At 29.2% G+C, this 115343-nt stretch carries 116 protein-coding genes, 2 riboswitches and 1 other annotated feature (1 of these 119 running past the window's edge); of the genes, 107 read left to right on the top strand and 9 right to left on the bottom strand.

From position 1 onward, the window contains the following. The first annotated feature begins 110 nt into the window (after nucleotides 1–110). The 8 genes from Q3223_RS14610 (at nucleotide 111) to Q3223_RS14645 (ending at nucleotide 6937) form a co-directional block, all read left to right on the top strand. Nucleotides 111–302 (top strand): DUF378 domain-containing protein, encoded by a 192-nt coding sequence (locus Q3223_RS14610; protein WP_021386455.1) that lies wholly within the window; start codon nucleotides 111–113, stop codon nucleotides 300–302. 179 nt (nucleotides 303–481) lie between these two features. Continuing rightward, a complete protein-coding gene (locus tag Q3223_RS14615; RefSeq protein ID WP_407812132.1) occupies nucleotides 482–1891 on the top strand; it encodes an aminotransferase class I/II-fold pyridoxal phosphate-dependent enzyme in 1410 nt (469 codons plus the stop codon). 141 nt (nucleotides 1892–2032) lie between these two features. Next, nucleotides 2033–2722, top strand: a complete 690-nt coding sequence (locus Q3223_RS14620) for a deoxynucleoside kinase (protein WP_167639854.1) — start codon at nucleotides 2033–2035, stop codon at nucleotides 2720–2722. A gap of 2 nt (nucleotides 2723–2724) precedes the next feature. Then, nucleotides 2725–3660 (top strand): DNA polymerase III subunit delta' C-terminal domain-containing protein, encoded by a 936-nt coding sequence (locus Q3223_RS14625; RefSeq protein WP_074180066.1) that lies wholly within the window; start codon nucleotides 2725–2727, stop codon nucleotides 3658–3660. Then, nucleotides 3657–4550: a stage 0 sporulation family protein gene (locus Q3223_RS14630; RefSeq protein ID WP_167639855.1), complete on the top strand. Its 894-nt coding sequence runs from the start codon at nucleotides 3657–3659 to the stop codon at nucleotides 4548–4550. Before Q3223_RS14625 ends, Q3223_RS14630 begins: the two co-directional genes overlap by 4 nt. A gap of 79 nt (nucleotides 4551–4629) precedes the next feature. After that, a complete protein-coding gene (locus Q3223_RS14635) occupies nucleotides 4630–5376 on the top strand; it encodes a tRNA1(Val) (adenine(37)-N6)-methyltransferase (protein WP_074180125.1) in 747 nt (248 codons plus the stop codon). After that, nucleotides 5377–6210 (top strand): 16S rRNA (cytidine(1402)-2'-O)-methyltransferase, encoded by an 834-nt coding sequence (gene rsmI, locus Q3223_RS14640; RefSeq protein WP_407812133.1) that lies wholly within the window; start codon nucleotides 5377–5379, stop codon nucleotides 6208–6210. Nucleotides 6211–6232: 22 nt separating this feature from the next. Continuing rightward, nucleotides 6233–6937, top strand: coding sequence for an HD domain-containing protein (locus Q3223_RS14645; protein WP_243194193.1), 705 nt, complete (start codon nucleotides 6233–6235; stop codon nucleotides 6935–6937). Nucleotides 6938–7124: 187 nt separating this feature from the next. Here Q3223_RS14645 and Q3223_RS14650 read toward each other — a convergent pair whose 3' ends face one another. Next, complete coding sequence (locus Q3223_RS14650; protein ID WP_021386461.1) at nucleotides 7125–7553, bottom strand: Lrp/AsnC family transcriptional regulator; 429 nt, start codon at nucleotides 7551–7553, stop codon at nucleotides 7125–7127. Between the two features lie 36 nt (nucleotides 7554–7589). Continuing rightward, entirely contained in the window at nucleotides 7590–9020 is a 1431-nt protein-coding gene (locus Q3223_RS14655) for a nicotinate phosphoribosyltransferase (RefSeq protein ID WP_407812134.1), read from the bottom strand. 131 nt (nucleotides 9021–9151) lie between these two features. Between Q3223_RS14655 and Q3223_RS14660 the strand changes: the two genes are divergently transcribed. The 21 genes from Q3223_RS14660 (at nucleotide 9152) to Q3223_RS14760 (ending at nucleotide 30547) form a co-directional block, all read left to right on the top strand. After that, the gene (locus Q3223_RS14660; protein WP_054271974.1) at nucleotides 9152–9736 is read left to right on the top strand and encodes a nucleoside recognition domain-containing protein; all 585 of its coding nucleotides are present in this window, start codon (nucleotides 9152–9154) and stop codon (nucleotides 9734–9736) included. A 15-nt stretch (nucleotides 9737–9751) separates the two neighbouring features. Then, complete coding sequence (locus tag Q3223_RS14665; RefSeq protein WP_407812135.1) at nucleotides 9752–10273, top strand: spore maturation protein; 522 nt, start codon at nucleotides 9752–9754, stop codon at nucleotides 10271–10273. A 65-nt stretch (nucleotides 10274–10338) separates the two neighbouring features. Next, nucleotides 10339–10587, top strand: a binding site (T-box leader). Between the two features lie 83 nt (nucleotides 10588–10670). Continuing rightward, the gene (metG, locus tag Q3223_RS14670) at nucleotides 10671–12608 is read left to right on the top strand and encodes a methionine--tRNA ligase (protein ID WP_054271972.1); all 1938 of its coding nucleotides are present in this window, start codon (nucleotides 10671–10673) and stop codon (nucleotides 12606–12608) included. 29 nt (nucleotides 12609–12637) lie between these two features. Further along, nucleotides 12638–13408, top strand: a complete 771-nt coding sequence (locus tag Q3223_RS14675) for a TatD family hydrolase (protein ID WP_407812136.1) — start codon at nucleotides 12638–12640, stop codon at nucleotides 13406–13408. 256 nt (nucleotides 13409–13664) lie between these two features. Continuing rightward, nucleotides 13665–14096: a phosphonate C-P lyase system protein PhnG gene (phnG, locus tag Q3223_RS14680; RefSeq protein WP_407812137.1), complete on the top strand. Its 432-nt coding sequence runs from the start codon at nucleotides 13665–13667 to the stop codon at nucleotides 14094–14096. A gap of 14 nt (nucleotides 14097–14110) precedes the next feature. After that, nucleotides 14111–14686 (top strand): phosphonate C-P lyase system protein PhnH, encoded by a 576-nt coding sequence (phnH, locus tag Q3223_RS14685; RefSeq protein WP_054271969.1) that lies wholly within the window; start codon nucleotides 14111–14113, stop codon nucleotides 14684–14686. 2 nt (nucleotides 14687–14688) lie between these two features. Further along, a complete protein-coding gene (locus tag Q3223_RS14690; RefSeq protein ID WP_407812138.1) occupies nucleotides 14689–15774 on the top strand; it encodes a carbon-phosphorus lyase complex subunit PhnI in 1086 nt (361 codons plus the stop codon). Nucleotides 15775–15793: 19 nt separating this feature from the next. Then, nucleotides 15794–16663 carry an alpha-D-ribose 1-methylphosphonate 5-phosphate C-P-lyase PhnJ gene (locus Q3223_RS14695; RefSeq protein ID WP_054271967.1) on the top strand — a complete coding sequence of 290 codons (870 nt, stop codon included), beginning with the start codon at nucleotides 15794–15796 and terminating at the stop codon, nucleotides 16661–16663. Beyond that, complete coding sequence (locus Q3223_RS14700; protein ID WP_407812139.1) at nucleotides 16656–17522, top strand: ATP-binding cassette domain-containing protein; 867 nt, start codon at nucleotides 16656–16658, stop codon at nucleotides 17520–17522. The genes Q3223_RS14695 and Q3223_RS14700 overlap by 8 nt, the downstream gene beginning before the upstream one ends. A 40-nt stretch (nucleotides 17523–17562) precedes the next feature. Then, nucleotides 17563–18276, top strand: coding sequence for a phosphonate C-P lyase system protein PhnL (locus Q3223_RS14705; RefSeq protein WP_054271965.1), 714 nt, complete (start codon nucleotides 17563–17565; stop codon nucleotides 18274–18276). Then, nucleotides 18277–19446, top strand: coding sequence for an alpha-D-ribose 1-methylphosphonate 5-triphosphate diphosphatase (locus Q3223_RS14710; RefSeq protein ID WP_054271964.1), 1170 nt, complete (start codon nucleotides 18277–18279; stop codon nucleotides 19444–19446). A gap of 3 nt (nucleotides 19447–19449) precedes the next feature. Continuing rightward, entirely contained in the window at nucleotides 19450–20286 is an 837-nt protein-coding gene (locus Q3223_RS14715; RefSeq protein ID WP_054271963.1) for a PHP domain-containing protein, read from the top strand. Continuing rightward, nucleotides 20287–21282, top strand: a complete 996-nt coding sequence (locus Q3223_RS14720; protein ID WP_054271962.1) for an ABC transporter ATP-binding protein — start codon at nucleotides 20287–20289, stop codon at nucleotides 21280–21282. It abuts the gene before it with no gap. Between the two features lie 17 nt (nucleotides 21283–21299). Then, nucleotides 21300–22988, top strand: a complete 1689-nt coding sequence (locus Q3223_RS14725) for a putative 2-aminoethylphosphonate ABC transporter permease subunit (protein ID WP_219673895.1) — start codon at nucleotides 21300–21302, stop codon at nucleotides 22986–22988. Nucleotides 22989–22999: 11 nt separating this feature from the next. Next, nucleotides 23000–24067 carry a putative 2-aminoethylphosphonate ABC transporter substrate-binding protein gene (locus tag Q3223_RS14730; RefSeq protein WP_219673896.1) on the top strand — a complete coding sequence of 356 codons (1068 nt, stop codon included), beginning with the start codon at nucleotides 23000–23002 and terminating at the stop codon, nucleotides 24065–24067. Between the two features lie 361 nt (nucleotides 24068–24428). After that, on the top strand, nucleotides 24429–24959 hold the full coding sequence (gene rnmV, locus Q3223_RS14735; RefSeq protein WP_074180073.1) for a ribonuclease M5: 531 nt from the start codon (nucleotides 24429–24431) through the stop codon (nucleotides 24957–24959). A gap of 158 nt (nucleotides 24960–25117) precedes the next feature. Further along, a complete protein-coding gene (gene rsmA / locus Q3223_RS14740; protein ID WP_054271958.1) occupies nucleotides 25118–25987 on the top strand; it encodes a 16S rRNA (adenine(1518)-N(6)/adenine(1519)-N(6))-dimethyltransferase RsmA in 870 nt (289 codons plus the stop codon). A gap of 65 nt (nucleotides 25988–26052) precedes the next feature. Continuing rightward, a complete protein-coding gene (locus tag Q3223_RS14745) occupies nucleotides 26053–27333 on the top strand; it encodes a hypothetical protein (protein ID WP_407812140.1) in 1281 nt (426 codons plus the stop codon). A gap of 150 nt (nucleotides 27334–27483) precedes the next feature. Then, nucleotides 27484–28599: a M20/M25/M40 family metallo-hydrolase gene (locus Q3223_RS14750; protein ID WP_054277753.1), complete on the top strand. Its 1116-nt coding sequence runs from the start codon at nucleotides 27484–27486 to the stop codon at nucleotides 28597–28599. Nucleotides 28600–28783: 184 nt separating this feature from the next. Continuing rightward, nucleotides 28784–29680 (top strand): cation diffusion facilitator family transporter, encoded by an 897-nt coding sequence (locus Q3223_RS14755; protein ID WP_407812141.1) that lies wholly within the window; start codon nucleotides 28784–28786, stop codon nucleotides 29678–29680. Between the two features lie 69 nt (nucleotides 29681–29749). Further along, on the top strand, nucleotides 29750–30547 hold the full coding sequence (locus Q3223_RS14760; RefSeq protein ID WP_074180078.1) for a hypothetical protein: 798 nt from the start codon (nucleotides 29750–29752) through the stop codon (nucleotides 30545–30547). Nucleotides 30548–30603: 56 nt separating this feature from the next. Here Q3223_RS14760 and murC read toward each other — a convergent pair whose 3' ends face one another. Then, on the bottom strand, nucleotides 30604–31956 hold the full coding sequence (murC, locus tag Q3223_RS14765; protein ID WP_407812142.1) for a UDP-N-acetylmuramate--L-alanine ligase: 1353 nt from the start codon (nucleotides 31954–31956) through the stop codon (nucleotides 30604–30606). A 218-nt stretch (nucleotides 31957–32174) separates the two neighbouring features. Between murC and purR the strand changes: the two genes are divergently transcribed. From purR to Q3223_RS15075, 62 genes are all read left to right on the top strand, one after another. Beyond that, on the top strand, nucleotides 32175–33056 hold the full coding sequence (gene purR, locus Q3223_RS14770; protein ID WP_054271952.1) for a pur operon repressor: 882 nt from the start codon (nucleotides 32175–32177) through the stop codon (nucleotides 33054–33056). Nucleotides 33057–33211: 155 nt separating this feature from the next. After that, nucleotides 33212–33490, top strand: a complete 279-nt coding sequence (gene spoVG / locus Q3223_RS14775) for a septation regulator SpoVG (RefSeq protein WP_003421453.1) — start codon at nucleotides 33212–33214, stop codon at nucleotides 33488–33490. A gap of 211 nt (nucleotides 33491–33701) precedes the next feature. Further along, on the top strand, nucleotides 33702–35081 hold the full coding sequence (gene glmU / locus Q3223_RS14780; protein ID WP_054271951.1) for a bifunctional UDP-N-acetylglucosamine diphosphorylase/glucosamine-1-phosphate N-acetyltransferase GlmU: 1380 nt from the start codon (nucleotides 33702–33704) through the stop codon (nucleotides 35079–35081). A 93-nt stretch (nucleotides 35082–35174) separates the two neighbouring features. Then, the gene (locus tag Q3223_RS14785) at nucleotides 35175–36125 is read left to right on the top strand and encodes a ribose-phosphate pyrophosphokinase (protein WP_054271950.1); all 951 of its coding nucleotides are present in this window, start codon (nucleotides 35175–35177) and stop codon (nucleotides 36123–36125) included. 832 nt (nucleotides 36126–36957) lie between these two features. After that, nucleotides 36958–37043, top strand: a riboswitch (cyclic di-GMP riboswitch). Nucleotides 37044–37202: 159 nt separating this feature from the next. Then, the gene (locus tag Q3223_RS14790) at nucleotides 37203–37724 is read left to right on the top strand and encodes a type II secretion system protein (RefSeq protein WP_407812143.1); all 522 of its coding nucleotides are present in this window, start codon (nucleotides 37203–37205) and stop codon (nucleotides 37722–37724) included. A 138-nt stretch (nucleotides 37725–37862) separates the two neighbouring features. Beyond that, nucleotides 37863–39539: a GspE/PulE family protein gene (locus Q3223_RS14795; RefSeq protein ID WP_054271948.1), complete on the top strand. Its 1677-nt coding sequence runs from the start codon at nucleotides 37863–37865 to the stop codon at nucleotides 39537–39539. An 11-nt stretch (nucleotides 39540–39550) separates the two neighbouring features. After that, nucleotides 39551–40759, top strand: a complete 1209-nt coding sequence (locus Q3223_RS14800) for a type II secretion system F family protein (protein WP_219673898.1) — start codon at nucleotides 39551–39553, stop codon at nucleotides 40757–40759. A 14-nt stretch (nucleotides 40760–40773) separates the two neighbouring features. Further along, nucleotides 40774–42486: a PilN domain-containing protein gene (locus Q3223_RS14805; protein ID WP_054277748.1), complete on the top strand. Its 1713-nt coding sequence runs from the start codon at nucleotides 40774–40776 to the stop codon at nucleotides 42484–42486. After that, nucleotides 42479–43387: a type 4a pilus biogenesis protein PilO gene (pilO, locus tag Q3223_RS14810; protein WP_054271945.1), complete on the top strand. Its 909-nt coding sequence runs from the start codon at nucleotides 42479–42481 to the stop codon at nucleotides 43385–43387. Before Q3223_RS14805 ends, pilO begins: the two co-directional genes overlap by 8 nt. Nucleotides 43388–43410: 23 nt before the next feature. Next, nucleotides 43411–43980: a prepilin-type N-terminal cleavage/methylation domain-containing protein gene (locus tag Q3223_RS14815; RefSeq protein WP_079740440.1), complete on the top strand. Its 570-nt coding sequence runs from the start codon at nucleotides 43411–43413 to the stop codon at nucleotides 43978–43980. Between the two features lie 36 nt (nucleotides 43981–44016). Further along, on the top strand, nucleotides 44017–44544 hold the full coding sequence (locus Q3223_RS14820; protein ID WP_167639863.1) for a prepilin-type N-terminal cleavage/methylation domain-containing protein: 528 nt from the start codon (nucleotides 44017–44019) through the stop codon (nucleotides 44542–44544). Between the two features lie 20 nt (nucleotides 44545–44564). After that, a complete protein-coding gene (locus Q3223_RS14825; RefSeq protein ID WP_167639864.1) occupies nucleotides 44565–46103 on the top strand; it encodes a hypothetical protein in 1539 nt (512 codons plus the stop codon). 104 nt (nucleotides 46104–46207) lie between these two features. Continuing rightward, nucleotides 46208–47290, top strand: coding sequence for a type IV pilus twitching motility protein PilT (locus Q3223_RS14830; protein WP_054271941.1), 1083 nt, complete (start codon nucleotides 46208–46210; stop codon nucleotides 47288–47290). Beyond that, nucleotides 47271–48053: an A24 family peptidase gene (locus Q3223_RS14835; protein ID WP_054271940.1), complete on the top strand. Its 783-nt coding sequence runs from the start codon at nucleotides 47271–47273 to the stop codon at nucleotides 48051–48053. Before Q3223_RS14830 ends, Q3223_RS14835 begins: the two co-directional genes overlap by 20 nt. Nucleotides 48054–48156: 103 nt before the next feature. Further along, the gene (locus Q3223_RS14840; protein WP_054277743.1) at nucleotides 48157–48807 is read left to right on the top strand and encodes a prepilin peptidase; all 651 of its coding nucleotides are present in this window, start codon (nucleotides 48157–48159) and stop codon (nucleotides 48805–48807) included. Between the two features lie 13 nt (nucleotides 48808–48820). Next, nucleotides 48821–49381 carry an aminoacyl-tRNA hydrolase gene (pth, locus tag Q3223_RS14845; RefSeq protein ID WP_021386404.1) on the top strand — a complete coding sequence of 187 codons (561 nt, stop codon included), beginning with the start codon at nucleotides 48821–48823 and terminating at the stop codon, nucleotides 49379–49381. 16 nt (nucleotides 49382–49397) lie between these two features. Continuing rightward, entirely contained in the window at nucleotides 49398–52784 is a 3387-nt protein-coding gene (gene mfd, locus Q3223_RS14850; RefSeq protein WP_054271938.1) for a transcription-repair coupling factor, read from the top strand. A 30-nt stretch (nucleotides 52785–52814) separates the two neighbouring features. After that, on the top strand, nucleotides 52815–53810 hold the full coding sequence (locus Q3223_RS14855) for a peptidylprolyl isomerase (RefSeq protein ID WP_407812144.1): 996 nt from the start codon (nucleotides 52815–52817) through the stop codon (nucleotides 53808–53810). 123 nt (nucleotides 53811–53933) lie between these two features. Next, entirely contained in the window at nucleotides 53934–54473 is a 540-nt protein-coding gene (spoVT, locus tag Q3223_RS14860) for a stage V sporulation protein T (RefSeq protein ID WP_054271936.1), read from the top strand. A gap of 119 nt (nucleotides 54474–54592) precedes the next feature. Further along, nucleotides 54593–56206, top strand: a complete 1614-nt coding sequence (locus tag Q3223_RS14865; protein ID WP_054271935.1) for a polysaccharide biosynthesis protein — start codon at nucleotides 54593–54595, stop codon at nucleotides 56204–56206. 106 nt (nucleotides 56207–56312) lie between these two features. Continuing rightward, nucleotides 56313–57761 carry a nucleoside triphosphate pyrophosphohydrolase gene (gene mazG, locus Q3223_RS14870; protein WP_054277742.1) on the top strand — a complete coding sequence of 483 codons (1449 nt, stop codon included), beginning with the start codon at nucleotides 56313–56315 and terminating at the stop codon, nucleotides 57759–57761. Between the two features lie 88 nt (nucleotides 57762–57849). Further along, nucleotides 57850–58128, top strand: a complete 279-nt coding sequence (locus tag Q3223_RS14875) for an HU family DNA-binding protein (protein WP_003421415.1) — start codon at nucleotides 57850–57852, stop codon at nucleotides 58126–58128. A gap of 71 nt (nucleotides 58129–58199) precedes the next feature. Then, on the top strand, nucleotides 58200–58442 hold the full coding sequence (locus tag Q3223_RS14880) for an RNA-binding S4 domain-containing protein (RefSeq protein WP_054271933.1): 243 nt from the start codon (nucleotides 58200–58202) through the stop codon (nucleotides 58440–58442). A gap of 61 nt (nucleotides 58443–58503) precedes the next feature. Then, nucleotides 58504–58758, top strand: coding sequence for a YabP/YqfC family sporulation protein (locus Q3223_RS14885; protein ID WP_003421411.1), 255 nt, complete (start codon nucleotides 58504–58506; stop codon nucleotides 58756–58758). Further along, complete coding sequence (yabQ, locus tag Q3223_RS14890) at nucleotides 58759–59292, top strand: spore cortex biosynthesis protein YabQ (protein WP_054271932.1); 534 nt, start codon at nucleotides 58759–58761, stop codon at nucleotides 59290–59292. Nucleotides 59293–59297: 5 nt separating this feature from the next. After that, nucleotides 59298–59582 (top strand): septum formation initiator family protein, encoded by a 285-nt coding sequence (locus tag Q3223_RS14895; protein WP_054271931.1) that lies wholly within the window; start codon nucleotides 59298–59300, stop codon nucleotides 59580–59582. 112 nt (nucleotides 59583–59694) lie between these two features. Beyond that, nucleotides 59695–60615: a Ppx/GppA phosphatase family protein gene (locus Q3223_RS14900; protein ID WP_223153328.1), complete on the top strand. Its 921-nt coding sequence runs from the start codon at nucleotides 59695–59697 to the stop codon at nucleotides 60613–60615. A gap of 89 nt (nucleotides 60616–60704) precedes the next feature. Next, nucleotides 60705–63077: a stage II sporulation protein E gene (gene spoIIE / locus Q3223_RS14905; RefSeq protein ID WP_054271929.1), complete on the top strand. Its 2373-nt coding sequence runs from the start codon at nucleotides 60705–60707 to the stop codon at nucleotides 63075–63077. 350 nt (nucleotides 63078–63427) lie between these two features. Next, nucleotides 63428–65317 (top strand): oligoendopeptidase F, encoded by a 1890-nt coding sequence (gene pepF, locus Q3223_RS14910; protein WP_219673907.1) that lies wholly within the window; start codon nucleotides 63428–63430, stop codon nucleotides 65315–65317. Between the two features lie 115 nt (nucleotides 65318–65432). After that, nucleotides 65433–66398 carry a UTP--glucose-1-phosphate uridylyltransferase GalU gene (gene galU, locus Q3223_RS14915; protein ID WP_243194183.1) on the top strand — a complete coding sequence of 322 codons (966 nt, stop codon included), beginning with the start codon at nucleotides 65433–65435 and terminating at the stop codon, nucleotides 66396–66398. Between the two features lie 499 nt (nucleotides 66399–66897). Next, nucleotides 66898–68502 (top strand): transcription termination factor Rho, encoded by a 1605-nt coding sequence (rho, locus tag Q3223_RS14920; protein ID WP_176702557.1) that lies wholly within the window; start codon nucleotides 66898–66900, stop codon nucleotides 68500–68502. Between the two features lie 152 nt (nucleotides 68503–68654). Continuing rightward, on the top strand, nucleotides 68655–68855 hold the full coding sequence (gene rpmE, locus Q3223_RS14925; RefSeq protein WP_021386394.1) for a 50S ribosomal protein L31: 201 nt from the start codon (nucleotides 68655–68657) through the stop codon (nucleotides 68853–68855). Between the two features lie 144 nt (nucleotides 68856–68999). Then, on the top strand, nucleotides 69000–69893 hold the full coding sequence (locus tag Q3223_RS14930; RefSeq protein WP_054271925.1) for a DUF1385 domain-containing protein: 894 nt from the start codon (nucleotides 69000–69002) through the stop codon (nucleotides 69891–69893). 17 nt (nucleotides 69894–69910) lie between these two features. Next, nucleotides 69911–70762, top strand: a complete 852-nt coding sequence (prmC, locus tag Q3223_RS14935; RefSeq protein WP_243194182.1) for a peptide chain release factor N(5)-glutamine methyltransferase — start codon at nucleotides 69911–69913, stop codon at nucleotides 70760–70762. Nucleotides 70763–70805: 43 nt separating this feature from the next. Further along, nucleotides 70806–71870, top strand: a complete 1065-nt coding sequence (prfA, locus tag Q3223_RS14940; RefSeq protein WP_054271923.1) for a peptide chain release factor 1 — start codon at nucleotides 70806–70808, stop codon at nucleotides 71868–71870. A gap of 128 nt (nucleotides 71871–71998) precedes the next feature. Beyond that, the gene (locus Q3223_RS14945) at nucleotides 71999–72679 is read left to right on the top strand and encodes a ZIP family metal transporter (RefSeq protein WP_054277734.1); all 681 of its coding nucleotides are present in this window, start codon (nucleotides 71999–72001) and stop codon (nucleotides 72677–72679) included. A gap of 28 nt (nucleotides 72680–72707) precedes the next feature. Continuing rightward, nucleotides 72708–73748 (top strand): L-threonylcarbamoyladenylate synthase, encoded by a 1041-nt coding sequence (locus tag Q3223_RS14950; RefSeq protein ID WP_054271921.1) that lies wholly within the window; start codon nucleotides 72708–72710, stop codon nucleotides 73746–73748. A gap of 16 nt (nucleotides 73749–73764) precedes the next feature. Beyond that, complete coding sequence (locus tag Q3223_RS14955; protein ID WP_219673908.1) at nucleotides 73765–74214, top strand: low molecular weight protein arginine phosphatase; 450 nt, start codon at nucleotides 73765–73767, stop codon at nucleotides 74212–74214. Nucleotides 74215–74230: 16 nt separating this feature from the next. Beyond that, nucleotides 74231–74683, top strand: coding sequence for a ribose 5-phosphate isomerase B (gene rpiB, locus Q3223_RS14960; protein ID WP_054271919.1), 453 nt, complete (start codon nucleotides 74231–74233; stop codon nucleotides 74681–74683). A gap of 35 nt (nucleotides 74684–74718) precedes the next feature. Further along, nucleotides 74719–75348 (top strand): uracil phosphoribosyltransferase, encoded by a 630-nt coding sequence (upp, locus tag Q3223_RS14965; RefSeq protein WP_054271918.1) that lies wholly within the window; start codon nucleotides 74719–74721, stop codon nucleotides 75346–75348. Nucleotides 75349–75631: 283 nt separating this feature from the next. Next, a complete protein-coding gene (gene yqeB / locus Q3223_RS14970) occupies nucleotides 75632–76447 on the top strand; it encodes a selenium-dependent molybdenum cofactor biosynthesis protein YqeB (protein ID WP_054271917.1) in 816 nt (271 codons plus the stop codon). 225 nt (nucleotides 76448–76672) lie between these two features. After that, on the top strand, nucleotides 76673–77110 hold the full coding sequence (locus tag Q3223_RS14975) for a cytidine/deoxycytidylate deaminase family protein (RefSeq protein ID WP_003421374.1): 438 nt from the start codon (nucleotides 76673–76675) through the stop codon (nucleotides 77108–77110). 174 nt (nucleotides 77111–77284) lie between these two features. After that, a complete protein-coding gene (locus tag Q3223_RS14980; RefSeq protein ID WP_021386436.1) occupies nucleotides 77285–77512 on the top strand; it encodes an AtpZ/AtpI family protein in 228 nt (75 codons plus the stop codon). Between the two features lie 4 nt (nucleotides 77513–77516). Then, entirely contained in the window at nucleotides 77517–77903 is a 387-nt protein-coding gene (locus Q3223_RS14985) for an ATP synthase subunit I (RefSeq protein ID WP_054271916.1), read from the top strand. Between the two features lie 2 nt (nucleotides 77904–77905). Continuing rightward, complete coding sequence (gene atpB, locus Q3223_RS14990) at nucleotides 77906–78610, top strand: F0F1 ATP synthase subunit A (protein ID WP_054271915.1); 705 nt, start codon at nucleotides 77906–77908, stop codon at nucleotides 78608–78610. Between the two features lie 68 nt (nucleotides 78611–78678). Beyond that, entirely contained in the window at nucleotides 78679–78939 is a 261-nt protein-coding gene (gene atpE / locus Q3223_RS14995) for an ATP synthase F0 subunit C (RefSeq protein ID WP_021386434.1), read from the top strand. Nucleotides 78940–79061: 122 nt separating this feature from the next. Beyond that, a complete protein-coding gene (atpF, locus tag Q3223_RS15000; protein ID WP_054271914.1) occupies nucleotides 79062–79559 on the top strand; it encodes a F0F1 ATP synthase subunit B in 498 nt (165 codons plus the stop codon). Then, nucleotides 79556–80101, top strand: coding sequence for a F0F1 ATP synthase subunit delta (locus tag Q3223_RS15005; protein WP_054277731.1), 546 nt, complete (start codon nucleotides 79556–79558; stop codon nucleotides 80099–80101). The genes atpF and Q3223_RS15005 overlap by 4 nt, the downstream gene beginning before the upstream one ends. Before the next feature lie 16 nt (nucleotides 80102–80117). After that, entirely contained in the window at nucleotides 80118–81620 is a 1503-nt protein-coding gene (gene atpA, locus Q3223_RS15010; protein WP_054271912.1) for a F0F1 ATP synthase subunit alpha, read from the top strand. A 27-nt stretch (nucleotides 81621–81647) separates the two neighbouring features. After that, nucleotides 81648–82526: an ATP synthase F1 subunit gamma gene (gene atpG, locus Q3223_RS15015; protein ID WP_074180099.1), complete on the top strand. Its 879-nt coding sequence runs from the start codon at nucleotides 81648–81650 to the stop codon at nucleotides 82524–82526. Nucleotides 82527–82538: 12 nt separating this feature from the next. Next, nucleotides 82539–83933: a F0F1 ATP synthase subunit beta gene (atpD, locus tag Q3223_RS15020; RefSeq protein WP_021386424.1), complete on the top strand. Its 1395-nt coding sequence runs from the start codon at nucleotides 82539–82541 to the stop codon at nucleotides 83931–83933. Between the two features lie 2 nt (nucleotides 83934–83935). After that, on the top strand, nucleotides 83936–84196 hold the full coding sequence (gene atpC / locus Q3223_RS15025; protein WP_054271910.1) for an ATP synthase F1 subunit epsilon: 261 nt from the start codon (nucleotides 83936–83938) through the stop codon (nucleotides 84194–84196). A 461-nt stretch (nucleotides 84197–84657) separates the two neighbouring features. Then, nucleotides 84658–85038, top strand: a complete 381-nt coding sequence (gene acpS, locus Q3223_RS15030; protein WP_054271909.1) for a holo-ACP synthase — start codon at nucleotides 84658–84660, stop codon at nucleotides 85036–85038. 14 nt (nucleotides 85039–85052) lie between these two features. After that, entirely contained in the window at nucleotides 85053–85514 is a 462-nt protein-coding gene (locus tag Q3223_RS15035; protein WP_021386374.1) for a CBS domain-containing protein, read from the top strand. Between the two features lie 20 nt (nucleotides 85515–85534). Continuing rightward, nucleotides 85535–86125, top strand: coding sequence for a germination lipoprotein GerS (gene gerS, locus Q3223_RS15040; protein ID WP_054271908.1), 591 nt, complete (start codon nucleotides 85535–85537; stop codon nucleotides 86123–86125). Nucleotides 86126–86139: 14 nt separating this feature from the next. Further along, complete coding sequence (alr, locus tag Q3223_RS15045) at nucleotides 86140–87297, top strand: alanine racemase (protein ID WP_054271907.1); 1158 nt, start codon at nucleotides 86140–86142, stop codon at nucleotides 87295–87297. Between the two features lie 32 nt (nucleotides 87298–87329). Next, on the top strand, nucleotides 87330–87617 hold the full coding sequence (locus Q3223_RS15050; RefSeq protein ID WP_054271906.1) for a ribbon-helix-helix protein, CopG family: 288 nt from the start codon (nucleotides 87330–87332) through the stop codon (nucleotides 87615–87617). Then, entirely contained in the window at nucleotides 87586–87969 is a 384-nt protein-coding gene (locus Q3223_RS15055) for a type II toxin-antitoxin system PemK/MazF family toxin (protein ID WP_003421356.1), read from the top strand. The genes Q3223_RS15050 and Q3223_RS15055 overlap by 32 nt, the downstream gene beginning before the upstream one ends. Nucleotides 87970–88140: 171 nt before the next feature. Next, nucleotides 88141–88968: a transketolase gene (locus Q3223_RS15060; protein ID WP_054271905.1), complete on the top strand. Its 828-nt coding sequence runs from the start codon at nucleotides 88141–88143 to the stop codon at nucleotides 88966–88968. Then, nucleotides 88961–89902, top strand: coding sequence for a transketolase family protein (locus tag Q3223_RS15065; protein WP_231301260.1), 942 nt, complete (start codon nucleotides 88961–88963; stop codon nucleotides 89900–89902). The genes Q3223_RS15060 and Q3223_RS15065 overlap by 8 nt, the downstream gene beginning before the upstream one ends. A 424-nt stretch (nucleotides 89903–90326) precedes the next feature. Next, nucleotides 90327–91421, top strand: a complete 1095-nt coding sequence (locus tag Q3223_RS15070; RefSeq protein WP_219673911.1) for a hypothetical protein — start codon at nucleotides 90327–90329, stop codon at nucleotides 91419–91421. A gap of 216 nt (nucleotides 91422–91637) precedes the next feature. Further along, complete coding sequence (locus tag Q3223_RS15075; protein WP_054271902.1) at nucleotides 91638–92054, top strand: hypothetical protein; 417 nt, start codon at nucleotides 91638–91640, stop codon at nucleotides 92052–92054. A gap of 120 nt (nucleotides 92055–92174) precedes the next feature. On the opposite strand, the gene Q3223_RS15080 is transcribed toward Q3223_RS15075, so the two are convergent. After that, on the bottom strand, nucleotides 92175–92744 hold the full coding sequence (locus Q3223_RS15080; RefSeq protein WP_407812145.1) for a 5-formyltetrahydrofolate cyclo-ligase: 570 nt from the start codon (nucleotides 92742–92744) through the stop codon (nucleotides 92175–92177). Nucleotides 92745–92896: 152 nt separating this feature from the next. Between Q3223_RS15080 and Q3223_RS15085 the strand changes: the two genes are divergently transcribed. Beyond that, nucleotides 92897–94054 carry a S41 family peptidase gene (locus Q3223_RS15085; RefSeq protein WP_219673913.1) on the top strand — a complete coding sequence of 386 codons (1158 nt, stop codon included), beginning with the start codon at nucleotides 92897–92899 and terminating at the stop codon, nucleotides 94052–94054. A 92-nt stretch (nucleotides 94055–94146) separates the two neighbouring features. On the opposite strand, the gene nagA is transcribed toward Q3223_RS15085, so the two are convergent. After that, nucleotides 94147–95301 carry an N-acetylglucosamine-6-phosphate deacetylase gene (nagA, locus tag Q3223_RS15090; protein WP_407812146.1) on the bottom strand — a complete coding sequence of 385 codons (1155 nt, stop codon included), beginning with the start codon at nucleotides 95299–95301 and terminating at the stop codon, nucleotides 94147–94149. Nucleotides 95302–95386: 85 nt separating this feature from the next. After that, nucleotides 95387–96112 carry a GntR family transcriptional regulator gene (locus Q3223_RS15095; protein ID WP_054271899.1) on the bottom strand — a complete coding sequence of 242 codons (726 nt, stop codon included), beginning with the start codon at nucleotides 96110–96112 and terminating at the stop codon, nucleotides 95387–95389. A 265-nt stretch (nucleotides 96113–96377) separates the two neighbouring features. Between Q3223_RS15095 and pfkB the strand changes: the two genes are divergently transcribed. Continuing rightward, complete coding sequence (pfkB, locus tag Q3223_RS15100) at nucleotides 96378–97307, top strand: 1-phosphofructokinase (RefSeq protein WP_407812147.1); 930 nt, start codon at nucleotides 96378–96380, stop codon at nucleotides 97305–97307. Nucleotides 97308–97431: 124 nt separating this feature from the next. Here pfkB and Q3223_RS15105 read toward each other — a convergent pair whose 3' ends face one another. Beyond that, nucleotides 97432–98349, bottom strand: coding sequence for a Gfo/Idh/MocA family protein (locus Q3223_RS15105; RefSeq protein ID WP_054271897.1), 918 nt, complete (start codon nucleotides 98347–98349; stop codon nucleotides 97432–97434). Nucleotides 98350–98835: 486 nt separating this feature from the next. Here Q3223_RS15105 and Q3223_RS15110 point away from each other — a divergent pair, with 486 nt between their 5' ends. The 9 genes from Q3223_RS15110 (at nucleotide 98836) to Q3223_RS15150 (ending at nucleotide 108565) form a co-directional block, all read left to right on the top strand. Beyond that, a complete protein-coding gene (locus tag Q3223_RS15110; protein WP_054271896.1) occupies nucleotides 98836–99999 on the top strand; it encodes an SIS domain-containing protein in 1164 nt (387 codons plus the stop codon). Nucleotides 100000–100047: 48 nt separating this feature from the next. Continuing rightward, nucleotides 100048–100899 (top strand): tagatose-bisphosphate aldolase subunit GatY, encoded by an 852-nt coding sequence (gene gatY, locus Q3223_RS15115; RefSeq protein WP_054271895.1) that lies wholly within the window; start codon nucleotides 100048–100050, stop codon nucleotides 100897–100899. Nucleotides 100900–101236: 337 nt separating this feature from the next. Next, on the top strand, nucleotides 101237–103138 hold the full coding sequence (locus Q3223_RS15120) for a BglG family transcription antiterminator (protein WP_054271894.1): 1902 nt from the start codon (nucleotides 101237–101239) through the stop codon (nucleotides 103136–103138). A 2-nt stretch (nucleotides 103139–103140) separates the two neighbouring features. Beyond that, nucleotides 103141–104184 (top strand): aminopeptidase, encoded by a 1044-nt coding sequence (ypdE, locus tag Q3223_RS15125; protein ID WP_219673917.1) that lies wholly within the window; start codon nucleotides 103141–103143, stop codon nucleotides 104182–104184. 14 nt (nucleotides 104185–104198) lie between these two features. Continuing rightward, on the top strand, nucleotides 104199–104504 hold the full coding sequence (locus tag Q3223_RS15130) for a PTS lactose/cellobiose transporter subunit IIA (RefSeq protein ID WP_054271892.1): 306 nt from the start codon (nucleotides 104199–104201) through the stop codon (nucleotides 104502–104504). A gap of 99 nt (nucleotides 104505–104603) precedes the next feature. Continuing rightward, on the top strand, nucleotides 104604–104939 hold the full coding sequence (locus Q3223_RS15135) for a PTS sugar transporter subunit IIB (RefSeq protein WP_054271891.1): 336 nt from the start codon (nucleotides 104604–104606) through the stop codon (nucleotides 104937–104939). Nucleotides 104940–104970: 31 nt separating this feature from the next. Continuing rightward, on the top strand, nucleotides 104971–106293 hold the full coding sequence (locus tag Q3223_RS15140) for a PTS sugar transporter subunit IIC (RefSeq protein WP_054271890.1): 1323 nt from the start codon (nucleotides 104971–104973) through the stop codon (nucleotides 106291–106293). Between the two features lie 9 nt (nucleotides 106294–106302). Next, nucleotides 106303–107373, top strand: a complete 1071-nt coding sequence (locus Q3223_RS15145; RefSeq protein ID WP_074180108.1) for an aminopeptidase P family protein — start codon at nucleotides 106303–106305, stop codon at nucleotides 107371–107373. A gap of 4 nt (nucleotides 107374–107377) precedes the next feature. After that, on the top strand, nucleotides 107378–108565 hold the full coding sequence (locus Q3223_RS15150) for a MalY/PatB family protein (protein WP_407812148.1): 1188 nt from the start codon (nucleotides 107378–107380) through the stop codon (nucleotides 108563–108565). Nucleotides 108566–108753: 188 nt separating this feature from the next. On the opposite strand, the gene Q3223_RS15155 is transcribed toward Q3223_RS15150, so the two are convergent. After that, nucleotides 108754–109626 (bottom strand): aldose 1-epimerase family protein, encoded by an 873-nt coding sequence (locus tag Q3223_RS15155; RefSeq protein WP_074180110.1) that lies wholly within the window; start codon nucleotides 109624–109626, stop codon nucleotides 108754–108756. A 393-nt stretch (nucleotides 109627–110019) separates the two neighbouring features. Continuing rightward, nucleotides 110020–110211, bottom strand: coding sequence for a hypothetical protein (locus tag Q3223_RS15160; protein ID WP_003425777.1), 192 nt, complete (start codon nucleotides 110209–110211; stop codon nucleotides 110020–110022). Between the two features lie 219 nt (nucleotides 110212–110430). On the opposite strand from Q3223_RS15160, the gene cobT reads away from it, so the two are divergent. From cobT to Q3223_RS15185, 5 genes are all read left to right on the top strand, one after another. After that, nucleotides 110431–111477 carry a nicotinate-nucleotide--dimethylbenzimidazole phosphoribosyltransferase gene (cobT, locus tag Q3223_RS15165; RefSeq protein ID WP_074180111.1) on the top strand — a complete coding sequence of 349 codons (1047 nt, stop codon included), beginning with the start codon at nucleotides 110431–110433 and terminating at the stop codon, nucleotides 111475–111477. A 32-nt stretch (nucleotides 111478–111509) separates the two neighbouring features. Next, on the top strand, nucleotides 111510–112070 hold the full coding sequence (gene cobU, locus Q3223_RS15170) for a bifunctional adenosylcobinamide kinase/adenosylcobinamide-phosphate guanylyltransferase (RefSeq protein ID WP_054271885.1): 561 nt from the start codon (nucleotides 111510–111512) through the stop codon (nucleotides 112068–112070). A 9-nt stretch (nucleotides 112071–112079) separates the two neighbouring features. Then, a complete protein-coding gene (gene cobS, locus Q3223_RS15175; RefSeq protein ID WP_074180112.1) occupies nucleotides 112080–112853 on the top strand; it encodes an adenosylcobinamide-GDP ribazoletransferase in 774 nt (257 codons plus the stop codon). A gap of 20 nt (nucleotides 112854–112873) precedes the next feature. Beyond that, on the top strand, nucleotides 112874–113488 hold the full coding sequence (locus Q3223_RS15180; protein ID WP_219673921.1) for a histidine phosphatase family protein: 615 nt from the start codon (nucleotides 112874–112876) through the stop codon (nucleotides 113486–113488). 55 nt (nucleotides 113489–113543) lie between these two features. Then, a riboswitch (cobalamin riboswitch) is annotated at nucleotides 113544–113723 on the top strand. Between the two features lie 114 nt (nucleotides 113724–113837). Then, nucleotides 113838–115343 carry the 5' portion of a cobyric acid synthase gene (locus Q3223_RS15185; RefSeq protein WP_074180113.1) on the top strand. It continues 9 nt past the right edge of the window, so the window shows 1506 of its 1515 coding nt (coding positions 1–1506); it begins with the start codon at nucleotides 113838–113840; the stop codon falls past the right edge of the window.

Below are 115343 nucleotides of genomic sequence, written 5' to 3' on the forward strand. Positions count from 1 at the left end.
ATTTTTTGTAAAAAAAGACAAAAAATATGTATTTCTTTTTTTATTTCGGGGAAACTAAACACAGGAATTATGGACTATTATAAAAATTTAATTCTTGAGGAGTGATAGAAATGAAAAAAGTTGCTTTAATTTTAGCTATAATCGGTGCTCTTAACTGGGGAGGAATTGGTATCCTAGGTACAGATTTAATAGGTAGTATCTTTGGCGGAACATATGAAATGGTAAGTAGAATAATATACTTCATTGTAGGTTTAGCTGGATTATACTTAATACCAAGCTTAATGTCTGATGATAGAGAATAATTTAATTTGTACTTTTATATTAAAAACCTCATTCTAAATATTTAGGATGAGGTTTTTAATTTTATAAAAATCTTAATTTGTATCTTTTTTAATGGTAAAATAGATAAGAATTGAAGTTTTTAAAAAGATGTTTTATACAAGAAAGAAGTACTATGTGAAAAAAGGAGTATTATTAATATATGTTTATAATTAATGAATTAAGTAATATTTTAAATGATGAAGTAATATCTTTTCATATGCCTGGTCATAAAAAAGGCAGAATTTATGAGAAATTGGGATATAGAAATGTATTAGAAAATTTGTATAAAATGGATACTACTGAAATATTAGGAACTGATAACTTACATTCGCCAGAAGGGATTATAAAGAGTTCTCAGAAGAAAGCATCAAGAGTATTTAAAAGCGATTATACATGTTATCTAGTTAATGGGAGTAGTTGTGGAATACAGTCTGCGATAATGTCAGTGTGCGCTCCTAAGAGTAAAATAATTGTAAATAGAGATTGTCATCAATCTGTTATAAATGCATGCATTTTAGGAGATATAGATATAGAGTATATTTCTTGTGAGATAAGTGAAGATACGAATGTCTTAAAGGGAATATCCATAAGTAATGCGATTGATGTAATAGATAAAAATTTAGATGCAAAAGCAGTGCTTCTTACATATCCTACATATTATGGAATGACATATGATTTAGAATGTATTTGTAATTATGCGCATGATAAAAAAATGGTAGTGATAATAGATGAAGCACATGGTGCTCATTTAGGTCTTAGTGATAGACTTCCTAAAACAGCTCTTGAGCAGGGTGCAGATATAGTTGTACAAAGTACTCATAAAACACTCCCATCATTTACTCAATCATCAATGATACATATAAAAGGAAATCGAATTGACATAGATAGACTCTTAAATCTGTTGAGAATCACAGAATCCTCAAGTCCTTCATATATATTGTTATCTTCTTTGGAGTTAGCGGTAGATATATATGAAAATAAGGGACAAGAACTAATGAAAGAGCTTTTAAATAAAATTAGAGTTTTTAAAAACAATATTAATGAAAATATTGAGATATATGATACGAATGATAAAACAAAGATATTTATATCTTCTAAAAATATAGGTCTAACAGGTTATGAATTAGAAAATATTTTAAGAAATAAATACAACATACAGGTAGAATTATCTAATTATTATGGAGTCCTTTTAATATGTACAATAGGAAATAGTACTAAGGATTTCAATAGTTTAGAAACAGCATTGAACAATATTGTAAAAGAAGACTTTAGATTTACAAAGTTAGAAAATAAAGAATATCCCACTATTATTCCAAAGAAAATATTAACACCTAGAGAAGCATTTTATAAAACTAAAAAAAGTGTTAAAATATATGACAGCATAGGTAAAGTCTGTGGTGAATGTATAGTGCCATATCCACCTGGGATAAGCATAATATCTCCTGGTGAAATTATAAGTAAAGAAATGATAGATTATTTAATATTCTGTAATTCTAAAGGGATGGTTGTAAGTGGACTAAAAGATGTAGATTTAAATTTTATAGAAGTAATAGATTTAGAAAATATTTAAGTTTATAATACAAAGTTTAAAACTATAATGTGAAGTAAAAAACTTATAGTTGTAATGAGTAATATATAGAATATTTATATAAAGTTGTCTAAATAAAAATTATATTAAAAAGTAAAAAGTGTTTGTATGGAGGATATGAAAATGAAAGGTAAGTTAATAATTATAGAAAGTGGTTCAGATGCAAGTGGAAAGGCAACTCAGACAAAAAGATTATATGAAAGACTAAAAAAAGAAGGCTATATGATTAAAAAGGTAGAATATCCAAATTATGAGTCTCCATCATCTGCTTTAGTAAAAATGTATTTAAAAGGAGATTTTGGTAAAAATGCATCAGATGTAGACCCATATATAGCATCAACTTTTTTTACTGCAGATAGATATGCTTCATTTAAAACCGATTGGGAGGAGTTTTACAATGAAGGTGGAATAATTATTGCAGATAGATATACAACCTCTAATATGGTACACCAAGCTTCTAAAATGGATGTTTCTGATAGAGAAGCATATTTAAACTGGCTAGCTGATTATGAATTTAATTTATTTAAGATACCACAACCTGATTGTGTTGTATTTCTAGATGTTCCTATTGAGTTTAGTGAGAAACTCATGGAAAATAGAAAAAACAAGATTACAGGAGAAGAAGAAAAAGATATTCATGAAAGTGATATAGAGTATTTGAAGAAATCTTACAATAATGCTTTATATATAGCAGATAAATATGATTGGAAAAAAATAAATTGTGTTTCAGATAACGAATTAAGAAGTATTGAAAGTATACATAATGAAGTTTATGAAATAGTTCTTGATTCAATAAAATCTATGGAGAGATAAATATGTATTTTGAAAATATTATAGGTCAAAATTTTGCAAAGAAATACTTAACAAATTCTATAAAGAAAAATAAACTTAATAATGCGTATATGTTTGAGGGTATAGATGGAATAGGAAAAAAGAAGTTTGCTGATGAGTTGTCTAAGTTGTTGCTTGATTATGTAAATCTAGAAAATAGTCCAGATTATATACTCATAAAGCCAGATGGAAATAGCATAAAAATAGCCCAAATCAGAAATATGCAATCAGACATAGTAATAAGACCTCATAAGGACTATAAAATATATATAATTAACAATGCTGAGAAAATGACTGTAGAAGCCCAAAATGCACTTTTAAAGACACTGGAGGAACCTCCAGATTATGCTATAATAATCTTAGTTACAAATAACAAAGAATCTTTACTAGAAACTATAAAATCTAGATGTGATATAATAAAGTTCTCACCTATACCAATGGAAGATTTAAAAAAATATTTAATAGATACAGGTATAGAGGAAGAAAGAGCCCAACTATTAGCTACTTTCTCAAGAGGAAGTATTGAGAATGCTTTGAGTCTATCTCAGTCTGCTGAATTTTCAGTGATGAGGGACGATATACAACAGTATATTCAAGTAATGTTAGATAAAAACATAGTAGAGATTCTAAACATCCCAAATAATATGGAAAAATATAGAGGTAATATTATAAGTTTATTGGATATTATGATAAACTATTTTCGAGATATTATCCTGTTAAAAGAAAATGTGAACAAAAATATGCTAATAAATGTAGACAAGCTAGTTTTTATTCAAAATATGAGTGGAAAAATTAGTTATTCTCAATTGTCCAAAATTATTGATATAATAGAAGATGCAAAGAGTAAAATAAAGAGCAATTGCAATTTTAATATAAGCATACAAGTTATGTCTTTAAATATATACGAGGTGATTAAATGATAAAAATAGTAGGTATAAGATTTAAAAGTGCAGGAAAAATATATTATTTTGACCCTGTTGATTTTAATATAGAGCAAGATATGGATGTAGTTGTAGAAACTGCAAGAGGTCTAGAGTATGGAAAAGTGGTAGTAGGACCAAAAGATATGGACGAGAGCGAACTAGTTTCCCCTCTAAAACCAATCATAAGAATAGCCACAGAGGAAGATAAAAAAATATATCTAGAAAATAAAGAAAAGGCAAAAGAAACTTTTGAATTATGCCAACAAAAAATAAAAGAACATGAGTTAACAATGTTTCTAATAGATTGTGAGTATACATTTGATAGAAATAAATTGATTTTTTACTTTACAGCAGAAGGAAGAATAGATTTTAGAGAATTGGTAAAAGATTTGGCTGCTATATTTAAGACTAGAATAGAGCTTAGACAAATTGGTGTTAGAGATGAAGCAAAATCTATAGGAGGTCTAGGACCTTGTGGTAGAAAACTTTGTTGTTCATCTTGGTTAGGTGATTTTCAACCAGTTTCAATAAAAATGGCAAAAGACCAAAGCCTATCTTTAAACCCAACAAAGATATCTGGAATATGTGGAAGATTATTCTGTTGTTTAAAATATGAGCACGATGTATATAGTGAGGCGATAGAAAAAATGCCTATTGTAGGTGCACTAGTGCAATCGGATGATGGAAAAGGAAAAGTTGTAGAAGTAAATCCTCTATTAGAGCAAATTAAAGTAGAGTTTCAGGATAAAACTGTAAAGATATATACAAGAGAAGATATAAAGATACTTAGAGAGCCTAAAAAATGTGATGGCTGTGGTGGTAAATGCAAAGATAATGATGGATTAGATGAAGCTACACTAAGAGAGTTGAAGAAATTAGAAGATTAAATTTAAGGTAGGGCTTTTCCTACCTTTTTTAAAGCAAATAATACTTGAGGTTATTAATATTTGAGGAGCGTTTATGAATATGCAATTAAAAGATTCAGAAAGAATAGATGATTTACAATTAAAAGGTCTTAAACTTATACAAGATACTAATGGATTTTGTTTTGGTATAGATGCAGTTTTATTAGCTAATTTTACTAAAATAAAAAAAGATGCTAAAGTTGTAGACCTAGGTACAGGAACAGGTATCATACCTATACTGATAGCAGGTAAAAGTGAAGCTAAAAAAATTATTGGTGTAGAAATACAAGAAGATGTATATGAAATGGCAACTCGTTCTGTAAAATTAAATAGTCTAGAAGAAAGAGTTGAAATTATAAATGAGGATATAAAATCTATAGATAAAGTTTTAGATATAAATGGTTATCATGTAGTTACATCAAACCCTCCATATATGCATATTGATGGAATAAAAAACCCAAATGATAAAAAAGCTATATCAAGACATGAAGTAAAGTGTAATTTAGAAGATGTAATTAAAGCTGCATCTAGATTAGTTATGCCTAGAGGAAAGTTTTTTATGATACACAGACCAACAAGATTGGTGGATATAATAACTTTAGGAAGAAGATATAAACTAGAGCCAAAGGTTATCCAATTTGTGCATCCAAGACCTAAAAAAGCACCTAATTTGGTTTTGGTTCAATTTGTGAAAGATGGAAGACCAGAGCTTAAGATATTAGACCCATTGTATGTTTATGGAGAAGATGGGAATTATACAAAAGAACTAAAAGCAATATATAATAATGAAGATATAGGAGAGTTATAGATGAGTGGGAAATTGTACATATGTCCAACACCAATAGGAAACCTAGAGGATATAACATACAGAACTTTAAGAGTATTAAAAGAAGTAGATTTGATTGCCGCAGAAGATACAAGACATAGTATAAAACTTTTAAATCATTTTGAAATTTCAAAGCCTCTGACTAGTTATCATGAACATAATAAAGATTCAAAGGGAGATTATTTAATAAATAAACTTATTGATGGAGAAAATATAGCTTTGATAAGCGATGCAGGTATGCCTGGTATATCTGACCCAGGAGAAGAGATAATAAAGCAAGCTATACAAAATAATATAGAGATAGAAGTTTTACCAGGAGCAACAGCATTTGTAACTGCTTTAGTTGGCTCTGGTATGGATACACATAAATTTGTTTTTGAGGGCTTTTTAGATAGAGATAAAAAAGTTAGAAAAGGACAACTAGAAGAAGTAAAAGAAGAAAGTAGAACTATAATTTTCTATGAATCACCACATAGATTGAAGGATACACTAAAAGATATGTTTAAGATTCTTGGAAATAGAAAAATTTCCATAAATAGAGAACTTACAAAAAAATATCAAGAGATAATCAGAGAAGATATAGAAACTGTTATAAAAATATTTGATGAAAAAGAAGTAAGAGGAGAGTTCGTATTAATAGTAGAAGGCTTTCATGGTGAAAAGTCAAAAAAAGAAGATTATGATGCTCTTACGGATAGGGAATATGTTTTAAAACTAATTGAAAGTGGTATGAACAAAAAAGATGCAATAAAAATAGTTTGTAAAGATAGAAAATTAAAAAAGGATGTAGTTTATAAACAAGTTCTGGATTTATAAAACCTGAATCTGAGGTGATTTTATGGAAATAGAAAAAATTATAATAGAAAGTTTAAAGAGAAAAGATACACATAAAACGTTTATAGAGTTGGATAAAAAGGATGAACTGGAAAAAATAATACCTAAAGTAAAATGTATGAAGTCTGTAGGAGAATGTAAATATCATGTTGTTAATTGCTTTGAGCACTCTATAAATGCATTAAGAGAATTAGAAATCGTTCTAAATGATAAAGATTTTTTCCCAATACATTTAAAAGAACATGTGTTAAATTATTTAGATGAATATGTTGAGGATGGTATAAATAAGTTACATGCACTAAAGTTGGGAATATTTTTACATGATATAGGTAAGCCTGATAGCATGACTTTAGATGAAACAGGAAGAGTTCATTTTACAAATCATGAAAAAATAGGTGCTCAAATAGTAGACAATATGGGGATAAAGTTAGAGTTATCAACAGAAACATATAAACTTATAAGTAAATATGTAAGACATCACATGATACTTTTGTCTTTGTATAAGAAAAATGATTTGAGTAGAAAAGAATTAATTAATGTATTTAATCTAATGGGTGAAGATACTATAGGAATAATAATACTTGGATATGCAGATATAGTTTCTACAATAAAGCTATTAGGCAAAAGCGAAGAAGTGAGTGTGTTAAAGACATATATGGAATACATTCTAACAAATTACTTGTATAAAAGTAATTATACACATGTATAAATTTAGTCAATATAATTGAATTTTAAATGGTTAGTTAAAGTTTAAACTATGTAGATTTCAAAAACATAAAAGAAGTTGTCTTTGTTATAAAATTATGAAAGACAACTTTTTTTATATCAAAAATTGGAATTTCATTAAGGATACTTAATGGTCTATTAATTAATAAACCATTAGTATTTAACTTATATTACAATATTGATTTTGCTTGTATCGGTGTTGATAGTATAACAGAGGTCTTAGTAGAACCAATTTTCTTTATAGTATCAATCACATTTTCTAATTCGTACATATCTTTTACAATTACTTTTAGAAGTAAGCAATCATCACCTGTTATATGGTGACATTCTACAATTCTAGGGTCTTTTCCAGCTGACTCGATAAATTCTGTATATCCATTACTTGGAAGAGAAATATGAATAAACGCCTTTATAACTCTACCTAATGAATCTGGGTTAACAATAGCTTTATATCCTTCTATAACACCAGATTCTTCTAATCTTTTGACTCTTTCTGAAACTGCAGGAGAAGTTAAACCAACTATTTTTCCTAAGTCCTTCATAGAAATTCTCCCATCATCCTGTAAAATTTCTATGATTCTATAATCTGTAACATCCATAAATAAACAGTCCCCCTTAAATAAAAATAATTAATGCTATAAAACTTTTTTAGAATCTATCATTTTTGTTTTTAAATACCAAAGATCTTTAGATAAATCAACCTTATAAATGTGTGGTTTTGAAAGTCTTTTGTATTGTTCCCAGATAGTACTTAATTCATATTGTACATGATTTTTTATTTCAAGAACAGGTTTTTTATTATATTTGCATATTCCTTTTATATACAGTGGTTTAAGAAGCTCTTTAACTTTATATTTTGTAAATGTCTTCGTTTTCCATGTATATATAGGATGGAAGATTTCTAAAGGTTTAGATTCATCTATAACTTCATCATGTAACATAATTAAATCTGCCTCTGCTTTATTGTCTTCGTTATATATTCTTATAACTTTCTTGTAACCAGGATTATTTATTTTTTCTGGATTTTCAGAAATCTTTATCTTAGGTTCAAGAGTTCCATTTTCACAAGATGCAGCTAATTTGTAAACTCCTCCAAGAGAAGGTGAATCAAAAGATGTAATGAGTTTTGTACCTACTCCCCATGAATTTATAGTAGCTCCCTCTGCTTTAAGTGATGATATAGTGTATTCATCAAGGTCATTAGATGCAGTGATACTAATATCTGAAAAGCCAGCACTATCTAATTGTTTTTTTGCTTCTTTAGATAAATAAGCTAAATCTCCAGAATCTAGCCTTATACCCATAGGTTTGTATCCTTTTTCAGAAATATTTTTAAACACCTTTATTGCATTAGGGACACCACTGTTTAATACATCATAAGTATCTACAAGAAGTAAGCATTTGTCTGGATAAACATCAGCATATGCTTGAAATGCATCAAGTTCAGTATCAAATTTTTGTACCCAACTATGCGCATGTGTACCAATTATAGGAATATCAAACATTTTCCCAGCTAATACATTTGCAGTTCCAGTACAACCACCAACTACAGCAGCTCTAGCTCCATATATACCTGCATCAGCACCTTGTGCACGACGTAATCCAAATTCAAATACAGGGTCTCCTTGAGCTGCAAAGCAAACTCTAGAGGCTTTAGTAGCAATAAGAGATTGAAAATTGACTATAGTCAACAATGCTGTTTCAATAAGTTGAGCTTGATATAATGGTGCCTTAACAGTAATCAATGGCTCATTAGGAAACATGATAGTTCCTTCTTCAACAGCATATATATCTCCTGTGAACTTAAATTCTTTTAAAAACTTTAGAAATTTATCAGAAAATAAATTTAAGCTTTTTAAGTACTCTAAATCTTCATCTGAAAAATGAAGATTATCTATGTATTCAACAACCTGATCAATACCACAAACTATAGTATACCCTCCATCACAAGCGTTTTTTCTAAAAAACATATCGAATACAACAATGTCTTCGTGAATATTTTTTTCAAAATAGCCATTTAACATAGTAAGCTGATATAAATCAGTAAGAAGTGTTAGATTTCTCATTATTTCTCTCCTTAATTATTATTAAATATTAAAAATTATAAAAACTCCCACACTTATACTAAAACATAATATAGTACAACTTTCAAGTATAAAGTATTACCTAACTATCATAAAATTATTTAAAGAGGAGGATGATTAGGATAGGAAAAATATGGTTTTATATGGTATCAATAGGAATAATAGGAAGTTTGATTTCTAAAAATATGGGTGAATTAAATAAAGTTATATTGAGTGAGACATCAAAAGGTATAGAATTTGCAATAAGCTTAGCTGGTATCATGGCACTTTGGATGGGTGTAATGAATATTGCAAAAGAATCAGGTCTAATCGAAAAGATAGGTCAGAAATTAAATCCTATAATGAGAAGATTATTTCCTTCTATTCCAAAAGGTCACAAAGCAATGTCTTATATAGTTATGAATATTGCTTTAAATATGCTGGGAGCTGGAAATGGTGCAACAGCATTTGGTTTAAAGGCAATGAGCGAACTTCAAACTTTAAACAATAAAAAAGATACAGCAACTAATGATATGATTATGTTTATGGTAATAAATATATCATCTATACAGATAATTCCATTTACTATAATTAAACTAAGGATGGATATGGGAGCTCAAAATCCAAGTGAAATAATCTTTACAACTTTATTTGCAACCATTATATCTACAGCAATAGCGATAATAACGTGTAAATTTTTTCAAAAAAGATATAGATAAAGGGGATGTAGATACATGGAAGTATTTTCAAACTTACTTATACCAATAATAATTTTGTACATAGTAGTTTATGGTAAATATAAAAAAATAGATGTGTATGATAGCTTTGTAAAAGGAGCAATCGATGGGCTAAAAGCAGCTTGGGATATTCTACCATATATAATAGGAATATTTTTGGCAATAGGAATATTCAAAACAGGTAAAGGTCTTGATATGTTAGAATGGTTATTTACACCAATAGCAAATGTGCTTAGTATACCAAAAGAATTAATAGGTCTAATAAGTGTAAAACCTTTATCTGGAAGTGGTGCTTTAGGTATGTATAGTGAACTTGCAAATAGGGTTGGAATAGGTAGTTTAGTAGAAAAAATGGGAGCTACAATTGTAGGTTCTTCTGAAACTATATTTTATACAATGGCAATATACTATGGAAGCCTAAAGATAAAAAACACTAGACATACATTATCATGTGCTATGATTACTCATATTGCTGGTGTTATAGCAGCTGTTTTTATTTGCTATGTAATATTTGTATAATTTGTTGACAATGTGGGAAAAATTTTATAATATAGTGATTATATAGAAATAAATAGTAATATAAATTATAAGCTATGAAAAGAAGAGTAAATAAAGGTTTTTTCTATCAGAGAGCTAGATTAGGTGAAAGCTAGTGTCAAAAGCTTTATTGAAGATGGTCTTGGAGCTTTTTATCTGAGCATATATGCTAGGATAAAACGGTTGGGCACGTTATAGTCTACTAAGATGTCTATAAAGTGAATTTCTACATTTCATGTGAAACATAATTATTATAGATGAATTAGGGTGGTACCGTGAATAATCTCGCCCCTATGTTAGCTCATAGGAGGCGATTTTTTATTATTTCCATGAAATATTTATAAAACTAGAACGATAAAAAAATTAGGAGGTAAATAATATGAGCAAACCGAGTTTTTATGTAACAACACCAATATACTATCCAAGTGGAGGATTACACATAGGTCATACTTATTCAACAGTAGCAGCAGATACGATAGCTAGATTTAAGCGTTTCTGTGGATACGATGTAAAGTTCTTAACAGGAACAGATGAGCATGGTGAAAAAATCCAAAAGAAGGCTATAGAACAAGGAATGTCAGAGATAGAATATCTTGATGGAATGATAAAAGATATAAAAGCTTTATGGAATACTATGGATATATCTTATGATGATTTTATAAGAACGACAGAAAAAAGACATACAGACATAATACAAAAAATATTTACTAAATTATATGAGCAAGGTGATATATATAAAGGAGAATATGAAGGTAGATATTGTACTCCTTGTGAGAGCTTTTGGACAGAATCTCAATTATTGGAAGGAAATAAATGCCCTGATTGTGGAAGAGAAACATACTTAGTAAAAGAAGAATCTTATTTCTTTAGACTATCTAAATATGAAGATAGATTAAAAGAGTTATTTAAGGATGATAGTTTCTGTTTCCCTGCTGCTAGAAAAAACGAAATGGTAGCAAACTTCTTAGATAAAGGATTAGAAGACTTAAGTGTAACAAGAACGACTTTTGATTGGGGAATAAAAGTTCCTTTTGATGAAAAACATGTAATTTATGTATGGGTAGATGCTTTATGTAATTACATAACAGCATTAGGATATATGACTGACAATGATGAAGAGTTTAAAAAATATTGGCCTGCCAATGTCCAAATAGTAGGTAAAGAAATAGTGAGATTCCATACAATAATATGGCCAGCACTTTTAATGGCTTTAGGTTTAGAAGTTCCAAAGCAAGTATTTGGGCATGGATGGATATTATTTGCTGATGATAAGATGAGTAAATCAAAAGGTAATGTGGTTTATCCAGAGCCTATAATAGAAAGATATGGAATAGATACACTTAAATACTTCTTATTAAGAGAGTTTGCATTTGGACAAGATGGAAGCTATACTCATAGAAACTTTGTAACAAGAATAAATTATGATTTGGCAAATGATTTAGGAAACTTAATAAGTAGAACTGTGGCTATGGTTGAAAAGTACAACAATGGAATAATACCAACAGCAAAAGTTTCAACTGATTTTGATGCAGATTTAAAAGAACAAGCTGTATCAACTAGAGAAAATTTTGAAGCTGAGATGGATAAGATGCAATTCCATGAAGCATTAGAGAGTGTATGGAAATTAGTTAGAAGAACTAACAAATATATAGATGAAACTATGCCTTGGGCACTAGCTAAAGATGAAGCTAAGAAAGATGAATTAGACACAGTTTTATATAATTTATGTGAATCTATAAGAATAATCGCTACATTAATAAATCCTATAATGAATGAAACAGCTAATAAAATATATGAGCATATAGGAATAAAAGGTCAAGATGATATAACTACATGGGAAAGTACAAAGACATTTGGACTTATTGGCGAAAATGTAAAGGTATTTAAAGGTGAGCCTTTATTCCCAAGATTAGATGTAGAAAAAGAAATAGAAGAATTAACTGAGATGTTTTCTGGAAAACCTCCAGTAGAAGAAAAACCATTAGAACATAAAGCAGAAATTACTATTGATGATTTAGACAAAATAGAGCTTAGAGTAGGAAAAATAATAAGCTGTGAAAAGCATCCAAAAGCAAATAAATTATTAGTGTCACAAGTTAAACTTGGACCAGAAACAAGACAAATAGTATCAGGAATAGCTGAATACTATAAGCCAGAAGATTTGGTAGGCAAGGAAGTTACAGTAGTATGCAACTTAAAGCCAGTTAAATTAAGAGGTGTAGAATCTCAAGGTATGATATTAGCAGCAGGTGATGATGGAGACCCATATGTTCTACCATTTACACAAGGAGCTAAAGATGGATGCGAGGTTCGTTAATAGGCAATTAAACAGTAAGGAGATTAAAGATGTTATTTGACTCACACGCACATTTAAATGATGAAAGTTTTGATGAAGATAGAGATGAACTTATTGGTTCATTGAAAGAAAAAGGTGTAGATTTGGTTGTAAATCCAGGTGCGGATATAGAAACATCAATAACAGCAATTGAACTAGCAAAAAAGTATGATTTTATATATTCAGCAGTTGGAGTACATCCACATGATGTATCAAAGCTAGATGATACAGCAATAGATACTTTAAGAAAACTTGCAACTGAAAATGAAAAAGTTGTAGCTATTGGAGAAATTGGGTTAGATTACTATTATGATTATTCTCCAAGAGAAGAGCAAAAAGAGTGGTTCAAGAAGCAAATTGAGTTAGCTAATGAGTTAAAACTTCCAATAATAATACATGATAGAGATGCACATGGAGATACTTTTGAGATAATAAAAAACACTAAGAGTTCTGAAATAGGATGTGTACTTCATTGTTATAGTGGCAATGTAGAGTTAGCTAGAGAATATGTTAAAATGGGTTGTTATATATCAATTCCAGGAACAGTTACTTTTAAGAATAACAAGAAAACTAGAGAAGTAGTAAGAGAAATTCCTCTAGAAAGACTGTTTATAGAGACTGATTCACCATATATGTCACCAGAGCCACACAGAGGAAAGAGAAATAACCCTTCTCAAGTAGCCTTTGTCGCTGATAAAATAGCTCAAGAAAAAGGAATATCCTATGAAGAAGTATGCAGAGCTACAAAAGAAAATGCAAAGAAGTTTTTTAATATAAAATAAACAATTAAAATTTATAATGACATATGAAATGAACAATTTATAAGTACAAGATGAGTATACCATTCAGTTTGAATGGTATACTTTTTTTATTTCTAGTGACTTATTTTATCTTTTTAATATATATTTTCTTAACATTGTTAAAAAAGAATTTACAAGATATCCATTAGACTTAACTTAAACATAATATCTATTTAACTTAAGTTGTTTATTATATTCTTAGATAAGTAAACGAAAGGTAAATTAAGGAGGCAAAATCTTGTATACAGTTGATAGTACTAAGATATTGATAAATATGGATTTAGGAGAACTAGAAAAAATATATTCAATGATAAAAGATATATCAAGCATTTCTATAATCAAAGACCCTAACTTAGCTACAGTAATGGTAAGAGCTAATGAAAGTGTAAATAATACAACTTTTAATTTAGGAGAGATATTAGTTACAGAATGTAGCGTAAAAGTAGACGAAAGTTTAGGCTATGGAATAGTTGCAGAAAATGATAATAAGAAAGTTGTTTATTTAGCAACTATAGATGCAGTTTTACATAGCAATAACACTAAATTTGATGAGCTAAAAAATTATATAAATAAAAGTGTATATGAAGAGAACTTGAGATATGAGCAAGAGATTATTGATGAGTTTAGCTTAATTAATAAAACAAAAGTTCAATTCAATACTATGGATTAAATAGGAGGAGAGTCATGGTAAATTATACACAAGAAATATATAGAAAACTGCTAGATAGTGCTTCATTTCCTGGGAAATTAAATAATATAGATAATATAAATATAGAAAATAATACAAAACTATCAAATGGAGCAATTGGTATAGCAATTACTCTATTAGACCAAGAAGTTACCTTCTATGTAGAGAATCATACACAAGAAGATATAAAAAATATAAGAGCACTTACAATGTCAAATCAAGCAGATTATAAAAGGTCAGATTATATATTTTTAGATACTAATTCAGAAATAGATATACTAGAAGTTAGAATAGGTTCTTTTGAATACCCTGATGAGAGTGCTACCATAATACATCAAGTAAATGATTTATCAATAGATTATCAAACTAAGTATATAAAGCTTGATTTAAGTGGTCCTGGTATAAAATCTAAAAATAGTCTCTATTTACATGGCATTAAAAAAGAATTTCTAGAGAGGTTGTCTACTATAAATAAAGATTATCCAATAGGAGTAGATTTAATTTTAGTAGATAAAAAGGGAGAACTTGCTTTTATACCAAGGTCATCAAAATTAAGTTGGGAGGTACTATAACAATGGCTTATGTAGCAGTTAAAGGTGGAGAAGAAGCTATATTACAGGCTAAAAATATACTTGAATTTTATAGAGTAAAAGGAGAGAGTTTACCTATAGATGTAAAGCAGATTAAGGAACAGATGTCTTATGCTGTAGACAAAGTAATGTCTGAAGGAAGTTTATACAATAAGGAATTATCTGCCTTAGCTATAAAACAAGCTCAAGGTGATATATTAGAAGCATCTTTTTATATAAGAGCTTTAAGGTCAACAATGCCTAGAGTTACATATTCACAACCTATAAACACAGAAGAAATGAGAATAAAGAGAAGAATATCAGCTACATTTAAAGACATACCAGGAGGGCAATACCTTGGAGCAACAAGAGATTATGAGAATAGAATACTAAATGTAGAATTATTAGAAGAAGATGAGAAAAAGAATAGAGAATTTAAAAATAATTTTATAAATGAATTAGAAAAAGTAGATGAAATCCCTAAGTTTACAAAGATATCTAATATATTTAGAGAAGAAAATTTATTGCAAGAAGAAGTGTGTTCAGATAAATCAGAGGAAGTGATAGATGATATTACAAGGAATAGTCTAAGATTTCCAGTTTCTAGGTCAGCAAAATTACAGGCTTTAACTAGAGGTGAAAGTGGAGTAGTATCAGGATTTGCTTATGCTATTGTAAGAGGGTTTGGTGATGAACATCCATATATAAGTGAACTTAGAACAGGTAATGTATCTGTAAAAATAAAACATCCAATCTATGAAGATGAGCAAATAACAATAGGTGATATGTTGGTTACTGAATGTGAAATAGTATCCAAAGCATCACAGAATAAGACTGAAAATTCTAAAAACGATTTGGGAGATAAAAATAAAATGTCTTTAGGATATGGTCTTTGTATGGGGAACAATGAGAATAAGGCTATATCTATGGCTATACTGGATAAATCTCTAGAACCAAATAGTGAAAAACTAGCACAAGATGAAGAATTTGTATTACTTCATATAGATGGAATAGATTCATTAGGATTTATATCTCACTTTAAACTTCCTCATTATGTAGATTTTAAAGCGGATGTAGAAAGAATAAAATAGTTTATGGAGGTAAGTTTAGGTGATATATAACTATGGTTTTTTAGACGAAAACACAAAAAAGGAAATAAGAAGAAAGATATTAAAAGCAGTATCAATACCTGGTTATCAAGTTCCTTTTGGTTCAAGAGAGTTGCCTATAGCTAAGGGATGGGGTACTGGAGGTTTACAATTAACACTATCATTAATTGGTAAAAATGATGTAGTAAAAGTAATTGACCAGGGAAGTGATGATTCTACAAATGCTTGTAATATAAGGAGTTTCGTTGCAGGCGTAAGTAATGTAGAAACTACAAAAGATACGTTAGAATCTACACTGATTCAAACAAGACATAGAATACCAGAAGAAAAACTAAAATCTAACCAAATACTAATATTTCAAGTACCAATACCAGAAACACTTAGAATAGTGGAACCTAGTGAAGTCGAAACGAGAAGAATGCATTCAGAAGAAGATTACAGTAGGATGTGGGTATATCTTTACGAAGATATAGTAAGATTTGATGATATATCAATAGCCGCTGAATACCCATGTAAAGTAAATGATAGATATTTAATGAATCCATCTCCAATACCAAGGTTCGACATAAAAAAATTAAACATGTCAGATAATTTATTCTTATTTGGAGCAGGGAGAGAAAAAAGGATATACGCAATTCCTCCATACACAAAAGTGGAACCTTTAGAATTTGAAGATTACAAATTTGAAGAGGAAAAATTTGAAGGAAAGCATTGTAGCTTATGTAAAAGTACAAATACATTTTTGGATGAAGTATACGATAGTGACACCAATGAAAAGTACTATAGTTGCTCAGATACAAGTTATTGTGAAAAAGTTAGGTTAAGAAATAACGGTGTAGATGTGACAATCGGAGGTGCTTGGAATGAGTAATATAAATAAAACGAAAAGAGTAGAAAACGTAGACAAACAAGTATTAATAGGAAGAAATATCAATCTTATTTATGGAGATGGATGTGAGAAGTGTTTTGAAAGTACAGGATATGAAAGCAATAATATATGTAAATATTGTGGTTCTATAGTCGCATGTAATAATGTAAGTCTGGAACTTTATGAAGGAGAAGTCCTTGGGATTGTAGGTGAATCTGGCTCAGGAAAAAGTACATTGTTAAAGATACTGTTTTTTCAAGAACATGCAAATAGTGGAGAAGTATATATATCACATTACAATAAAGATGAAAATATATTAGAGCTTTCAGACCAGAAAAAGAGATATATAAAGAATCACTTTATGGGTATTGTGTATCAAAATCCTCATCTTGGTTTAAATTTGGATTTTAGCAGTGGTGGCAATATAGCAGAAAAATTATTAATGGCAAACTTGTATAATGTTGAAAAAATAAGAGATAGAGCCAAAGAACTTCTAATAAAAACTAATATACCTGTAGAGAGAATAGACCATAAACCAAAATATTTTAGTGGAGGAATGCAACAGAGAGTTCAAATAGCAAAAGCTCTTTCAAATAATCCTCCAATATTGTTACTAGATGAAGTTACAACAGGTTTAGATGTATCTGTACAAGCAGAAGTGTTGGATTTAATAAGAGAAATTCAAAGAGAATTAAAGATTTCTATGGTAGTTGTATCTCATGACTTTGATGTTATCAAGATGCTTGCAGATAGAACAATTGTAATGAAAAATGGAAGTGTGATTGAGTCTGGTCTTACAGACCAAATAATGGAAGACCCACAACACCCATACACTCAGCAACTTATAAATTCACTGTTATAAATATTGTTTGTAAATAAGTAAAATGGGGGCTTTAAATAAAATGAAAGAAACTATACTTAAGGTAAATAATTTTAGTAAAGATTTTGAACTACATGCATTAAACAAGACTATAAAAGCATGTAATAATATAAATTTTGAAGTTTTAAAAGGGGAGTTCTTAGGAATAATAGGTAAATCTGGAGCAGGTAAGTCAACTATATTAAAAAGTATTTATAAAACATACATACCAACAACTGGAGAAATAATATTTAACTCAGAAATATATGGAAATGTAGATTTAGCTAAAATTGGGGACAGAGAAATGATAAACCTTAGAAAAAAGGAAATAGGGTATGTATCACAGTTTTTAAAGACACTGCCACGTATAACTGCAATTGAACTAGTAGTACATTCATTAATTGAGAGCGGATTTGAAAAGATTTGTGCATATGACATGGCAAAGGATATACTCAATCAATTTGAAATAAAGGAAAATTTATGGGATGCTTATCCAAATAATTTCTCTGGTGGAGAAAAGCTAAGATTAAATCTTGCTCAAGCAATGGTTAAAAAGCCTAGACTCTTGTTACTTGATGAACCAACTGCATCACTTGATAATCAATCTAAAATATATGTAAAAGAAAAAATGTTGGAACTTAAAAGTCAAGGAACTACAATGATAGGAATTTTCCATGACATAGAATTTATGGAAACTGTTATAGATAAAACCTTTACTATGGCAAAAGGGACTATGAGTGAAAGTGGGGTAGCCTAGATGATAAAACTAATTCATAATGCAAATATTGTATTAGAGGATATAATACTTGAAAATGCTCATTTAATTATAGAAGGAGATACAATAAAAAAAGTATCAAATGATAAGATTGATTATGCATTTGATTTTAATGAGATAGATGAAATAATAGATGCAAAAAACTTATATGTCATACCTGGTATTATAGATATTCATAGTGATGCCATTGAAAAGGAAATAGAGCCAAGACCAAGTACATTATTACCATTTAATATGGCATTTTATGAGCTTGATAAAAAACTACCTGCAAATGGAATAACTACAGTTTATCATTCTATATCTTTAGGAGATGGAGTAGGAGTTAGAAGTATTGATAATTCTTTAAAGATGATTGAAAATATCGATTCATATAAAAACATAGATAGTAAGAGTATAAATCATAAAGTACATTTAAGATATGAAGTATTATATCATGAAGGTTTAGATAAGGTTTCAGAATTATTGGAACAAAATAAAATAGACTATTTATCAATAATGGACCATTCTCCAGGCCAAGGTCAATATACAAATCCAGCATTTTATAGAGAGTATGCTACTAAAGTATGGGGAGTTACAGAAAATTATGTTGATACATGGCTAAATGGTTTAGTAGATTTACATGATAATTTGGATTGGAATAAAATAGCTAATGTTATAGGAAAAGCAAAAAATAAAAACATAAATATTGCTTCACATGATGATGATACGTTAGAAAAGGTAGATTTTATAAAAAATATAGGCGTCAATGTATCTGAATTTCCTATAACTCTTGAGGTTGCAAAACATTCAAAGAAACTAGGTGTCTTAACTTGTTTAGGAGCACCTAATATTGTAAGGGGAAAATCTCATAATAACAACTTAAAAGCAATGGATGCTATATTGGAAGATTGTTGTGATATTGTTTGTTCAGATTATCTTCCATCAGCTATGATAAAATCTATGTGTATAGTTGCAGAAAAAACTAACAATTTAAATAAAGCAGTCAATTTATTTACTTCAAATCCAGCTAAAGCAGTAGGCATATATGATGAAAGAGGTAGCATAAAAGAAAATAAAAAAGCCGATTTAGTTTTGTTAGATATTGATAGTGAGTATCCAAAGATTGTAAATACTATTGTAAATGGAAATACAGTTTATAAAAGGGAGGTATAAATATTGTTAACGGATTTACATTGTCATACAAGTATATCAGATAATAATTTAACTACAGAAGAAATAATAAAAAAAGCATCAGAAAAGAATATAAATGTACTAGCAATAACAAATCATGATACTTTATCTGGATTAGATGAAGCTCTTGTACTTGGAGAACATTATGGAGTGACAATAATACCAGGGATAGAAATCTCAGCTTATGATTATAAAAATAGAAAAAGAGTTCATATTCTAGGGTATAACATAGATTTAGACAGTCAAGAAATAAAAAACTTATGTAATCCAATGGTATGTGATAGACATAAAGCATCTGTTAAGATGGTAAATAAAATTATGGATTTAGGGTACAAAATATCGCTAGAAGATGTAAAGAAATACTCATCAAGGACTGGAATATTTAAACAGCATATAATGAAAGCTCTCATAGATAAAGGATATACAGATAATATATATTCTAGTCTATATAAAGAATTGTTTCATAGAGGAAATGGCAAGGCATATGTATCCTTAAAGTATGTGGATTATAGAGATGCAATAAAAGCTATAAAGAGTTCTGGTGGAATTTGTGTATTAGCTCATCCTGGTCAAATGGATAATTTCAGTGCTATTGAAGATATGGTAAAAGTAGGATTAGATGGTATAGAAGTATATCATCCTTCGCACAATAAAGAATTAGAAAAAGAATCACTTTTTTATGCTAAGAAGTACAACTTGGTAATTACAGGAGGTTCAGATTACCATGGAGATTATTCTCAGCATAACTATGAACTTGGAAGCAAGAGCTTAAATAGAGAAGACTTATTTAAGTTTAGGTTGGCTTTAGGAGGGGTTTTATAAATGTCTTTTTTACAAGTAAAAAATATAAGTAAAAGTTATGGACAAGTCAAAGTGTTAAAAGATATATCTATTGATATTGAAAAAGGAGAGTTTATCTGTTTATTAGGTCCAAGTGGTTGTGGTAAAAGTACATTGCTTAGAATAATTGCAGGTCTTGAGGATAAGCATGATGGAAAAATAATAATAAATGATAAGGATATGACTAATTCGCCACCTGAAAGTAGAAATTTTGGTATAGTTTTTCAGTCATATGCACTATTTCCAAACATGAATGTTTACAAAAATATAGCTTTTGGATTAGAAAATAAAAATATAAGTAAATCTAACATTGATAAGAAGGTTAAAGAAGTGCTAGAAGTTGTAGAATTGAGTGGATACGAGAAAAAATATCCATCACAATTATCTGGAGGACAGCAACAAAGAGTAGCATTAGCTCGTGCAATTGCTTTAGAACCAGACTTTTTACTTCTTGATGAACCATTATCTGCATTAGATGCAAAAGTAAGATTGAAACTAAGAGAGCAGATTAGAAGTCTACATAGAAAGCTAGGAATCACAACTATAATGGTAACTCATGACCAAGAAGAAGCGCTTTGTTTGGCTGACAAAATGGTGGTTATGAATAGTGGAGAAATAATACAGGTTGGAACACCAAAAGAAGTGTATAAAAATCCTAACACACCTTTTGTAGCTGATTTTATAGGAACAATAAATTTTATAGATGATGGTATTAATAAAATAGCTATTAGACCAGAAGATATAAAAGTAGAGTTTAATAAGGACTCTAAAGATAAGGATGTAAAAATTGGTGAGATTTTGGATATTGAATTTAGAGGCTTTAATTATAGAATTACAGTTGAGTACTGTTCTAAGCAAATGAAGTTAGATGTAGTTTCAAAAGTTGCTGAACAGATGAAACTATGTATAGGTTCTAAAATAAGCTTTAAGATACCTAAAGAAGGAATCGTAGAGTATAAATCAGAGGGATGTGCTTAATAGCTAGAGGTGAATAAATGATAACAGTAAAAAACAAAAGAAGAATAGGTGATAGCACGATACAAAAATGTTTTTTAGTTTTTTCAGTAGTTTTACTAATAATATTTATATTGTTTCCATTAGTATCATTATTAAAAAATGCATTCTTAGATACAAATGGAAATTTTATAGGATTTTCAAACTTTAGTAAGTATATTGAAAACCCAAGTCTTATAGCATCATTTAAAAACTCAATTTTTGTATCTACAGTTTCATCTTTAATATCATTATGTTTAGCATTTATATATTCGTATGCAATAACGAGAACAAATATAAAGTTTAAGAACTTTTTTAAAACAATGGGGATGTTTCCACTTTTTGCACCAACCATGTTATATGGTATCTCACTTATATACCTTTTTGGAAATAAAGGAATCTTTACCGCAATGGGGTTTGAAGTTCAATTATATGGTCCATTAGGAATAATCATTTCTCAGATACTATTTACATTTCCACAAGCATTCTTAATATTATCTGTTGCACTCTCAATGGCAGATTATAGACTTTATGAAGCGGCGGATAGCTTGGGGGCTAGTGAATTTAAGAAATTCTGTAAAATTACAATTCCAGGTATAAAGTACTCGCTAGTGAGTTCATTCTTTGTATCTTTTATACTTGCATTTACAGATTTTGGGGCAGCAAAGGTAGTTGGAGGAAACTATAATGTGTTGGCTACTGACATATATAAACAAGTAGTAGGACAATTTAACATACCAATGGGGGCAACTGTTTCTATGGTAATGTTGATTCCTGTATTGATAGCTTTTACATTAGACAAGATGGCAAGTAAAAAGCAAGGAATGACTATAACTGCAAAATCTATGCCATATAAAATTAAGGAAAACAAGCTTAGAGATAGAATGTTTTTAATAGCATGTAGTTTTATAACTTTATTAATCTTTGTTTTGATATTCGTTTCAGTTGTAGGTTCAGTTATAAAGCTATGGCCATATAATTTAAGTTTTACAATGGAACATTATGCATTTAAAGGTATCTTGGGAAGTGGGATAAAAACTTATTTAAGTAGTTTAAAAATATCAACATTGACAGCAATATTTGGAACTATATTTGTATTTTTTAGTGCATATATGATAGAAAAGGTAGATAAATTTCCTAAATTAAGACAAACTGCTTACTTTTTATCGATGATACCTATGGCATTGCCTGGATTAGTTTTGGGTATATCATACATAACTTTTTTTAACTCATCAAATAACCCATTAAACTTTCTGTATGGAAGTACAGCAATACTAGTAATAGTAAATATAGTTCATTTTTATTCAGTATGTTTTATAACTTCAAATTCATCTTTAAAGATGTTGGATAAAGAATATGAATTAGTTGCAAAATCTATAAATATACCATTTTATAAAGTGTTTTTTAACATAACAGTTCCAATGTCTATAACATCAATACTTGAAATAGTAGTATATTATTTTGTAAATTCAATGGTTACTGTTTCAGCATTAATATTTTTATATACTCCTCAAACTCAGACTGCATCAATATCAATACTAAAGTTAGATGAGATAGGATATATAGGACCATCGGCTGCTATGGCAGTATTAGTGCTTTTAACAAATATAGTAGTAAGGCTTTTGTACGAATTTGTCACAAAGAAGTTGAAAAATAACACACAAAAATGGCAACAAAAAGATGTTGCTTAGGGGAGGTAAAAATGAAATTTAAGAAGCTAGTTTCTTTAGGAGTATTATCAACACTTTTATTGAGTGTAATAACTGGGTGTAGTACTGCTTCATCAGGTTCAGATTCAAAGACTGATAGTAAGACAAAAGGGGATTTAACAGTTTATACAGCAATTGAAGAAGATAGTATAGAACCATATCTGGCAACATTTAAAAAACAATATCCAGATATAAAATTAAATATCGTTAGAGCATCAACAGGAGATATAACAGCTAGACTACTTGCTGAAAAAGATAATCCTCAAGCAGATGTTGTATGGGGAGTTGCAGCTACAAGCTTGTTAGTTGCAGATGACCAAGGAATGTTAGAGCCATATGCTCCAAAAGGCTCTGAGGAAATAGAGTCTGCTTTTAAGGATGATAAGGAAGTTCCTTCTTGGGTTGGAATAGATGCCTGGATGACAGGTATAACAGTAAATACTAAAGAATTAAAAGATAAAAATATACCAGTTCCTAGTTCTTATGAAGATTTAACAAAACCAGAGTATAAAGGGCTTATATCTATGCCTAATCCATCTTCTTCTGGTACAGGATATTTAACAGTATCAGCGCTTATACAAATAATGGGAGAAGAAAAAGCTTGGCAGTACATGGATAAATTGCATGAAAATATTGGGGTATATACTCAATCTGGTTCAGCTCCAGCTACATCAGCAGCTTCTGGAGAATACCCTATAGGTATATCTTTTGGATATAGAGGTATAAAACTAAAAGAGGAAGGCTATCCAGTAGAAGTTGTATTTCCAAAAGAAGGTTCTGGATGGGATATAGAAGCAAATGCGCTTGTGAAAAAAGACGATATAAAAGAAGCCTCAAAAGTATTTTTGGATTGGGCGATAAGTAAGGATGCAATGAATGAATACTCTAAGAATTATGCTGTTACTACAGTTTCTACAGGAAATCCAATTCCAGAAGGATTCCCTAAAAAGCCATTAGAACAAATGATAGATAATGATTTAAAATCAGCAGCAAAAAATAGAGAAACTATATTAAATAAATGGATATCAAAATATGATGGAAAAACAGAAAAAGAGAGTTAAACTTATAGTAAATTAACTTAAAATAAAGTATACCAAAATAAAATGATAATTTACAAATATAAAAAGGTGAATTCCAATAGATGGAATTCACTTTTTTATATATAAATATTCTATTGACAGAAGGATATAATGAATATTAAGAAAATATATTTACAGATTGAATATGCAGAAGAATATCTTTAATCATATTTGGAAATAAGGTTATAAAAAACAAAGTCTATATTAATCTAATAAAATAATTTTTTAATAAGATATGTTTTCAAATAAAAATAAATAGTTTAGTACCTTGATTAAATCAAATAAAAACTTTAAAATAAAGAGATGTAAAGAAAAACTAAAAATGAATAAAAGGTGAATTTATATGATAAAAGAAATAATCGTAGTAGAGGGTAGAGATGATGTTACAGCAGTTAAGAGAGCAATAGATGCAGAACTTATAACTACAGGTGGATTTGGATTTCCAAAAGGTGTAATGGAGCGTATAAAATCTGCTAATGAGAGATGTGGTGTTATAATATTTACAGACCCAGACTTTGCAGGTGAAAAAATAAGAAAAAAAATAGCATCAGAAGTTCCAGGATGTAAACATGCATTTCTACCAAGAGAAGAAGCTAAAAAAGATGGAGATATAGGTATTGAAAATGCTACTCCTAAAAGTATAATAGCTGCTTTAAATAAAGTCAGAACTGAAAATACAGAAAAAAGAAATGAATTTAAACAAGTTGATTTAATTAGAAATGGTCTTATAGGCAATGAAGATGCATCACTTAGAAGAGATACACTTGGCAAAATACTTGGAATTGGATATGGAAACGCGAAACAATTTTTAAATAGATTGAATAATTATGGAGTTGAAAGAGAAGAATTTATAGATGCATTAAAACAGCTCTAAGTGTAATATTTAGTGTGTGAAAAATATTATATAAAATGGATGTAAAATCACAGGTTAATTTAAGATAAAATATTTCTAATAAATACTTTATTTTAAATACATACGAATATGTATAATTAAAAAAATTAAATCTTAAAATAAGTTAAAAGGAGTAAATAATGGATAGACTATCTTCACATAGTGCAACAAAAGAAGTAGTACAAAAATATAATTTTAAATTTTCAAAGTCTCTAGGTCAGAATTTTTTGATAGATAGTAATATAATTGATAAAATACTGGTTGGAGCTAGAATTAAAGAAGGCGATAATATAATAGAAGTGGGGCCTGGTATAGGTACACTTACTCGTGAAATGGGTAAAGTAGCACAAAAAGTAGTAGCTATAGAAATTGACAGGAATTTAATCCCTATACTGAAAGACACATTGTCAGATTTAGATAACACAGAAGTAGTAAACAAAGATATATTAAAAGTAGATATACAAGAACTAATAAAAGAAAAATTAAATGGTGGACCAGTTAAGCTTGTGGCAAACCTCCCATACTATATAACTACCCCAATAGTTATGAAATTTTTAGAAGAAGATATACCTGTAACAGATATAGTGGTCATGGTTCAAAAAGAAGTTGCAGATAGAATGAATGCTATGCCAAGCACTAAAGATTATGGAGCATTATCTATAGCTGTTCAATATTATTGTGAAACAGAGATTGTAGCAAAAGCTCCAAGACATATGTTTATACCACAACCAAATGTAGATTCTACAGTTATAGGTCTACATGTAAGAGCTGAAAAAAAATATGATGTTCACAATGAAGAACTATTTTTTAAAACAGTAAAAGCATCTTTTGGACAAAGAAGAAAAACTCTTCTCAATTCGTTGGGAGGACTTGGTTTTCTTAATAAAGATGAAATAAGAGAAATATTAAAAGAAGCTAATATAGACGAAAAAAGAAGGGGCGAAACTCTTAGTATAGAAGAGTTTGCAGTTCTTTCAAATATAATAAATACAAAAGTATCTTCTAAATAGAAGGTACTTTTTTTTATTTTATCAACATATATTGTTTAGAGAAACTGTGTTAAGGGGGGATTGCAGTGGGTTCTAAAAGAAAGTTTAAAAGAGACTATATAATACTAGAAGCTAAAGACATAAACTTTAGATACAAAGAACGAGTACTGCCAAAAGCTTTTGCAAAAGTTGAAGTAAATGATGAAAAAGCAATTATTGCATTATATGTAGAAAATCTAAAATATGTTAAAGATGGGTATAAAGCAGTGGCAATAAAAGGTGACCATGGATTGATAGACTTGGGAAATATAATTTTAAATGAACAAGGAAGAGGTGAATTTGTTTTAGATTTAGAAGATTACGATGATGAGATAAAAGGTATTGCGTTATTGTATGAAAGAAACATACCTTTAATTGGATTTAAAGGAAATAAGATTGAAAATTATGAGGACATATTATTCCAAGAGATAGAAGAAGAATATGAAGAAGAATATGAAGAAGAATATGAAGAAGACGAAGAATATGAAGAGTCAGACGCTGAGGAAGAGAGTGATAGAGAAGAAGGGAATGACGATGAAGAATATATTATAGAAGAATATGATGAAGATGAGTATGAAGATTATTGGGAAGATGATGAAGACGTTGAAGAGGGAGAGTTAAAAGCAAGAACGGATATAGAAGATTCTAGTGATGAGGAAATAGAAGAATTTAATAACTATAAGGAAATAGAAAATTATAATAAGGTTAAAGCACAAGAAGAATATAGAGATATGGAGTATGATGAGGAATATGACGAAGATGATGAAGAAGATTTTGAAATAAGTAGAGAAGAAGAAGCTATCGTTTCTTCAAAACCTACTAAATCAAAGAAAGCTCAAAAAGAGTTAAATAATATTGAAAAAATAAAAAGAGCTAATGGAATAAGTCAAGGAGATAGTGGAAATAAACAAGCTGGAACATTACTTATGCCTAGACAAATAAAGAAAGGTTTGAAACTTTTTAGAGAAGTAAAACCTTTTGCAACAGATTATATAGATAAGACAAGATGGTGGAAAATAGAGATAAACCCTACAACTTTATGTGGATATACAATGCCACATTTAGGATATTTAAATGTGTTGAATTATACGATGTATAGTGATGCAGTATTAAATTCATATAAATATAGACATTACTTATTTGGAGTTCAATATGATGAATATAATAAAAGAAAACATTATATATATGCTATTCCGGGAAATAGAAGTGAACAGCCAGACAATGGAAGTACAGGATTCTTAAGATACCAAGCTTGTGACAATAGAACAAATAGTTTAGGATACTGGTTATGTTTTATAGATTCTAGACAAAGAAATATAGTCAGATAGAAATAGTGAAAATGCAAGAATTTAGCTTTAACTTTCATTTTACTAAAATAAATTAATGAAAGTAATATAAAAACTTAAAAACTATTGATAATATTTAAATATTACACTACAATATATGTTGAAATACCTATTATATTATGGAGGAAAATTATGATAAACGAGCAAAGAATTTTAAACGAGTTCCTTGAATTAATACAGATAGACAGTTTATCTTTAAAAGAGGGGAATGTTGCTAAAGTATTAGTTAAAAAATTAGAAGAAATAGGTTGTTCAGTTGCAGTAGATAATGCTGGTGAAAAAACAAATGGAGAAACTGGCAATATAATAGCTACATTAAAAGGAAACAAAGAAGGTAAGAAAATATTATTTAGTTCACATATGGACACAGTAACTCCAGGTATAGGAGTAAAACCTATAGTGGATGAAGCAAATGGAATAATAAAAAGTGATGGTACTACAATATTAGGTTCTGATGATAAAGCAGGTATAGCAGCTATATTAGAAGGCTTAAGATATATAAAGGAAAATAACATAGAACATACTGATATACAAGTTGTATTCTCTATATGTGAAGAATGTGGATTAGTTGGTGCTAAAAATTTAGACTATGGAAAAATAGATTCTAAATATGCTTTTGTATTAGATAGTGGAGGTTCTCCTGGAGAAATAATAGTAAAAGCTCCTGCACAAGATGTAATAAATGTTAAGATATTAGGAAAGACTGCTCATGCAGGTCTTGAGCCTGAAGCTGGTATAAGTGCTATAATGGTAGCAGCTAGAGCAATAGAAAATATGAATTTACTTAGAATAGATGAAGAAACAACTGCTAACATAGGAATTATAAACGGCGGAACAGCTACAAACATAGTAACAGGTGAAGTTAATATAGTTGCAGAAGCTAGAAGTTTAAAAGAAGATAAATTGGATGTTCAAACTAAACATATGGTAGATACTTTTGAAAAAGCTGCCAAAGATTTTGGAGCTCAAATTGAAATAGATGTAAACAGAGCATATACTCCAATTGATGTTAGTGAGGATTCTGAAATAATAAAACTTGCAAAGAAAGCTTTTTCAAACTTAGGTATAGAAGGTCATACTGAATCTACAGGAGGAGGTAGTGATACAAATATATTAAGTAAAAATGGTATCGAAGCTATAACTTTAGGAATAGGTATGAAAAATGCTCATACATTAAGCGAACATATAGCTATAAAAGATTTATATGATTCTGCTAAAATGGTAGTAGAGATAATAAAAGAAGCATAAATTTAAATAATAGTGTATAATATATATCGCCTAGCTTAAGCTAGGTGATTTTTCATTTTATAGAAGATTGATAATCTCTATTGAAAGTAAAGAGTATACATTTGCATGTAATAGTAAGTTTAATTTATATCCAGATGTATGTTTTTGATATAATATTAGAGTCGTTTTAGAAGGAGGAATAAAAATGGAAACAAGGTATGAGGAAGCAAATAAAATAACTATACAATCAATACTTTGGAATATAGCATTAACAATAATTAAGATGATAGCTGGGGTTATTGGTAACTCTAGTGCAATGATTGCAGATGGTTTACATTCAGCATCAGATATCATAAGTTCGATAGGAGTATTAATAGGTAATTATGTATCTTCTAGACCAGGAGATAGAGAACATAATTATGGGCATGAGAAAGCAGAAACATTGGTATCATTCGTATTATCAATATTACTTATATTTGTTTCTATAACAATAGGTATAGAGGCAATTAAATCTTTATTTAACTTAGATGCACTAAGTGTTCCATCAATATTACCATTGGTTGTATCAGTTATTTCAATCTTGATAAAAGAGTATCAATATAGAATAACAATAAAAGTTGCTAAAAAGATAAATTCTCCAGCCTTAAAAGCTGATGCTTGGCATCATAGGTCAGATGCATTATCTTCAGTAGCTGCTTTTATAGGGATAGGAGGTTCTATTTTAGGTTTTAAGCCTTTAGACCCAATTGCATCAGTTGTAGTGGCTATATTTGTAGCTAAGGTAGGAATAGGTATACTTATAAGTTCTGTTAATGAATTGATGGATGTTTCAGTTGATGAAGAAGAAATAAAAGAATTAAACTATATTGTAGCAGATACAGAAGGCGTTAAGAATCTAGGAGATATAAAGACTAGAAAACATGGAGCTATGGCATATGTGGATTTGACTATATGTGTTGATGAAAACTTGACAGTTAAGCAAGGTCATGACATTGCTACTAAACTTGAAAAACATATAATAAAACACATGGAATTTGTAAAAGGTATAACGGTTCACGTTGAACCATGTACTAATTGTCAAGGAAATAAGTGTAATAAATAATTAAACCTTAAAAAAAAGTGTAAAAAGTTATATAATTGTTTTATGATTATAAACTCTAGGGGTGGTTAAATGAGTAAGAAAAGAAAACTAAAGAAAAAAGCTGCGATATTAATAGGAGTGGTTGTTTTCTTTATAATATACTTTATATCCTTCAAAATAGGATTGAATATGGAAAAGGATAAAAGTGAAGTTCCAAAAAAAGTAGAAAGAGAAGAAGAAGATACTCGGTCTTTAATGACTCAAATAAAAGAGAAGAAGAAGATTTATATATCAGATAAGAATATAGAAAACATAAAAATTGAAGAAGATATGTGGGATGAGATAAAGTTCTTTTTCTCAGATTTTAAGAAAGTAAGAAATACCACATCTTCTTATGAAGCAGTTTACGAAGGTTATTCTGATGATGGTGTTAAGTTTTCTACAGACCTTAACTTTTTTAGAGTATATACTGTAAACAAAGAAGAGTATTATAAAGTTCCAGTTGATTCTAAGAGTGCTTTTAAGAAGCTTTTAGATGAAAGTATATATACTTCATTTGACCTCTTAAGTCACTATAAAGATTGGAAAGAAGTGACTATATCTCATGGAAAAGAAATTAAAAAAGTTCATAGATGGAAATTCGATGATTTAGCACATAAGATGATTTCAAAGAGGGTTGTAGGGAAAGTTCAGCCTGAGAAAAGTAAGGAAAGAAGTGAATATAACTTTACTATAGACATAAAAGGTGATGATTTTGCTGTAAAAGTTGAAACAATGGGAAAAGATTATGTGAAAGTCACTTCTAAAAAAACTGTATCTTACTATGAGGTTCATACAAGTTTGTTCGATTACCTTAAAAACGAGATATTTGAAATTGGAAAGAAATAAGATTTTAAGAAGGCTATCAAATGAGATATTTGATAGCCTAAATTACTTTTTATATATTATTTTTCAACCAACAAGTCTGCAACTTTATAAATTGGACCAGCACCAGCAGTTATTACTAAATCATTATCATTAACATTTTCACGTAAATATTTTACTATATCTTCAAATTCTTTTATGTAGATAGCATCTACATTGTTTTGATATAACTTTTCAACTAAGTCTTTAGAATGTATGTCTCCTGGGTCATTTTCTCTAGCAGCATATATATCTGTTATTATAACTTTATCAGCTGCATAGAATGCTTCTGAGAATTCAGCTAAAAGAGATTTTGTTCTAGTATAAGTATGTGGCTGGAAGATACACCATAAAGTGGATTTTTTTAATTTTTTAGCAGCAGCTAAAGTAGCTTTTAATTCAGTTGGATGATGTGCATAATCATCTATTACTAAAGCATTTTTATAATATCCTTTAGCCTCAAATCTTCTTCCTACGCCTTTATAAATCTTTATATTTTTTCTTATAGTCTCTAAATCAATACCAGAAACAAGAGCTGCCATTATAGCAGAAGATGCGTTGTATATATTATGAAGACCATATACAGAAAGTTCAAATTCTCCTAGGTCTCTTCCTTGATATTCTATTTTGAATATTCCATGACCACCATTGTCAAAGTGAATATCTTTTATTACAGCATCATTATCAGAGTCTCTACCGTATTTTATAATAGTAGCCTTAACATCGTACAATATGTCATCAACATTCTCATCATCACCATTTATTATGAAATAGCCATCTGGAGGTAATAGCTTACCAAATTTGTTAAAAGAAGCCTTGATTTCATCTATACCAGAGAAATAATCAAGATGGTCTTCCTCAACATTTAAGACTATAGATATTTTAGGGTTAAAATTAAGGAAGCTATCTACATATTCACATGCTTCAGTTATAAAGTGGTCAGAATTACCTATCTTAACATTACCACCTATCATACTTAAGTTACCACCAACTAGTATAGTTGGGTCTAAATCTGCATATTCAAAGATTGTAGATAACATAGATGTTGTAGAAGTCTTTCCATGTGTTCCAGAAACTGCTATAGAGTTCTTATATTCCCTCATGATTTGGCCTAAAAAAGTAGCCCTGTTCATTACTAATTTATTTTTTTCTTTAGCAGCTATAAGTTCTTCATTGTCTGGATGAACTGCTGCTGTATAAACAACCATATTTACATTATCTGATATGTTCTCTTTTTTCTGACCGATATAGATAGTTGCCCCTTGGTCTCTAAGTTTGTCTAATAGGTATGATTCGTTTGAATCCGAACCTGAAACTTGGTAACCTTTATTGATACATATTTCAGCTAATGCACTCATGCTGATACCGCCAATTCCTATAAAGTGTATATTCATAATAAAACCACCTTTCTTTTTAATTAAGTCCTACAATATGAACTATTTTTGTGGTATAATAATATAATGTTCAATATTTTATAATTAATATGCATATAATATTATATGTATTTTATTTTTGAATATAATAAAACATAAGTAATATTATACCACAATAAGAATTGTTATGCATTAGTTAGTTTAACGTTATATAAAGGTACTTGTAGGAGGAAATAGCAATGAAATTTAAAAGAACAGAGAGAATTGGAGCGATAGTTAAAATACTATCTGACAATCCAAATAAAATATATACATTAAGTTATTTTACAAATCAATTTAATGCAGCAAAATCAACAATAAGTGAAGATTTATTAGTTGTAAAGAATGTATTTGAAAAACTTCATTTAGGTAAAGTTATAACTATCTCAGGAGCAGCAGGAGGAGTAAAATATATACCTAAAACTTCTATAGCAGAAAATGCAGAGTTCTTAATGGAATTATGTGAAAAAATATGCGACAAGTCTAGAATATTATCTGGTGGTTTTTTATACTTGATTGATTTAATTTATGACCCTACAATAGCTGCTAAAATAGGAAAGATATTTGCCTCAAATATTGATTATGTAGATGCAGATTATGTTGTAACAATGGAGACAAAAGGTATACCTATGGCACTTATGACTGCTAAAGCTATGAATTTGCCTCTAGTAATAATAAGAAAAGATATAAAGGTATCAGAAGGTCCTACTCTTAGTATGACATATGTGAGTGGTAATAGAAGCTCTAAGGTTGAGAGTATGAGTTTACCAAGAAAAGCCCTTAAGCCAGACAGTAAGGTTATAATTATAGATGATTTCATGAGGGGTGGAGGTACTATAAAAGGAATGGTAGACCTTATGAATGAATTTGGTGCAGAAGTTATAGGTACTGGAGTATTCATATCTACAACAAACCCTTCAGAAAAGATGGTAAAAGATTATATCTCATTAATTCAGTTGGATGTCGATGGAGATAAAATAGTAGTAGAGCCAAACTTAAAGACTTTTAAAGATGAATATAGAAATGAAGATTTAGATGAGGAAGAAGATTCAGAATTTGAATTTGAGATAGATGAAGATTAATAAAAAAAATATTTAGAAAAATATGTAAAAATAAAAAGAGGATATCCCTAGTTGTTCATAGAATTACTTAAAAAACAGTTTATATTAATTTATTCCAGCGATAATAATTTTAATATAAATTAATTTCTGTCAAAATCAAAGGGGGATATTTTGGTATGAAGATAACTGACGTAAGAGTAAGAAAATTAACAGAAGAAGGTAAGATGAAATGTATAGTTTCAATAACTTTCGATAATTTGTTTGTAGTACATGATATAAAAGTTATAGAAGGCCATAATGGCCTATTTATAGCAATGCCTAGCAGAAAAGTAGGCGAAGGAAATTTCAGAGATATAGCTCATCCAATAAATGCAGAAATGAGACAAGTTTTAGAAGATGCAGTTTTACAAGCTTATCATGAAGCATTAGTTCAATGGGAAGTAGCTGCTGAATAATAATAAATATATAAAATGGAGAGAGCCCGAACATTTAGGCTCTTTTTAAATGGAGAATTTGTATTAAAATATGTACTTTTTAGTAAAAAAGTGCTATATTATTAGTGATAATGTATATGTTGTATACAAATTGTCAAATAAATGTATTATAATGTATATTGATTGAGAGAATAATACGAATAAAATTAAATTGATTGAATGGAGTGTATCAATGAACTTTAAAGCTATAATCCTTGCCGCAGGCAAAGGAACAAGAATGAAGTCTAAATACCCAAAAGTTATTCATAAAGTATGTGGAAAAGAAATGGTCAACCATATTATAGATGTTTCAAAAAAATCTGGTGTAAAAGATACTGTTGTGATTTTGGGACATGAAGCTGAGGTAGTAAAAGAAAAACTAGCAGAAGAAACTATAATAGCTATGCAAACAGAACAGCTTGGAACAGGACATGCTGTAAAGATGGCTAAAGAATATATTAATGATGAAGATATAATAGTTGTACTTTGTGGAGATACTCCACTTATAAAGGAAGAGACATTAAAAAAATTATTTGAATATCATATAGAAAATAAATATCATGCCACAGTTCTTACAACAAGAGTTGGAAACCCAACAGGTTATGGTAGAATAATAAGAGATAAGAAGGGTGACCTTCTCAGAATAGTGGAACAAAAAGATGCAAATTCAGAAGAAAAAATGATAAGTGAGATAAACTCTGGAATTTATTGTTTTAATGGTAAGAGTCTTAGAGAAGCATTAGATTTGTTAAATAATAACAATGCACAAGGCGAATATTATTTAACTGATACTGCTAAAATAATGAGAGATAAAGGTCTTAAAGTTGGTGCATTTGCAGGTTCAACTATTGAAGAGCTTATGGGTGTTAATTCAAGAGTAGAATTATCAAAAGCAGAAGAGATTATGAGAAGAAGAATAAATGAATCTCATATGGTAAATGGAGTGACTATAATAAACACTAACTCTACCTATATAGAATCTGATGTTGAGATAGGTAATGATACTATAATATATCCAGGAGTTATGTTACAAGGGAAAACAAAGATAGGTTCAGATTGTATAATTGGGACAAATTCATCTATAACAAATTCAGAAATAGGTGATGGTACAGAAGTAAAAAATTCAACTATAATTGATAGTAAAGTTGGAGAAAATACTACTATTGGTCCATATGCATATCTAAGACCAAAGAGTAACTTAGGAAACAATGTAAAAATAGGCGATTTTGTTGAAGTAAAAAATGCTGTTATAGAAGATGGTTCAAAGGCATCTCATCTTTCTTACATAGGAGACGCACATGTTGGTAAAAATGTAAACATTGGATGTGGAGTAGTCTTTGTAAACTATGATGGTAAAAACAAATTTAAATCAATAGTAAAAGATAATGCATTTATAGGTTCAAATTCTAACCTAGTTGCACCAGTAGTTGTAGAAGAAAAAGGATATATAGCAACTGGTTCAACAATAACACACGATGTTCCAGATGGAGCCTTGGCAATAGCTAGAGAAAGACAAGTTATTAAAGAAGGCTGGGTAGAAAAGAAGAATCAAAAAGATGCAGAAGGTAAGTAATCATTAGTTTATTATTTTGGCTAATAAATTTAGCTCGAAATTATTATAAATTATATTCACTAGGATTTTAAAATTTTCAGGAGGGTTACATAAATGAATACTAGCGGAAGCGAGATTAAAATTATTGCAGGTAATTCATCGAAAGAGTTAGCGCAGAAGATAGCTGACTATATAGGTGTATCAGTGCTAGACTGTGAAGTAGGTACATTCAGTGATGGTGAAATATGTGTAAACATGAATGAGACAGTAAGAGGTTGTGATGTGTTTGTAGTACAATCTACTAACAGTCCAGTAAATGATAACTTAATGGAGTTATTAATCTTAATTGATGCATTAAAGAGAGCATCAGCAGGAAGAATAACAGCAGTTATTCCTTACTATGGATATGCAAGACAAGACAGAAAAGCTAAGGCAAGAGATCCAATCACTGCTAAATTAGTTGCAAACTTAATAACTGCTGCTGGAGCAGACAGAGTATTAACAATGGATTTACATGCAGCTCAAATACAAGGATACTTTGATATACCACTAGACCACTTATTAGGTGGAACAATATTAGCAGATTACTTCAATGAAAAGAAAATAGAAGATTTAGTAGTAGTATCTCCTGATTTAGGAAGTGTTACTAGATCAAGAAAATTTGCCAATACTTTAAATGGAGAAGTGCCAATAGCTATAATAGATAAGAGAAGACCAAAAGCTAATGTATGTGAAGTTATGAACTTAATAGGTGACGTTAAAGGTAAAAATGTTATACTATTAGATGACATGATAGATACAGCAGGAACAATAGTTAATGCAGCAAATGCACTTAAAGAATTTGGTGCAAAAGATGTTTATGCTTGTTGTACTCATGGTGTATTATCAGGACCAGCTATTGAAAGAATTTCTAATTCAGAGATAAGTGAGTTAATAGTTCTTGATACTATACAACTTCCTGAAGAGAAAAGAATTGATAAGATAAAGATAAAAACTGTAGCTCCTTTATTTGGTGATGCTATAAGAATGATATTCTCTAACGAATCAGTAAGTAAATTATTCTAATTTATTAGATTTATAAGAGTTGTTTAAAAGGATATAAAACTTTTGGACAACTCTTTTTTGTTATTTTAATTTATAGGAATATTTTAGATGTGTATATGTAATTTTAGAAAAGGATTATAGTTTGAAACTTTGGTGAATTTAAGTAAAAATAAGTATAAGAAGTAAATAAAATTATGAATATTATGAATATAAAAAATATTTGGAAAAAGTATTGAAAAATTTCAGATTATGTAGTATTATGTAAATATAAATAAAGAAAGAGGTGTTTCCAATGGGAAGGTCAGAAGATGAACCCTTAATAATTAAATGATTCAGTCACAATCTATAAGGAATAAAAAAATCTATTGAAAGTTTATTTATAAGAATTGAAAATAGTATCTATTCTATATCTTTAATGTTTGTGAGAGGGTTCTGGATTATATAAAGTTACTGTAAAGAAAGTAATTTTGCACAATAAGCATATCTGTAAATGAAGAATTTCGTTTATATAGTGATTGTGGCTGAATCATAATTAAAAGAGATAGAATGTTTATAATAGATGATTTTAATAAAATACTATATTGTAATAGCTTCTAGCTTTCAAATAAATATTAGCAAAGGATGGAAATGACGATGATAAAACTAAATGATAATTTATAAATATCTCCTTACGATATATGATAATTGTAGGGAGATGTTTCTTTTTTTGTATAGTCTAAATATTTCTAGAAGTTGTGTTTCAATATGTAAAAAATTGGTATATATAAATAATATAAACTTAGTTGATAAAATTTGGTAACTATTATATAATATAAGTGGATATGTATATATAATTATGCATTACCCTGAATTTAATAAAAATAGAAACGCTGATATATGTTCTGTGATGTGGGCACCTTGGGACATATGGAGTTAGTGGTGCAACCGGCTATGGAATTGTATTTATTTATGGATACTTTTATTTTCATAGCATTTTTTGTTTTAAAATGGTTATATGCTAGAAATAAATCTGGTTAGTACGTGTAAATAACTTTACTTAGATTTTAACCAGGTATATTATAAGTAAGTATTAATTAAAAAAATTGAGGGGGAATAAAAATGAAGTTAAGAAAGAATAAAAAAGGTTTCACTTTGGTGGAATTATTGGTAGTAATTGCAATTATAGGTATATTAGCAGTAGTAGCAGTTCCAGCTTTATTTAGTAATATAAATAAGGCTAAGGTAGCAAGTGTTGAGTCTGATTATAGTTCAGTTAAGAGTGCAGCTTTGTCTTATTATTCAGATACTAATAAGATGCCAGTTTCAACAGATAATAAAGCTGATTTAACTATCTTGGAGACTTATATGGAATCTCTTCCAGATAAAGCAGATATAGGAGGCAATTATAACTTACTTTTAGTTGGAAAGAAACTAGCACTACAAATAGGTGATAGTGATAATGGAGTTACATTAACAAAAGCACAATCAGCAAAATTATTGAGTGATTTAGGTGAAAATAAAATATATACAAATGCTAGTTTAGGTAGTGCAAATAAATTAAAAGATACTGACACAGTGGATAATAAAGCTCTATATATAGTACTTATAGACAATACTGATATGGATTCAGATGCTAAGTAATACTCATATTTATTAAGTAAGATATTATAAATTTAATGAAAAAGACAGGAAGAAGAATCTTCCTGTCTTTTTATACTATTTTCTTTTATATCCAATCACAAATGATGATATAATTGAGATAGTAAAGGAGTGAAATCTGTGGCTAAAAAAGTTAGAATAGGAGACAAACTGGTTGAAAAAGGATACATAACAGAAGACCAGCTTAAATGGGCATTATCAGAACAAAAAAACAGTGGAAAAAGACTAGGAGAATTTCTAGTACAAGAAGGTCTTATAGATAGTAACTTATTAATAAGTGTATTAAAAGAACTTTTGGATATAGAAAGTGTATTTTTAGAAGGAACAGAAATAGACACATTAGCTACAAAAATGGTTCCAGAAAATATATGCAAAAGATATGCGATATTTCCATTCAAAATCGATGGAGACAAGATATGTCTAGCCATGTCAGACCCACAAGATAGAGAAGCAGTTCAAGATGTAAGACGTATGTCAGGGAAAGATGTAGAAATATTTATATCGAGTGCAGAAGATATAAACAAAGCAATAGGTCATGCTTATGCTCATTCAGAAATAAATAAGGCAATGACTGAGTACAACAAGAATAGAACTGGTGGAGTAAGAGAAACAGTAATACTTGAAGAAGATGTAAACGCAGCTCCAATAGTAAGATTAGTAAACAACATACTAGAAAATGCTGTGAGAATGGAAGCAAGTGATATACATATAGAACAAAGCGAAAATTACATGCGTGTTAGATTTAGAATAGATGGTATGCTAAGGGAATATATGAGAATGAACTCAGCGCCATACAAAGCAGTAGTAAGTCGTATCAAAATAATGTCAGATATAAATATATCTGAAAAGAGAATCCCACAAGATGGCAGAATCTATTTAAAAGTAGATAACAAACCTATAGATTTTAGGGTTTCTACAATGCCAACTAATAGGGATGAAAAGATAGCCATGAGGGTTCTTGATAAGAGTAATTTTATGGTTAGTAAAGAAGTACTAGGAATAGATGAACATGGCTCTAAGATATATGACGAGTTGATAAACACTCCTTATGGGCTTATATTGGTAGTTGGTCCTACTGGAAGTGGAAAGACAACTACATTATATTCAATGTTAAATCAATTAAATACAGAAAATAGGAACCTCCTAACTATAGAAGACCCTATAGAGTATGAATTACCTGGCGTAAATCAATCTCAAATAAATGAAAAAGCAGGTCTTACCTTTGCCAGTGGACTTAGAGCTTTTATGCGTCAAGACCCAGATATAATAATGGTTGGGGAGATAAGGGATACTGAAACTGCGGAAATAGCAATAAGAGCTTCTCTTACAGGACATTTAGTTTTAAGCACATTACATGCAAATACAGCAGTTGGAGCAATTTCTCGTCTTTTAGATATGGATGTAGAAAGTTTTTTGATAACTTCATCTGTTTTAGGGGTAATATCTCAAAGACTTACAAGAAAAATTTGTGAGCATTGTAGGGTTTCATATGAAGCAGATATCGGAGAAAAAAAGGCTCTTGGTATTGATATAAATGAATCAGTAACTATTTATAAAGGAGAAGGATGTGAAAGATGCAATAATACAGGATATAAGGGGCGTCTAGGTATATTTGAAATGCTTGAAATAACACCAGAAATAAAAGAGTTAATAGATTCATCTGCCAATCAAAGAGAAATTTTAAAGGTAGCTAGACAACAAGGTATGATTAGTCTAAAAGAGGATATAGTTAAAAAGGTTTTAAATGGAAAGACAACAGTAGAAGAAATGATTAGAATAATTTTGATGACTGATTAAAGGATGATATTATGAAAAGTTTTAAGTATACAGTGATAAAAGAGGATGGAAAAAAGCAAACTGATGTGATTGAAGCTAATGATTTTAATGAAGCTAGAAATCTACTTAGAAAAAGAAATCTTAGAGTTCTCGAAATTAAAGAAAGTAAAAGTAAAAATATAAATGTCTTTAGTAGAAAGAGAAAAAAAGACTTAGGAGCTGACCAGATAAGCCACTTTTGTAGACAGTTTGCTATTATAGTATCTTCAGGTATAAATAGTATTTCAGGACTAGAAACATTAGCCAGAAGGTCAACTAATGTTACCTTGAGAGAAGAAATTAATCGTATAGTGGCAGAAATAAAAATAGGTTCTACTATTGCAGATTCAATGCTTTCATCAAAATCAAAGTTTCCAAAATTACTTGGAGCTATGGTAGCTACAGGTGAGGCCACAGGTAAATTAGATGAAGTATTAAAAAGTATGGCTTCATTTTACTCAAGTGAACATAGAATTAAGCAAAAGCTTAGAAATGCAGCAACATATCCACTAATAGTTTTAATTTCTTCATTTATAATGATTTTTATATTTACAGCATTTATGGTGCCTAAGATGGTTAATTCAATTACAACAGTAGGTGCAACCCTTCCCCTTATAACAAGAATTGTTATGGGGTTTGGTATGTTTATGAAGAAGTTTTGGATAATAGTACTTCTAGCTATTATACTGTCCATTTACCAATTTAAGAAATATTTAAAAACACCAATTGGTAGAGCACATAAAGATAGAGTCATAAATAAGATACCTATTTTAGGAAAAGGAATAAACTGTATGGTAGCTACACGTTTTTCAAGAGCATTGTATCTATTTGTATCAACAGGGTACCCATTAGTTCAGGGACTTGATTATATTATAGATAGTGTAAATAATACCATGGCAGAAAAGATTTTGTCATCAGCTAAAGATGGAATAACAAGAGGTGAGGGCTTAGCAGAAAACTTAGAGAGATATACCTATTTTGATTCTGTATTAGTGCAGATGATAGCTATAGGAGAGCAGACAGGGGAGTTAGAGAATATAAGCAGACAGATGGCCGAATTCTATGAGTATGAATCCGAAATTTATTTAAATAGGATGGCATCAATGATAGAACCTGTTTTAATAATTGCAGTTGGTATTATAGTTGCGGTACTGGTTGTATCAATATTTATGCCAATGCTTAGTATATATGATGCTATGTAGGAGGGAAAGGACAAATGAACAAGGTTTATGTATCATATTATGGCGATTCTATTTCCATAGTTGAGGGCAGATATAAACATGATAAAGATAAGTTTTATATAAAAAATTTTAATGCGTTTTCAATAGAGGATATTGCACAAGATTTTTCTAAGGAAAAGTATGCTCTATTGAGATACGCATTAGAAAATATTAAGTTAAAATCAAGACATGTAGTTTTTTGTTTAAATACAAGAGATGTAATTCTAAAACCCCAAAAACTCCCTAAGATGGATAAAAAGGATTTAGATGGATTTATGAAGCTAGAAATGGATGAGATGATGGCTTTGGAATCAGATGAATATGTGTTTTCATATGAAGTATCTAGTGAAACATCAGATAGTTCAACTGGTGAGGAGTCAAGTCTAAATCTTATCATTGGAGCTATAAAAAAGGAAGAAATAAATGCAATTGTAGAGATAATGCATGAGTTCGATTTAATATTGGATAGAATAGACACATTATCAACAGCTTATTTAAGAATTCTTAAAAATTTGGATTACAACGATATAATGGTAACTAACATAAGTGACAATAGTACAATTATAAATATATATAAGAAAGATACTTTATTTATTAGTGATAATATACCGATAAGAATAACTGCAAAAGATATGGAAATGCAATTATTAAATGTAGTAGAAGAATCAAAAGGTCTTATGAATTACTATTCGTCAAGAAACTTTGGTAAGGTTACAGATACCATATTAATATTAGGAAAAAGATATTCAAATAAATTGATTTATGAGGCTTTTAGTTCTGCATTTTCAAATTATGTTTCTCAAGGTCTTACTGAAATAATGGATATATCTGATATGATAACTGGAGATATAGACGAAGATGATATAAATTCAATTGTAGAGCTTCTAGGAAGTATGATAGAACCTAAAGGTAAAAAGGATTTTGAAAATATAAATTTTTTACCAATGGATATACTCAAAAAACAGATGAAAGCCAAGCAAGTGAAAAACATACTAAAAATAGCACCAATAGTTATTTTAGTTCTTGCTATTCCATATTTATGTTTGATTTTTTCAAATAGCTTAGCTAATAAAGAGCTTGAAAATGTTAATGATGAAATAAGAAGTATTGAATCTGCATATTATCAGATTGGAAATATAGAAAAGATGATACAAAGCAAAACTGAAGAAATAAAAGTATATGATATGTTAATTGGGAAAAAGGTGAAGTGGGAAAATTTATTGGATGATATAGATAAAAATACTCCAAGTAGAGTTGAGCTAACAAGTTTATCAACTACTTACCAAAATCTTGGAACTACTAATAAAACTGAAAACTCAAATAATGATAAAGCTACTACAAATAAATCAAGTAATAATGAAACAAAATCAAACACAAAAAGCAATAGTGATGGAAATAAAACTAGTAGTGATTTAAGTGAAGAGAAGACTACAAATATATCAGAAGCATTAACTGGGGATAGTGAAACTAATGATACAGATACAGAGAAGGATGATAAGACACCATTATATGACAAGATACCAAATATCATAAACATAGAAGGAAATGCTAAAGATTCTTCTTATGTAGGTCAATTTTTATATAAACTAAAGGGATTGTATTATTTTGAGGATGTTAAATTACATAGCATAAAAAATAATGAAGAAGATTCTAATTATACATTTAACATGACATTATACCTGAAAGAAGGTGTATTAACTAATGAATAAAGATATATTTAAAAAAGATATAAAAGACATATTCAAAGTGGAGGTTACTCTAAAAGGAATTCTTATAAAAGTCATAATTTTATTAGCTATTTTATCATATGGCTACTTTGGACTTTATCCTCAATACCAAAAATATGTTGCTACAAAAAATTCTGTAAAACAATCTACAGAAAAATTAAATACGTATAAAGAGAAAACAGCTCTTATGCCAAAATATGAAAAACAACTTAAGGAAATTGAAAGTGAACTTAAAGAAAAAAGTAAAAACCTTTTATATGATATGCAAGACGGTCTTTTTTTAATAGGTCTAGACAAAAAAATGAAAGCATACAATATAGACTTAACTAGTTACGATGTTGGAAACGTTAGAGAATATGAACATTTTTATGGTATATCAACAACAATAAGTGTCAGAGGTGATTATAGAAACGTCAAGAAATTAATGGCTTACTTAGAAGAACAAAAAAATGTTACTCAGATATTAGATTATACAATGACTTCATATATAGAGCCAGAAAAAGAAGAAAAAGAAACGACAACTAGTAAGGATTTAATTAAAAATGTGAACATAAATAAAGATACAAAAATATATTGGGTAGAAGGCGAAGATAGATGGCACTTATATAATGATTGTCCATTGATAAAAGAAGGAGAAATTCTAAAAAATGATAAGCTTTTAGATAGGTCTACTAGTTATCTATGTAATACTTGTGTACTTAGAGCAGCTACAGAGAAAGAAATACAAAAAGAAGTTGTAGCTCCAGAAGCAGAAGGTGTAGTGGATGCTACATTCAAATTTATAATGTACACTAAGGATAATACTACTATGATACTTGATACAGATAATCCATCTTCATGGAGACCAGGAAAATATAATCCATTTAAGTCTAGTGCAAAATAAAGCTAAATGGGCTTTAAAGATAGGTGATAAACTTGTACAAAAATAATGAAAAAGGTCTTACCTTATTAGAAATAATCGTAGCTGTATTTATATTGACTATAGTTTTAAGTATTTCTTATAAAGTGTTTAATGGTATAACATTAGCAGTAAAGAAACAACAAATCATTACAGATGCTCAAGTAAATGTTAATTTGATTAATAAGTATCTAAATAGGGATTTAGAAAACTGTAAAGAGGTAACCAAAGCTAGCTCAGGTGATAATTATGAATATAATATAGAGACACCAGATAATATTGTAAGGTATGAAGTTTCTATAGAAACCAAAAATAATACAGGAGTATATTCTGTAACGAGAATTCAAGAAAATACTTCTGATGCTGATAATGCAGTTAGAGAAGAAATAATCTCTAATCAACCACTAGTTCAAAATAATAAAGAAATGAAGGAAACACCATTTAAAATAGAGAAGCAAACTGATAAATCTATTTATACTGTAAGTATATACTATAATGAATCAACACAAGAAAGTCAGAAAGACAGTGATTTAAACAATAAGACTTATACATTTGATGTTATGTCTAGAATTGGGTAATAAGAATTTATTTAAAAATAAGTAGGTTGATAAAATATGGGTAAAAAGAGTAATGAAAAAGGATTTTCCTTAATTGAAGTGCTGGTAGCCCTGGCTATTATGGGAATTATACTATTTGCATTTTTTAACATTATCAATACTAATAACAAAGCTAATACTAAAAATGACACAGATATAAGTTCCTTAAACTATGTTCAAAGTGAAATAGAAAATCTGAGGGGAAAAATAAAGAGTGGAGAATTTGATTTTGATAGTTTAGATAAACAAGAAGATGGGAATGTTGTGTATGAAAAACTAATAGATAAGTCAAAAAAAGTAGTGTATGATAAAGTACTTAGTAAGGATGATGTGAGTCTATATGATACTCCATACGAAAAGATTACAACTATAAAAGATAAAAATGGAGATTTAATTGACAAAGAAAGTATTGCAAATAAGATAAAGATTACTGTAGAAGATAAAAATGGTCAAATATATAAAATAATTGCAATTGGAAAAAGTATGAATGACTATTCAAGTAAAAAAGAAGTTAAAATTGTAACTGAAATATTTAAAGATAAATAATTTTACTTGGGGGTGAGATTTTGAGGAAGTGGAATAAATCTAAAAGTGAAAGAGGGGCAGCTTTAGTTTTAGTTTTGGTAGTGGTGGCATTGCTTTCTATTGTGGGATTGACATTTTCAAATCAGATAGCTAATAGAATAAAATCTACAAAGACTACTAATGAGGGTATACAAGCAAAGTATTTGGCAGAAACATGTGTGGAAAATAGTATTGATAAAACATATACAAAATTATATGATGAGCTTGAAAAAATAGATAATGAGTTTAAAAATGAAAATAAAGAAAAATCTATATCTAGGTCAACATTAAGGAATATATCAGAGACAGATATTAATAATCAAGATGATGAAAATCTTCCAGAAGAAAGATTAGGTTATATGAATAATGTAAAGTCTTATTTAAGTAAGGCTTCTTCAGATTTAGAAAAAGCTAGTATAGAGTTAAAAAAATTACAGGATTTAAATATACTTGATGATAGAGATTTTGAAGAAGTAAATATAAATATTCTATCACATAGAGATTCTATATTAGCAATCTTGAAGAATTATACTTCTGGAGATATAAATAAAATAAGTGAAAGTGTTTTGGATGGAGATATAAATTCAACTACGATTACTGAAACAAAGTTAATAAATAATGATATTATTTTAAAAATGTTCTTAGATGAAGGTAAAGTTGAAAAAGAACAATTAAATCCTACATTTTCATACACTTATAAAGCACTAGATAATATTTCCTTGGCAATGCAAAATATGATTGAGTATAGACATACATTTCATATTGATGACCCAAAAGTAGACGTATCTGATGGAATTCCAAATTCTCAACAATATTATGACTTAATACAAAGTTCTATAATGAATAGTAAGAAATATAATTGGAAGGATACATGGGAGAAATTAGAAGTATTATTGAAAGATTTACCAAATCAAACTGAAGGATTTAATTCCTTAAGAGTTCATTTGAGAAATAATGTAAGAAAATTTGAACAGTTAAGTGATAATATATCTAATGGTAATAAAAATACGGCAGAAGCTTTTTTAGAATATAAAGATTTATTATATGAGATATCAGAACAATGCAATCAGTTAAAAAGTATGTCTTATGAGAAGATACCAGTTAGATATGACAATATGGCTTTGATAACAAACTTCAATTATATACAAAATGATCTTTTAGCAGAAATAAAGTGCAGACTGAAAGAATTAAAACCTCAAGAAGTTGATAAAACAGAAGACACTACTATAAAAATACCTTTTTACAAAGCTGACTATGATATGACAAAAGAAGGTTGGCCAGAATTAAAAGAAAATGGCTCAGGGTCAGAATTGAGTTTAATAGTAACTGGGGATGAAGACGGAATAAAAGAGGTAGAAATTAAAGAAGGACAAGAAAAAATTCTCGGATTAGGTGTTGAAGAAAACTCAAATTCAAAATATGAAGTTGAGGCTAAAGTTAAATTTAATATAAATGTAGATTCAAATATATTAGATAATTATGATATAAAAGACAAAATTTCAATTAGCCATGACATAAGTTCATACAAAAAGGTAAACTAAACACAAAAATACAACTTAGTATAAACGAATAAGTAATAAATTAACTTTGTATATTTATTACTAAAAAATAAGTAAACTAATAAAAGATATGGAGATTAAATATTATGTATATTTATGATTTATTGGAGCAAGGTATAAGACTGAACGCATCAGACATACACATAACGGTTGGAACGAATCCTGTAGCTAGAGTAAAAGGTGGATTTGTAAAGCTAAGTGAGCAGATACTTACACCAGAAATAACAATGCAAATGGCAAAAGACATAGCAGGGGAATCTATGTTTAAAGTAATAGAAGAACATGGAGAAGCTGATTTTTCAGCTTCTCTAAAAACAGGTGAAAGATTTAGGGTAAACTCATATAGACAAAAAGGCGATTACGCAATAGCAATAAGAACTATAACAGCAGAGATACCAACTTTTGAGAAATTAGGTCTTCCAGAAAATATAAGGTCATTTACTGAAAGGCATAAAGGATTAGTTTTAGTTACAGGTCCAACAGGAAGTGGTAAAAGTACAACACTTGCAAGTATGATAAATATAATAAATGAAACACAGCAAAAACATATAATTACACTTGAGGACCCAATAGAATATGTACATCATCATAAACAAAGCTTGGTAAATCAAAGAGAAGTAGGAACTGATACAGAAAGTTTTCACTCAGCTCTTAGAGCTATCTTGCGTCAAGACCCAGATGTAATACTAATAGGAGAGATGAGAGACCCTGAGACTGTGTCAATAGCATTAACAGCAGCAGAAACAGGGCATTTGGTATTTTCAACACTACATACAGTTGGAGCAGCTAAGACAATAGATAGAATAGTTGATATGTTCCAACCATCTCAACAGCAACAAATAAAGACTCAGTTATCTACAGTTTGTGAAGGGGTAGTGTCACAACAATTACTTCCTACAGCTGATGGAAAAGGTAGAATAGCTGCTATTGAATTGATGTTTGCTACTCCAGCAATAAAAAACTTAATAAGAGAAGGAAAAACATATCAGATTCCAAACATGATACAGACTGGGGTTAAAGCAGGTATGAAGACTATGGACCAAGATTTAATGGAACTTTATAAAAACGGAAAGATTACAAAAGATATGGCACTTAGTAGATGTACTGACCAAGAGTTTATGACAAGGATGATAGGTGGAGTAAATTATAATGGACATTATAATCGTTAATTTATACGTATTTATAGTTGGACTAGTATTTGGAAGTTTCTTTAATGTTTGCATTTTTAGGATTCCAGAAGGTATATCTATTTCTAGACCTCCATCCCATTGTATGAGTTGTAACACTAGATTAAAGCCTATAGACTTGATACCAGTACTAAGCTATTTAATAAGTGGTAGAAAATGTAGATATTGTTGTGAGAAAATCTCTAGTAGATATGCTCTAGTAGAATTAATTACAGGAATTTTATTTTTAACAGTGTTTATGATATATGGAATATCTACAACAACCATTTATTATTTAGTTCTTGTGTCTTTACTGATTATAATAACATTTATAGATATTGACCACTTTATAATACCAGATAGAATACTGATTTTTGGAGCTATATTTGCTATAATTTTTAATCTCATTTTTAAAGAAATACCAATTAAGAATTCCATTATAGGAGCTTTTATCTGTGGAGGAAGCGTTTGGCTTATTGTGCTTCTTATTGAATTTATAGTAAAAAAAGAGTGTATGGGTGGAGGAGATATTAAACTATTTGCAATGATAGGTCTTTATATGGGTGTTAAAAATGGTCTTTTGACTGCCCTACTAAGCGTTTATGTAGGTGCAGTATATGGAATTTGTGTGATAATCTTAAGTAAGATAAAGAGAAAGAAATACAATTCTGTTATACCTTATGGTCCATTTATATCAATTGGAGCATTAATAACAATCTTATGTGGGAAACAGTTACTTGAACTTTATTTTTCTATGATTATGTAGAAAATAGTTAAACTTAATCAAGTTTTAATTTTTATAAAAATGAATTAAAGTATTCAATAAGGACAATATTATTATTAACCCTATTACTAACGTGCTATAGACTATGGAGTATATAATAATAATTTCCTTATTTTTTGCGCATTTGATAAATAAATCTCTAGATATTTTTTGTGCTAGAGGAAAGAAAAATCTATATAATATGTTTTTTATTTACATAATAACTGTAGTCTTATCTGTATTAATATATCTAAAGTTTGGAATTAGTGTAGAATGTGTACAATATATGGTATTAATTCCATTTCTAATAATTATATCCATTATAGATTACTACACAATATATGTATATGATATAACAATAGTTAGTGGTATAATAGTTCAAGGTATAATTTTTTTGGTATTTTGCAATATTGTTAAGTTTGACTATATAAATCATATAATTGGACTAGCAATAGGCTTTGTTATACCTTATATTATTGCTAAATTAACAAAAGGATTAGGCTATGGAGATGTAGGTCTCTATAGCTTATGTTGCTTTGCATTGGGAAATAATTATGGTTTTTATGTGATAGTTTTATCATTTATTTTAGCGTTTTTGTTTTTTGTTGTTTTATACATACCTAAAATATTTAAAGGTATAAGCATAAAAAGGCAGATTCCTTTTACACCTTTTATTTCCTTATCAACAATTATAATAATATTTACAGAGTATAATATATTTGATTTTTATTATAGTTTGTTATACAAATTTATATAACAGGAGGTAAGAAATGTACGTAGTAGTAGGGTTAGGTAATCCAGGAAAGAAATATGAGAAGACTAGACATAACGTTGGATTTGATGTTATAGATATTCTTGCAAAAGAATACAACATTAGTGTCACTAAAATAAAGCATAAAGCTTTAATTGGTGAAGGTAGAGTAGGTACTGAAAAAGTATTATTAGTAAAACCACAAACTTATATGAATTTAAGTGGAGAAACATTAATAGATATATATAAATATTATAAGGTTGATTTAAGTAATATAGTAGTAGTATACGATGATATAGACTTAGAGGTTGGAAAAATACGTATAAGAAAAAAGGGAAGTGGGGGAACACATAATGGTATGAAGTCTATAACTAAATGCCTAGGTTCAAATGATTTTCCAAGAGTAAGAGTAGGTGTATCTAAGCCAGCAATTGGGCAAGATTTAGCCGACTTTGTGCTTTCTAGATTTAGAAAAGAAGAATCTGATAATATAAATGAAGCACTAGAAAAAGCAGCATGTGCTATTGACTCAATAATAAGAGAAAATATAGATATGTCTATGAACAAATACAATGGATAGTGAGAGGGAGATTTAAATGAATGATGTTTTTTTATATCCTTTGCAAAATTCAAAAGAGTATAAAGATATAATAAACTGTATAAAAAATACAAAAGGTTCATTATTAGTTAATGGACTTTTACCAGTACAAAAACCTCATATATCTTATTCTATATTTAATGATTTATCACGACAAATGATTTTTATAACTAGTAGTGATTTAGAAGCTAAGAAAGTATATGAAGATTTAAGTTTTTATATTGAAGATAAAGTTGAATATTTAGGCTTTCAAGATATTTATTTTTATCACTTAGATGCAAAGGACAGAAACGAAGAGGCAAAAAAATTAAAGGTATTATTAAAACTGGCAAATAAAGAAAAAATAATCTTAGTAACTTCTATTGAAGCGGTTTTAAGAAAATACATACCAAAACAAGTTTTACTTGATAGTGTATCTCATTATAAGGTGGGAGACAGCTTAGATTTAGAAAAATTAACTGAAAAACTAGTTTCATTAGGATATGAAAGAGTTTCAAAAATAGAGGGGTTTGGTCAATTTAGTATAAGAGGTGGAATTATAGATGTATTTTCACTTGAATATACAAATCCAATTCGTATGGAATTATTTGATGATGAGATAGATTCCATACGAACTTTTGACGTATATTCGCAAAAATCAATTGATAAATTACAACAGTTTTCTATTACCCCATCCAGAGAATTTATTTATCCAGAGAAAACTACAGATGCATTAGTTAAACTAAAAAAAGAAACAACTAAGATTACTGATGAAGGTACATTTCAAAATATAGACTATATATCAAGCAAGACTTATTTTGAAGGAGTAGAAAACTATATAGATTATATTTATCCAGAAGAAAACAAAAGTATATTTACTTATCTAGCAGATGATGCAATAGTATTTATAAATGATATAACAAGACTTAAAGAGAGATGTGAAAATTATATAAATGAGTTTAGAGAAAATTATAAACTTAATCTTGAAAGAGGCTTGGCTATTAAAAACCAAGGAAAATTATTATATCATTATACAGACTTAGAATATCTAGTAAAAGACAAGTCTGTAGTTTTAAACTCACTATTGCCAAAGTCTATAAATAATTTTTCTATAAAATCTATAATCAACTTTGAAAGTAGAGAAGTTCCTACATTCAATGGAAAAGTAGATTTGCTAATTGAAGAATTAAATCGTCTGAAATACAATGGATACAAAATAATTTTAGCAACAAATACATTGGAAAGAGCAACTAAGTTGAGTAAAGATTTGTTGGATAAAGGCTTAGAAACAACTGTTTCTAAAGATAGAGACCTTGAAATTAAATCCTCTCAAATTATAATTGTACCTGCACATATAAACAGCGGTTTCCAGTATAAATCCATAAAGTTTGCTGTTATAACAGATAATGAAATGATAGGCGTTTATAAAAGAGCATCTAAAGCGAGTAATAAAAAAGCTAAAAAAGGGAAAAAAATCGAATCCTTTTTAGATTTAAGTGTTGGTGATTATGTAGTACATGAAAATAGTGGTGTAGGTAGATACACAGGGATTGAACAGATTACAGTCAATGCTATTAAAAAAGATTACATGAAAATAGTTTATCAAGGTGGAGATAATCTATATGTACCAATAGACCAGATGGATAAAGTACAGAAATATATCGGTGCAGAGGTAGAAAAAGTTAAGTTAAATAAGCTTGGAACCAATGAATGGACAAAGGCAAAAGCAAAAGTCAAAAAAGAAATTGAGGACATGACAAAGGATTTAATTGAACTTTATGCAAAACGTGAAAAAATACAAGGATATAAGTTCTCAAAAGATACACCTTGGCAGGCAGAGTTTGAATCGTTGTTTCCATATCAAGAAACAGAAGACCAATTAAAAGCAATAGAAGAAACTAAAAAAGATATGGAATCAAGTAAGGTAATGGACAGACTTGTATGTGGAGATGTTGGTTATGGAAAAACAGAGGTAGCTATTAGAAGTATTTTCAAAGCTTGTATGGACCAAAAGCAAGTTGCTGTGCTAGTTCCAACAACCATATTAGCTCAACAGCATTATAATACATTTAAAGAAAGATTTGAAAATTATCCTTTAAGAGTTGAAGTTTTAAGCAGATTTAAAACTCCAAAACAACAAAAACAAATTATTGAAGATGCTAAAAAAGGATTAGTAGATATTTTGATTGGGACACATAGAATAATATCAAAAGATATAAATTTACCAAACTTAGGTCTTGTAGTTATTGATGAGGAGCAAAGATTTGGGGTAAAACATAAGGAAGCTTTAAAGAAAATTAAATCTACAGTAGATGTACTTACACTTTCAGCAACTCCTATACCAAGAACCTTACATATGTCTCTAAGTGGAATAAGAGATATGAGTGTTATAGAAGAACCTCCACAAGAAAGACATCCTGTAATAACATATGTTACAGAGAGTAAGGAAAGTGTAATTCAAGATGAAATAGAGAGAGAATTAAGTAGAGGTGGACAGGTATTTTTCGTATACAATAGAGTTGAGCATATTGAAGAGATGGCAAGCATGATTCAAAAGCTCGTACCAGATGCTAGAGTAGCTGTTGCACATGGAAGAATGACTTCTAAATCATTAGAAAATATAATCCTAGGATTTTTAAATAAAGATTATGATGTACTAGTTTGTACTACAATAATCGAAACAGGTATGGACATATCCAATGCAAATACAATGATTATATATGATGCAGATAAAATGGGATTAGCTCAACTTTACCAATTAAGAGGTAGGGTAGGCAGAAGCTCAAGACAAGGATATGCATATCTCTTATATGAAAAAGACAAAACTCTGAGTGAAATAGCTGAGAAACGATTAAAAGCTGTCAGAGAGTTTACAGAGTTTGGTTCAGGTTTTAAAATAGCAATGAGAGACCTTGAAATAAGAGGAGCTGGAAATATTTTAGGTTCTCAACAACATGGTCATATGGCGGTTATAGGTTATGATTTGTATGTTAAAATGCTTAATGATGCAATTAAAAAGGTTAAAGGTGAGCCTATTGTTGAAGAAATTGATGTTGAAATAGACTTAAGCGTAAATGCATACATTCCAGATAATTATATAAAAGATGAATTGATTAAAATTGAAATGTACAAAAAAATTGCTTCTATTGAAAACAAAGAGGATATGCTGGATATACAAGAAGAACTTGAGGACAGATTCTCTGATATACCTAAACCAGTTCAGACATTACTTACAATAGCTTATATAAAATCATTGTGTAAAATATTGAAAATAGAAAAAATAAGACAATTAAAAGATGAAATATTATTAGTTCCAATAACAAAGTATAGAACTAAACAGAAAATAGGTTATAATATAGTTACAGAATTAGAAGAATTATTAGAAAAAATGTGCAAGGCAAAATAACTTGTAAATTTAAGAAGGGATGTTTTAAATTTGAAAAAAGTAATAACGTTGGTAATAGCTATGATTTTGGTAGTATCTATGACTGCCTGTAGTTCTAGTAAAGGAGAAACTGTGGCGACAGTTGAAGGGTCAAAGATATCATCAGATGAATTTAAAAAGACTATAGCTCTTTATAAAGATTCTATGGAACAAACTTATGGAAAAGATATATGGGATAAGGAAGTTGAAAAAGGTGTAAAATATAAGGACAAGTTTAAGGATTTAATTCTTGACCAACTTATAACTACAGAAGTAATATATTCTCAAGCTAAAAAAGATAACTTACTTCCTAAAAAAGAAGATGTTGAGAAAAGTTTTAAAGATTTAAAAGATGCTATGAGCAAAGACGAAAAATATAAAGAACAACTTAAAAAACTAGGAATAGATGACGAATTTTTAAGAGACCAACAAGAGAAAGATTTAGCTATGCAAAATTATCAAAGTAGTTTTACTAAAAAGACTAAGATATCAGATGAAGAACTGAAAAAATATTATGATTCACATAAAGATGAATTTAAAAAAGATGAAGTAGAAGCTTCTCATATTTTATTGAAAACAGTAGATGATAATAACAAACCACTTTCAGATGATAAAAAAGCAGAAGCTAAGAAAAAGGCTGAAGAAGCTCTTAAAGAAGTTAAATCAGGTGAAGATTTTGCCAAAGTAGCAAAAAAATATTCACAAGACTCTACAGCAAGTGATGGTGGTAAATTAGGTTTCTTCTCAAGAGGTCAAATGGTTGCTGAGTTTGAAGAAGCTGCTTTTTCTATGAAAAAGGGTGAAGTATCTAATTTAGTTGAAACTCAATATGGATATCATATAATTAAAGTAACAGATAGAGTAAATGAGCAAACTTCATTTGAAGATGCAAAAGAAACTATAAAAGACCAATTATTAAAAAATAAGTATCAAGAGCAAATAGAAAAATTAACTAAAGAAGCTAAAGTAGAAAAAGATGAAAAAGTAATAGATAAAATCACAATCTAAAAACTAAAAAAAGAGTAATATGCTTAAAAAAGCTATATCTAGATAAGATATAGCTTTTTTTGTATATTTTTCTTAACAATGGTAAAAATAAACTTAAAGTAATTTATGGAGGGATTAAAAAATATGAAAGCAACAGGCATAGTTAGAAGAATAGATGATCTTGGAAGGGTAGTTATACCAAAAGAGATAAGAAAGACATTAAGAATTAGAGAAGGAGACCCTTTAGAGATATTCACAGCAAAAGATGGAGAAGTCATACTTAAAAAATACTCTCCAATAGGGGAATTAAATGAATTCTCTCAAGAATATGCTGAAACATTAGCTGAAGTACTAGGATATGGTGTATTGATAACAGACTTAGATTCTATAATAGCTGTATCTAAACTTCCTAAAAAAGATTATAAAGACAAAAGTATAAGTGATGAGTTAGAAGCAATAATAAGTGAAAGAACAGTAAAATATTCAAAAGATAAAAATATTTTACCTTTATTTAAAGAAGACCAAAAAGAATACACTAGTCAAGTTATAATGCCTATAATTAGTGCATCTGGAGACTGTATAGGTTCAATTGTAGTTGTTTCAAAAGATAAAGATACAATTGCAGAGAGTGAAGAAAAATCTTTAAAAATAGCTGCTAACTTTTTAGGAAAACAAGTTCAATAATTTTATCATAAAGACCTTTTAAATGAAGGTCTTTTGAAGTTTTTGTGTAAAATATTGAATATAGCATTAAAAATATGGTATATTAAAGTTTGTTATATAAACAGTATGGAGGTTATGTTATGAACAATAACAAAAATAAAGACTCTTTTTTAAAAGGAGCCCTTATACTTGGACTAGCGGGTGTAATCGTAAAGATAATGGGAGGATTTTTTAGAATTCCTCTTGGTAACATGATTGGTTCAGAAGGAATGGGATACTATCAGGCTGCTTATCCTGTGTATACTCTATTTTTAACATTAGCTACTGCTGGATTCCCAACAGCTGTGGCAAAGTTGGTTTCAGAAAAAGTTGCTGTTGGAAATTTTAAAGGTGCAAATAAGATATTTAAAGTATCACATACAGTTTTATTTATTACTGGAATAATATCATTTTGTATATTATTTTTTGGTGCTGACTACATAGTAACAAACGTAATGAAAAATCCAGGTGCATTATACTCTATGAAAGCTATTGCTCCAGCATTATTATTTGTTCCTGCAATGTCTGCATATAGAGGATATTTTCAAGGGAGACAGGATATGACTAAGATTGCTGTGTCTCAAGTTGCAGAGCAATTTTTTAGAGTTGTATTAGGTCTTACTTTGGCTTATTTACTTATGAAAAGTCTAGGTCAAACTTTTGGGGCGGCTGGTGCTATATCAGGAGCTACAATAGGTTCAGTAGCATCTATGGTTTATTTGATGTTTGCTTATATGCTAGGGAGAAAAGAGCGTAGAGCAGAGATAGATGCAAGTCAAAGATTTAAAGATGAGAGAGTTTCTTATATTTTTAAAAAGCTTTTAACTGTTGCTATTCCTATAACAATAGGAGCATCAGTAATGCCACTTGTGAATATGATAGATAATGTTATCGTGATAAGAAGACTTATGGAAGCAGGCTATACATACAAAGTAGCGAACTCAATGTTTGGTCAGTTAACAGGTATGGCAATGGCCACAATAAATTTACCAGCAGTTATAACAACTGCAATGAGTATGAGTTTAGTTCCAGCAATTTCTAAAGCATATGCATTAGGAAACAAGACAAAAGCTAGAAAAGATACTAAGAGTGCAGTTAAGGTAACTCTACTTATAGTATTACCTTGTGCGTTTGGTATGGCTTCTTTAGCAATACCAATAATGGGTCTTTTGTTTCCACATGAACCATCTTCTGTAGGAACTATTTTATTTACTCTTACTCCATGTGTATTATTTTTAGGATTAATACAAACATTAACTGGTATAATTCAAGGTATGGGAAAACCAATAGTACCTGTAATTGCCTTATGTGCTGGTATGTTATGTAAGATTGTGATAAGTTATACTTTAACAGGAATACCAGATATTAATGTATTAGGCTCTGCATTTGGTACAGTTACAGCATACTTTGTTGCAGCTATGATTAACTTGTTATACGTTAAAAAGCATATGAATGTAAGCTTCCCTAAAAAAGAATTTATAATAAAGCCATTTATAACAGTTTTGACAATGTTTATAATGGTTAAATTGAGTTATGGAGCTTTAGTTGGATTCTTGGGAAATAGTATATCTACAATAATTGCAATATGTGTTGGTGGAATTGTATATGTAGTAGTTATACTTGGAATAGGTGGAATTAAAAAAGAAGAGATTTTGACTATGCCAAAAGGTGATAAATTATATAAATTGTTAAAAAAAGTTAAGCTTATAAGATAATATAGGAATATATATGCAAATAAAGGAAATACTATACAAATAGTAAAGCTCCTTATTTGTATAATAATATAAAAATAAAGTGAAATTTGCTAATAGGAGTGATGTTATGGGTAAGATAAGTATTGTAGGTCTTGGACCAGGAGATTATTCTCTTATAAGCCAAGGTGCGTTAGAATCTTTAAGAAATAGCCCAAGAGTTTTTTTTAGAACAGAGAAACATCCAATAATTGATAAACTTAAAGAAACTATACAATACACTTCATTAGACTATTTTTATGAAAATGAAGAAAATTTTGAAAATGTTTATTTAAAAATATCTGAGTTTATCATAGAAGAATCTACAAAGGGTGATTTAATATATGCTGTTCCTGGTCATCCAAGAGTCGCAGAAAAGACTGTAAGTATAATAGAAAGAATAGCCAATGAAAAGCACATAACAGTAGAAATATTGCCTTCTATGAGCTTTGTAGACGCTATGTTTAACTATTTGGCTATAGACCCATCTGAGGGATTTAAATTGATAGATGCTTTTGAAATAGAAAATTCATATATAGATTTGGATACTAGTATGATAATAACCCAAGTATATGATAAATTTATAGCATCTAATGTAAAGTTAAAGCTTATGGAATATTATGACTATAATCAAGAAGTATGTATAGTAAATGGAGCAGGTGTCAAAGATTTAGAAAGTAAAAAGTTTATAAAACTGTGCGAATTGGACAGAAATGAAAACTTTTTTGACTATTTAACTAGCTTATATATACCCAAAAGTTCTAAAAAGATGTATAATACAGTACATGACTTAGAAATAATAGTTAATACACTTAGAAGTCCATCTGGATGTGAATGGGATAAAAAACAGACACATCAATCATTAAAAAATTCTGTTATAGAGGAATCATATGAACTTTGTAATGCAATCGATAATAATGATATAGATGAAATGGTAGAAGAACTAGGAGATGTTCTTTTACAAGTTATATTCCATTGCCAGATAGGAAATGAGGAAGGCTACTTTGATTTAAAAGAAGTAGTAAATGGAATATGTAAAAAATTAATTAATAGACATCCTCATATATTTAGTGGTGTAAAACTAGATATGTCTAAGTTTGAAAAAACTTGGGAAGAATTAAAGAAAGAAGAGAAGGGCGAAAGCACTATAACAGATAGCCTTAGAAGGATACCAAAGCATTTACCAGCTCTTATGAAGGCTAGTAAAGTTCAACATAAAGCAGCCCTTGTTGGCTTTGATTGGGACAATGTAGAAGATGTATTTAAAAAAATTGAAGAAGAATATCAGGAATTACTTGACGAACACAGGGTCGGGAATATAAAATACATAAAGGAAGAACTAGGCGATTTATTATTTTCGATAGTAAATCTAGCTAGATTTTTAGACATAGACTCAGGAGAAGCCTTGAACTGTACTACCGATAAATTCATAAATAGATTTGAGTTTGTGGAGAAAAGTGCAATGAATTTAAATAAAAAATTAGAAGACATGACACTTGAAGAGATGGATGAATTTTGGAATCAGGCTAAAAAACAATAAAATTGTGGAAGGAAATTTGTCAAAAATCTAGAACTTTTATCACAAAGATAGAAGTCTATATTATAAACATTTTTAGGAGGTAAATATCGTGAATAAAGCTGAATTAGTATCAAAGATGGCAGAAAAAAGTGGATTAACAAAGAAGGAAGCAGAGGCTGCATTAAACGCATTTATGAGTTCTGTTCAAGATGCACTAGTAAATAACGAAAAAGTTCAATTAGTTGGATTTGGAACATTTGAGACAAGAGAAAGAGCTGCTAGACAAGGAAGAAATCCAAGAGATCCAGAGCAAGTTATAGATATACCAGCTTCTAAAGCACCAGTTTTCAAAGCTGGAAAAGGATTAAAGGATATAATAAATGGATAATTAGAAATCTTGTGAAAAAGTGTGGATAAATTTGCCACACTTTTTCTATAGAACTAAGGAAGGTGATAATTATGAGATTAGATAAGTTTTTAAAAGTATCTAGGATTATAAAGAGAAGAACTGTTGCTAAGGATGCATGTGATAAGGGAATTGTCACTATAAATGGAAAAGTTGCTAAATCCTCTTCAGAAGTGAATATTGGAGACACCTTAGAAATACAATTTGGAGAGAAAAAGATGAGGCTTAAGATAAATGAAGTAAAAGAGCATGTGCTAAAAAATGATGCAAAAGAAATGTACGAAATTTTAGAATAAAATTGATAGTCCTCTAGTATATTAATAGTAGTATTAGTGAAATATTTACTGGGGGGATATTATGGAACAGAACATAACTTTGAAAGATAGATCAAAGCTGGTTATTTCAGGAGTCGAGCACATATATTCTTTTAATGACAAAAGAGTTGAGCTTAAAACTTCTGTAGGTGAGATGGTAATTGAAGGCGAGAACCTAGATATGAGCAAGCTAAGTATAGACGAAAATATAATTAGCATAGATGGAACTATAAATTCTATGGTGTATGCAAAGCCTAAAAAGCCACAAGAGAGTTTCTTGAAAAAGGTATTTAGATAAATGATACCTTTCACTCAAGATGTAAGCATTTTTTATGCTACTATTTATGGTGGAATACTTATAGGGGTATTGTTTGATTTTTATAGAGGTCTAAGAGGAAACTTTAAATTTATCAATTATTTCGCGATAATCTTTGATGTATTATTTTGGTTTCTAGCAACAGCTATAATATTTGTAACAATAAACCTTACAGAATTTTTTGATTTAAGATATTACCATTTTGTGGCTTTGTTTATTGGTTTTATTTTATACTATAACACCATAAGTAAAATTGTTTTATCAATTATCAATAAAATAATCTGTTTTGTGAGGAATTTTTTAAAAAAAGTTGTACAATACATAGTCAGTTTTTTAAATAATTTGTATTACGTTATAATCTATTCACTACACCTACTATTTGATATTATATTTTATATACCTAATATATTTATAGCAACAAAGAAAAGTATAAAAAGAAAATCAAATAAAAAGTTAAAGAGCAAGAAAAAATCAAAACATAAGAAGAAAAAAAATAAAACCAAAAAAAGGGTGTAGGGAAAATGAACTTAAGAAAAAAATTTTCAGGACAAATTATTGTTGTCAGTTTATTTTTAGGAATATCACTTTTTAGTATGATGACAGGGTTTGTATTTGAGTACACAAAAGCCAAAGAGTATAAAAAAGAAATAGCAAGTCTAAATAAACAATTAAAAAAGACTGAAATACAAATAAACAGCTTAAAGAAAGATGAAAAATCATATGAAGGAGACTTAGAAGAGATAGCAAGAAAAAGATTAAATATGGTAAAGCCTAATGAAACCGTTTATGTTGATATAAACCGTTGACTAAAACTTGCTAATAAGTTTACAGATGTATTGATTTTAAAATTTAAGATTCAATAAAAAAGTCATTCAGTTTAAGAATGGCTTTTTATTTTTATTGAGGAGGTATTTTATAATGAAAGTAGGAGCTATAGATATTGGGACAAACTCAATGAGATTATTGATAGCAGATTATAGAGATGGAAATCTCACAAACAGAAAAAAATTTGTTAACACAACTAGAATTGGTCATGGTGTAGATAGTAAAGGATATATAAAAGAAGATGCTATTCAAAGAAACATAGATGCCTTAAAAAAATTTTCTGATAAGTGTAATGATGAAAAGTGTGAAAAAGTATACTGTATGGGAACATCTGCCCTTAGAGATAGTAAAAATGGAGATTACTTTGTTAAACTAGCAAAAGAAGAAACTGGGATAGATGTTGATATAGTTACAGGAATAGAAGAATCAAATCTAGGATTTAAGGGTGTCTTAGAAGGCATACAAGGTGATGACAATATTATTGTTATAGATATTGGAGGAGGTTCAACAGAATTTATTATAGGCGACTTAGATGGAATTAAATTTAATAAAAGCGAAAATGTAGGTGCTCTTAGAATGACAGAGAGATTTTTAAAGCATGATATTATTGAAGATGAAGAGTTTGAAAATATGAGTTCATTTATATATAACGAGATTAATGAAACTTTAAATTATATAAAAGGAAGAGGATTAAAAACTCTTATAGGCATAGGTGGAACGATTACATCATTATCAGCAATGAATCAAGAATTAGAGGTCTACTCTATGGAAAAAATACATAATAGTAAAATACACAAAAAAGAAATAGAAGAAATTCTACAAAAATTAATAAACATGACATTAAGTGATAAAAAGAACTTAAAAGGCCTACAAGAAAAACGTGCGGATATTATAACTGCTGGTGTAAAAATATTGAATATAATAATGGAAAAATTAGAAATAGAAGAAATAACCGTAAGTGAATACGATAATTTGGAAGGCTTAATATGTCAAAAGTCAAAAAAAATGTATTAATATTTTTTGATTTTTAAAACCGATTATGACAAAAAAAATTACTCCTCTTTGTTACAATTCTTAATATAAACAAAAGAGGAGGTTTTTTTATGCAAAGAAGTGTAGCAGTTGTGGAGAGTAAGACTGTAAAACCAAATGTCATAAAATTAATAAGCGGATATATTGATTTTACTACGGTGGCATTCGCCGTAATGGGATTTTTACTTAGTAGGTCTATTATAGTAGACTCTGTAGCTCCTTTAGGAATTGCCTTTTTTATATGTGCATCAAAGATTGACAAGTACAAGATACCTGTATTCATATCAACATTATTAGGAATATTGTTATCATCTAATGATTTTGGAAATGTAGCAAAATATGCTGTGTGCCTTACAATATTTATGGCAGTGAATAAAAAATTAAAATTATCAGATTCAATTGCTAAGGTGGCATTTATAAGTGCAATGATATTACTTCCAATTTCCATGGGACAAGCTTTCTTTTCAAATAGGTATATGTATAATCTTCTTATAGCAGGTGTAGAAGCAATAATAATGTTTATATCTGTATATGTATTTTCTTATGGGATAGGTTTGATGGCCAATGTCAACAATAGGATGTCCGTACGGACAGAAGAAGCTATATCAATAAGTTTACTGCTAACCTTTAGCATAATGGGAATAGGTGATATATCCTTGTTTGGAATATCGATAAGGACCATTTTGTCCACCGTATTGATATTACTGACCTCAATAGTAGGAGGAGCTACGATGGGAGCATCTAGTGGTGTAATTATTGGCGTAGCATCCATTTTAAATAACATAACATCAGCCATTTATATGGGTATATATTCTTTTTCAGGATTAATAAGTGGCGCATTTAATAAAATAAATAAATATTTCTGTATATTAGGATATATTCTAAGTTGGACAATAATATACCTATATACTTCTGGTATTACTTCTAATATGATGCAATTAAGAGATATATTGTTAGGCTGTTTAATAGTTATAGTGTTACCAGAGAAGTTGTTTAGTAAGATTGAAAAATTAATAAAAAGTAATGTAGCTTCAAATGAAATCGTATACGATTATATTATGAGAAGTAAGAACTTAACTAATAGTCGATTAAATAGTATTTATAAAACTTACGATGACCTTGCAGATACATTTGATAAGATAAGAGAAAAAGATAAGGTACTAGACCAAAGAGATATAGCAAATGTAATAGATATGATTCATAATGATGAATGTAAAAGTTGTAGTATGAGAAGAATGTGTTGGGAATCAAGATTTAATCATACATACACTATGATATATAACATTCTTGAAAAAATTGAAGAGAAAGGGGAGTTAAATCTAAACGATATACCTAAAAACTTTAGAAAGGAATGTATGAAACCAGAGTCAATAGTGAAAATATCAAATCACTATTACAAAATGTTTGTATTAGATTATGATTGGAGTGTGAAGTTTTCAGAAAGTAGAAAATTAATAGCAAATCAAATAAGAAGTATTTCAAAATCAATTAAATCATTGTCTCAAGATTTAGAGAGCGATATAATGCTGGATATAGAAAAAGAAAAAAATATATATGAGCAATTAGAGAGATATGACATAACCGTTGATAAAGTAAGTTACTTAACGAAAAGTAACAGTGAATTTGAAATATCTATAGAAAAGAAAACTTGTCATGATGGTTGTATGTGTGAAGATAAAATTGTAAACATAATTTCAGACCTAGTAGGTGAAAATATGTCTGTTAGAAAAATAGGGTGCCATTGTTTAGGAGGTAAATGTAAGGCAACATTCGTTAAATCTCAGAAATATAAGGCTGTTACAGAAGTTTCAGCCATGTCAAGGGATGGGCATATTCTTTGTGGAGACAATTACACATATATGGAGATAAATGATGGTAAATATATGATGGCTATAAGTGATGGTATGGGAAAAGGTAAAAAAGCATATGAAGAATCCTCTGCCACTATTGATATATTAGAAAAAATGATAGATGCAAAAATTAAAGACGAAATAGTTATAGATACTATAAATAATATGTTGCTATTAAAGTCTTCAGAGGAGATGTTTTCAACCTTAGATTTAGGAATTTTAGATTTAAAACGAGGTTGTTTAGAAACTATAAAGATGGGAGCGTGTTCTACCTATATAAAAAGAGGTGATGGAGAAGTCGATTTAATATCATCATCATCATTACCTGTGGGTATATTATCTGATGTAAAAATTGATAGAAAAAATGTAAAAGTTAAGGAGGGAGACTATGTCATAATGGTTTCTGATGGAATTGTAGATGCAGGAAGAAATAACAATTTGGGAGATAATTGGTTAATATACTTCTTAAAGAATATAGAGACTACAAATCCAAAAGAAATTTCAAATTTAATATTAGATAGAGCATTAGAGTTACAAGCGTTACAAATCGAAGATGATATGACTGCTTTAGTTACGAAGATATGTACAAAATAAAGTTTATAAAATTCTGTGTATAATATGTGGATAACTTGTGTATAATATGTTAATAGACTTTTGAAAAAAGTATAGTTATTAACAAAAAAAACATATAAATCAACAAAATTTGTTGATAAGTATGGCATAAATGTTAATAAAATGTAAAAAAAGAAAAAACAAAAGCTATTATCAAAAGAGATTCATGTTGAAATAACTAAATTTCTAGGTAAACAAAGCCTGTGAATATGTTGATTATTATGTGGATAACTATTAATTCGATATTTATTTATATAGTATGAATAATTGAATAATATATCTAAAAAAAGCCATCCTATTATTAAGTAAATTTATTGAAAGGATGGCTTTTTATGAATAGAAAATTGTGCAAAGCAATAATACCTTTATTTATTTCTATTTTTTGCATGTTAATAATAAGTATAAAAGCTGACCAAGGATATCAAAAGAATAATGATAGAGCAGTTACTGTCATGAATAATGATACTGAAGATGATGCTGAAAAAAAACAAGAAATAGATTATGAAAAAACATGTTGGAACTTACAATCCTTGTTTAAAAGTGATGACCAGTGGAAAAAAGAACTTAAGAGTTTTGATAAAGATACGAAAGAGTTAAAAAATTACATAGGTAAAGTAACAAAATCGCCAACACATTTGTCTTTTGCCTTAAATATCAAGGAAAAACTTGATATAAGATTAAATAGACTATCTGCCTATGTAAAATTAAAACAAGATACTAATAAAAATTCATATAAATACTTAGATATGAATGATATTATGAGTAAATCTTATGGAAACTATATGGGAATTTGTTCAGATTTAGAATTAGAGATATTAAAATTATCAAACAAAGATTATAAGAAAATTATTTCAAATAAAAATATAAATAGAAAATATGGTGCATATTTAAGAGATATAAGAAGAAACAAAGTACATTATTTAGATGATAAGTCAGAAGACATCCTAAGCAAAGTGTCTTCTATAAGTAGTCTTCCAAGTCAAGTTTATGAATTGTTTAGAAATATGGATAGAAAAACTAATTTAACACCAGCTCAATATGCTAGTGAGCTAGAATCATCAGATAGAGAAAATAGAAAAAAAGCTTATCAAGATGAACTTATAACTTACAATGATAATCTAAATACAATTGCAGGCTTGATTACTGGTCAAGTTAAAAAGAACATTTTTTATTCTCAAGAGAGAGGATATGAGTCTTCGCTAGAAATGTATTTGGAATCTGATAATGTAGATGAAAAAGTATACAATAATCTAATAAGAACTGTAAATGGGAACATGGACAGTTTACACAAATATATAGATTTAAGAAAAAAAGTCTTAAAATTAGATAAGGTCCATTCATATGATATGTTTGTGCCTATAGTTAAGGCTGTTGATAATAATATTAACTATGAGAAAGCGCAGAGTATAGTATATTCAGCGTTATCACCTCTAGGAAAAGAATATAATGATGTAGTCTATAAAGCTTTCAATGAAAAATGGGTAGATGTTTATTCGCATGAAAATAAAGTGAGTGGTGGATATTGCTTATCTGTTTATGAAAATCATCCATATATACTTTTGAATTATAATAATTCATTAAGTTCAGTTTCAACATTATCTCATGAACTTGGTCATGCTGTATACGAATATTTAAGTTCTAAGAATCAAAATTATTTTAATTCAAATCCATCTATATTTACTCATGAGGTTGCATCTACAACTAATGAAGCTTTACTTTATGAAATGCTTATAAGAGAAGCCAAAGGTAATGATGAAAAAGCTTATTATATAACACAATATTTAGACTTGATAAAAGATACTCTTTATACACAAACAATGTATGCTGAATTTGAAAAGACTATACATGAGTTAGTCGAAAAAGAGAAAAGTGTAAATGCACTAGTACTAAATGATGTTTGGGGACAACTTCTTAAAAAATATTATGGACAAAGCTATGAATTAGACCAATTATCTAAGGTCGGATGGGCTAGAATCCCACACTTTTACAATAGTTTCTATGTCTATAAATATGCAACAGGTTGTAGTGCAGGAGTAAGTTTTGCCCAAGACATATTAAAAAATGGCTCAGACAACTATATAAATTTTCTTAAAAAAGGAAGCTCAGATTATCCAATAAACTTGTTAAAATCAAGTGGGATAAACTTAACTAATACAAAACCTATAGAAAATACAATTAAAAAATTTGACAGTTTAGTAGCAGAACTTGAAAAGCTATTATAAAAGATTATTATAATCCACATGGTAAATATATCGAATTAATGTTAAAATATACTAAAAGTTTAAAGTCCTATTGAAGATAGGACTTTTTATTTATTAATTAGTGGGAGATGATTCTATGCAAATTAAAGTTAAAAAAGCTGTAATACCAGCAGCAGGTTTAGGGACTAGGTTTTTGCCAGCTACTAAGGCGCAACCAAAAGAAATGTTACCAATAGTTGATAAGCCAACGCTACAATACATAATAGAAGAAGCTGTGGCCTCAGGAATAGAGGAAATACTAATAATAACTGGTAGAAATAAAAAATCTATTGAAGACCACTTTGATAAATCCGTAGAATTGGAACTTGACTTGGAGAAAAAAGGTAAAAAGGAATTGTTAGAGATAGTCCAAAATATATCTAACATGATTAACATACATTATATAAGACAGAAAGAGCCAAAAGGATTAGGAGATGCGATTTACTGTGCTAGACACTTTATAGGTGATGAGCCTTTTGCAGTAATGTTAGGTGATGATATTGTAGATAATGATGTACCTTGTTTAAAGCAATTAACAGATGCATATGAAGAATATAGAACTACAATATTAGGAGTTCAAAAAGTGAATTCAGAAGATACTAATAAATATGGTATAATAGAGGCAAAAAATATAGAAGGTAGAGTTTATAAGGTAAAAGATATGGTAGAAAAGCCAGAGCCAGGAAAAGCTCCTTCAAATATTGCTATCTTAGGTAGATATATAATAACTCCTGAAATATTTGATATTCTTAAGGATTTACCACCAGGTAAAGGTGGAGAGGTGCAACTAACAGATGCTCTAAAAATATTGTCTAAAAAAGAAGCTATGTATGCATACGATTTTGAAGGAAAGAGATATGATGTTGGTGATAAGTTAGGATTTTTAGAAGCTACTGTTGATTTTGCTCTAAAGAAAGAGGACCTTAAGAAAGATTTTATAAAGTATCTAAAACATGTATGTGACGAATTTGATAAAGATAAAAATGTGTTATACAATAGTACAGATAAAGAATTAAGTTTATCTGAGGTCTCTGATGTTAGAGAACTTGAAATTCAAAAATAATTAGTGAAAGGTGATGTGCTGTGGCAAAATCAAGTCAGAAAAAAATTAATAGAATAATAGCTGTTGGGATTGTGGGGATTCTTGTGTTAACAAGCATAACAGCTGTTTTAAGCATGATTGCAACCATGTAATAGGATAAATAACTACAATGAATATACATAAATATAAAAACCATATATAACTTAATGTAGTTAAAAACTTACAATATTTTAGTTATATATGGTTTTTAGAATTTATAAATGTAAAAAAAAATTTTTATAATAGTTGCATATTTTAAGGGAAAATATTATTATAAGATATAAATATAGTGATAAATTTATAAAAATGTGCTAAGATTGGACTTGAAATACAATAATATAATAGATGATAGTGTTTTAAATTTTATTTATTGACCATAATGTATAAATAGTGATATTATTAGACTTAACTGTTTAAATAAAACTTTTCTTTTTCATGCCTTCAATTTCCAAAATAAGTATGTATATAAATGAATATATAGATGAGGAGGATTTTTTTGATTTTAGATGATAAAGTATTAGAAGGATTAGGTAGTAAAACCTTAGTTGAGCTACGAGAGATAGCGAAAGAATTAAAAATAAAATCAATTACTACATATAAGAAAAATGAGTTAATTGAGATTATAAATTCTAAAAGTAAAAATGAGGAAAAAATAAACGAAGAGATTAAAGAAAAAAATGAAGAGATTAAAGAAGACATAAAAAATAGAAAAGAAAATATAGAGCGTGAGAGTATAGAAAAAGAAGTTGAATATAAGAGCCCTACCAAATCATACAACAAGAAAGAAATAGATACTCAAAATATTTCCCAAAACCAAGAAAACAGAAACCAAAGAAACGATTATAATAAGACAACGAATGTAAATGATTGTAATAAGGCATCAAATATATCTAATAGAATGGTCAGAAATAATAATAAAAACTATTATATGCCTAAACAAGTCGATGAATCTAAAATAGTCGATGAATTTAACACATCAAAAGAAGATGAAGTAGTAGGTGTACTTGAAATTTTGCCAGATGGCTTTGGTTTTTTAAGAGGTTCAAATTATTTATCTACTGAAGGAGATGTTTACGTTTCGCCATCTCAAATAAGAAGATTTAATATGAAAACAGGAGATAAAATTAAAGGGATAACTAGACATCCAAAAAGTGGAGAGAAATTTAGAGCGCTTTTATACGTTCAAAAAATAAATGATGAAAACCCTGATACAGCTATACAAAGAAATGCATTTGAGACATTAACACCAATATTCCCAGAAGAGCGACTTACACTGGAAACTAATAGAAATGAAATAGCTACAAGAATTATAGATTTAATTTCTCCTATAGGAAAAGGACAAAGGGGATTAATAGTAGCACCTCCAAAAGCTGGGAAAACAGTTCTTCTAAAAAGTGTTGCAAATAGCATAGCTAAAAATCATCCAAATGTTGAACTTATAGTACTTCTTATAGATGAAAGACCAGAAGAAGTTACTGACATGAAAGAATCTATTGAAGGAGATGTTATATACTCTACCTTTGACCAAGTATCAAGCCATCATGTTAAAGTTGCAGAGATGGTACTAAATAGAGCTCAAAGATTAGTTGAACATGGGAAAGATGTGGTAATCTTGCTAGATAGTATAACTAGATTAGCAAGAGCATATAACCTTACAATATCTCCTACAGGTAGAACTTTGTCTGGAGGTATTGACCCTGGTGCACTTCATGGACCTAAAAAGTTCTTTGGAGCAGCTAGAAACATTAGACAAGGTGGTTCTTTGACAATACTAGGAACAGCATTAGTCGAAACTGGTTCTAGGATGGACGATGTAATATTTGAGGAATTTAAAGGTACAGGAAATATGGAATTACACCTAGATAGAAAATTAGCTGAAAAAAGAATATTCCCTGCAATAGATATTTACAAATCTGGGACAAGAAGAGATGACTTATTGCTTGATGATGAAGAAAAGACAGCTCTTTGGAGATTAAGAAGAGAAATGAGTAATAATTCAGTAATGGAAATTACAGATAAAGTTATTGAGCTTATCAAAAGAACTAAAGACAATAAAGAGTTTGTAAAATCAATAAAGAATTTGTAAAGTTAGTAATATAAATGTAAATATAGATTATATAAAGTAATGGAAAAATCACTTGAATGGCATAATAAGTTGTGCTATAATAATGTAGTTGATAATGTAAAAAGAAAGTTAATATAATTAATTTTTTTAAATAAAGAGAAGAGGTGACTATAATGCAAAAGGAAATACAACCAAAATACAATCCAGTTGAAGTGCGTTGTGCTTGTGGGAACACATTTGCTGCTGGTTCAACTAAGGACGAAATAAAAGTTGAAATATGTTCAGAGTGCCATCCATTCTATACAGGAAAACAAAAGAACATAGAAAAAGGTGGAAGAATCGACAAATTCAAAAAAAGATTCAAAATGGATTAATTTTTATAAAAATGGAGTTGGAGGAAGCCAACTCCTATTTTATTACAAAAAAACATTCATATTCTACTTTAAATTGTCTTTTTGTATTATAATAATAAATATGTAAAATTGAGTATTCTAAATACAATAAAATGAGGTGAGTGGATGGCAAAACAAGCTGTAGGTGGGCAAGCTGTTATTGAAGGTGTAATGATGCAGTCAAAAGACAAAAGAGCAGTAGCTGTTAGAAAAAGTGACGGAGAAATAGCACTAAAAGAAGATAGAATAAAAAGTTGGGTAAGAGATAAGAATATAGATAAGATACCTTTTGTTAGAGGTTCTTTTGTTATGATAGATACAATGATTCAAGGTATAAAAAGCTTGAATTTTTCTTCAGAGTTTTTTATGGAAGAAGCTGAAGAAGATAAATTTGATTTATTTATAAAGAAAATCTTTAAAGATAAAGCGAATGATATCATTATAATATTTTCATTGGTCATAGCAATGCTACTTTCTGCTGGATTATTTATTTTCATACCTACATTAGTAGGAGGAGCTTTTTCTAAAGTAATGCCTAATGACTTTATGCTCAATTTAATAGAAGGTATTATAAGAATAGTTATATTATTTGCATATATAGTACTAATCTCACGAAGCAAGGATATAGAAAGAGTATTTCAATATCATGGTGCAGAACATAAATCTATATATTGCTATGAAAATGATTTAGAACTTACAGTAGAAAACGCTAGAAAATTTAAAAGGTTACATCCTAGATGTGGTACAAATTTTTTATTTATAGTTATGGCTGTATCAATAATATTATTTGCATTTTTTGGTTGGCCAAATCCAATTCTTAGAATATTTATGAGAATCATATGTGTGCCAATAGTAGCAGGTTTATCTTATGAGGTAATCAGGATTCTTGGAAAATATGATAATAGATTCACTAAAATTATTGCATATCCAGGGATGATGTTGCAATATTTTACAACAAAAGAGCCTGATGATGAGCAGCTAGAGGTAGCCTTAGAAGCATTAAAGGCAGTAGTAGATTAAAGAAAAGGATATTTATTATGACGATAAGAGATATAATTATTAAATATTCAGATACATTTAAAGATATAAGCGATACTCCAAGATTAGATACAGAGTTATTATTGCAAAAAGTTTTAGGTGATGTTGACAGGCTGTATATTCACTTAAATCTAAATAAAGAGTTAGCTCAAGAACAAGAAACAAAATTTATGGGCTTTGCACAAGAAAGATTAAATGGGAGACCAATAGCCTATATAGTTGAAAATAGAGAATTTATGGGATTAGATTTTTTTGTTAAGGAAGGTGTATTAATTCCAAGACCAGATACAGAAACATTGGTAGAAGAAATAATCGAAATGTGTAAAGGAAAAAGAGATGTAAGTATACTAGATATAGGTACTGGTTCTGGTGCTATTACAATCAGTTTAGCAAAATATATTGAAAATTCTAAAGTCATGTCTTTTGATGTATCAGAAATAGCTTTAGAAATAGCTAAAAAAAATTCTATTATAAATGGAGTTGATGAAAAGACAGAGTTCATTAATTCTGACTTATTTACAGCAATAAGTGATAGTGATATAAAATTTGATATCATAGTTTCAAATCCACCATATATTAAAAAACAAGATATAGAAACTTTACATACACAAGTAAAGGATTATGAGCCATATAATGCTCTTGAAGGTGGAGATGACGGATTAGATTTCTATAGAAAAATAACAGAGCAAGGTAAGAAATATCTAAATACATGTGGAATATTAGCATACGAAGTTGGTCATAATCAAGCTGAAGATGTTATTAATATTATGAAAAGTAATGGATATAAAAAAATATATACAAAGAAGGATATTCAAGGCATTGATAGAGTTGTTATAGGTTACAATATATGATATAATCAACAATTGATATGTTACATTTAATCGAGGTGAAAGTATGTTAAAAAAATTAGAGGTATTGGAAGATACATATAAAGACTTAAGTGAAAAAATAGGTGACCCTGATATAATAAATGATCAAAAAGTTTGGCAAAAGTATATAAAAGAACACGCTGACTTAGAGCCTATTGTTATGAAATACAGAGAGTATAAAAATGTTTTAGATAGTATAAAAGAATCAAAAGAAATTTTACAAGAAGAGTCAGATGAAGAATTAAGAGAATTAGCTAAAATGGAGTTAGCTGAGATGGAAGAAAAAGTAGAACCTCTAGAGGACGAAATAAAAATATTATTATTACCTAAAGACCCTAATGACGACAAGAACGTTATAGTTGAAATTAGAGGTGGAGCTGGAGGAGATGAAGCAGCTCTATTTGCAGGTGATTTATTTAGAATGTACTCAAGATATGCTGAGAGAAGAAGATGGAAAATAGAATTATTAAGTGCAAGTGATACTGGAGTTGGTGGATATAAAGAAGTATCTTTTATGATAAAAGGTAAAGGAGCATACTCAAGATTAAAGTATGAGTCTGGAGTTCATAGAGTTCAAAGAATACCATCAACTGAATCTGGTGGAAGAATACACACATCAACTTCTACTGTTGCTGTATTACCAGAAGTTGAAGATGTAGAAGTTGAAATAAATCCAAATGATTTAAGAATAGATGTTTTCCGTTCTTCAGGTAATGGAGGGCAAAGTGTCAACACTACTGACTCTGCAGTTAGGGTAACTCATATACCTACAGGTGAAGTAGTATCTTGTCAGGATGGAAAATCACAATTAAAAAATAAAGAGCAAGCTTTAAAAATATTAAAAGCTAGACTTTACGATAAAGCATTGGCAGAACAACACAAAGATATAGCAGCGGAAAGAAAGAGCCAGGTTGGAACAGGAGATAGGTCAGAAAGAATAAGAACATATAATTTCCCTCAAGGTAGAATAAGTGACCATAGAATAAATTTAACTTTATATAAGCTAGATGCGTTCTTAGATGGAGATATAGATGAAATGATAGATGCTTTAATTACTGTTGACCAAACAGAGAAAATGACTGCAATATAAGTAATGTTTTAAAGAAGCTGTTTCTTTCTAGAAATTATTTTCTATTTTGAAACAGCTATTTTGCATTTTAGGTCATGTTATCATATTCTACTGTATATAATTGTTATATACAAGTATAGGAGGGTTATATGATACTAAAGGTAACAATGATTGGGCTTTTGGCAGGTGTTATAGGGACAGGATTAGGAGGAGTAATATCGGCTATTTTTAAAAGAGAGGTTGATAAATATCTAAATTTCTTTATGGGATTATCTGGCGGAATAATGTTAGCTGTAGTGGTATTTGACTTGATGAAAGAATCAATGGACAAAATGGGTATACTCAATACAGTTATATTTACATTTGTTGGAGCTCTCATAACTATGTACATAAAAACAAAATTAGATGTGTCTGGAAGTATGACATCTGGGTATCTTATATTCATAAGTATATTACTACATAATTTACCAGAGGGGTTAGCAATAGGTTCTTCTTTCATGTCAACTGAAAGCTTAGGTATAACTCTTGCTATAGTTATAGGTCTACACAATATACCAGAAGGATTAGCTATGGCATTGGGTTTAGTTTGCAATAAAATGAAACTAGGCAAGGTCATTTTATTTACTTTGATAGCTGGACTACCTATGGGTCTAGGAAGTTTTTTAGGTGCTTATTTCGGAGGGGCATTTACGTCCCTTATAGGTGTATTTCTTGCTACAGCAGGAGGTACAATGATGTATGTTGTATTGGAAGAAATTTTCCCGCATTCAAAAAGTGTGTATTGTATAATTGGTTTTTTGGTAGGTACAATAATTGTAAACTATATATAAAATTAAAATGAAAGCAGGCATACAAAAGATGAAAACTATTATAAGTAGTATTGATATAAATAATATTGATTATGAAGAAATAAAAATACAAGCAAAACTTCTTAGAGAAGGTAAAACAGTTATCTTTCCAACTGAGACAGTATATGGGCTAGGTGCAAATGCATTAGATGAGAATGCAGTAAAAAAGATTTATGAAGCTAAAGGAAGACCTAGTGATAATCCACTAATAGTTCATATATATGAAAAAGAAGAAGTATATGATTTAGCTAAAGATGTAAGTGATAAAGCTAAACTTGTTATAGAAAAGCTTTGGCCAGGACCTATAACAATAATATTAAATAAGAAAGATATAATTCCATATAGAACTAGTGGGGGGCTTGATACAGTTGCAATAAGAATGCCTTCTAATGTTATTGCCAGGGCAATAATAAAAGAAGCTGGCGTACCTATTGCAGCTCCTTCTGCAAACATATCTGGTAGACCATCTCCAACAAAAGCAAAACATGTATATGAAGAAATGAATGGAAGAGTAGATGGGATAGTTTTGGGTGGAGATAGTAACTTTGGATTAGAGTCAACTGTATTAGATTTGACAGAAGAAACTCCAATGATATTGAGACCTGGAAGTATCACTAAAGAAGTTTTGGAAGAACTTCTTGGTGAAGTAAAGCTTGACCCATCATTAAGTAAAAAAGAAGACAATCAAAAAGCTAAAGCTCCTGGAATGAAGTATAAACACTATTCTCCAAATGCAGATGTATATATTATATCTGGAAAAAGAGAAAATGTAGCAACAAAGATTAATGATATGATAAAATCTAATAAAGAGAAAGGCCTAAAAACAGGCGTAATGTGTATTAGTAGAAATAGAGAGTTTTATGATGGAGAAGTAATAGATTTAGGAAGCACTCTTGAAGAAGTTGCAAGTAATCTGTTTGATGCTCTTATAGAAATGGATAAAAAGGGTATTGATGTCATATATTCAGAGGAGTTCCCTAAAACTGGCGTTGGACAAGCCATTATGAATAGATTACTTAAGTCAGCAGGATACAAAGTAATAAAGGCTTAAAAGGGAGTTGTAAAATATGAATATACTTATTGTATGTACAGGGAATACTTGTAGAAGCCCTATGGCTGAAGCTATATTAAAGAAGGCAATTGAAGAATCTGGAAGAAATATTGAAGAATATTGTATATCATCAGCAGGTATATCAACAGTAGATGGTATGAATGCTTCTAAACATTCTATAGAAGCAGTAAAAGAATTAGGTATAGACTTGTCAAATCATAGAAGTAAGGTAATTACTAAGGAATTAATTGATAGCTCAGATATAATACTAACAATGACTAAATCTCATAAAGAAATTTTAGTACAAGCAGTTCCAAAATGCAAAGAAAAAGTGTATACTTTTAAAGGGTTTGTAAATAAGAGTGAGTTAGATATATCTGACCCATTTGGTGGAAATTTAGATACTTATAAAGATACTATGAAAGAAATAATATATTCTGTCAACGAAATAGTAAAAAAAATATGAAGTGGAGGATAAACAAATGAAGATAGGATTAGGTTGTGACCATGGAGGATATAATTTAAAAAAAGAAATAATAAGCTATTTAGAAGGTAAAGGGATAGAATGTGTGGATTATGGAACTAATAATGCTACAGATTCTGTTGATTATCCTGTTTATGGAGAAGTAGTTGCAAATGCAGTTGTGGATAAAGAAGTAGATTATGGAATATTATGTTGTGGTACAGGTATAGGAATATCTTTAGCTGCAAATAAGGTTCCTGGAATAAGATGTGCAGTTGTATCAGATGTATTTTCTGCAAAAATGTCAAAAGCACATAATGATGCAAACATGTTGTCATTAGGTGAAAGAGTTTTAGGAAAAGGTCTAGCACTTGAAATAGTTGAGGCATGGATTAACACAGATTTTGAAGGTGATAGACATGCTAGAAGAGTAAATATGATTAAATCAATAGAAGAAAAACATAATAAATAATAAAAATTACAGTTTTATCAGGAGGAATTATCAAAATGAGTAAAGTGGTAGAGACAAACCATCCATTAATACAACATAAATTAACTTTAATGAGAGACAAAAATACTGGTTCTAAGGATTTTAGAGAACTTTTAACTGAAATTGCAATGTTAATGGGATATGAAATAACAAAAGATATACCATTAAAAGATGTAGAAATAGAAACTCCTATTCAAAAAACATCATCTAAAGTAGTTGCGGGTAAAAAATTAGCAATAATTCCAATCTTAAGAGCAGGTCTTGGGATGGTAGATGGATTAGTAAGTTTAATGCCAGCAGCAAAAGTTGGGCATGTGGGACTATATAGAGACCCAGAAACATTAAAACCAGTTGAATACTATTGTAAACTTCCTCAAGATATAGGAGAAAGAGATATAATAGTAGTTGACCCTATGCTTGCAACAGGAGGGTCTGCTGTAGCAGCCATAGATTTACTTAAATCTAAAGGAGCTAAAAGTATAAAATTAGCTAATTTAGTAGCTGCACCAGAAGGTATAGCAGAAGTACAAAAATATCATGATGATGTTGATATATATGTTGCATCAATTGATGAAAAATTGAATGAACATGGATATATAATTCCTGGTCTTGGTGATGCTGGAGATAGATTATTTGGAACTAAATAAAAATAAATAACCATAAATATTTCTGGGGGCCTTCTTATGTAATGTATAATTTTATGTAAGAAGGTTCCTTTTTATATATTTTTCTCAAAATAGTAATTCTTGAATTGATAAATTTCTCGAATTGAGAATAAAAAGTTTTTACCAATTAAAAAAGAATGGCTATTTTACAGGAATCTACAAAATATTAATGTTTTTCAATATGGCATGTTAGTTGCTTACAATTAAATTGATGTGTATTAAATTAGAAATAAAGTATGAAGGATATTATTAGGAGTGATAATACATGAAAAATTGTATAGTGGTAAGAGGAGCAGGAGATTTAGCGACAGCAGTTATTCATAAATTACACAATAGTGGTTTTAAAGTGATTGCTCTAGAAATAGAAGAACCATTAGCCATAAGAAGACAAATTTCTTTTTGTGAAGCTGTTTATGAAAAAAAGGTGATTGTTGAAGGTGTAGAGTGCATACTTTGTAATACTGAAAAAGAAATAGAAGAGACCTTGTCTCAAGATAAAGTAGCATTGATTATAGACCCAAAAGGAGAAATGCTATCAAAAATAAATCCAATTGTTTTGGTTGATGGGATATTAGCTAAGAAAAACTTAGGTACAACTAAAGATATGGCGCCACTTACAATAGCTTTAGGACCTGGATTTTGCGCAGGTGAAGATGTAGACATTGTTATAGAAACAATGAGAGGTCATAATCTAGGAAGAGTAATAACTGATGGAAGAGCAGAAAAAAATACTGGAATACCAGGTGCAATAAAAGGTTTCGCTAAAGAGAGGGTAATGCATTCACAGCATGCTGGTATAATGGAAAATGTATGTAAGATAGGCGATATAGTTGAAAAAGGAGACTTACTTTGTTATATTAATGATTATGAAAAAAAGCATGAAGTTAGAGCAACAATACCTGGAGTGCTTAGAGGATTATTAAAAGATGGAGCAAAGGTAAATAAAAGTTTAAAAATACTAGACATAGACCCTAGAAAAGAAGAAGTTAAGAATGCTTTTACAATATCAGATAAAGCTAGATGCATAGCTGGAGGGGTTTTAGAAGCCATATTAAACAATGGAATCTATCCAAAAAATTAATTTATATTAGATAGGGCTATTAATATTTTGTTAAGATGATATAATAAATTTAATAGATTAAAGAGAGCATATAACGGGTATTTAAAATTTAAATGGTAAAAATGCTCTTTTTTTATTGGACATTCAATTAACATGTGTATATAATATAAAAATAAGTATTTATTTAGCTTGAAATCTAATAAATATATAAGACCAGTACATAAGCAAAGAGGAGAAAAGTAAATTATGAGACCATCATGGGATGAATACTTCATGGAAATTGCAGAAGTAGTGAAAAAGCGTTCAACTTGTATTAGAAGACAAGTAGGTGCTGTCATTGTAAGGGACAAACAAATATTAACAACTGGATATAATGGCTCTCCAAGAAATCTTGAACACTGTGAAAATATTGGATGTAAAAGGCAGGAATTGAATATTCCTTCAGGAGAAAGACATGAATTGTGTAGAGCATTACATGCTGAACAAAATGCCATAATACAAGCAGCTCATAATGGTATTAGTGTAGATGGAGCAACTTTGTATGTTACTACAAGGCCTTGTGTTTTGTGTGCAAAAATGTGCATAAATGCAGGTATATTAAAAATTGTTTATGAAGGTGATTATCCAGATGACATGTCTACAGAATTGCTAAAAGAAGCAGGAATAGAGCTTATAAAATTTTAGTAAATAGTAATGACATGACAATAAAAGCCAAATTATGACAATGGAATGATATGGTTAAAAGAAAGTGTTTGAAAAATCATCAGATTAGTAGTAAGATATATTTTATAATTAAATAAATTTATGATATAGATTAATTAATTGTTATTTATTTTGTAATAATGAGGGATACTATTTATGAGTAAAAGAAATACACATATGGAAATTGCAAAGTTGTTTAGTTTAATAAGCCAAATAGGATTGATGATTGTAATATCAATATTAGGATGTACTTTCTTAGGAAAATTTTTAGATAGTAAATTAAATACTAGTCCAGTTCTGACAATAATATTTTTATTGTTAGGCGTTGGAGGAGCTTTCAGTGGTGTTTATAAAACTCTAATAGTATATACACGAAGGAAGTGATATATTGGATATAAAATTACTTAACCAAGTAAGGTCAGTAACAAAGGGTATAGTAATATTTGATGTAATTTTAATTGTGCTAATGTTGATAACATCAACATTAAGTAAGCCATTATTATTAGGACTTATATTTGGCTCTATAATAGCTATGTTAAATTTTAGATTATTGGCAATATCACTGGAAAAATCAGTGACATTTCCTGCTGGAAAGGCACAAGCTTATGCATCAGCACAATATACCATTAGGTTATTTATAATGGCAGTTGTTCTAATTGCTTCAGCTAAAGTACCACATTTAAATATAATCGGAACAGCATTAGGATTATTGAGTACAAAGTTTGTCATATTATCAAAAAACTTTATAAATAAATTAAAGAGGAAGGAGGCATAAGTATGAGTCAAGCGCATTATTATCTCATAGGAAACTTTAAAATTAGTGAAACAATACTAGTGAGTTGGGGAATAATGGCCTTTTTAGCGATAGCATCTTATTTCTTGACTAGAAACTTAAAAAAAGTTCCAACTAGTAAAATCCAAATATTTTTGGAGTTTGCAATAGGTGGTCTTGCTAAAATGGTTACAAATGTTATGGGTAAAAACACAATAAAAAGAATGCCATATATGATACCATACATAGGAAGTTTGTTTTTATTTTTCGCATGCTCAAATTTAAGCCCATTACTTGGATTAAGATCACCAACAACCGACTTAGATACAACTGCTGCATGGGCAATGATTACATTTTTTATGATTTATTTTGCAGGAGTTAAATTTAAGGGATTATCGTACTTTAAAGAATTGGCTCAACCACTTCCTGTAATGTTACCAATCAATATTATAGGTGAGTTAGCCAGACCAATATCATTAAGTTTCCGTCCATTTGGGAATATTTTAGGTGGAACAATTATAATGGGTCTATTTTATCAACTTTTAGGTTTTGTATCTAGTTTAATACCAGGATTATCAATACCAATTGGACAGATACTAATACCAGTACCATTGCACTTGTATTTTGACTTATTTGCAGGATTGTTACAAGCATATATATTCATAATGTTAACAATGGTGTTTATATCAAGTGCAGGAGAATTAGATTAAGAAATCAACTTATATTAAGATAAAAATAAAATAATTTAAAAAATTAAAGTTTTAAGGAGGAAATAATTATGGAAACAGCAATAGTAGCGGCAGCATCAGCAATAGGTGCAGGAATAGCAGTTGCAACAGGTATAGGTGCAGGAATAGGTCAAGGTGTAGCAGCAGGTAAAGCAGCAGAAGCAGTAGGGAACCAACCAGAAGCTAAAGGTGATATAACTTCAACTTTATTACTAGGTGTTGCTATAGCAGAGTCTTCAGCAATATATGGTTTGGTTGTATCAATAATACTTCTATTCGTAAATCCATTCTTTAAATACTTAGGAATGTAGATTTAGTCCTTAAATATTTTGAGATAGGTTTATAGGTAAATCATCTCAAACTTATAATCATGAGAAGAGTTTTTTCTTCTCGTGATTATAAGTAGTTATGATTTATGGAAAGGAGGATAATTATGGAGAAAGCACTAGTAGGTATAACATGGGAATTTGTGTTCCAAATTGTTAATACTTTTATAATATTTTTACTTCTGAGAAAGCTTTTATTTAAGCCAGTATTAAATATAATTGAATCAAGAGAAAATGATATTAAAAACGATCTGGCAGAAGGCGAAAAAGCAAAAAATGAAGGTTTAGCTCTGAAAAAAGAATATGAGTCAAAAATCAATTTTGCTAAAGATGAAGGTCAAGAAATCATAAAACAAGCAACTATAAGAGCAGAACAGAAATCAGATGATATAGTAAATACTGCAAAGAAAGATGCTCTTGATATAAAAGAGAAAGCAAGTAAAGATGTAGAACAAGAAAGACAAAAGGTTATAAATGAAATTAAGAGTGATATATCTAATATAGCACTACTTGCAGCATCTAAGGTCATTGAAAAAGATTTAGATAAATCTAAACATGAAGAATTGATAGAAAACTTTATAAAAGAGGTAGGGGAAGCTAAATGATAAATGTAATAGCCAACAGATATGCTGAAGCCCTATTTCAATTAGGAGAAGAAGAAAATTCAACTGATTTATTGTTCAAAGAATTAGAAAAAGTAGTAGATATGATGACTAAAGTTAGTAAAGATTTCTACAAAGTTTTAAAATCACCATTAGTTTCAAAATCAGAAAAGAAAAACTTGGTAGAAATTATTTTTAGTAAGGAAGTAAGTTCCAACATAAAAAACTTCTTGAAAGTTTTGGTAGACAAAGATAGGATATCATATTTAGAAGATATAGAATTAGCTTATAAAGAGTTATTAAATAAGAAAAACAATGTGATTGCTGGTGTAGCAATAAGTGCTATTCCAATGAGTGAAACAGATATTAAAGAACTTGAAGTTAAACTTTCAAGTAAATACAATAAAAATGTTACTATAGAAAATGTAGTTGACAAGACTATACTAGGGGGAGTTCTAGTTAGACTTGGAAATGAACAGATAGATGGCACTGTAAAAACTCGTCTAGATAAGATGAAAGAAAAGCTATCTGAAGTAATATCTTAAGAATGGCGGTGAACCCATGAACTTAAAACCTGAAGAAATAAGTTCTATAATTAAGCAGCAAATAAAAAATTATGAGAATAAAGTTGAGTTAACAGATACAGGGAGTGTTTTAACAGTTGGGGATGGTATAGCGAGTGTATATGGATTAGAGAAAGCTATGTCTGGTGAGTTACTAGAGTTCCCAGGTGAAATATATGGTATGGCACTTAACTTAGAAGAAGAAGTAGTTGGAGCTGTTATACTTGGTGATGACAGTGAAATAAAAGAAGGCGATATAGTTAAGAGAACTGGAAGAATAGTTGAAGTTCCAGTTGGAGAAGCTTTAATGGGTAGAGTTGTAAATTCTCTAGGTCAACCAATAGATGGAAAAGGACCTATAGCATATACAAAAACTAGACCAGTTGAATCTGAAGCACCTGGTATAATAGATAGAAGGTCTGTTTATGAACCATTACAAACAGGAATCAAATCAATAGATTCAATGATACCAATTGGTAGAGGTCAAAGAGAGTTAATAATAGGTGACAGACAAACTGGTAAAACATCTATAGTTATTGACACTATATTAAATCAAAAAGGAAAAGATGTTATATGTATATATGTAGCAATTGGGCAAAAACGTTCTACTGTAGCTCAATTGGTTAATTCACTAGAAAAAGGTGGAGCTTTAGACTATACAATAGTAGTTTCAGCAACAGCATCTGAATCAGCGCCACTTCAATATATAGCGCCATATGCTGGAGCAGCAATGGGTGAAGAGTTTATGTACAATGGAAAACATGTACTTATAGTATATGATGATTTAAGTAAACAAGCCGTTGCATATAGAGAAATGTCATTATTACTTAGAAGACCACCAGGACGTGAGGCATATCCTGGAGATGTATTCTATTTACATTCAAGATTACTTGAAAGAGCAGCTAAGTTATCAGATGAATTAGGTGGAGGCTCAATGACTGCTTTACCTATAATAGAAACTCAAGCTGGTGACGTTTCTGCGTATATACCAACAAACGTTATATCTATAACAGATGGTCAAATATACTTACAACCAGAATTGTTCTATTCAGGTGTAAGACCAGCAGTTGACCCTGGTATATCAGTATCGAGGGTTGGTGGTTCTGCGCAAATTAAAGCAATGAAAAAAGTTGCAGGTACATTAAAACTTGCATATTCACAATATAGAGAACTTGCAGCATTCTCACAATTTGGTTCTGACTTGGATGAAGATACTAAAAAGAGACTTGCTCAAGGTGAAAGAATAGTTGAGATATTAAAACAAGGTGAGCATCAACCAATAAAAGTTGAAAATCAGGTTATGATAATATACGCTGTTATAAATAATCATCTAGAGGATATTCCAATAGATAATATAGCTAGATTTGAATCAGAATTGTATGCATTTGTAGATAATAATTATCCAGAAATATCAAGAAAAATATTAGGTGGAGATGACTTCACTCATGATTTAACAGATGCAATAAATGAATTTAAAGAAAAGTTTGTTGTTGAAGTATAATCCTTTTTAAAAAAGGAGGTAAATTAATTGGCAGGAGCTGGAATTAAAGCAATCAAAATACGTATGGGAACTGTTGAAAGTACAAAACAAATAACTAAAGCTATGGAACTAGTTGCATCTTCTAAGCTTAGAAAGGCAAAAGAAAAAGCTGAAGATTCAAGAGAATACTTTAATACTTTGTACGATACAGTAAAAGATATTGCCCAAACAACACGTGGAGTTAGAAATGAATTTTTAAAAGAAAGAGAAGTAAAGAATAAGTGCTATATAGTAGTAGCTGGAGACAGAGGTCTTGCTGGTGGATACAATTCCAATGTGTTAAAGGAATCTGTATCTCATATGCAAGGTAAAAAGGAAACAGTTATAACTGTAGGAAAGAAAGCTCATGAATTCTTTTCTAAAAGAGATTACAATATAGCAAAAGATATAAATAGTGTGGAAGCTTGTGGATATGAAGATGCGATAGAAATTTCACAAACTATTATCGACCTGTATAAAAAAGGTGAAGTAGATGAAGTTTATATTTCTTATACAAAATTTAAATCAGCTTTATCGCAAGAAGTTGAAATTTTAAAATTGCTTCCATTAGTTTTCGAGAAAGGTACAGATGAGCAAGGAATTGTAATAAAAGAAGAAAAGCAAAGTAAATCAAAAGTACAATATATACCATCAGCAGAGGCAGTTTTGAGTTATATAGTACCTCAATTTATATCAGGTACAGTATATGGTGGAATTTTGGAATCTTTTGCGTCAGAGCAAGGTGCTAGAAGAACTGCGATGGAATCAGCCACAGACAATGCGAATGAAATGCTATCTAATTTAGAGTTAAGTTATAACAGAGCAAGACAGTCAGCTGTAACTCAAGAAATAACAGAGATAGTTGGTGGAGTTGAAGCTCTAAAATAGGGAGGTTAGGAAATGGCAAATGTAGGTAAAGTAGTACAGATTGTAGGAGCTGTACTAGATGTTAAGTTTGATAGTGAACAAAGCCTACCTAACTTATTAAATGCGTTAGTAATAAAGTTAGGAGATAAAGAAATAGTTGCAGAAGTTGCTCAACATATAGGTGATGATACTGTAAGATGTATATCTATGAGTGCGACAGATGGACTTGTAAGAGGTATGGAAGTTGTAGATACAGGTGGACCAATAAGTGTTCCTGTTGGAGACGAGACTTTAGGTAGAATATTTAATGTTCTTGGAAAACCAGTTGATGGAAAACCAGCTCCAAAATCTGCACCTAAATTACCTATACATAGACCAGCACCAGCATATGATGAACTAGAAACTACAGCTGAAATACTGGAAACAGGTATTAAAGTAGTTGACTTACTAGCACCATATCTAAAAGGTGGAAAAATAGGTCTATTTGGAGGAGCAGGAGTAGGAAAAACAGTTTTAATACAAGAACTTATAAACAATATCGCTAAGCAACATGGTGGTATTTCTGTATTCTCAGGAGTAGGAGAAAGAACAAGAGAAGGTAATGACCTTTATGGAGAGATGAGTGAATCTGGAGTTATAAATAAAACTGCTCTAGTATTTGGTCAGATGAATGAGCCACCAGGAGCAAGAATGAGAGTTGCTTTAACTGGACTTACAATGGCGGAGCATTTTAGAGATGAGCAAGGACAAGACGTTTTACTTTTCGTTGATAATATATTCCGTTTCACACAAGCTGGTTCAGAAGTTTCAGCACTTCTAGGACGTATGCCATCAGCTGTTGGTTATCAGCCAACATTAGCTACTGAAATGGGTGCGCTTCAAGAGAGAATAACATCAACTAAAAAAGGTTCAATAACATCTGTTCAAGCAGTATATGTACCAGCGGATGACTTAACTGACCCAGCGCCAGCTACAACATTCTCTCACTTAGATGCAAAAACAGTTTTATCTAGACAAATATCATCATTGGGTATATATCCAGCAGTTGACCCTCTTGAATCTACATCAAGAATTCTTGACCCTAATATAGTAGGAAAAGAACATTATGAAGTAGCTAGAGGTGTACAATCAATACTTCAAAGATATAAAGAACTTCAAGATATAATCGCTATACTTGGTATGGATGAATTATCCGATGAAGATAAGTTAATAGTTGCACGTGCTAGAAAGATACAAAGATTCTTATCTCAATCATTTACAGTTGCTGAGCAATTTACAGGAAATCCAGGTCAATATGTTCCTGTTAAAGAGACTGTAAGAGGATTTAAAGAGATTCTTGAAGGTAAACATGATGACTTACCAGAGTCAGCATTCTTGTTTGTAGGAACAATAGAAGATGCTGTTAAAAAAGCGAAGGGAAGTATGTAGTCATGGCCAGTGAATTTTCATTGAAAGTTGTAACTCCAGATAATACTTTTTATGATGGAGACGTTGAAATGATAGTAGTTAGAACTACAAAAGGAGACAAAGGAGTATTGAAAGGTCATATACCATTTGTTTCAGGTATACCTGTAGGAACTTTAAAGATAAAAAAAGATGGAAGTTTTAAAGAAGCAAAAATAGCAGAAGGATTTGTTAACGTAGCTCAGAATAAAACTGTTATATTAACAGAATCTGCTGAATGGATTTAATAAATTAATTTATAATCTGAAAAGTCATTTTGACCAAAAAAATATTTTGGATAAAATGACTTTTTTGTTTTTTGGTGTTAATAAAATAACAAAAAAATTGTAAATTTTTAGTGATAATAAATTCACAAAAAGTTTAAATTTACTGCAAAATTATGTTGTAATTCAGAATATAAAGAAGGTTTAGCTAGGTTTTATGTAAATGAAAACATCTTCATATAATAAATATATATAAAATTTTTATAAAATTTAAAAAATTTGCTTAGTTGTGTAGTATAATAAATAATATAATAGATTTGTATATAATATTCATTACAAATAATTTTAAAAGTTACAATTTTATTATAATGATTATTAAATTAAGATAAGTAACATAAACTAAATAATAATATGTATTATCAATAGTAAATTTATAAATTCATTATTAATATTTAAAGAAGCATTATAAATTTTCTGGAGGAACAATGAATATATTTGATATTGGTGTAGACATAATTGAAATTGACAGAATAAGAAAAGCTGTAGAAAAAAATAACAGGTTTTTGGAAAAAATATTTACTGATAAAGAAATTGAATATTTTAATTCTAAGAATTTTAAAGCAGAAAGTATAGCAGGTAATTTCGCAGCTAAAGAAGCTATAAGTAAATCTATGGGTACAGGAATTAGAGTATTTAACTTTAAAGACATAGAAGTTCTCAGAAATGAAATGGGAAAACCAATAGTAAAAACTTATAATAATCTCGCAAAAATGTGCATAGATTATAATGTTTTAGAAATAAAAGTTTCAATATCACATTCAAAAGATTATGCTATAGCAAATGCGATAACCATAATTAAGGACTAAGGAGTGATTACATTATGATGGATAAAACAGCAAAAGAAATAATGACAACAGATGTAATAGTAGCAAAACAAGATGATAGTATAGCAGATGTAGCTAATATGCTAATTGCAGAAAAAATAGGAGGTCTGCCAGTTGTAGATTCAGAAAACAGAGTGGTTGGAGTGATTTCTGAAACAGATATTCTTAAAAAGGAAAAATATATAGAAGCACCTCTCTATATAAATCTATTACAAGGATTGATTTTCTTAGATGATTTAAAAAAAGTAGAAAAAGATATAAAACAGGTGGCTGCTTATAAGGTTGGAGAACTTATGTCTAAAGATATAATAAAGGTTCATGAAGATGATAAGTTTGATGATGTAGCTAATGTAATGATTAAAAAATCAATAAACAGAGTTCCTGTGGTAGATGATGACAATAAACTTAAAGGTATAATTTGTAGATATGATATAATAAAAGCTTTATACAATGAATAAACTAGAGTAGGAGGTGTGATGTGAGAAAAAAGTGGACCATAGTATGTATTATGTTTTTGGCACTGGTTATAATTGTAATAGGATGCCAAAAGCGACAGTCCACTAAAGAAGAAGTATACAAAGACTTTCAAAAGCAGATTTCTGATATGAATTCTTACAGTTGTAAAGCTGAAGTAGAAGTATTTGGAAATAAAAGCCCACACAATTATGTTTTAATTCATACTTATAAAAAAACTGATAACTATAAATTAGAAGTAATTTCCCCAAAACATTTAAAAGGGAAGAGTATAGAGTATCAAGGTGATAAAATATTAGTTAAAAATCCAAATATCAGTGATATAGTGGAATTGCCTAATACAGGAAAGAACAATCAATATCTTTTTATAGGAGACTTTATAAAAAACTATCTTCAAAACGAAGAGATGAAAATAAAGTTATCCAAAGGACATTTGGTTCTAGAAACTTTTATTCCTGGGGATAATAAATATTTTAATAAGCAAGTATTATATGTAAATGCTGACACAAAGAACCCTGAAAAAATGGAAGTATTGGATAAAGAAGGCGTGCCGAGATTTACAGTAAAATACAATGATTTTGAATACAGAAACTAAGGGGGACTAAAGAAATGCAAAAAATAACAGTGCCTACATGGGCAGAGATAAATCTAGATAACTTAAGATTTAACTTAAATAATATTAAAAATTTATTAGAAGAAGATATTAAGGTTTGTGGAGTAATAAAAGCTGATGCATATGGACATGGTGCAGTAGAAGTTGCAAAATTGCTAGAAAAAGAAAAAGTAGATTATTTAGCAGTAGCAAGAACTGCTGAAGGAATCGAACTTAGACAAAATGGCATAACACTTCCTATTTTGAACTTAGGATATACTCCAGACGAAGCTTTCGAAGATTCTATAAAAAATAAAATAACTATGACAGTTTATTCTTTAGAAACAGCACAAAAGATAAACGAGGTTGCAAAATCTTTAGGAGAAAAAGCCTGTGTTCACATTAAAATAGACTCAGGAATGACTAGAATAGGTTTCCAACCTAATGAAGAGTCAGTACAGGAAATAATAAAATTAAATAAATTAGAATATATAAATTTAGAAGGTATGTTTACTCATTTCGCTACAGCTGATGAAGTAAGTAAAGAGTACACTTATAAACAAGCTAATAATTATAAATTTATGTCTGATAAGTTGGACGAAGCTGGTGTAAAAATAGCTATAAAACATGTATCAAACAGTGCAGCTATTATGGATTGCCCTGATTTAAGATTAAATATGGTAAGAGCAGGAATAATATTATATGGTCATTATCCATCTGAGGATGTATTTAAAGAAAGATTAGAATTAAGACCAGCAATGAAATTAAAATCAAAAATCGGACATATAAAACAAGTTGAACCAGGTGTAGGAATAAGTTATGGACTAAAGTATACAACTACTGGTAAAGAAACAATCGCTACAGTTCCAATAGGATATGCAGATGGATTTACTAGAATTCAAAAAAATCCAAAGGTTCTTATTAAAGGAGAAGTGTTTGATGTAGTTGGTAGAATTTGTATGGATCAAATAATGGTTAGAATTGACAAAGATATAGACATAAAAGTTGGAGATGAGGTTATACTATTTGGAGAAGGTGAAGTTACAGCTGAACGTATAGCCCAAGACTTAGGAACTATAAACTATGAAGTGTTATGTATGATATCAAGAAGAGTTGACCGTGTTTATATGGAAAATAATGAGCTTGTACAAATAAACAGTTATTTGCTAAAATAAAACCATGATATTATAATCTGGGAGGCGATTTTGTGTACGATAAAAGTAAAGAAAAAATAGAAGTTACTTTACCAGACTCTCTGATTTCTGAAGTTGATAGTATAGTTCAGATGGAGAACAGTAACAGAGAAGATTTTGCAAAAGCTGCTTTTCAGTTCTATATAACTCAGAAAAAGAGAATTCATATTAAAGAATCTATGAAAACGGGTTATAGAGAAATGGGTCAAATTAATCTGTCATTGGCTGAGTTAGGTATGACAGTTGAAGAAGTATCTTCTGATGATAAAAATGAAGGGAAGATTGCCCAAGGTGAGTACTAATTGTGAAATAAAGCGTGGTGATTTATATTACGCTGATTTAAGTCCAGTTGTTGGCTCAGAGCAGGGAGGCGTTAGACCTGTTCTGATAATACAAAATGATGTAGGTAATAAATATAGTCCTACAGTTATAGTATCAGCTATAACATCTCAGATTAATAAAGCCAAACTACCTACTCATGTAGAGATAAGTTCCAATGAATATGGGCTTAATAAAGACTCAGTAATTCTTTTAGAGCAAATTAGAACTATTGATAAAAAGAGACTGAGGGAGAAAATTGGTTGTCTAGATGAAAATATGATGATAAAAGTAGACGATGGACTTCAAATAAGTTTAGGATTGTTTACTTTTTAAAGAGGGGTTTGTCTTTTATTAGACAATCCCTTTTTTCTTTGGAAATATCTTTTAGTATTTAATTTTGGTAGCGTGTATTAAGAAAATCAAAAATAACGCAAAAAAATAGCATAAAAGTGATATAATAATATGGAATTGATATAAAATTACGAACTCAAGGGAGGTAATTGCATGAGAGACCATAAAGGATTAAATGAGATTGCGCGTATCATAAGAAGAGATATAGTTTCCATGATACATAGAGCCAAATCTGGACATCCAGGAGGGTCATTATCAGTAGTTGAAATACTTACTGCGTTATACTTTGATGAAATGAATGTGGATTATTCAAATCCTAAAATGGAGGATAGAGATAGATTTGTATTATCAAAAGGACATGCTGCACCAGCATTATATGCTACATTGGCTGAAAAAGGCTATTTTGATAAGGAAGAACTTGATGGTCTAAGGAAAATTGGAAGAATGTTACAAGGTCATCCAGATATGAAAGGTACGCCTGGTATAGAGATATCTACAGGTTCTCTAGGGCAAGGTTTTTCAGTTGCGTGTGGTATGGCGATGGCATCAAAACTTGATAATGCACCATGGAACGTATATACTTTACTTGGTGATGGAGAAGTTCAAGAGGGTATTGTTTGGGAAGCTGCTATGAGTGCTGCACACTATAAGCTTGATAATTTAATTGCTTTTTTAGATAATAATGGGCTTCAAATAGACGGAGATACAGAAAGTGTAATGAATTTAGGTTCAATAGTTGATAAATTTAAAGCTTTTGGATGGAATGTAATTGAAATAGATGGACATGATTTTGACCAAATATTTGCTGCTCTTGACATAGCTAAGTCAACAGTTAAAAAACCTACAATGATAATTGCAAAAACTATAAAAGGCAAAGGAATATCTTTTATGGAAAATCAAGCAGGATGGCACGGAACAGCTCCAAGTGATGAAGAGTTAGAAAAAGCCTTGCTTGAACTAGGAGGTGCTGACAATGAGTAAAATGGCGACGAGAGAGGCATATGGTAAAGCATTAGTAAAGCTAGGTCAAATAAATGACAATGTTGTTGTGTTAGATGCAGACTTATCAAAATCTACAAAGACACACGACTTCTATAAATCATTTCCAGATAGATTTTTTAATATGGGTATAGCAGAACAAAACCTAATAGGTGCTGCTTGTGGATTATCAACTGCTGGCAAAATACCTTTTGCAAGTACTTTTGCTATGTTTGCTACAGGAAGAGCTTTTGAGATTATAAGAAATTCAGTTTGCTATCCAAAACTAAATGTAAAAATTTGTGCTACTCATGCAGGTCTTACTGTTGGAGAAGATGGAGCATCTCATGAAAGTGTAGAGGATATTGCTATAATGAGAGCTATACCAAATATGACAGTTCTTGTTCCAGCTGATGGTGTTGAAACAGAAAAAATGATTTTTGAAGTAGCTAAGTATAATGGTCCTGTTTATGTTAGATTAGGAAGAAGCTCAGTACCAATTTTATTTGATGAAAACTATGAGTTTGAAATAGGAAAAGGTACAGTTTTAAGAGATGGAAATGATGTGTCTATTATAGCTTGTGGAATTATGGTAAATGAGGCTATACTGGCACAAGAAAAGTTGCAAGAAGAAGGTATAAGTGCTAGGGTCATAAATATGTCTACAATAAAACCTATAGATAAGGATTTAATATTAAAAACAGCAAAAGAAACAAATGCTATAGTAACTGTAGAAGAACACAGTGTAATTGGAGGATTAGGTTCTGCTGTAAGTGAAGTAGTTGGAGAGTCTTATCCAACTATAGTAAAAAAAGTTGGAGTTAAAGATTCATTTGGAGAATCTGGTGCTCCAAATGACTTGTTAAAAAAATATGAATTAACTTGTGATGATATAATAAAAGCTGTCAAAGAAGCTATTCTTGCAAAAAGAATTTAAGACATATAAATTATTCATATTTGTTAATAATATAATATATTTGAAGGAGAGATATAAAGGTCTGTATTAATTTATATCTCTCTTTTTTATACATGATATCAATATATCAAAAATGTAATAAAATATTCAAATTTTTACAAAAATAGAGAAAATATTCAAATATATATTGACTATTCAGAAAAATATGACTAATATATAGTTTATAGGGAAATTAATTTTATATATAAAAGCTACTTAGACAAAAAGAATTTAATAAATCTTATGGAGGGAGGTATACTGTATAAAAGATATATTATAAGTTTTAAGTTATTATACTAAAAAGCTCTAAAACAGTTATCATGTATTTTATGTTAAAGGAAATTATAGGTAGTTTATCGAATTGTTTAAGCAGATGAAAAATTTCACGTGGGGAGGTAACTGAGATATGTCAGAAAAGGTAAACGTTAAAACAGTCATAAGTTTCGCAGGAGCTTATGTAGCAACAGTAATAGGTTCTGGATTTGCAACAGGACAGGAAATAATGCAATTTTTCACTTTTTATGGTTTCGCAGGAGTTATTGGTGGGATAATTTCAATGGTATTATTCTCATGGATGGGTGCTTCAGTTATGTCAAAAGGTAAAGAACTTCAACTTAAAGAACCTATCAAAATTTATCGTGTTTATTGTGGTAAGTATTTAGGAATATTCTTTGAGTGGTTTGGACCATTATTCTTATTTGGTGTTTTCGTAGTAATGATTTCAGGAGCAGGAGCAACTTTAACTGAGTACTATGGATTAAATCCATTTGTAGGTAGAGTTGGTATGGCAGTAGTAGCATTATTAACTGTTTCACTAGGTCTTGATAAATTATCAAAGATACTAGGTGGAATAGGACCTATAATAATAATCTTTACACTTTTAGTTGGTGGTATAAGTTTAGCTAATAATATAGGTAATATAGGTCAAGCGGCAGAAGTTCTTAGAACTGTAGAGATAACTAAACCAGTTCCAAACGCATACCTATCTGGTGTAATATACACTACTTATAATACAATCGTTGTCATGGCATTCTTAACAGGATTAGGAGCAAGTGCTGCTAATAAAAAAGAAGCTGTTTGTGGTGGTATATTAGGTGGGGTAGCACTTATGGCAGCAGCTATAATGATGCACTTAGCTATTCTTTCTGATATAGGAAATCTATATTCAAAAGCAATACCTTCATTATTCTTAGCTGATAAGATTTCACCAATAGTTGGAGTTTTATTCTCAATAATTCTTATATTAGGTATATATACAACAGCTGTGCCTCTATTATGGTCAGTAACTAATAGATTTGTTGATGATAATCATCCTAAGTTTAAGATAATAACAATAATAACAGCTATATTAGGTCTTATAGGTGGATTCCTACCATTTGACAAGCTGGTTGGTATTTTATATCCATACACTGGATATATGGGCGTCATAATACTGGTCTGTGTTCTTTATAGACAGATTACAAAGACATCTGGATATCAAGAAGGCGTTAGCGATAAATAAATATTTTAAGATTGTAAATCAAAGAGCTATATTAAAACAATTAAATTGTTTTAATATAGCTCTTTTTATTTTATGTGTTATAAAATGTTTAGAATATGTTTTTTAATAGTATTACATATATTTATAATTATGGATAAACGTATTCTAATCAATAATTTAGAGTCTAAGATAAGGTTGTAAATCATATATTTAGAATAGATGGGAGGAGTGATAAGATTGAATGTAAAATTTAATATTAAAGGTATAATTTATGGAGTTATAGCTCTGGTATTCGTTATAGGGGGATTTATATTCATACCAAGTATGTTTGTAGAGAAATCTAAGCCTGTAGATTATACGATATTACAAAGAAATTCAATACCAGAAAAAATACTTGATGTCATGGATAAGTATACAAATGAAGAAAGAGCTTTGGCAGCTAAAATTGATAACAAAATATACATCATAGTAACTAGAGGAAATAATAAATATGGTATAGAAATGAACAAAATAGAAAGTGTAAGTGAAGAAGGAAAAGATGTTTTAAGAGTCAAGATAAAGTATAAAGATAAGGAGGACTCTTATCCGTACATAGTTGTTGAAACAAATATGAGTGAGCTTCCAGATAGGATAGAATTAAATTCAACTAAATAACTAAGTAGTTTATATAATAAAGTCATGGTTTTTATTATAAGTAAATGATATGTGTTTATTATTATTTTAAAAGCCATGACTTAAGATGTTTGCTATATGATATTAACAATATTTGCTATTCTAATTGTCTGGTGTGATAATTCTAGTTTCAGTAACTATATAATTTAATTGTGCATCATGAGTTTCTTTTGGGATAAAATTGAATATTTGGAAATCAAATGCTATTCCTATAGTTATAGCATCTTTTCTTAAGTTTTCTAAAAACCTATCATAAAATCCTCCACCATATCCTAGTCTATAGCAATTTATATCATATGCTACAGCTGGTACAATTACAACATCTAAGGCCTTGATATCGATTGTAGGTGATTTTTCTTTAGGTTCTCTTATTCCATATGTTCCAATTTTCAATCCTTCTTTTAAGTCTGTTATTTGAGTAGGGATTAATGTATGATTTTCTTTTATTGTAATGGGGCTTGAGACTATTTTCTTTAGGGATAAAAGTTTTTGAATTAAACTATCTGTTTGAACTTCGTTATTGAAGTCTAGATAAAGCATTATATTAGTTGCATTTCTTATATCTTTCATTTGAAGTAATTTTTCTGTTATTAAATTTGAATTATTAAATACAAAATCTGCACTCTTACTTTTTCTGGATTCAATAACTTTTTTCCTAAATTCTTTTTTCATAAAATATTCCTCCCTTAATGTGTTATAATGTGTAAAGCAATTGTATTTAATATAAATTTTAGTATAGTTTATTATAATAAAGCAATATATTTGGGTAAATGTAATAAAAATAACAGCTAGTCATATAATAATAATAGTTTATGTAAAAGGAGATGTATCTTGTGATTTCAAAGAAGAAAGCTATTTTTTTAGGGGTGATTTTAGTAATTATAACGGCGATGACTACATCAGCCTTTCAGTTAACATTGGGGAATAAGGTTGTAATATCGAAGGAACTCTATGAGGACTATAAAAAATATGATAAGTTGTTAGGATTAGAAACTATTATAAAACAAGATTTTTATAAAAAGGTATCTGATGCTGACTTAGTAGATGGAGCATCAAAAGGTTTGTTCTTAGGTACAAATGATAAGTACTCTGGTTATTACACTAAAGATGAAATGGAAGACTTAATAAATGATAGTGAAGGCTCCTATGTTGGTGTAGGTATGTATATAGGTGCATCGAAAGATGGAGGGCTAGTGGTAGTTCCTATGAAAGATTCTCCAGCAGAAAAAGCAGGTGTAAGAGCAGGGGATAAATTAGTAAAAGTAAATGGAAAATCTGTGTCATATAAGAATTCAGATGAAGCTGTGCGTATGATGAAAGGTAAAAAAGGAAAAATAGTCGAATTGACTATATTAAGAGAAGACAAACATCTAAACTTTAAAGTAAAGACAGAACAAATAGTTGAGAAAAGTATAGAAAGTAAAGTAATTGATAATGATTTAGGATATATAGAAATCACTCAATTTATATCAAGTACATATACTGACTTTGACAAAGCTTTAAAAGAATTAAAAGCAAAGAATATTAAGGGATTAGTAATAGACCTTAGAAATAATCCTGGTGGAATGCTGGATATATGTAAAGAAGTTGCTGATGAGCTAATTGGCGAAGGAACTATAGTATATACAAAAGATAATAAAGGAAACACTGAGTACTTGAAATCTGATAAAGAAAAATTAGGACTTCCAATAGTAGTCTTAACTAATGGAGAAAGTGCTTCTGCTGCTGAAATATTAACAGCTGCAATCGTTGATAATAAAGAAGGTATTTCTGTAGGTACTACAACCTTTGGTAAAGGGTTGGTACAATCAGTTGTAAGATTAAAAGATGGAACAGGGTACAAACTAACTACTGCTCAATATTTTACACCTAATGGAGATTATATCAATGAAAAAGGAATAAAGCCTACAATTGAAGAAAAAGATGAAAATAAGCAACTGGATGTAGCAACTAAGTGGCTTAGAGAACAGATTGATAAATAGGATTTAATTTTTGTAAACTTATACTATAAAATAAAGTGTACTATAAAAGAGTGGATAATTGAAAATATCCACTCTTTATTTTTATATAAAATTTATTTATTAGCTCTATACTTACAGATACCATTTATATAAGTTTCATGTATATTAAAGTCATTATCTATTACTATAAAATCTGCGTCCATACCTTGGCATATAGAGCCACAGATATTATCAATATTACAACTTAAAGCAGGTATATATGTAGCCATTTTTATTGCATCCTCTAAAGTTGATATATTCCAATTAACTATATTTTTAACAGCATTGTCCATTGTTAATACACTCCCAGCTAAACTTCCATTGCTCAATCTTGCAACACCATTTTTTACATTGACATTAAACTTACCAAGAGTATACTGGCCATCATCCATAGCACCTGCTCTCATACAATCTGTAATTAAAGCAATATTGTTTCTGGACTTAATATCCATTATTATTTTAGCAGCTATGGGACTTACATGATGACCATCACATATTAGTTCAGCATAAGTGTTTTTTAGTGCCATAGCTGCTCCAACCATTCCAGGCTCTCTGTGATTTAGAGGACTCATTCCATTATACATATGTACAAACACTTTAGCCCCAGAATTAACAGCTTGTTCAACCTGTTCAAATGTAGCTGAACTATGACCAAGTGCTACTGATATATTATTTTTGGTAGCATATTTTGTGAACTCTATTGAATTTTTACGTTCTGGGGCAATTGCTATTTTTCTTATTAAATTTTTTGCTTTTTTTTGCCATGATTTTAAAATGTCAATACTAGGGTCTTTAAAATATTTTTCATTTTGAGCACCTTTATGTTTTTCTGTAAAAAAAGGGCCTTCTAAATAAATACCTTGTATTTTTGCTCCTTCAACTTTATCATAGTTATTACTTATATTTTCTATAGAATCACTTAGTTTATCTATAGAATCAGTTAAAGTTGTGGGGAGGAAAGAAGTCACTCCATATTTTAACAACCCTTTTGAAATTGTGTTTATTGCTTCAAATGTATTATCCATGATGTCTGCACCTAAAATGCCATGAATATGAGTATCAACTAAACCAGGAGCAATATATTTACCTGAAAAGTCTATAACACTATCAATAGCTTGTGGTTTTTCTTTCTGAAATTTACCAAATTTGCCATCAATTATGCTAAGGTAACCTTTTTCCTTGGTACCATACTCCATAAAAAATTTATCTGCATAAATAAAATTTTTCAAAACTACCTCCTTATAAATTACATTATCATTTGTAGTTTTGAAGTTTATAAAATATTAAGTTTTCTGGAAATCTATTTAAAATTTACTATCTTACATGCCTTATTTTATATACAAATTTATCACTTCTGGCAACGCTCAAAGTAAATTCAATAACTATATTATCATCGTTATATGTCGTACGAAGTAACTTTAGACAAGGTGAATCACCTGGTACTTCTAATAACTTTGATTCCTTATCAGATATTATTCCTGCTGAAAATTCCTCATCAGCCACTTTGATAATTTCCCCATAATCTTCTCTAAATATCTCGTACAGAGGTTTTTGTTCTACTTTTTCTTGTGTCAATCCTGTAAACTCTTTCATAGGGAGATATGTTCTTTCAAGCATCATAGGAAGATTATCAGCAAGTCTTAGACGCATTATTTTTATTATTTTTTCACCAGGAGTTATACCTAATTTCTCAGAAAAATATTTTGTACTTTCTACTACCTCAAATGATAATACTTTTGTACTTGGTTTTTTTCCTTGTGTTCTCATATAATCTGTAAAGCTATAACTGTCCATTAAGTTTTGGGAATCTTGACTTAGTGCAGCAACAAAAGTACCTTTTCCATGTCTTTTGTATATGTATCCCATATGTTCTAATTCAGCCATTGCTAGTCTAACTGTAGTCCTACTTACTCCATATTCATCACAAATTTTTCTTTCAGAAAGCATTCTATCATTTGGCTCCATCTCGTTTTCAATTTTAGTCCTTAATATCTCAACAAGTTGGTCATATATTGGTCTTTTATCATTTCTTTTTATCATAAAAAAATAGTCCTTTCTAAGTGGTTATTACCACAGTTTGATTATAAAATATACAAATACTTATGTCAATGAGTAAAATTTAATCAAAATCTAATAAGTGATACTATTAACTAGCTTGAAGTTATGGTGCATTGACAAAATAAATAAAATAATTTATATTCAAAGTGGTAATTACCAATTTGAATATATTATAGGCTAAGTTTTTATATTTTACATATTGATTTATTTTATGGAAGTGAGAAATTAATAATAAGGAGAATCGAGTATGATTACAGTAATAACGTTCAATCCATCTATAGATAGAATGTATAGAGTAAATAGTATAAACATAGGTCAGGTACAAAGGGTAGTAAGTACAAATGCAACTGCTGGAGGTAAAGGATTAAATGTTACTAAGGTATGTAAAATTTTAAAAGAAACACCTTTAGCTATGGGATTTTTAGGTGGATTTAATGGGGAATTTATAAAAAATGAACTTAAAAAATTAGATATACAAAATAAATTCACAAAAATAGAGCAGGAAACTAGAAATTGTCTAAATATAATCGAAGACAACAAAATAAGTACAGAATTTCTAGAAAAGGGGCCAAGAGTGGGAAAAAGTGATTTAGAGAGGTTTGAAAATGACATAGATAAAGTAATAAAAAATACTAAAATATTAGTGGCATCTGGTAGTTATTGTGAAAATATGCCAACAGACTATTATGAGAAACTAGGTAATTTATGTAGAGAAAATAATATAAAATTTATATTAGATACATCAGGAGATGCGCTAAAAGTAGCCTTAAAATCACAACCATATTTAATAAAGCCAAATATAGATGAAATAATAAATTTATTAGGAGCTAATATAGAATCAAGAGAGGAAGTTATCTTATCAGGAAAAAAACTTCTTGAAATGGGGGCAGAAAATGTATGTATATCTTTAGGTAAGGATGGGATGGTTTATTTAAATAGAGATAGTGTATATGATGTAAAAGTACCACCTTTAAAATGTGTAAATACTGTAGGCAGTGGAGATAGTACGATAGCTGGATTTAGTGTGGGTATTTTAAGGGGCTACGAAATAGAAAATTTACTTAAGTTCGCAAATGCTTGTGGAATAAGTAATGCCCTAAATATGGAAACAGGTTTTGTGTGCTTAAAAGAAGTTAATAAGTATCAGAATTTAGTTGAAGTAACAAAGTTAAGTTAAATAGAATTAATGTGAATATAATGAGTTTGATATGTATGTAATAGAATTTGATATATAAAAAGCAAGTCTCATTATAAAAATAAGCTAGAGACACTTATCCCTAGCTTATTTTTATAATAAATATCTATTTTACTGAACCGATAATTTTCTCTAGTAATCTTTGAGCTTTAACACACTCTTCTCCACTAATTGCTGGTTTTATACTATTTTCTAAGCAATCAATGAAATGATTTATTATGTCCTCAAAACCTTTTTGTTTTAATATATTTACCCATGCACCACTTTGTTTTGAAGTTAGATTTCCATACTCTTCTATTTCCAGTGTATTAAGGTTTTTAACTCTTTGAATTTTACCCTTTGAAATAATCTCAACTTGTTCTAATTTTGTTCCAGAATCTCTATGCATAAAGGTATTTATGGAGAAGTTTTTACCCTTAAGCTTATGACTTACAAATATTAGATTCTTATTGTCTGTTAAAAATAAATCCTCTCCAGTAATTTTAACATCACTATCTGCTAACCATAAGGCAGTATCAATAACATGTATATAGTCATCTATAAGTGTACTGTCAAATCCAACATTTCTTATAGAATTTAATCCATGTTTGCATATATTGATAGATACAATTTCTGTAGCATTCCTTTTGATTTCTTTGTACATAGGACAGAATCTACGGTTAAATCCAACCATTAAATTTAGGTTTTTTTTCATACTTAATTCGATAAGCTCTTCTCCCTGCTCTACTGTTGATGCAAGTGGTTTGTCCACATATACATGAATACCTAAATTTAATAGTATCTTTATAATTTCGTAGTGTGTCTCTGTAGAGCTATGTAGAAAAATACAATCACACTTTTTAGCTAAAGATTCAATAGAATCAAATGGTGTGAGCCTATAATCACTACAGATTTTTTCTCTTTTGGATTTATTTGGAGTAAAGGCTCCTACAAATTTAAATCTATCAGATTTTGTTAATACAGGTAAATATGCTTTTTGAGCTATAGAGCCAAGACCTATCATACCGACTTTTATATTTTTCATAATAGTTTCTCCTAGTGTTTTTTAGATTTATAGAAATGATTATAATTCAGGCACATAAATTTGTAAACTTTGTGCTAAAAAAATAAATATGAAGTTTATGAAGGTAAATTAACTGTGCAATAAATATAATTGATAAAGTAATTTAAAAAAATATATAAAATTGATTGATATAAATATTTTATGTATTGACAAAAAATTTAAATTAATTTATATTTGGATTAGTGGTAGTTACCACTTTTTTAAATAAATTTTTATCATAAAATAAAAATGCCAAAACGCCTATAATATAATTCTATTAAATTTTTTAAGATAAACTATAAATAATCTATGAGAGTAATCAAAATGTATAGAGTATATTTAAAAATTAGTTTTAGTAGTAATAAAAAGTCCAAGTAAAAAATATAAAAGAGTATTTTTTTTACATTTAAAAGTGGTTATAACCTCATTACCAAAATTAAGTGTTATGAGTATGAAAGGGGAATGAAAATGTTTAAACTAGAAGAACAAAAATTAAAAGATTTAGGTGCAATAATAACGACTAACGAAATAAAACAACAACCTGAATTATGGTTAGAAACTTATGAAACATATAAATCTAATAAAGAAAAATTAAGTAGGTTTATAGATACAATAAGTAGTAATCATGGGCAGTTTAGAGTTATCTTTACAGGTGCTGGGACTTCAGCTTATGTAGGAAACTCAATACTCCCTTATCTTAAAAATAAAAATGATATAAGAAAATATATATTTGAAACAATACCTACTACAGATATAGTTTCTAATCCATATGATTACTTAAAAAAAGATGTACCAACGTTATTAGTTTCATTTGCAAGAAGTGGAAATAGCCCTGAAAGCTTGGCTGCTCTAAACTTAGGAAATCAAATTGTAGATAATTTTTATCATTTAGTTATAACTTGTAATCCAGAAGGCGAACTGGCTAAAATGGCTAAAAATGATGAAAACAATTACTTGTTACTAATGCCATCAAAATCAAATGATAAAGGTTTCGCTATGACTGGAAGTTTTTCATGTATGATGTTATCTGCTATGCTAATATTTGATAGTTTAGAAGATGATGTAGAAAAGTCATATATACATTCAATAATTGAAATGGGAAGAAATGTTATAGATAGAAAAGACGAAATACATGAGTTAATAAATAAAGATTTTGATAGAGTTGTATATTTAGGTTCAGGAGGATTAGGTGGTCTTACACAAGAAGCACAACTAAAACTTTTAGAACTTACAGCAGGGAAAATAGCTACAGTATATGATTCTCCTATGGGATTTAGACATGGTCCCAAATCATTTATTGATAAAAATACACTTGTATTTGAATTTGTATCCAATTGTTCATATACAAGAAAATATGACTTAGATGTTTTAGAAGAAATAAAAAGAGATAAGATTGCCAAACTCACTTGTGCAGTGTCTGTAGAAGGCGAAAGTAACTTTTCAGGAACAAAGTTTGAGTTTGGAGGAAAATATAATAAATTGCCAGATGCGTATCTTGCAATGCCATACATATTATTTGCACAAACTATAGCATTATTTGCATCTATAAAAGTTGAAAATAAGCCAGATACACCATCAGTTACAGGAACAGTAAATAGAGTAGTAAAAGGTGTAACAATATATGAATACTAAAAATATTTATTAAAATATTATAATTAAATAATTTGGGGGGGTATCAATGTGGCATTAGTAACAACAACATCGATGCTTAAAAAGGCACAAGATGAAGGGTATGCAGTAGGTGCATTTAATGTGGAAAATATGGAAATGGTAATTGCTGTTATAGAAGCTGCTGAGGAGCTAAATTCTCCAGTTATATTACAAACGACTCCATCAACTGTGAAGTATGCAGGGCTTGATTATTATCTAGCAAATGCAAAGGTTGCAGCGAAGAGAGTAAATATACCTATAGCAATGCATTTAGACCATGGTTCAAGTTTTGAACTTGCAATGAAAGCTTTAAGGGATGGTTATACATCAATAATGATAGATGGTTCTCATGAAAGTTTTGAAAATAATATATATCTATCTAAATCAGTAGTAAAAGCATGTAGCCCATCTCTTATACCAGTGGAAGCAGAACTTGGAAAAGTTGGTGGAAAAGAAGATGATTTAGATGGTGGAGATAGTAATGATTATACAAATCCAAAAGAGGCAAAAGAGTTTGTCGATAGAACAGGAGTATCTTCATTAGCCATAGCTATAGGTACAGCGCATGGATTGTATAAAGGTGAACCTAAAATAGATTTAGACAGACTATCAGAAATTAAAAAAGTAGTTTCAATACCTTTAGTATTACATGGAGGTTCGGGAATACGTGATGATATTATAAAAGAGGCTATAAAAAGAGGGATTAGAAAAGTTAACTACGCAACTGAATTAAGAATTGCATATAGTAATGGAGTTAAAAAAGTTTTAAGTAAAGATTCTGAGGTTATAGACCCTAAAAAATATGGGTTGGCAGGAATTCAATCAGTAAAGGACTTTGTAAAAGAAAAAATTAAAGTATGTGGGTCTGTAAATAAAGCATAAAAAATAAAATATCCTAAATTTATTTTAGATAAGTTTAGGATATTTGTTATATGAAAAATTTATATCATTTATATATAATAGTGTATTTTTTTCATTTAATTGATGAAAAATATCAGCTTTTATTGGTAAAGTATTACATATATAATTAAAATATAATAAAAATTGAACTATATATTTTATTATTATGAAATCTGTATCATAAACTTTAATGCTAAAATATACTAGGATATAAACTTCGTAAATATAAATAAAATTAAGAGTTTAATTTTTAGTAAGAAGATATTTTTGTTTGTAATACTACTTTGAAAAAGATAATAATACTGAGGGAGGTGGGCATATGAGAGAACGCATTATTCTTGAGACATTGAAAAATAGTAGTAGTTATCTAAATATAGATTATTTTGCAGATAAATTGGGGGTATCTACTCGAACTATCAGAAATGAAATAAAAAAGATAGAAACTATAAAAGAATGTAATGGCTTCAAATTAGAGTATAAGTCTAAATTAGGATATATTCTAAATATTAAAGACCAAGAGAAATTCGAGCATTACCTAAAAAGCTTACCCTCAGATTTAGTTGAAAATCCAGAACAACGGTTAGAATCTATAATAGTAGAACTTTTAATAAATGAAGGTTATAAAACTATAGAACAATTAAGTAAAAAATTTTTAGTAAGTTCATCCCAAATAAAAAATGATTTAAAAAAGGTAGATGAAAAGATAAAGGATACAGAATTAAAATTACAGAGAAAGGCTCATTATGGAATTAAAATAGAAGGCTCTGTAAAAGAAATTCAAAGTATATTAGTGGATAGTTATTTTAAAGGGAATAGAAATATAACAGAGTATAGAAATAGATTTATAGATAAATTTAAATTAGATAGTATTAGAAGTACAATAAAAAATGTTCTTAATGAACATAACTTAGAAGTCAACCTAACAGAGCTTGAGGAAATATTAGCACAAATTATTATATTGTATATAAGAGTTAGTATGAGAGTGGCAAGAGATGTTAATGATTTAGACTTATATACGGAAGATTTAATTATAGATGACTTATTAGATAAAATTTTTAAAGATAAAAAATATAATCTTAATCATGATGAAAAGTATTATTTAAAACAACTTATAAAATTAAGGACTAAAGATAAGAAAGCCACTATAAAGAATATAGACAAAAATAAACTTCAAGATATAATATATGAATTTTTTAGAGATATAGACAAAAAGTATAACTCTAATTTTTTAGAGGATAAAGAATTTCTTAATTTATTTTATTTACATATTGCATGTTTAATAGAACGTATAAAGAAGAATCACAAGATAATAAATCCTTTTTCAGTTAAGATAAGCCAACAATATCCAACTGTTTTTAATTTATCTATTCAGTTTTCAAAAATTATAGAAAATGAGTATCATATAAAAATAAGTCAAGATGAAATAGGTTTTATAGCCACTCATATTGCTGTACCCTTTGAAAAGAGAGAAGAGGCCAATTTTAATAAAAAGTATAAGATAGCTATAATATGCTCTTCTGGTGGAGGTAGTGCATTTTTAATAAATTTAAGGCTTAAAGAAATCTTTCCAAATGCTGATATAAAAAATTTTTCATTACTAGAGGAAAAACCTGTAGTAGAATTTGCACCAGATTTGATTTTTTCAATAACAACTCTTTTATTTGAAATAAATGCTCCAGTTATACTTATAAATGAAATTTTAGATGAACTGGATTATTTAGATATTAAAGAAAGTGTTAGATTTGCAGACCATATAGGAAATATATCAAGCCCAAAACAATATATATTAGGTCTGTTTGATAAGAATCACTTTAGATGTATAAAAGACAAAATCAAATATAAGAATATCCTCGATAGCATGTCACAATGCATAGTTGATGAAGGAGCTTGTTCCCCAACCTATCCTAGAGATGTGTGGGAAAGAGAAAGTTATTTGAGCACTATTTACACAAATGGTGTAGCAATACCTCATCCAATTGAAATGACAGGTAATAAAAATATTATATCAGTAGCTTTGATACAAACTGATATTAGTTATGAAAATAGGGTGCCAAAAATTATTTTCATGATTTCATTAATAAAGGGAAATTTAGAGCTTCATAAACAGATATCTAAATATCTAAGTAAGATTATGACAGATAAGGATATGGTAGATATGCTAAATAAGTCACAATCCTATGAAGAGTTTATGTATAAGTTAAAAATCTATCTGGGAGGTTAGGCATGAATATAGAGTTTTTTAAGAGATTATCAGAAGCAGATGGTATAGCATCTAATGAAGAGGAGGTTAGACAAGTTTTATTAGACGAGCTAAAAACTTATAGTGATAAAGTTATATGTGATGGGCTAGGGAGTGTAATCTTTTCTAAGATAAAAGATGAAAATGCACCAAATGTAATGATTTGTGCTCATATGGATGAAGTTGGATTTATGGTGAGAAGTATAGATAAACTTGGTATGATTCACCTAATAACAATAGGGGGAGTAAAACCTCTTGCACAGTTTGTTCAAAAAATTAGAATTACAACAAGAGAAGGAAAAAAAATACCTGCTATAATAAATGCCACATATAATAATGGTAAAGTTGAAAATATATATGCAGATATTGGAGCATATACAGAAGATGAAGTATACAATCTAGGGATTCATGTTGGGGATATGGTAACCTATACAACAAACTTTGAGGAATTCACTCTTCAAGACCGATTAGTTGGAAAAGCTTTTGATGATAGGATAGGATGCTTTGTGATGGGAGAGGTTTTAAAAGAGTTAGAGAATAAAAATCTAAACTGTAATATTCACTTTGCAGCTACAAGTAGTGAAGAAGTTGGAATAAGAGGAGCAAAGACAGCAACACAGCTAATAAATCCTGATATAGTATTTGTAATAGATGTAGCATGTGCTAAGAACGAGTTTGTAAGAGACTATACAAATCAGAAACAAATTGATAAAGGTATAATGCTAATGCATAGAGATAGGACTTTAGTCCCTAGTAGAAAAATAATAGATTATGTAATGGAAATTGCTAATAAAAACAATATACAACTTCAACATGATATGTTTGAATCAGGTGGTACTGATGGGGGAGAAGCACATCTTGTAAATGAAGGGAAACCTTGTGTAGTAACTTGTGTACCAGTCAGATATGGTCATTGTGCATTTTCGATAGTAAGTAATAAAGATTTGGATGCTATTATAAAGTTATATACACAATTAATCTTAAATTTTGATGAAGAAAAATATAAACATATAAGAAATTTTATTTAAAGGAGAATAGGAAAATGTCAACAGAGTTACAAATAATGGAGCTTATATCAACTGCAGGGGAAAGTAAATCAAAAGCTTTCGAAGCTTTAAAAAAAGTGAAAGTAAAAGATTTTAAAGGAGCAAAATTGTTAATAGAGGAGGCTCGTAAAATAGATATTGAAGCTCATAGAATACAGACAGAATTGATAACTCAAGATTTAAATGAAGATGTTGAAAGTCCAGCAATGAGTCTTTTAATGGTACATGCCCAAGACCACTATATGACTTCTCAACTAGCAAAAGACTTGATAGAGGCTTTGATAGATTGTCTTGACAAGTAGTTGTAGTGTATAAATAAATTATTTACATAAATTTTCTTTTAGAAAGTTTTAAATGCTTTCAAGAGATAATAAAAAATATAAATTTTAGGAGGAATTATTATGAAAATATTATTATGTTGTGCAGGTGGATTTTCTACTAATATGCTAATGCAAAATATGAAGAAGGTAGTAAAAGAAAGTGCTAAACTTGATGAAAAAGATTTTGAATTTACAGCTATACCAGCAGATTCAATAGAAAGTGAAGTTGATGATTGGGATATAGTACTTATAGGACCTCAGATAGCTCACAAAATAGATTTTTTAAAAGGGATATTAGAACCAAAAAACAAACCCTTTGCAGTAATAGATAAAGATGTATATGGGAAAATGGATGGAGCTACAGTTATGAAGTTAGCATTAATAACATATAAAAAGCATCAATTAGCTCAAGGGTAATAAGAATATTGAGGGGAAAGGGGGATTAAATATGTTTTCAAAATTTGAAGCGTTCATGAATAGAGTATTTATGCCTTTAGCTCACAAGGTTGACAATCAGCGTCACCTTGGTTCTATAAAGGCTGGTATGGTGGCTATGACACCATTCACTATATTAGGAAGTATATTTGCAATACTTCCAGCACTTCCAAACATGCTTGGAGAGAGTAACTCGATAAGCAAATTTATATTGAATAATGCAACAATACTAGACTTACCAGTAAGTCTTTCCATAGGTTTGATAGGATTATATGCTTGTATGTGTATTGCTTTTAATTTAGGTAATTATTATAAGTTATATATACCAGGTTGTGTTGCACTATCAACTTTTTCTTTTCTATTCCTAGTAGCATCATTCACACCAGATGGAGCATTAGAAATAGGAAACTTAGGAGCTAAAGGGCTATTTACGGGGATGATAGCAGGACTTGGTTCTGTAGAGTTATATAATTTCTGTGCTAAGAAGAATATTACAATAAAAATGCCAGAAAATGTACCTGATTTTGTATCTAGGTCTTTTGAATTGATACCAACTACTATAATAGTTTGTGGTACTTTTATAGTTGCACGTTTTATTTCATTAAAAGTGTTTGGAGAATTACCTCCACAAATACTTACTCAATTTTTATCTCCATTAGTAGGAAGTATGGATAATCCATGGTCAGTTCTTGCTCTTAATTTTGCTATATGTACGATATTCTTTTTCGGAATACATTCATCAGTATTTAGCCCTATAACTAGACCTATAATGATTACATTTATAGCTGAAAATATAGCAGCTATGCAAGCTGGTGAAACAATACCTCATTTCTTTACAGCAGGAGCTTCAAGTGCATTCTTTGGATTTACAGGTTGTGGAATTAGTATAGGTTGTGTAATTGCATGTATGTTATCAAAAAACGCATCTTATAAAAAGATTGGACGTGTATCATTATTCCCTGCATTATTTGGAATAAATGAACCAATATTATTTGGTGCACCAATAATATTAAATCCAGTAATGTTTATACCACATGTATTTGGTGGGGCTATAATAGGGACATTGCCAATGTTTTTTATGCATTGGGGATGGTTAGCAAAACCAGTATTTGACCCTCCATATGTGGGGGTATTCTTAGAAGGTTTTTTAACTAATGGAGATTGGCATTCTATATTAGCAAATGCATTACAGCTAGTATTGGCAGTCTTATTATATTGGCCATTCTTTAAAATAATGGAACGTCAACAGAATAATAAAAAACAAAAAGAAGAAACAAAGAACATATTCTCTAAAGAAGAAGAAGACTTATTAGATGGCTTAGGTCTGGATTTCTAATATTTTGATATGGATAATACAATAGAGAGACTAGTAGATTTAATCTATAAAAGAGGTGTTGACGCTCTTTTGATTAAAGCTAAGAACACTAAAAGATACATAGGAGCATTATCAGGTAGTGGTGTGTATGTACTTATTACTAAAGATAAAAACTATCAAATTCTAGATGGTAGATATATTGATGAAGCAGATAAAAAAACGACTGGCTTCATAAAAAGAGTTGTATCTCAAGGTACTTATATACCAAATATAATTGGGCTATTAAGAGAATTGAATATAGGAAAGTTAGCAATAGAAAATCAATCTATGAGTATACAAGAGTATATTTTGCTAAAAAATGCAGGCTTTGAAATCAATTTAATAACCAATGAATTATGGAAGTTAAGGTCTGTGAAATCTAAAGAAGAGATTGAACTTATTAAAAATGCTTGTGATATTACAGACGAAGTGTTTAATGAAGTTATTTCTGAGATTAAAAAAGATATGACCGAACTAGAAGTATCAGCTCTAATTCAGTATCATGCATTGAAAAAAGGTGCAAGTGGTATGTCTTTTGAGACAATAGTGGTATCAGGGGAAAGAGGAGCAATGCCACATGGAAGACCTACAAATAAAAAGTTGAAAGTAAATGAAGCTATAACGATAGATTTTGGTGTTGTTTATCAAGGGTATCAATCGGATATGACTCGTACAATATCTATAGGTAAACCTCCTAAAATTATTCAAGAGATATATAATGTAGTATTAGAAGCACAATTATCTGCAATAGAGTCAATAAAAGAAGGAGTTAAGGCCCGTGATGTTGACAAAGTAGCTAGAGAAATTATAGATAAACATGGATTTGGTGAGTATTTTAATCATGGTCTAGGTCATGGTCTAGGTCTTGGAGATGGCGAGATTCCTACTCTAAATCCAAATAGTGATGATATATTAACCGAGGGAATGGTAATGTCTTGTGAGCCAGGAATCTACATTCCAAATATAGGGGGAGTTAGGATAGAAGATGACATTGTTATAATAGATGGAAAAGGTGTTCCACTCAATAAGACATCCAAAGATTTTATGATATTAGGAGAATAAAATTATGAAATATAATTTTGACAAAGTATTAAATCGTAAAGAGGGGAATTGTAGGAAGTGGAGCAACCATGTAATTAAAGAAAAGTTTGACTTAAATGAAGATGCAATTCCTATGGATTTAGCTGATATTGATTTTGAATGTGCTCCTGCTATAAAAGAATCTATCTTAAAAAGAGCATCAGTAGGAGATTATAGTTATACTTTTATAGGAGATGACTTCTATGATTCTATTATAAATTGGAATAAAAGAAGGTTTGATATATATGTAGAAAAAGAATGGATAAAGTTAACTTTTGGGACTGTTTCAACACTTCATTATATAGTCCAAGCATACACTAAGCAAGGAGAGTGTGTATTGATAAATACACCTGCCTATGACCCTTTTGCAGAAGCTGTAGTAAACAATAATAGAAAATTATGTTGTAGCTCATTAAAATTAGAGAATAATAGATATTATTTAGACTTAGAAGATATAGAAGCTCAAATGAAATACAAAAATATAAAATTATTTATATTCTGTAGTCCACAAAATCCATCAGGTCGTATATGGACAAAGGAAGAACTGTATAAAGTATCAGAGTTATGCTTAAAGTATAATGTACTTTTGGTAAGTGATGAAATTCATAGGGATATAGTATTTAAAGGTCATAGATTTGTGTCTTTATGGAATGCTCATCCAGAAATTTATAAAAATAGTATAATCTGTGTATCTCCTAATAAAGGATTCAACTTAGGAGGATTAAAAACATCTTATGTATTAATACGAGATTTAAAAGTTAGAGAAATTTTGTTAGAAAGATTAAAAAGTAATTCAATAACTTCTCCAAATGTATTTGCAATACCAGCGATTATTGCAGCATACAATGAAAGTGAAAAATGGCTAGATGAAATGACCAATTATGTAGAGAATAATTTTGAAATAGTTTATGATTTCTTTGAAAGACATATACCAAAAGCAAAGGTTATGAAGTCAGACTCTTCTTTTCTGGCTTGGATAGATGTTAGAGAAGTATTTGAAAATGAAGAAAAAGCTAAAGAGTTTTTTAGACATGCAAATTTAACTATGGTAGTTGGAAGTTATTTTGTAAAAGATGGAGAAGGGTTTATCCGTCTTAATATAGGGTGCCCTAAAGAGACATTAAATGAAGCTCTAAATAGAATTAAAAAAACGTATATAAGTATGTACTGTTAAATTAGAAAAAATAAGCTATTTATAGGTTTATATAAAAGCATATTGTTTAGTTATTAAATATTACTGGAATTTTGCATTCCAGTAATATTTTTTGATTAAGGAATATTAAATAATACTACCTCATATTCTTATACTAGCTTATGTTAAAATATTTTATCATTTTGGTAGTACATGTAACTGACTTTTATTTAATGTATATTTATATTGTAAGAAGCAGTAAAAATTTTTCCTTTACCAAGTTTATTAATGAATTTCTTATCTTTATAAATTTTATTAGAATGTATACTATCAGCAAGACCATACCAAGGTTCTATACATAAAAATGGAGCAGTAGAATTAGTTTCACTATAATAAGGAGTCCAAATACCAACTAGAGGAAAATCTTGCATAGATAGAGTTATATATTTGCCACCATCATTATTACATATAGACACTTCATCTATATTAGTGTATATTAAGGCATCATTCTTGAATAATTCTGGACTTAACTGTAAGTTTTTTAAATCTCCGATAAATGTTATATCATCTATAAAAGAAGTATTTAAATTGATTTTTTCTACATCACTTCTTTTTTTAAATTCAAGATGATATTTAGAAAAATCATTTTGCTCAAAAAGAGGAAGATTAAATGCAGGATGTCCGCCTATAGAAAAGAATATATCTTTAGAGTCAGTATTTTTTACAATCCACTCTATATTTATACTATTATCTTTTAATGTATAATTTATGATTAGCTCAAAAGAATATGGATACTTTTCTAAAGTAGATTCATTGTCTGTTAATTTATAAGATATGAATGTATCTCCTTTATCTATAATCTCAAATTCCATATCTCTGGCAAATCCATGCTGAGTCATGCTATATAGATTTTCTTCTATTATAGTTTCATTATCAACAAGTTTACCTACTATAGGAAATAATATAGGTGATTGTCTACCCCAATATTTTTTATTACCATTCCAAAGAATGTCTTTATTATATCTTTTAGAAAATATTTTAGTGAGTTCAGCACCAGAATTGTTTGATTCTATAATTAACTTTTCATTTTGTAATATATTCATTTAAAATCTCCTTTATTATATTTTATGAGTATATTATACTATAAAGTATAAGGATTATTAAATTTTATTTGATATTATATTTGAAAGGTAGATTTTAGTATATTTTGAAAATTTTGTTTTGAAAATTTGGGATTATTTAAGAAATTTTGTATTATAAATAGAAGGAAATAGATAAATTGTATAGAATAAAATATATTAAGATAAGTTAATAATGTTAAATGGGAAGTGAGTTTATGGAAAAACCAAATACAAAAGTTGTTAACTTTCAAGAGTATAAGGACAGAAAAAATGAAAGAGAAGTAAACAGAGACGAACTTTTAAAGCTTATAAAAAAAATTGTGACTTCAAAATAGGGAGTTGTTAAACTCCCTATTTTAATGGGTTTCATAATATTTAAGACATTCTCAGTCCATCTATATAATCTTTGAATTGCGAGAAATCTGATTCGCTACTTAACTCGATAGTTTCTGAACCTTCCGTATAAAAATTCTTAAGATATATAGTGTAATTATTATCTACACAATCATGATAAATACATCTATATCCATCTTCATATAAATTTTTTAATTTAGAAAAATCATCCACAATATCATCTCCTTAAAGTTCTTTTAAATATATTTTTACAAAAAGCATGCGATTGTATGCAAATTCATAATGGAAAATAAAGGAAATAGAGATAAAATGTAGAATAATTTTTGTATATATGTAAAAATAAAAATAAAAAGTTGAAATTTTTAGAAAATAAGAGTATTTTTTATCTAAAAAGATAATTTAAAAAATAAAAAAATGTTGGGAGGATAGAAAATGAGTTTATTAGAAAGTATATCAAAAAATATATATTCTTTAGATAATTCTTCTATTGAAAAAACAAAGCAGAGATTGGACAGGCTTATACATCCAACTGGAAGCTTAGGCAAAATAGAAGATATTTGTATGCAATTATCAGGGATATTTGGTAATGAAAATTTTGATACAAGTAAAAAAGTTATAATAGCTTTTGCAGGAGACCATGGTGTATATGAAGAAGGTGTAGCACCTGACCCTCAAAATATAACAAAACTACAATTTCCAAATTTTTCGAAAGGATTATGTGGAGTTGGAGTAATAAGTAAATTTGTAGGGGCAGATGTTGTAGCTGTAGATGTAGGAATAAACTGTGATGAAAAACTAGAGGGAGTATTGGATTATAAGATTAGAAAAGGAACATCAAACATGGCCAAAGGGCCAGCTATGAGTAAACAAGAAGCTATTAGATGCTTAGAGATAGGAATTGAAATAGCAGAACAGTGTATAGAAAAAGATTACAAGGTTATTGGTATTGGAGAGATGGGGATAGCAAATACTACTCCAAGTACAGCAATAATATCTGTAATTTCAGGCTGTGACCCATTAGAAGTTACTGGTATAGGCGCAGGTCTTAAAAAAGAGAGACTAAAACATAAGGCTGAAGTAATCAGAAGAGCTATTGAAATTAATAATCCAAATCCAACTGATGGAGTAGATATTTTATCTAAAGTGGGTGGATTTGAAATAGGTTCAATGGCAGGTGTAATATTAGGATGTAGTGCTAATAGAATTCCAGTAGTAATCGATGGATTTATTTCTTATGCAGCAGCACTAATTGCTTATAAGATAAATCCAAAAACTAGAGAATATATGATAGCATCTCATCTGTCAGCAGAATCAGGAACTAAGAGAGCCTTAGATATATTGAAATTAGACCCTTTACTAAATATGGATATGAGGTTGGGTGAAGGAAGTGGAGCTGCTTTAGCATTTAACATAATAGAAGCTTCAAATTATACTTATAAGAATATGGCAACTTTTGATGAAATTGACATGGGGAGATAAGGCATAAAAATTTAATTTGTAGGAGTGTTTTGATGAGTGAAATTGTTCTGGTAACAGGAGGAGCTAGGTCAGGGAAGAGTAACTTTGCAGAAAAGCTATGTTTAAATAGGAATAATAAAACAGCTTATATAGCAACTTCTATTCCGTTTGATGATGAAATGAAAGATAGGGTAAAAAAGCATCAAGAAAATAGACCTAGAAATTGGGATACATATGAAATATATGAAGATATATATTCCATAATTAGACAGCTATACAAAGAACATGAAACTGTTATACTAGACTGTGTAACCTTATTAGTAAATAATCTAATGTTTAAACACAATCTAAATATAGAAGAGTCTACTCAAGAAGAGATAAACAAATTGGAAGAATATATAAAAGAACAAGTTATAAGACTTATTGAAGAAATAGAAAAAACAAATCTATACTTTGTATTTGTTACAAATGAATTAGGTATGGGAATTGTTCCTGGGAATAAACTTAGTAGGATATATGCTGATATTGTAGGTCGCATAAATCAATACATAGCATCAAAAAGTAATGAAGTTTATTTTGTAGTTAGTGGCATACCTATGAAAATAAAGGAGTAGTATGTGACTATGAAAAGATTTATTTTAATACTACAGTTTTTAACAAGGATACCTATAAAATTAAATGTAGGATTTGATGATGAATTTTATAAATCAATAGTGTATTTTCCACTTGTAGGCTTTGTTATTGGTGTATTATCTTATTTAATAGGATGGATTTCTATGCTTTTATTTGAACCATTTATAGCTTCTATAATAATAACTCTAGCTGGGGTATTAATTACTGGAGGTCTTCATATAGACGGATTAGGAGATACATTTGATGCAATATATAGCTATAGAGATAAAGAAAAAATGCTTGAAATAATGAAAGATTCAAGGTTAGGTACAAATTCACTTTTAGCAATTATGTTTGTGCTTTTATTAAAGGTTGGATTCATATACAATATAATAAGTAATAATTCATTATGGGTTATAATATTTATGCCAATGATTGCAAGATTAGGAGTAATGTTATTGACATATAAAACTGTGACACCAAGAGAAAAAGGAATGGGAAATTTATTTATAGGTAAACTGACTACAAATATGTTAATAACAGCTATAGTATATACATCATTAATAGTTATTCTTATTACTAAATTTATATTCTTATTACCTAATATAGTGTTGATTAAAATATTAGGTTCAGCTATAGTAATTTTTATATTTATAATATTATTCAAAAAACACATTTATAAAAAGATTGATGGAGTAACAGGTGATATATTAGGTTGTGGAATAGAACTTTCAGAGCTTGTATATTTGATTTATATATATTTGTTAATTTTTATGTTTTTTTAAAACTAAAAAGTGGTGATAATGTGATAAGATTAATACTAATAAGACATGCATTGACAAATGATAATGAAAAAGGAAGATTATCAGGTCACATAAATAGTTGTATCAGTGAAGAAGGAAAAATTCAAATAAATAAAATTACTGAATACCTAAGTAATGAAAATATAGACCGAATTTACACGACACCATCTTCACGTACAAAGGATACAATAGAAAAGATATCAAGGTTAAAATTAATAGAAATAGAAGAAAAAGAAGCTTTAAGAGAAATTAGTTTTGGAGACTTTGAAGGAATAACTTTTGAAGAAATTAAAGTCAAATATCCCAAAGAGTTCGAAAAGATGATAGAAGAAGGTAACAACTATAGATATCCAAATGGAGAAAGTCTCATAGACTCTTATAAAAGAGTGGCAAAAGAAATTGATAATATACTTTTAGAAAATGATAGTCATTCAGATATAAAAACAATACTTATATGTTCTCATGCAGGAACAATAAGAAATATAATAACACATTTGATTTCTGGTGGTTATAAATATCATTGGAACTTTAAAATTGATAATGCATCTATTACAGTTTTAGAAATTAATAGTGGATTTACTGTAGTAGATAAAATGAATTTTACAGACTTTATATAATTTAATTAAAATTAAGTATTACAATATATGTCTGTAAAAATATTAATGAAAATAGAATATTAGATTAAAATTAGGTTCTTAATTATATGTTAAAAGGGAAAAAGGTTAGATGCCTTTGCAGCCCCCGCTACTGTGAAACCAACGAAACTATAAATACCACTGTCAATTTGATGGGAAGGTTATAGAAGTAGGATGAAGTTAAGCCAGGATACCTGCCTAATTTAATTTAAAACAAGAGGTCTTCGGGGTGAAAGATTTTTAATTAATACGTATAAAAGTCCTATCTTTAGAAGCAATAGGACTTTTTTTATTGGCATTTTAGTAAATTTTAGCAAGGAGGGGTTAGAAAGTGGGGAAAAAAATAATGCTACAAGGAACAGCATCAAACGTAGGTAAAAGTATCTTAGTAGCAGGTTTGTGTAGAATATTTAAACAAGATGGTTATACTGTTGCTCCTTTTAAGTCTCAAAATATGGCTTTAAATTCCTTTATAACTAAAGAAGGATTAGAAATGGGAAGAGCACAAGTATTTCAAGCTGAAGCAGCAAAAATAGAGCCTATAGCTGATATGAATCCAGTTCTATTAAAACCTTCTGGAAATAACAAAAGTCAAGTTATTGTAAGAGGTAAAGTTATAGGGGAAATGCCTTCTTCCCAATATCATGATTACAAACTAGAATTGGTAGATATATTGAAAGATACCTTTGATAGCTTGAATTCAACTTATGATATTGTAGTTATGGAAGGTGCTGGTAGTAATGCAGAGATAAATTTAAAAGATAGAGATATATCTAATATGGGTATGGCAGAAATAGCAGATGCACCTGTAATAATAGTTGGAGATATTGATAGAGGAGGAGTATTTGCATCATTAGTAGGAACAATGCTTTTATTAAATGAAGATGAGAAAAAAAGAGTAAAAGGTGTAATAATTAATAAATTTAGAGGAAAAAAAGAGCTTTTACAAGATGGAGTAAAGATGCTAGAAGACATTATAAAAGTACCTGTTATAGGAGTAGTTCCTTATACAGATATAAAAATAGAAGATGAGGATAGTGTGACTACTAGATTTAAGAAAAAAATGAATAAAGGTGATATACACATAGAAATAATTAGAACTCCACACATGTCAAATTTTACAGATTTCAATATATTTGAGACACAAGAAGATGTAAGCATCAGGTATGTAGATTTTGGAGAATCTTTAGGAAATCCAGATATGGTAATAATACCAGGAACTAAAAGTACTATAAATGATTTAATGTATATAAGAGAAAGTGGTCTTGAGTCACAAATTAAAAATTTGCATGGTCAGGGTAAATTGATATTTGGTATATGTGGTGGGTATCAAATGCTAGGTAAGAAATTAAGAGACCCTTATCATGTTGAAAGTGAAATTGAAGAAGTTGATGGTATAGGTCTCTTAGATACAGAAACAATATTTGAGAAAGAAAAAACTACCACACAAGTAGAAGCTACTATTGTTGAATGTAATGGTGAATATATGAATGACCTTAAAGGTATAAAAGTAAAAGGTTATGAAATCCATATGGGTATTACAAATCGAGGTGATGGTATAAGAAGCTTAGATTTGATAACAAAAAAACTGGATGAAGAAGTGAATTATACTGAAGGAAGCATAAATAAAGATGGTACTGTAATTGGAACTTATATTCATGGAATCTTTGATGAAATAAGTTTCACAAGGAAAATTTTAAATAATATAAGAAAGAAAAAAGGTCTACAAGAATTAGAAAGCAAGGTAAATTCTTTTGGTGAATTTAAAGATAAAGAATATGATAAATTGGCTGATTTTTTAAGAGAGCATTTAGATATAGAGAAAATATATGAGATT

The organism is Clostridioides sp. GD02367, assembly GCF_045900275.1.
Taxonomy (GTDB): domain Bacteria; phylum Bacillota; class Clostridia; order Peptostreptococcales; family Peptostreptococcaceae; genus Clostridioides; species Clostridioides difficile_A.

What these genes read in the sequence shown, in the direction of transcription:
- Q3223_RS14610 (WP_021386455.1), top strand. Translation starts at nt 111, where the DNA reads ATGAAAAAAGTTGCTTTAATTTTAGCTATAATCGGTGCTCTTAACTGG.
- Q3223_RS14615 (WP_407812132.1), top strand. Translation starts at nt 482, where the DNA reads ATGTTTATAATTAATGAATTAAGTAATATTTTAAATGATGAAGTAATA.
- Q3223_RS14620 (WP_167639854.1), top strand. Translation starts at nt 2,033, where the DNA reads ATGAAAGGTAAGTTAATAATTATAGAAAGTGGTTCAGATGCAAGTGGA.
- Q3223_RS14625 (WP_074180066.1), top strand. Translation starts at nt 2,725, where the DNA reads ATGTATTTTGAAAATATTATAGGTCAAAATTTTGCAAAGAAATACTTA.
- Q3223_RS14630 (WP_167639855.1), top strand. Translation starts at nt 3,657, where the DNA reads ATGATAAAAATAGTAGGTATAAGATTTAAAAGTGCAGGAAAAATATAT.
- Q3223_RS14635 (WP_074180125.1), top strand. Translation starts at nt 4,630, where the DNA reads ATGCAATTAAAAGATTCAGAAAGAATAGATGATTTACAATTAAAAGGT.
- rsmI (WP_407812133.1), top strand. Translation starts at nt 5,377, where the DNA reads ATGAGTGGGAAATTGTACATATGTCCAACACCAATAGGAAACCTAGAG.
- Q3223_RS14645 (WP_243194193.1), top strand. Translation starts at nt 6,233, where the DNA reads ATGGAAATAGAAAAAATTATAATAGAAAGTTTAAAGAGAAAAGATACA.
- Q3223_RS14650 (WP_021386461.1), bottom strand. Translation starts at nt 7,553, where the DNA reads ATGGATGTTACAGATTATAGAATCATAGAAATTTTACAGGATGATGGG.
- Q3223_RS14655 (WP_407812134.1), bottom strand. Translation starts at nt 9,020, where the DNA reads ATGAGAAATCTAACACTTCTTACTGATTTATATCAGCTTACTATGTTA.
- Q3223_RS14660 (WP_054271974.1), top strand. Translation starts at nt 9,152, where the DNA reads ATGATTAGGATAGGAAAAATATGGTTTTATATGGTATCAATAGGAATA.
- Q3223_RS14665 (WP_407812135.1), top strand. Translation starts at nt 9,752, where the DNA reads ATGGAAGTATTTTCAAACTTACTTATACCAATAATAATTTTGTACATA.
- metG (WP_054271972.1), top strand. Translation starts at nt 10,671, where the DNA reads ATGAGCAAACCGAGTTTTTATGTAACAACACCAATATACTATCCAAGT.
- Q3223_RS14675 (WP_407812136.1), top strand. Translation starts at nt 12,638, where the DNA reads ATGTTATTTGACTCACACGCACATTTAAATGATGAAAGTTTTGATGAA.
- phnH (WP_054271969.1), top strand. Translation starts at nt 14,111, where the DNA reads ATGGTAAATTATACACAAGAAATATATAGAAAACTGCTAGATAGTGCT.
- Q3223_RS14690 (WP_407812138.1), top strand. Translation starts at nt 14,689, where the DNA reads ATGGCTTATGTAGCAGTTAAAGGTGGAGAAGAAGCTATATTACAGGCT.
- Q3223_RS14700 (WP_407812139.1), top strand. Translation starts at nt 16,656, where the DNA reads ATGAGTAATATAAATAAAACGAAAAGAGTAGAAAACGTAGACAAACAA.
- Q3223_RS14705 (WP_054271965.1), top strand. Translation starts at nt 17,563, where the DNA reads ATGAAAGAAACTATACTTAAGGTAAATAATTTTAGTAAAGATTTTGAA.
- Q3223_RS14710 (WP_054271964.1), top strand. Translation starts at nt 18,277, where the DNA reads ATGATAAAACTAATTCATAATGCAAATATTGTATTAGAGGATATAATA.
- Q3223_RS14720 (WP_054271962.1), top strand. Translation starts at nt 20,287, where the DNA reads ATGTCTTTTTTACAAGTAAAAAATATAAGTAAAAGTTATGGACAAGTC.
- Q3223_RS14725 (WP_219673895.1), top strand. Translation starts at nt 21,300, where the DNA reads ATGATAACAGTAAAAAACAAAAGAAGAATAGGTGATAGCACGATACAA.
- Q3223_RS14730 (WP_219673896.1), top strand. Translation starts at nt 23,000, where the DNA reads ATGAAATTTAAGAAGCTAGTTTCTTTAGGAGTATTATCAACACTTTTA.
- rnmV (WP_074180073.1), top strand. Translation starts at nt 24,429, where the DNA reads ATGATAAAAGAAATAATCGTAGTAGAGGGTAGAGATGATGTTACAGCA.
- rsmA (WP_054271958.1), top strand. Translation starts at nt 25,118, where the DNA reads ATGGATAGACTATCTTCACATAGTGCAACAAAAGAAGTAGTACAAAAA.
- Q3223_RS14750 (WP_054277753.1), top strand. Translation starts at nt 27,484, where the DNA reads ATGATAAACGAGCAAAGAATTTTAAACGAGTTCCTTGAATTAATACAG.
- Q3223_RS14755 (WP_407812141.1), top strand. Translation starts at nt 28,784, where the DNA reads ATGGAAACAAGGTATGAGGAAGCAAATAAAATAACTATACAATCAATA.
- Q3223_RS14760 (WP_074180078.1), top strand. Translation starts at nt 29,750, where the DNA reads ATGAGTAAGAAAAGAAAACTAAAGAAAAAAGCTGCGATATTAATAGGA.
- murC (WP_407812142.1), bottom strand. Translation starts at nt 31,956, where the DNA reads ATGAATATACACTTTATAGGAATTGGCGGTATCAGCATGAGTGCATTA.
- purR (WP_054271952.1), top strand. Translation starts at nt 32,175, where the DNA reads ATGAAATTTAAAAGAACAGAGAGAATTGGAGCGATAGTTAAAATACTA.
- spoVG (WP_003421453.1), top strand. Translation starts at nt 33,212, where the DNA reads ATGAAGATAACTGACGTAAGAGTAAGAAAATTAACAGAAGAAGGTAAG.
- glmU (WP_054271951.1), top strand. Translation starts at nt 33,702, where the DNA reads ATGAACTTTAAAGCTATAATCCTTGCCGCAGGCAAAGGAACAAGAATG.
- Q3223_RS14785 (WP_054271950.1), top strand. Translation starts at nt 35,175, where the DNA reads ATGAATACTAGCGGAAGCGAGATTAAAATTATTGCAGGTAATTCATCG.
- Q3223_RS14790 (WP_407812143.1), top strand. Translation starts at nt 37,203, where the DNA reads ATGAAGTTAAGAAAGAATAAAAAAGGTTTCACTTTGGTGGAATTATTG.
- Q3223_RS14800 (WP_219673898.1), top strand. Translation starts at nt 39,551, where the DNA reads ATGAAAAGTTTTAAGTATACAGTGATAAAAGAGGATGGAAAAAAGCAA.
- Q3223_RS14805 (WP_054277748.1), top strand. Translation starts at nt 40,774, where the DNA reads ATGAACAAGGTTTATGTATCATATTATGGCGATTCTATTTCCATAGTT.
- pilO (WP_054271945.1), top strand. Translation starts at nt 42,479, where the DNA reads ATGAATAAAGATATATTTAAAAAAGATATAAAAGACATATTCAAAGTG.
- Q3223_RS14820 (WP_167639863.1), top strand. Translation starts at nt 44,017, where the DNA reads ATGGGTAAAAAGAGTAATGAAAAAGGATTTTCCTTAATTGAAGTGCTG.
- Q3223_RS14830 (WP_054271941.1), top strand. Translation starts at nt 46,208, where the DNA reads ATGTATATTTATGATTTATTGGAGCAAGGTATAAGACTGAACGCATCA.
- Q3223_RS14835 (WP_054271940.1), top strand. Translation starts at nt 47,271, where the DNA reads ATGGACATTATAATCGTTAATTTATACGTATTTATAGTTGGACTAGTA.
- Q3223_RS14840 (WP_054277743.1), top strand. Translation starts at nt 48,157, where the DNA reads ATGGAGTATATAATAATAATTTCCTTATTTTTTGCGCATTTGATAAAT.
- pth (WP_021386404.1), top strand. Translation starts at nt 48,821, where the DNA reads ATGTACGTAGTAGTAGGGTTAGGTAATCCAGGAAAGAAATATGAGAAG.
- mfd (WP_054271938.1), top strand. Translation starts at nt 49,398, where the DNA reads ATGAATGATGTTTTTTTATATCCTTTGCAAAATTCAAAAGAGTATAAA.
- spoVT (WP_054271936.1), top strand. Translation starts at nt 53,934, where the DNA reads ATGAAAGCAACAGGCATAGTTAGAAGAATAGATGATCTTGGAAGGGTA.
- Q3223_RS14865 (WP_054271935.1), top strand. Translation starts at nt 54,593, where the DNA reads ATGAACAATAACAAAAATAAAGACTCTTTTTTAAAAGGAGCCCTTATA.
- mazG (WP_054277742.1), top strand. Translation starts at nt 56,313, where the DNA reads ATGGGTAAGATAAGTATTGTAGGTCTTGGACCAGGAGATTATTCTCTT.
- Q3223_RS14880 (WP_054271933.1), top strand. Translation starts at nt 58,200, where the DNA reads ATGAGATTAGATAAGTTTTTAAAAGTATCTAGGATTATAAAGAGAAGA.
- Q3223_RS14885 (WP_003421411.1), top strand. Translation starts at nt 58,504, where the DNA reads ATGGAACAGAACATAACTTTGAAAGATAGATCAAAGCTGGTTATTTCA.
- yabQ (WP_054271932.1), top strand. Translation starts at nt 58,759, where the DNA reads ATGATACCTTTCACTCAAGATGTAAGCATTTTTTATGCTACTATTTAT.
- Q3223_RS14895 (WP_054271931.1), top strand. Translation starts at nt 59,298, where the DNA reads ATGAACTTAAGAAAAAAATTTTCAGGACAAATTATTGTTGTCAGTTTA.
- Q3223_RS14900 (WP_223153328.1), top strand. Translation starts at nt 59,695, where the DNA reads ATGAAAGTAGGAGCTATAGATATTGGGACAAACTCAATGAGATTATTG.
- spoIIE (WP_054271929.1), top strand. Translation starts at nt 60,705, where the DNA reads ATGCAAAGAAGTGTAGCAGTTGTGGAGAGTAAGACTGTAAAACCAAAT.
- pepF (WP_219673907.1), top strand. Translation starts at nt 63,428, where the DNA reads ATGAATAGAAAATTGTGCAAAGCAATAATACCTTTATTTATTTCTATT.
- galU (WP_243194183.1), top strand. Translation starts at nt 65,433, where the DNA reads ATGCAAATTAAAGTTAAAAAAGCTGTAATACCAGCAGCAGGTTTAGGG.
- rho (WP_176702557.1), top strand. Translation starts at nt 66,898, where the DNA reads ATGAGGAGGATTTTTTTGATTTTAGATGATAAAGTATTAGAAGGATTA.
- rpmE (WP_021386394.1), top strand. Translation starts at nt 68,655, where the DNA reads ATGCAAAAGGAAATACAACCAAAATACAATCCAGTTGAAGTGCGTTGT.
- Q3223_RS14930 (WP_054271925.1), top strand. Translation starts at nt 69,000, where the DNA reads ATGGCAAAACAAGCTGTAGGTGGGCAAGCTGTTATTGAAGGTGTAATG.
- prmC (WP_243194182.1), top strand. Translation starts at nt 69,911, where the DNA reads ATGACGATAAGAGATATAATTATTAAATATTCAGATACATTTAAAGAT.
- prfA (WP_054271923.1), top strand. Translation starts at nt 70,806, where the DNA reads ATGTTAAAAAAATTAGAGGTATTGGAAGATACATATAAAGACTTAAGT.
- Q3223_RS14945 (WP_054277734.1), top strand. Translation starts at nt 71,999, where the DNA reads ATGATACTAAAGGTAACAATGATTGGGCTTTTGGCAGGTGTTATAGGG.
- Q3223_RS14950 (WP_054271921.1), top strand. Translation starts at nt 72,708, where the DNA reads ATGAAAACTATTATAAGTAGTATTGATATAAATAATATTGATTATGAA.
- Q3223_RS14955 (WP_219673908.1), top strand. Translation starts at nt 73,765, where the DNA reads ATGAATATACTTATTGTATGTACAGGGAATACTTGTAGAAGCCCTATG.
- rpiB (WP_054271919.1), top strand. Translation starts at nt 74,231, where the DNA reads ATGAAGATAGGATTAGGTTGTGACCATGGAGGATATAATTTAAAAAAA.
- upp (WP_054271918.1), top strand. Translation starts at nt 74,719, where the DNA reads ATGAGTAAAGTGGTAGAGACAAACCATCCATTAATACAACATAAATTA.
- yqeB (WP_054271917.1), top strand. Translation starts at nt 75,632, where the DNA reads ATGAAAAATTGTATAGTGGTAAGAGGAGCAGGAGATTTAGCGACAGCA.
- Q3223_RS14975 (WP_003421374.1), top strand. Translation starts at nt 76,673, where the DNA reads ATGAGACCATCATGGGATGAATACTTCATGGAAATTGCAGAAGTAGTG.
- Q3223_RS14980 (WP_021386436.1), top strand. Translation starts at nt 77,285, where the DNA reads ATGAGTAAAAGAAATACACATATGGAAATTGCAAAGTTGTTTAGTTTA.
- atpB (WP_054271915.1), top strand. Translation starts at nt 77,906, where the DNA reads ATGAGTCAAGCGCATTATTATCTCATAGGAAACTTTAAAATTAGTGAA.
- atpE (WP_021386434.1), top strand. Translation starts at nt 78,679, where the DNA reads ATGGAAACAGCAATAGTAGCGGCAGCATCAGCAATAGGTGCAGGAATA.
- atpF (WP_054271914.1), top strand. Translation starts at nt 79,062, where the DNA reads ATGGAGAAAGCACTAGTAGGTATAACATGGGAATTTGTGTTCCAAATT.
- Q3223_RS15005 (WP_054277731.1), top strand. Translation starts at nt 79,556, where the DNA reads ATGATAAATGTAATAGCCAACAGATATGCTGAAGCCCTATTTCAATTA.
- atpA (WP_054271912.1), top strand. Translation starts at nt 80,118, where the DNA reads ATGAACTTAAAACCTGAAGAAATAAGTTCTATAATTAAGCAGCAAATA.
- atpD (WP_021386424.1), top strand. Translation starts at nt 82,539, where the DNA reads ATGGCAAATGTAGGTAAAGTAGTACAGATTGTAGGAGCTGTACTAGAT.
- atpC (WP_054271910.1), top strand. Translation starts at nt 83,936, where the DNA reads ATGGCCAGTGAATTTTCATTGAAAGTTGTAACTCCAGATAATACTTTT.
- acpS (WP_054271909.1), top strand. Translation starts at nt 84,658, where the DNA reads ATGAATATATTTGATATTGGTGTAGACATAATTGAAATTGACAGAATA.
- Q3223_RS15035 (WP_021386374.1), top strand. Translation starts at nt 85,053, where the DNA reads ATGATGGATAAAACAGCAAAAGAAATAATGACAACAGATGTAATAGTA.
- alr (WP_054271907.1), top strand. Translation starts at nt 86,140, where the DNA reads ATGCAAAAAATAACAGTGCCTACATGGGCAGAGATAAATCTAGATAAC.
- Q3223_RS15055 (WP_003421356.1), top strand. Translation starts at nt 87,586, where the DNA reads ATGAAGGGAAGATTGCCCAAGGTGAGTACTAATTGTGAAATAAAGCGT.
- Q3223_RS15060 (WP_054271905.1), top strand. Translation starts at nt 88,141, where the DNA reads ATGAGAGACCATAAAGGATTAAATGAGATTGCGCGTATCATAAGAAGA.
- Q3223_RS15065 (WP_231301260.1), top strand. Translation starts at nt 88,961, where the DNA reads ATGAGTAAAATGGCGACGAGAGAGGCATATGGTAAAGCATTAGTAAAG.
- Q3223_RS15070 (WP_219673911.1), top strand. Translation starts at nt 90,327, where the DNA reads ATGTCAGAAAAGGTAAACGTTAAAACAGTCATAAGTTTCGCAGGAGCT.
- Q3223_RS15080 (WP_407812145.1), bottom strand. Translation starts at nt 92,744, where the DNA reads ATGAAAAAAGAATTTAGGAAAAAAGTTATTGAATCCAGAAAAAGTAAG.
- Q3223_RS15085 (WP_219673913.1), top strand. Translation starts at nt 92,897, where the DNA reads ATGTATCTTGTGATTTCAAAGAAGAAAGCTATTTTTTTAGGGGTGATT.
- Q3223_RS15095 (WP_054271899.1), bottom strand. Translation starts at nt 96,112, where the DNA reads ATGATAAAAAGAAATGATAAAAGACCAATATATGACCAACTTGTTGAG.
- pfkB (WP_407812147.1), top strand. Translation starts at nt 96,378, where the DNA reads ATGATTACAGTAATAACGTTCAATCCATCTATAGATAGAATGTATAGA.
- Q3223_RS15105 (WP_054271897.1), bottom strand. Translation starts at nt 98,349, where the DNA reads ATGAAAAATATAAAAGTCGGTATGATAGGTCTTGGCTCTATAGCTCAA.
- Q3223_RS15110 (WP_054271896.1), top strand. Translation starts at nt 98,836, where the DNA reads ATGTTTAAACTAGAAGAACAAAAATTAAAAGATTTAGGTGCAATAATA.
- Q3223_RS15120 (WP_054271894.1), top strand. Translation starts at nt 101,237, where the DNA reads ATGAGAGAACGCATTATTCTTGAGACATTGAAAAATAGTAGTAGTTAT.
- ypdE (WP_219673917.1), top strand. Translation starts at nt 103,141, where the DNA reads ATGAATATAGAGTTTTTTAAGAGATTATCAGAAGCAGATGGTATAGCA.
- Q3223_RS15130 (WP_054271892.1), top strand. Translation starts at nt 104,199, where the DNA reads ATGTCAACAGAGTTACAAATAATGGAGCTTATATCAACTGCAGGGGAA.
- Q3223_RS15135 (WP_054271891.1), top strand. Translation starts at nt 104,604, where the DNA reads ATGAAAATATTATTATGTTGTGCAGGTGGATTTTCTACTAATATGCTA.
- Q3223_RS15140 (WP_054271890.1), top strand. Translation starts at nt 104,971, where the DNA reads ATGTTTTCAAAATTTGAAGCGTTCATGAATAGAGTATTTATGCCTTTA.
- Q3223_RS15145 (WP_074180108.1), top strand. Translation starts at nt 106,303, where the DNA reads ATGGATAATACAATAGAGAGACTAGTAGATTTAATCTATAAAAGAGGT.
- Q3223_RS15150 (WP_407812148.1), top strand. Translation starts at nt 107,378, where the DNA reads ATGAAATATAATTTTGACAAAGTATTAAATCGTAAAGAGGGGAATTGT.
- Q3223_RS15155 (WP_074180110.1), bottom strand. Translation starts at nt 109,626, where the DNA reads ATGAATATATTACAAAATGAAAAGTTAATTATAGAATCAAACAATTCT.
- cobT (WP_074180111.1), top strand. Translation starts at nt 110,431, where the DNA reads ATGAGTTTATTAGAAAGTATATCAAAAAATATATATTCTTTAGATAAT.
- cobU (WP_054271885.1), top strand. Translation starts at nt 111,510, where the DNA reads ATGAGTGAAATTGTTCTGGTAACAGGAGGAGCTAGGTCAGGGAAGAGT.
- cobS (WP_074180112.1), top strand. Translation starts at nt 112,080, where the DNA reads ATGAAAAGATTTATTTTAATACTACAGTTTTTAACAAGGATACCTATA.